Here is a 111097-nt window from a genome sequence, read left to right on the forward strand (position 1 = left end):
CGTCGAGCGCCACGAGGGTCACCGCGAGGGCCTCGGCCGCCGGACTCGAAGAGTGGGCGTGCCAGCCTCGCGCCTCGATCAGCCCGGCGACCGTCTTCCGCGCCTCCTCGATGCCGTCCCCGGCTTCGCGCTCGTGGCGCGGCACCAGAGGCTTCGTCGCCGCGCCCAGCACGTCGTGCACCGGCCGCTCCGGGTCGTCGACCGCCGTGACCACGTCACGGACCCCCGCCACCGACAGACCGCCCACGTCGATGAGCGCCCGGATCAGGCGGAGCCGCCGCACGTGCGCCTCCCCGTACGAGGCCTGGTTCGGGCTCGTCAGCTCCCCGGCGGGCAGCAACCCTTCCCGTACGTAGAACTTGATCGTCGGCACCGACACCCCGGTCGTACGACTCAACTCTCCGATGCGCACCGCGTGTTCACCTTCCCGGTCTGCCTTCGGCCTTGCCGACCGACACCCCCATCATAGATAGTGGCGCTATCAGATAGCGGCTAGTTCCACTATCCATAACTTCACGGGGGATCCGTATGCCTTCGCAGAACTCTCCGACCCCGCCCGCCGCCACACGGCCCCGGTTGCACCGTCCACTGGTCTGGTTCGCCGCCTTAATGGGCGTCCTCGCCCTCGTCTCCGCCATCGGCATAGCCGTCGACGACCGGATCCTGGTCGGCGTCCCCATCTGGACGAAGCCCTTCAAGTTCTCGGTCTCCTTCGTCGCCTACAGCCTCTCCCTCGCCTGGATGCTCTCCCTGCTCCCCCGCGGCAGGCGGGCCGGCTGGTGGGCCGGGACGGTGGTCGCCGTCGCCTCCGCCGTCGAGATGGTGCTGATCACCCTCCAGGTGATCCGCGGCACCCGGAGCCACTTCAACCAGGCGACCCCCTTCGACGCCGCCGTCTTCCAGACCATGGGCGGCACCGTCGTCGTGCTGTGGCTGGGCGCCCTGGTCATCGCCGTGCTCCTGCTCCGCGCCCGGATCCTCGACCGGGCCATGGCCTGGTCCGTCCGGCTGTCCTCCCTCATCGCCCTGGCGGGCGCCGGCATCGGCTTCCTGATGGTCCGGCCGACACCGGAACAGCTCACGGCCGACAACCCGCCGGTCGTGGGCGCCCACAGCGTCGGGGTCCCCGACGGCGGCCCCTCCATGCCGCTGACCGGCTGGGCGACCACCGGCGGCGACCTGCGCGTCCCGCACTTCTTCGGCATGCACGCGCTCCAGCTGCTCCCCCTGCTCCTGATCGCCCTGTCCGCGCTCGCCACCCGCTTCCCGACCCTCGCCGACGACCGCGTCCGCCTCCGCCTCACCCTCACGGCCTCCGCCGCCTACGCGGCGACCTTCGCCCTCCTCACCTGGCAGGCCCTCCGCGGCCAGACCCTCTTCTCCCCGGACCCCACGACACTCACCGCCGCCGTCACGATCGCCCTCCTGACCGCAGCGGCCGCCGTCCTGTCCCTCCGCACCGAGAGGGCCACGGCATGACCGGCTCCCTCTTCCAGCTGACGTTCCTCCTCGCGGCACCGGTCTGGCTGCTCATGATCTTCGCGCCGCACTGGCGAGGCACCGAACGCCTCGCGGCCTCACCGCTGACCGTCCTGCCGATTCTGGCCGTCTGGGCGGTGCTCGCCGCCCCCGTCCTGCCCGAACTGTGGGCGGCGGTCAGCAGCCCCGACCTCGACGCCTTCCGCGAACTCACCGCCCTCGCGAACGGCGCCGCCGCCCTCTGGGCCCAGGTCATCGCCTGGGACCTCCTCCTCGGCCAGTGGATGTACCGCGAGGCCCGCCGCCTCGCGATCCCCCCACTCCTGATGGCCCCGCTCCTCCTCCTGACGATCCTCCTCTCCCCCGTAGGCCTCCCCCTGTTCCTGGTCGCCCGCGCGGTCTGGACGACCCGCGAGAACCCACAGCCGCCCCACACGCTCTAATCTGACCGGATGCCGGACAACGACCGGGCCGTGGGCGCCGTACTGGGTTCCGCCGTGGGTGACGCCCTGGGCGCCCCCTTCGAGTTCGGGCTCCCCGGCGTGTTCCGGGAGCGGTTCCCGGACGGCGTCGGGGAGTTGTGCGGAGGCGGCGGCTGGGACCCGGGCGAGGCGACGGACGACACGCAGATGGCCGTCCTGCTCGGGGAGTCGCTCCTCCAACGGGGCGGCCTCGACCTGCCGGACGTCTTCGACCGCTTCCGACGCTGGGCGGCGGCCGACCCCAAGGACATCGGCCTCCAGACCGAGCAGGTCCTCCTGGGCGGCGACCCCTGGGACACCGCCGCCGCCCTGCACTTCCAGGTCAACGGCCGCGCCGCCGGCAACGGTTCCCTGATGCGCGCCTCCACCTCGGCCGTGTACTTCGCGACACGGGGCCGCGCGGAAACCATGGACGCCGCCCGCCGGATCGCCGCCCTGACGCACGGGGACGGCGCCGCCTGGGAAGGCACGGCGATCCTGCACGAACTGGTCCGGGTCGCCCTCCTCGGCGAGGACCCTCTCGCCGCCGTGCCCGCCACGCTGGCCGAGGTGGCCCCCGCCCACCGGGAACGGTGGGCGACCGCACTCGCCCCCGACTGGCACCCGGACGACGCCACCGAGTTCAACGGAGCCGTCTGGCCCTGCCTCGGCTCCGCGGTCTGGGCACTGCGCACCACGACCTCCTTCGAGGAAGCCCTCGCCGCCGCGGTCGACCTGGGCGGCGACACCGACACCGTCGCCGCCGTAACCGGCACCCTCGCGGGCGCTGTGTACGGCCCCGAAGCCATCCCCTCCCGCTGGACCTCCCTCCTCCACGTCCCCCTCCCCGGCTTCGCCGGCCGAGTGCTGCGCGCTCCGGACCTGCGGGACCTGGCCGAGGCCCTGGTTTCGGGGCGCTGAGACCCACCGGCCCGTCAGGCGGCCGTCCGCTTGCGGGACGTCAGCTGGAAGAGCCGCGCGGTGTGCGTGTAAGGAGCTCGCGCCGTCGTGGCGAGTTCCAGTCGTTCGAGGTCGGCGTAGTACGTCGGGTCGTACTTGCGCGCGTCGTCGGTCAGGTAGTCGCAGAAGCTGCGGATGCCGTAGTGGCGGACGTCTCGGCAGCCGAGGTTCTCCAGGACCGGGATGATCTCCTCCGCCGTGTGGAGCGTCAGCTCGGAGTCGAACATCTCGGTCCGGAGCCGGTCGCTGTCGAGTGCGTCCAGGGCCGCGGCGGGGTCCAGTTGCCGGACGGCAACGTTCAGGGGCGCCGAGTGCCGGTTGATCGCCATCACCGAGAACAGTCCTCCCTCCTTCAGCGGGGCGAGCGCCGTGCCGAGGGTGCCGGGCACGTCGTCCACGTACTGCAGGAGGTTGTGACACAGCACCACGTCGAAGCCGCCCGCGGTGATGTCGGCCGGCAGCGCATGCACATCGGCCCGGACACACGTCACCCGTTCCGACAGCCCCCGCTCCGCGGCCCGCGCCTCGGCGGCGGCCAGCATCCCCGGCGCGAGGTCGACGACGGTGACGTGGTGCCCCCGCGCTGCGAGCCGCATCGCGTCGCCACCGTCACCGCCCGCGAGGTCGAGGATCCGCAGCGGAGCGTTCCCAGGGCCGTCGCCGAGGTGACGCATGAGGTTCACCTCGGCGAGCGTGTACCGCAGGCGGCCCCAGGGGGCTTCCTGCCACTCCTGCCAGGTGTCCATCGCAGTGTCGAACTTCTCGGGATCTTGAGCCATCCCGCGACGATAGCCGCACCCCACCGGGTCTCAGGTCCGCGCGCGGACCGTGGCCAGGACGTCGCGGTCCGGCTGGAGGGTGAGGCTGGGGACCGGGCGTATCTCTTCGGTGGTGAGGTCCAGGTCGTAGCGGCGGGCGAGGACCGCGAGGACGAGGACGGACTCCACGAGGGCGAAGCGGGTGCCCAGGCAGACGCGGGGGCCGCCGCCGAAGGGGTACCAGGCGTACTCCGGTATCTGCTCGGCCGGTTCGCCGTCGTCTCCCGTGAGCCAGCGCTCGGGCCGGAAGGCCTCGGGGTCCCCGTACCAGCGGGGGTCGCGGTGGGTGGCCCACTGGCTGGACCAGACGCGGGTCCCGGCGGGGACGGGGGTGCCGCCGAGGGTGGCGCCCTCCTTGGCGAGGCCGGTGAGGAGCCAGATCGTGGGGTAGAGCCGCAGGGTCTCCTTGATGACGGCCTGGGTGTAGGTGAGGGAGGCGTAGTCGTCGTGGCCGGGCTCGTGGTCGGCGAGGACGCGGTCGAGCTCCTCCGTGAGGGCTTCGCGGACCCGGGGGTTGCGGGAGAGGAGGTACCAGGCCCAGACGAGGGTGGAGCTGGTGGTCTCGTGACCGCCGATGTAGAGGGTGACGGTCTCGTCGCGGATCTCCTGGTCCGAGAGGGGCGCGCCCGTCTCGTCCCGGGCGGCGAGCAGCCGGCTGAGGAGGTCGGGGCGTTCCGTGTCGCCGTCACGGTGGCGGGAGACGACGCGGGAGACCTCCGCGTCGATGACGGCGGTCGCCCGCTTGATGCGGGCGCGTCCCGGGGTCGGCACCCAGTCCGGCAGCACCGCCCCGATGCCGCTGAACTCGGCGCCGATCTCCTTCTGCGCGATGTCCATCGCCTGCCCGATGGCCTCGGCGTCGGCGGCGGTGTCGACCCCGAAGATGGTGCGGACCGCGATGAGCTGGGTGAGGGCCGCCATCTCCTTCTTGATGTCGACCCGCTCTCCGTCGGCCCAGCGGTCGGCGAGGGCCACGGCGCACTCCGCCATGGTCGCCGCGTAGGACCGGACCTGCTTGGGGCGGACGGAGGGCTGGACGAGGGAGCGCTTGCGCCGCCAGTCGGCTCCTTTGGAGACGATGACGCCGTTGCCGAGGAGGGTGCGGAAGGCGATGCCGAGGTCCGGCTGGTCGAAGCTGCGCTCGACTTCGGTGAGGAGCTCCCCGACCGTGTCGGGGTGGGCGATGAAGAGGGACCGCTTGCCGCCGAAGCGCCAGCGGACGAAGTCCCCTCGCTCCCGGAGCTGTTCGAAGAAGGCGAGGGGGTCCTTGCCGAAGGCGGGAAGGTTGCCGAGGAGGGGCACGCCTCGCGGCCCGTCGACGAAGACCGGAGACGGAGACGGAGACGAAGGCTGGGGCGGAGACTGAGGCGGCGTCCGCGTCTCGCCCGAGGAAGCCCCCGAGGCCCGCCCCGGCGACACCTGACCCGAAGACCGCCCCGAGGCCTGCCCCGGCGCCCCCTTCGGCTGTCCCTCGTCCCGCTTCCCGGCGCCCGGACCGGCGTGCGTGGTCATTGCGCGTCCCCTCCCCAACTGGCGTCCCCTGCTTGCGAGTCCATGCAAGCGGAAGGGCAGGCCCCCGCGCCAGCCCTGTGGACGACGACCTGTGGACAACTCTTGCCGGGACGACTCTTGCTGGGACAACTCCTGTCGGCAGGACGCGCAAGACGCGAAGGGGCCCGTGGCGCATCATCCGCCACGGGCCCCTTCGCGAGCCGACGAGCCGACGAACCGCCGAACCTAAGCGATCCGTCAGGCCACCGAGCTGTAGGCCACGACACCGCGCAGCAGCGCGTCCACCGCCTTGCGGGCGTTCTTGGCGACCGTGCTGTTCTCCTTGGGCGCCGCCGCGGCGATCTGGCCGAGGACGTCGATGACCTGCTTGCACCAGCGGACGAAGTCGCCCGCGGGCATCTCCGCCTCGCGGAGCACCTCGTCGAGGCTCTTGTCGGAGGCCCACTGGTAGGCGGCCCAGGCGAAGCCGAGGTCGGGCTCGCGCTGGCCGACGCCGCCCTCCGCCTGGTTGATCTTGAACTCCTCTTCGAGGGCGTCGAGACGGCCCCAGATCCGGACCATCTCGCCGAGCGCGGCCTTGGCGTTGCCCGTGGGCAGCTTGGGCGCGACGGCGTCGTCGGCCTGCCGCGCCTCGAACACCAGCGCCGAGACGCAGGCGGCGAGTTCGGCCGGGGTGAGACCCTCCCAGACACGGTCGCGGAGGCACTCGCTCGCCAGCAGGTCGAGCTCGCCGTAGAGCCGGGCGAGCCGCTTGCCGTTGTCGGTGACCTCGTCCCCGCGCAGGTAGTCGAGCTCGGTGAGGAGCGCGACGATCCGGTCGAAGGTGCGGGCGATCGTGTTGGTGCGGCCCTCGATGCGCCGCTCCAGCTGCTGGGTGTCGCGCTGGAGGCGGTGGTAGCGCTCGGCCCAGCGGGCGTGGTCCTCGCGCTCGTCGCAGCCGTGGCAGGGGTGCGCGCGGATCTCGGTGCGCAGCCGGGCGATCTCGCGGTCGTCGGCCGCGGCGGCGCGCTGCCGCCGGTGGCGCTCGGGGTTGATGTGCCCGGCCTTGCTCCGCAGGGCGGAGGCGAGGTCGCGGCGGGACTGCGGGGAGCGCGGGTTGAAGGACTTGGGGATCCTCATGCGCTCCAGCGCCTCGACCGGGACCGGGAAGTCGATGGAGGCGAGCCTCTTGACCTGCCGCTCGGCGGTGAGGACGAGGGGGCGCGGCCCGTCGTGGTGCTCGAAGCCGCGGTGGCCGTTGGTCCGGCCGGCCGGGATGCCGGGGTCGAGGACGAGTGCGAGGCCCGCGAACTTGCCGGTGGGGACGTGGATGACGTCGCCGGGCTTGAGCTTCTCCAGGGAGCTCGCGGCCTGGGCGCGGCGCTGGGCGGCGCCCTGCCGGGCCAGTTCGGTCTCGCGGTCCTTGAGGTCGCGGCGCAGCCGCGCGTACTCCTCGAAGTCCCCGAGGTGGCAGGTCATGCCCTCGCGGTAGCCCTGGAGCCCCTCCTCGTTCCGCTGGACCTGGCGCGAGATGCCCACGACGGAGCGGTCGGCCTGGAACTGGGCGAAGGAGGTTTCGAGCAGCTCGCGGGAGCGGTGCCGGCCGAACTGCTCGACGAGGTTGACCGCCATGTTGTACGAGGGCTTGAAGCTGGAGCGCAGCGGGTACGTGCGCGTGCCGGCGAGTCCGGCGAGGTGGCCGGGGTCGAGTCCGCGCTGCCAGAGCACGACGGCGTGGCCCTCGACGTCGATGCCGCGGCGGCCGGCGCGTCCGGTCAGCTGGGTGTACTCACCGGGGGTGATGTCCGCGTGCTGCTCGCCGTTCCACTTGACGAGCTTCTCCAGGATCACCGTGCGCGCGGGCATGTTGATGCCGAGCGCGAGGGTCTCGGTGGCGAAGACGGCCTTGACGAGGCCGCGGACGAAGAGCTCCTCGACGACCTCCTTGAAGGTGGGGAGCATCCCGGCGTGGTGGGCGGCGATGCCCCGCTCCAGGGCTTCGAGCCACTCGTAGTAGCCGAGGACGTGGAGGTCCTCGGTGGGGATCGCGGCCGTGCGGGCCTCGACGATCTCGCGGACGCGCTCCCGCGCCTCGTCGTCGTTGAGCCGGAGTCCGGCGTAGAGGCACTGCTGGACCGCGGCCTCGCAGCCGGCGCGGCTGAAGATGAAGGTGATGGCGGGCAGCAGCCCCTCGGCGTCGAGGCGCTCGATGACCTCGGGGCGGCCGGGGGTCCAGATGCGGGAGCGCTGGCGGCGCTCGCGCTCGCGGTCGGCCTCCCGGACCATCTTCCCGCGCCGCCGCTCGCGCGGGTTGTACGTGCGCGTGTTCTCGGTGCGGGCGAGGCGGAGGAGGTCGGGGTTGACCTCGCGCCGGGACGCGCCGCGGCCGCCGTGGTCGGTCTCCTCCTCGAAGAGGTCGTACATCCGGCGTCCGGCTAGGACGTGCTGCCAGAGGGGTACGGGGCGGCTCTCCGAGACGATGACCTCGGTGTCGCCGCGGACGGTGTCGAGCCAGTCGCCGAACTCCTCGGCGTTGGACACGGTCGCGGAGAGCGAGACGAGGGTGACCGATTCGGGGAGGTGGATGATCACTTCCTCCCAGACGGCGCCGCGGAAGCGGTCGGAGAGGTAGTGGACCTCGTCCATCACGACGTATCCGAGGCCGGAGAGGGCCTGGGATCCGGCGTACAGCATGTTGCGGAGGACTTCGGTCGTCATGACGACGATCGGGGCGTCGCCGTTGACGCTGTTGTCACCGGTGAGCAGGCCGACCTTGTCGTTGCCGTACCGCTTGACGAGGTCGGCGTACTTCTGGTTCGACAGCGCCTTGATGGGGGTCGTGTAGAAGCACTTGCGGCCCTGGGTGAGGGCGAGGTGGACGGCGAACTCGCCGACGATGGTCTTGCCGGAGCCCGTGGGCGCGGCGACGAGCACGCCCTTGCCCGCTTCGAGTGCCTGACAGGCCTCGATCTGGAAGGGGTCCAGACCGAAGTCGTACAGCTCGCGGAAGGGTGCCAGTGCGGTGCGCTGCTCGGCGTTGCGGGCGCGGGCGGCCGCGTACGCCTCGGCTGGTGTGAGGTCCTCTGTCATCTTGTTGTCGAGCCTACCCGCCCCCTGTGACAGTGACGCGATCTTTATCGAGGGGATGCGGAGGGTGAGGTTCCGGGGGATGGAACCCCTGGTCACGAGGACGGTCCCCCCGGGCAGCTGCCCGGGGGGACCGTGAAGGACCAACCGTGGAGGACCGGCCGAGGGGCCGTACGGGATCAGGTGATGTCGTCGTACCCGTTGAGGCGCTGGGCCCCCGCTCCGCCGTGCTCCCCGGTGGACTGCTCGGGCAGGACACGGGCAGCGCTCACGGACTCGACGGCCCCGACGGCCTCGGGGGTGAGGTCGAGCGAGGAGGCCTCGTCGTCGTCGAGCTCGGCGTCGGGGTTGCGGCGCTTGCGTCGCCGGTCGTTGAGGAGGGAGAAGGCGACGGCCCCGAAGTACAGGATCGTGATCGGCCCGGCGAGGGCGATCATGCCGACGGGGTCGGTGGTCGGGGTGATCACGGCGCCGAAGATGAAGACGCCCATGATCACACCGCGCCACCAGCCGGCCATGCGGCGGCCGGAGAGGACACCGGTGAGGTTGAGCATCACCAGGACGAGCGGGAGCTCGAAGGCGAGGCCGAACACGAGCACCATGCGCAGGGTGAAGTCGAGGACGTCGTTCAGCGCCAGCAGGTTCGCGGAACCCTCGGGCGTGAGGCTGATGAGGACCTTCACGCTGACGGGGAGGATGAGGTACGCGAGGTAGGCACCCGCGCCGAAGAGCGGCACGGCCGCGCCGACGAAGGCGTACGTGTACCGCTTCTCGTTCTTGTGCAGCCCGGGCGCGATGAAGGCCCAGAGCTGGTAGAGCCAGATGGGACTGGCGACGACGAGACCTGCCGTCAGGGACACCTGGATCGTCGTGCTGAAGGGCGCCATCAGCGTGTTGAAGGTGACGGTCGCGCAGTTGCCGCCGTCACTGGTGACGCCCGGCGGGCACCTGGGCACCGACCGCCCCAGGAAGTTCAGGAGCTCCTCGCTGTACACGAGGGCCACGATCGTCACCACCGTGATGGCGAGGAGGCCCTTCGCCAGTCGGTTGCGGAGTTCACGCAGGTGCTCCACGAGGGGCATCCGGCCCTCGGGGTCCTTCTCCTGCTTGCGGGCAGACTTGAGCAACCCACGTCCTCATCTCGTGCGGCAGGCCGCCGCACGGTGCGGCGGCCGCGGCGGACCGGGTCAGCGCTTGGTGGTGTCCGAGGGCTCGGCCACGGGCCGCGCGCTGGTCACGTCGCCGGGAGCGGCCTGGATGGTGCGCGGGGCGGGCTCCTGCGTCCCGGCGTGCGGCGGGTCGGCGGGGGCGCTCTGCTGGTCGTCCGCCTTCATCGCCTTGGCCTCGCTCTTGAGGATGCGGGCCGACTTGCCCAGCGATCGGGCCATGTCGGGAAGCTTCTTGGCGCCGAACAGGAGGATGACGACGACGAGAATGAGGATGATCTCGGTGGGGCCGAGCCTACCCATAGCTGTTTACCTTCTTCACCGAGGCGACATGGAGTGCGTGCCCGGCGGGTCGGACATGCGTCCGGCCACCGCGCTGCCTGCGATCGTAACCCGCAGGAGTAAACGCGGGGCAATGCCCGTGCATACTCCCGATTGCGCCCCACGGGACCTGACCGGGGCGGCTTCTTGCAGCGTACGGCACGGGCTCAGCGGAGCGACTCACCGGTCCGGGCGAGGCCGACGGCGGCGGTTTCGAGCTCTTCGGCGGCCCGCTGGATCCGCTCTGTGGTGTGGGCCACTTGACGGCCGAGGCGCTGGACCTCCAGGAACACCTTGACGGCGAGCACGCCGAGGACGGCGAGGCCGAGGAAGCCGAGGGCGATGGCGAGCATGGGCCAGAACATGTGCTGAGCCTAGACGTTGCGCGCGTGCGGGTCGTTCAGACGGTGGTGTGGAGGCGCAGGGTGCGGACCCCGCCGCCGGTGAGGAGTTCGACGATGCGCTCGCCCGCGGGCTTGCGGACGGAGCTGCCGCACTCGGGGCAGGTGAAGGAGTAGAAGGTGGTGCGGCGGCTGGCCCCGATGGCCAGGCGCAGGGAACTCGCGGAGAGTTCGAAGCGCGAGCGGCAGTCGGGGCAGGCGGCCTTGAAGAGGACCGGGGCCATGGACGCCGCAAAACCCTGCATAGCGGACATATCCCTCATCTCTCTCTCGACTCTGGCATCACGTCAGTATCAGCGTCCCCGGGGCGGGGAACGTCACACGCCCTCGTACGCGGCGAGCGCGGCGGCCGCCGCCGTCCTCGCGCTGTCGGCCAGCTCCGCCGGCGCGACGATCCGCCCGTCGCTGCCGAGCCGCAGCGCCAGCCTGCGCAGAGAGGCCGGGTCCGGCGTCCGCAGCGTGATCCGCAACCCGCCGTCCTGCAGCTCCTCGGCCCGGTCGTGCGGGTAGTACTCGGCGACCCAGCGCCCGCCGGGCCCCACCTCGACCACGACCTCCGGGTCGTCGGCCGACGGGTGGACCAGGCCCTCGGAGAGGTCACGCAGCTCCAGCTCCGGCGGCGCCGCGTGCTCGTCGAGGATCCGGATCTCGACGACCCGGTCGAGCCGGAAGGTGCGGCGCGCCTCGGAGAGCCGGCACCACGCCTCCATATAGGTGTGGCCGACGGCGAAAAGCCGGATCGGGTCGACCTCGCGCTCGGTGAGCTCGTCGCGCGCGGGCGAGTAGTACCGCACCCACAGACGTCTGCGCTCCGAGATGGCCCGGTCGACCTCGGCGAAGACCCCGCCCTCGGACTCGAAGGTCACCGAGAGCCGGGCGCTCGCCCCGGCGGCCTCTCCGGCCGCCGCCTCCAGCTTGGCCGTGGCGCGCAGCAGGGCGTCCCGGTCGCCCTCCCGGAGCCCCGGCAGGGTCGCGACGGCCCGGGCGGCGACGAGCAGCGCGGTCGCCTCGTCGGCGGCGAGCCGCAGCGGCGCGGCCACGTCGTCCGGGTTGTGCCACCAGATCCGGTCGCCGTCGGTGTCGATGTCGAGGAGGTCGCCGCCCCGGAAGCTGGTGCCGCACATGGGCAGCACGTCCAGGTCGGAGATCAGCTCGTCCTCGGTGATCCCGAAGGCGCGCGCCACGTCGGCGACGTGGGCGCCGGGGCGCTCACGGAGGTAGGTGACGAGGGAGAGCATCCGCCTCGTCTGGTCGATCGCGTTGGCAGCCATGCGGTACGTCTCCCCCTCAGCCCTTGGCCACGGCGCGCAGCCGCTCCACCACATCGGCCCGCAGGTCGGCGGGCTCCAGTACGACGACGTCGGGGCCGAACTCGACGAGCCAGGCGTCGAGGCCGTGCCCGTACGGGATCTCCAGCTCGTCCCAGCCGTCGTCACCCTCGGTCACGGCCTGGGCGCGGGCCCGCAGCGGATAGCCGCAGCCGGCGCGCAGCCGGATCCGCGCGGAGCGGGTGGCGGTCTCGCCGGCCCAGCTCTCGACGGTCTCCCGGACGGTCACGACGTCGGGCACGGGCGCGGTGAAGGCGCCGGCCCGGGAGCGGACCTTGCCGGTGATGCGGGAGAGCCGGAAGACGCGCTCGGCGCCGCGGTCGCGGTCCCAGCCGGCCAGGTACCAGTGGCCGCGCCAGCACTCGAGGGTCCAGGGCTCGACGTGGCGGGTCTCGGGGCGGGCGGCGTTGGCCTTGCGGTAGTCGAAGACGACGGGCCGGCGGTCGCGGCAGGCCAGCATGAGCGGCTCGAAGGCGGCCTCGCGGACCGGGATGCGCGGTTCGAGGGCGCTGGGCTGGGTGTCGTACGAGTCCTCCGCCTCGGGCATCCCGGCCGCGCGGAGCTTCTGGAGCGCGCCACTGGCGGCCCCGGCGAGCCGGGCCTGCTGCCACACCTTGGCGGCGAGGCCGAGCGCGGCGGCCTCCTCGGCGTCGAGGGTGATCGGCGGCAGCCGGTTGGAGTCGCGGCGGGCGAGGTAGCCCGTCTCGCCCTCCAGGTTCTCGACGGTCTCGATGACCAGGCCGAGCTCCCGCAGGTCGTCCTTGTCCCGCTCGAACATGCGGTTGAAGGCATCGTCGCCGCTCGCTTCGAGGTAGGCCTCGATGGAGCCGCGGAGCTCCCGCTTGCTCAGCGGGCGACGCGTCCCGAGCAGGCACAGCGCGAGATTCATCAGCCGCTCGGACTTGGCAATCGCCATCGCCGCCCCGCACCCTTCCGCCGGATCCACTTCTCGGACGTCCGACCGTACCGCCCCGGAGTGTCGGGACCAAAGCCGAGGGCCCCCGCCGTGACGGCGGGGGCCCTCGGAGAACCGTCACCGGTCCGGTACGTCCGATCAGACGGCGACCAGGTCGCAGACGAAGATCAGCGTCTCACCCGGGGCGATCGCGCTGCCCGCGCCACGGTCGCCGTAGGCGAGGTCGGCGGGGATGATCAGCTCGCGACGGCCGCCGACCTTCATGCCCTGGACACCCTGGTCCCAGCCGGAGATGACCTGACCGACGCCAAGCTGGAACCGCAGCGGGGTGCCGCGGTTCCAGGAGGAGTCGAACTCCTCGCCCGTGGAGAAGGCGACGCCCACGTAGTGGACCTGCACGAAGTCACCGGCCTTGGCGACCGCGCCGTCGCCCTCCCAGATGTCCCTGATCTTCAGGTCCTTCGGCGGCTCGCCACCCGGGAAGTCGACCTCGGGCTTCTCGATGCTCACTGAACTGCTCCTCAAACTGATGAATCGCGCGACGGTGAACCGCGCGAACGGACAGTCTTACACCTTCGTCAGGATGTCCACGGCGAAGACCAGCGTGGAGTTCTTCGGAATGCCCTGCTGCTCCTTGTCGCCGAACGCCTCCGACGGCGGGGCGACGATCAGGACACGGCTGCCGATCTTCTTGCCGACGAGACCGTCCTTGAGGCCCTTCAGCGTGAGCTGCGGGAGCGGGAAGTTCGCGGGCTTGCCCGTGGTGTAGGTCGAGTCGAAGACCTTGCCGTCCTTCCACAGGGCGGCGACGTAGTTCACGACGACCGTGTCGGTGGCCTTGACGGCCTCGCCGTTGGCCTCGAGCACGTAGTTCGAGACGAGCTTGGTCGGCGGGTCCACCTTCGGGACGGTCAGCGAGGGGGCCTTGCCGTCGGTGTTCGTACCGACCTTCGGCAGGTCCTTGTCGTCCTGGGCGACCGGGGTGCCCGTGGCGGACTTCGGGATCGTCACGGACTTCAGGATGTCCACGACGAAGACGAGGGTGGCGTTGGGCTTGATGCTCGGCGGCGAGCCGGCCTCGCCGTAACCGAGCGCCGGCGGGATGCCGATCTCGATGCGGCTGCCGACCTTCTGGCCCTCCAGGCCCTTCTCCCAGCCCTGGATGACCTTGCCCTCGCCGAGCGTCAGCGAGAAGGGCTGCCCGCGGTCGAAGCTGTTGTCGAAGGGGGTGGTCTCGTCCCAGGCCTGGCCCAGGTAGTTGACCGAGAGCGCGTCGCCCTTCTTCGTCACCGCGCCCTTGCCCTCGCTGATGACGTTGACCTTGAGTTCCTTGGGCGGGTCGCCCTCGCCCTTGGCGAGGGTCGGCTTCTCCCCGAACTTCTGCCCCGCGGTGATGGTGGGCAGTCCGTTCGTCATCGAGGCGGAATCGGAGCCCTTGTCGTCGCTGCCGCAGGCCGCTGTGGAGAGCAGCAGCAGCGGGACGACGAGAAGGCCGGCAAGTCGGCGCACGTGTTCCTCAGATCTCAGACGGCACAGTAGTTGTGCCGACACTCTAGGCGTTCCTCCTGTCACGTCGAGGGCCCCGCACGCCGAACGCGCGGGGCCCGAGAGGTCGGTGCGACCTGACTACATTCCGGCGATCAGCTTTTCCACCCGGTCGTCGACGGAGCGGAACGGGTCCTTGCACAACACCGTGCGCTGCGCCTGGTCGTTGAGCTTGAGGTGGACCCAGTCGACGGTGAAGTCCCGCCGCTGCTCCTGCGCGCGGCGGATGAAGTCGCCGCGCAGCCGGGCCCGAGTGGTCTGCGGGGGCACCGACTTGCCCTCGAAGATCTTCAGGTCGTTGCAGACGCGGGCCGCCTGCCCGTTCTTCTGGAGCAGGTAGTACAGCCCGCGACGACGGTGGATGTCGTGGTAGGCGAGGTCTATCTGCGCGACCCTCGGGTTCGACATGGTCATGTTGTGCTTGGCCCGGTAGCGCTCGATGAGCCGGTGCTTCATGACCCAGTCGATCTCGGTCTCGATCCGGTCGAGCTGCTCGCTCTCGATCGCGTCGAGCGTACGGCCCCACAGCTCCAGGACCTGGGCGACCGTGCCGGAGCGGATGCCGCGGCGGTCGACGAAGTCCACGGCCTTCTCGTAGTACTCGCGCTGGACCTCCAGGGCGGAGGCCTCCCGGCCGCTGGCGAGCCGGACCTTGCGCTGGCCCGTGATGTCGTGGCTGACCTCGCGGATCGCCCGGATCGGGTTCTCCAGGGTCAGGTCGCGCATCACGGTGCCCGCCTCGATCATGCGGAGCACGAGGTCGGTGGCGCCGACCTTGAGCAGCATGGTCGTCTCGGACATGTTGGAGTCGCCGACGATGACGTGCAGCCGGCGGTAGCGCTCGGCGTCGGCGTGCGGCTCGTCCCGGGTGTTGATGATGGGCCGCGAGCGGGTGGTGGCCGAACTGACGCCCTCCCAGATGTGCTCCGCGCGCTGGGAGACGCAGTAGACCGCGCCGCGCGGGGTCTGGAGGACCTTGCCCGCGCCGCAGATGAGCTGCCGCGTCACGAGGAAGGGAATGAGGATGTCCGCGAGCCGGGAGAACTCCCCGTGGCGGGCGACGAGATAGTTCTCGTGGCAGCCGTAGGAGTTTCCGGCCGAGTCGGTGTTGTTCTTGAAGAGGTAGACGTCGCCCGCGATTCCCTCCTCGTGCAGGCGGCGTTCGGCGTCGACGAGAAGGCCCTCGAGAATGCGCTCGCCGGCCTTGTCGTGGGTGACCAGTTCGGTCACGTTGTCGCATTCCGGCGTTGCGTATTCCGGATGCGAACCCACGTCCAGGTACAGGCGGGCGCCGTTCCGCAGGAAGACATTGCTGCTGCGGCCCCATGACACGACACGGCGGAAGAGGTAGCGCGCCACTTCGTCAGGAGACAGTCGGCGCTGTCCCCTGAACGTGCACGTGACGCCGTACTCGTTCTCCAGCCCGAAAATGCGGCGGTCCATGTCTGAACATTACGCCTGACGGCGTGCGCTGAAACCGGGTTGGACGCTCCCGTTTCGATCATTTTCCGATCAGTGCGCGTTCTTTTCGGCGTGTACGGCGGTGGGGACCGCCTCTCCGTCGGCGTGTCGCGCGGGTCCACGGGGGTGGAGGACCCGGCCCGTGGCCAGCAGGACGAGCAGCGCGACGAGGCCGCCCGCACCGGCCACGGCGAACCCGGCCGCCGTCCCGGCCAGTTCGACCGCCGGTCCCGCGACGGCGGACCCGAGGGCCGCGCCGACGCCGAAGGTGGTGACGAGCCACGAGAAGGCCTCGGTGACCGTGCCGCTCGGGGCGTGCCGGTCGACCACGATGAAGGCGCAGGCGAGGACGGGGGCGAGGAAGAACCCGGAGAGCACCGAGAGGCCGGTCATGGCCACGGGAGCGGGGGTCAGCATGAGCGGCAGGTAGCAGACCGCGAGGAGGGCCACCAGGACCCGCAGCCGCCGCTCGGGCGCCCCGGACCACTGCCGGGCGCCGTAGAGGACGCCGCCGGCCAGCGCGCCGAGGCCCAGGGCGGCCATCAGCCAGCCGTACACGGACGGAGTGCCCCGGTCGTCGGCGTAGGCGACGGCGGCGACCGTGATGGAGCCGAGGGCGAGGCCGACGAAGAAGAACGAGCCGAGGAGGGCGAGGAGCCCGGGCGAGCGCAGGGCCCCCAGCCAGTGCGCCTCGCGGGCCGCGGAGCGCCAGGCGCGGGAGGGCTCGGAGAGGACGACAGCGAGGGCGCCGAGGACTCCCAGGACGTTGATGACGAGGAGGGCGGCGGCGGGCGACCACAGGGCGACCAGGAGGGTCACCAGGAGCGGGCCCACGGTGAACATGACCTCCTGCGCGACCGCGTCCAGCGCGTACGCCCGGTGGACCCGGTCCTCGCGGCCCAGGACGCTCGGCCACAGGGCCCGCAGGCCGCCTTCGAGCGGCGGGGTGAAGAGCCCGGCGACCACGACGGCGGCGTAGGCGAGGGCCAGGTTCCCGATGCCGGTGAGGGCGAACAGGGCCATGCCGAGCGCGGAGAGGACGGCCGCGGGCAGCTGGACGCGGGGCTGGCCCTTGAGGTCGACGGCGCGGCCGAGGAGCGGCTGCCCGACGGCGTTGGAGAGGCCGTAGGCCGCGATCAGGCCGCCGGCCAGGGTGTAGCTGCCGCCCAGGTCGCGGACGAACAGGGTCATGGCGATGGGGCCGGTGCCGTTGGGCAGGCGCCCGACCAGGGTCCCGGCGAGCAGCCGGGCGGCGTGCGGTGCCCGGAGTATGTCGAGATAGCCGCCGTGCGCGGGGGCCTCGGTGGCCATGTCACCCTCCCGTCACCTCGGAACCCTGCCGAGGTTTTACGTATAACGTCCTGGGTCATACGTACCATGACGGCTGTACGCGGGTCCACCCCGCGCGCCCACGCCCCCCGACCACCGTCCCACGCGGAGGCTCCCCGTGCAGTCCCCCGACCCCCTCGGCGGCCCCCGCCCGACCAGCAGGGACGTGGCCCGGGCGGCGGGCGTCTCCCAGGCCACCGTCTCCCTGGTCCTCGGCGACAAGTGGCGCGGCCGCGTCTCCGAGCGCACCGCGGGGGCCGTCCGGGAGGCCGCGTCCGAGCTCGGCTACCGGCCCAACCTGGCCGCCCGCAACCTCCGGCTCGGGCGCACCCGCACCGCCCTCCTGATCGTCCCGGCCCTCACCAACGAGTTCTTCGCCCACGTCTACACGGGCGCCGCCACCGCCGCGGCGGAGCACGGGTTCGGCGTCGTGCTCTACCCCTCCCCCGACGGCCTGGGCCCCGCCCGCGACCCCTTCGCCTCGGCGCAGGCCGCCCTCGACGGCGTCATCGCCTCCTCCGTGGCGACCGACGCCCTGGAGGCCTTCCGCGGCGGCGACCTCCCGCTCGTCATGCTCGACAGCGACCCGGCCGGCCCGGGCGCCGCCGCCCACGTGAACCTCGACGTCGCCGACGGCATGCGCCGGGTCACCGACCACCTGCTCGCCCTCGGCCACCGCCGCTTCCTCCACCTGGCGTCCGCGGCCCCGTCCTGGACCTTCGACGTGCGGGCCGAGGCGCTCTCCCGCGCCCTGCGCGGCGCGGACGTGCGCACCGTGCGGTCCCCGCTGAACGTCACGGACGCCCAGGAGGCCGCGGGCGCGGCCCTCGCCGCTCCCGGCGCCCGGCCCACGGCGGTGATCTGCGACGACGACATCCTCGCGGCCGGCGTCTGCAAGGCCGCGCGCCGGCTCGGCCTGCGGGTCCCCGAGGACCTCTCGGTCACCGGCTTCGACGACATGGCCCTGGCGACCGTGCTGGAGCCCGAGCTGACCACGGTCCGGCTGCCCGCCGAGGAGTTCGGCCGACGGGGCATGGAGGCGCTCCTCGCCGTTCTGGCGGGCGAACGGCCCGAGCCCGTCGCGTTGCCCGTCACCCTCGTCCCCCGGGGCTCCTCGGGGCCCGCACCGGCCTCCTGAGGCCGGAAACGCCGAGGGGTCCCGGCCCGCTCGCGCGCGGACCGGGACCCCTCGGGGCGGAGCCGACTACTCCTCGGGAGCCTCGTCCGAGGGCTCGTCCGTCTTCGCCACCGCCGCGTCGTCCGCCTCCAGGAGACGGGAGAGCTGGCGGCCGACGATCCGCTTGAACTTGCGCTGCTGCGGGCGCGTACGGTCCAGGACCGCCACCTCCAGGCGCTCCGCGGGGATCTCCCGCTCGGTGCCGTTGGTGTCCCGCGAGAGCGCCTGCACGGCCAGCTTCAGGGCCTCGGCCAGCGACATGCCGTCCCGGTGGCGCTGGTCCAGGTAGGAGCTGATCTGCTCCGCGTTCCCGCCGACCGCGACCGAGCCGTGCTCGTCCACGATCGAGCCGTCGTGGGGCAGCCGGTAGATCTGGTCGCCCTCCGGCTCGCTGCCGACCTCGGCGACGACGAGCTCCACCTCGTACGGCTTCTCCCCCGCGCTGGAGAAGATCGTGCCCAGGGTCTGGGCGTAGACGTTGGCCAGGCCGCGCGCGGTGACGTCGTCCCGGTCGTAGGTGTAGCCCCGCAGGTCGGCGTAGCGCACGCCGCCGATGCGGAGGTTCTCGTACTCGTTGTACTTGCCGGCGGCCGCGAAGCCGATCCGGTCGTAGATCTCGCTGAACTTGTGGAGTGCGCGCGAGGGGTTCTCACCGACGAAGACGATGCCGTCGGTGTACTGGAGGACGACCAGGCTGCGGCCGCGGGCGATGCCCTTGCGGGCGTACTCGGCCCGGTCGGCCATGGCCTGCTGGGGTGAGACATAGAACGGCGTGGACACCGGCTACCGTCCCTTTCTTCCGGTCTGAAGGGCTGCTACGGGCGAGGGACGGTCAGAGCAGGGCGGCGCGCGGCCCGTCGGGCTGCTCCAGGCGCCGCTCGGTGACCGATCGGGCCAGCGCGGAGGACTCCTCCTCGGTGAGCCTGCGGAAGCCCTCGTCGGTGATGACGGTGACGATCGGGAAGATGCGGCGGGCCATGTCGGGACCGCCGGTCGCCGAGTCGTCGTCCGCCGCGTCGTACAGCGCCTGCACCACCAGGGTGGTGGCCTGCTCCTCGGACAGGTCGGCGCGGTACAGCTTCTTCATCGAACCGCGCGCGAAGATCGAGCCGGAGCCGGTGGCGGCGAAGCCGTGCTCCTCGGAGCGGCCGCCGGTCACGTCGTACGAGAAGATCCGGCCCTTCTCCTTGCCCTCGTCCCAGCCCGCGAAGAGCGGCACGACGGCGAGCCCCTGCATGGCCATGCCCAGGTTGCCCCGGATCATGGTGGAGAGGCGGTTCGCCTTGCCCTCCAGGGAGAGCGTCGCGCCCTCCACCTTCTCGAAGTGCTCCAGCTCCAGCTGGAACAGCTTGACCATCTCCACGGCGAGACCGGCGGTGCCGGCGATGCCGACCGCGGAGTACTCGTCGGCCGGGAACACCTTCTCGATGTCCCGCTGCGCGATCATGTTCCCCATGGTCGCCCGCCGGTCACCGGCGAGCACGACGCCCCCCGGGAACGTCGCGGCCACGATGGTGGTGCCGTGCGGCGCCTCGACGATCCCCTCCGGCAGCTTCCGGTTCCCCGGGAGCAGCTCCGGCGAGTGATCAGCCAGGAAGTCCATGAAGGACGAGGATCCCGGCGTCAGGAAGGCTGCCGGTAGACGCCCTGTGCTACGAGTGTTGGGTTCCACAGGTTTCCTTCCACGTATGCGGCTGCACGCCTTATGACGTCCGGCCGATCCTTGAACTGCCCCAGCGCCGCGTTGCAACTGAAGCACAGCACGCCTCGGACCTTACCCGTCTGATGATCGTGATCCACATGCTCCGCCGGACCCTCCCGGCAGATCACGCAGACACTGCCCTGGGCGGCGATCATCTGGTCGCGTTCGGTCTCGGTGATGCCGTACTGGCGCTTGAGATGTCGGGCTCGCCCCTTGGCCTTCTTGCATGCCTTGCAGCAAGTGGCGAGGCCGTCCGACGCGGTGGCGTTGCGATGCCAATCGCTGTGCGGCTTGATCTGATCGCACTGCCGGCAGAGCTTGTGCCCCACCGGCACGTCCGCCGCGCGTCGGACGACCTTGCCCTTGGCTGCCTGTCTGATCCGGTAACGCTCAGCCCCGTAGGCGGCAACGCATTCCCGGCACCTCGGCTGCAGTCCGTCCCCGCGATTACAGTCCCGCGCGAATCCGGTCAGCGGGACATCCCGCCCGCAACCGCGGCAGTACTTGACAGCCTCCGACATCTCCCCACCCTTGCGACTTAACCTTCGATTCGAAGGCTACTGGCCGCCCTTTTGCACGAAGCTTCGGACGAAATCCTCGGCATTCTCTTCGAGGACGTCGTCGATCTCGTCCAGGACGGAGTCCACGTCGTCGCTCAGCTTCTCCTGGCGCTCCTTGAGGTCGGAGCTCGCCTCGGTGGTGGTCTCCTCGACCTCCTCCGTGGATCGCGTCGCCTTCTGCTGTCCGCCGCCGGTGTCCTTGGTCGCCATATCCCTCACCCCGCTCGAATCGGCCCGCTCGGTTGAGTCCGTACAAGATCAGACCCTATAGGTCGGGTCTGACATTGGCCCCGCAGTTTCCACAACACCCGGGCACTGATTCCATGATTCCCAGTGCCCGGGTATTTCAGGCCCGTGCCGGGCGGCTGTTTCAGCCGCCGGAGAGAACCCGCACCAGTTCCTCCGCCGTACGGCAGCGGTCCAGGAGGGATTTCACGTGTGCCTTGGTGCCGCGCAGCGGCTCCAGGGTCGGGACGCGTTGGAGCGAGTCCCGGCCGGGCAGGTCGAAGATCACCGAGTCCCAGGAGGCCGCGGCGACGTCGTCGGCGTACTGCTCCAGGCAGCGGCCCCGGAAGTAGGCCCTGGTGTCCTCCGGAGGCGCCGTCTCGGCCCGCTCCACCTCGGCCTCGTCCAGGAGCCGCTTCATGCGCCCGCGGGCCACCAGGCGGTTGTAGAGGCCCTTCTCGGGGCGTACGTCCGCGTACTGGAGGTCCACCAGGTGCAGCCGGGCCGCGTCCCAGTCCAGGCCGTCGCGGCGGCGGTAGCCCTCCATGAGCTCCCGCTTGGCGACCCAGTCCAGCTCGCCGGCGAGGCTCATCGGATCCGTCTCCAGGCGGCCCAGGGTGTCCTCCCAGCGCGTGAGGACGTCCTTGGTCTGCTCGTCGGCGTCCGAGCCGTACCGCTCCTCCACGTACTTCCTGGCCAGCTCGTAGTACTCCATCTGGAGCTGGACCGCGGTGAGCGTCCGGCCGCTGCGGAGCGTGATCAGGTACTGGAGGCTCGGGTCGTGCGAGACGTGGTGCAGGGTCCGCACCGGCTGGTCGACGGCGAGGTCGACGGTGATGAAGCCGTCCTCGATCATCGAGAGGACGAGGGCGGTGGTGCCGAGCTTGAGGTAGGTGGAGATCTCCGAGAGGTTCGCGTCGCCGATGATCACGTGCAGGCGGCGGTACTTCTCGGCGTCGGCGTGCGGCTCGTCGCGGGTGTTGATGATGGGCCGCTTGAGCGTCGTCTCCAGGCCCACCTCGACCTCGAAGTAGTCGGCGCGCTGGCTGAGCTGGAAGCCGTCCTCCCGGCCGTCCTGGCCGATGCCCACCCGTCCCGCGCCGGTCACGACCTGGCGGGAGACGAAGAAGGGGGTCAGGTGGCGCACGATGTCCGAGAAGGGGGTCTCCCGCTTCATCAGGTAGTTCTCGTGCGTGCCGTAGGAGGCGCCCTTGTTGTCGGTGTTGTTCTTGTAGAGGTGGATGGGCTGGGCCCCGGGGAGCTGGGCGGCCCGCTCGGCCGCCTCCGCCATGATCCGCTCGCCGGCCTTGTCCCAGAGGACGGCGTCGCGCGGGTTGGTGACCTCGGGCGCGCTGTACTCGGGGTGGGCGTGGTCCACGTAGAGCCGGGCCCCATTGGTGAGGATCACGTTGGCCAGGCCGATGTCCTCGTCGGTGAGCTGGCTGGAGTCAGCCGTCTCGCGGGCGAGGTCGAAGCCGCGGGCGTCCCGCAGCGGGTTCTCCTCCTCGAAGTCCCAGCGGGCGCGGCGCGCCCGGTGCATCGCCGCCGCGTAGGCGTTGACGATCTGGGACGAGGTGAGCATGGCATTGGCGTTCGGGTGTCCGGGGACGGAGATTCCGTACTCCGTCTCGATGCCCATTACTCGCCGTACGGTCATGCGGCCCTCCTTGCCCGGCGGCGCTCACTGTGCGCGACTCGGCGGTACCGAAGAGCCTAGAGCGGCTCCGCGCTGGTGGGGAGATCAGTTGCAGTATTTCCCTGTTTCCCTGTGGTTCCGGGGGAAATGCCGGATGGAATGCGTCGGCTGCGGATGCCCGGTTTCCGGACATCCGCAGCCGGTGGGCGTTTTACAGGTACTGACCGGTATTGGCCACCGTGTCGATGGAGCGTCCGGTGTCCGCGCCCTGCTTTCCGGTGACGAGCGTGCGGATGAACACGATCCGCTCGCCCTTCTTTCCGGAGATCCGGGCCCAGTCGTCGGGGTTGGTGGTGTTGGGCAGGTCCTCGTTCTCCTTGAACTCGTCCACGCACGCCTGGAGGAGGTGGGAGACCCGGATGCCCTTCTGGTTGTGGTCGAGGAAGGCCTTGATGGCCATCTTCTTGGCCCGGTCGACGATGTTCTGGATCATCGCGCCGGAGTTGAAGTCCTTGAAGTACAGGACTTCCTTGTCGCCGTTGGCGTACGTGACTTCGAGGAAGCGGTTCTCCTCGGATTCCGCGTACATCTGCTCGACGACCGACTGGATCATTCCGTGGGCGGCGGCTTCCTTCGAACCGCTGTGCTCGGAGATGTCGTCCGAGTGGAGCGGCAGGCCGGCCGTGAGGTACTTCGCGAAGATGTCCTTCGCGGCCTCCGCGTCCGGACGCTCGATCTTGATCTTGACGTCGAGCCGGCCGGGCCGCAGGATCGCGGGGTCGATCATGTCCTCGCGGTTGGAGGCGCCGATGACGATGACGTTCTCCAGGCCTTCCACGCCGTCGATCTCGGCGAGCAGCTGCGGGACGATGGTGTTCTCCACGTCCGAGCTGACTCCGGATCCGCGGGTGCGGAAGAGGGATTCCATCTCGTCGAAGAAGACGATGACGGGGGTGCCCTCGCTCGCCTTCTCCCGGGCACGCTGGAAGACGAGGCGGATGTGCCGCTCGGTCTCGCCGACGTACTTGTTGAGGAGCTCGGGGCCCTTGATGTTGAGGAAGTAGGACTTCCCCGCGGGCTGTCCGGTCACCTCGGCGACCTTCTTGGCCAGGGAGTTGGCCACGGCCTTCGCGATCAGCGTCTTGCCGCAGCCGGGCGGCCCGTAGAGCAGGATGCCCTTGGGCGGCCGCAGTTCGTGCTCCTTGAAGAGGTCCGGGTAGAGGTAGGGGAGCTCGACCGCGTCGCGGATCAGCTCGATCTGGTTGCCCAGACCGCCGATCTTGTCGTAGTCGACGTCCGGGACCTCTTCGAGGACGAGCTCTTCGACCTCGCTCTTGGGGACCACCTCGTAGACGTAGCCGGACCTGGAGTCGAGCAGCAGGGCGTCGCCGGCGCGGATGGTGACGTCCAGCAGAGGCTCGGCGAGCCTCACCACCCGCTCCTCGTCGGTGTGCCCCACCACCAGGGCGCGCTCGCCGTCCTCGAGGATCTCCTTGAGGGTGACGATGTCCCCGGCCCGCTCGAACTCCATGGCCTCGACCACGTTGAGCGCTTCGTTGAGCATGACTTCCTGGCCGCGCTTGAGCTCTTCGAGCTCGATGCTCGGGCTGACGTTCACCCGGAGCTTGCGGCCTCCTGTGAAGATGTCGCAGGTGCCGTCCTCATTGGCCTGCAGGAAGACACCGAAGCCGGCCGGCGGCTGCGCGAGCCGGTCGACCTCTTCCTTGAGGGCCACGATCTGGTCGCGGGCCTCACGGAGCGTGTTCGCCAGGCGCTCGTTCTGCGCGGACACGCCGGCCAGGTTGGTCTGCAGCTCGACGATCCGCTCTTCGAGAATCCTCGTGTGGCGCGGAGAGTCGGCGAGCTTGCGGCGCAGGACGGCGATTTCCTGCTCGAGATAGGCAACCTGACCGGCGGGGTCTTCAGACCCCCGCCCCGGCCGGATGCCGCGGTTGATGTCGTCGTCGTGGGCTGCCACGGTCCTCACCTCCTCCAAGGGGAGCTGGACGCTTCCTGACCCTACCTGCGTGGGTGGTGATTGAAACCCCTAGATCAAAAAGACTCCGGGGTGTGTCCGATCTTCACCCTTGCGCTTCCCCTCTCGCCAGGGGAATACCCACCCTTCACCACTTGAAAGCGGGCGGTTGTATCGTCGTGTTCGGTCAACACCCGTCAGGGGTGGCCCGACTTATCGCGCAAAGCAGAAACGGCAGGAGATATGACCGTGCAGCACGAGGCCCCGGCCACGGGCGCCGAGGAGGCGCTGGAGGTCTGGATCGACCAGGACCTGTGCACCGGGGACGGGATCTGCGCGCAGTACGCTCCCGAGGTCTTCGAGCTCGACATCGACGGGCTCGCTTATGTGAAGAGCGCCGACGACGAGCTCCTCCAGGAGGCGGGGGCCACCACGCCGGTGCCGCTGCCGCTGCTCCAGGACGTGGTGGACTCGGCGAAGGAGTGCCCGGGCGACTGCATCCACGTCCGCCGGGTCGCGGACCAGGTCGAGGTGTACGGCCCCGACGCCGACTGAGGGCTCAGACGCCGCGCGCGTCCGCCTGGCCGCCGCGGACGAAGGCGCCGCTCCGCCAGTACCAGCTGACCTGCTCCTTCTCGTCGGGGCAGCAGCTGGGCACCTCGGGGGAGGAGTAGCCGAGCAGGGTGGCGCGCACGGCTCCGTCGCGTACGGCGAGCTCGGTGACGCTCCGGTGCTCCTCCGGGGCGACGAGGGTGGCGACCACGCGCGCGGGGGTGGCTTTCTCCTTGCCCCGGGTGAGGACGTAGACGCCGCTCGGCGGGGTTCCGGAGCCGGCTTCGCAGTGCACGACCGCAACGGTCTCGGGGTTCCCGTCGCCGTCGATGTCCCCGGTGGCCCGCTTCGCGACCGTACGGGGGGCTCCCCCGCACTCCAGGGGGTAGTCGGCTCCGGCGGCCTCGGGGGCGGGCGCGGGACGCGGCTTGGCGGCCGGGGCGGCGGAGGCTCCGGCGGGGCCGGGCTGGAGCAGTCCGGCGAGGGCGACGACCGCGGCCGTCGCGGTGGCGGTGGCCAGCCAGTGGGCCGGCCGGGCGTGGGTGTGGGCGAGGTCCGCGAGGTCCGGGGCGGCGGAGTGCTGCACGCGAGACGTCTCCTGTGGGGTGGTGCGACGAGGGTTCCCGGCATCGTGCCACACGTCACAGGGGGACGGAACAGCTGGGGTGGACCTCGGCGAACATGAGGACGCCGCCGTCGAGTTCCCCGCGTGGGCGGGGAAGTCGACGGCGGCGCGCTGTGGATGTCGGAACGTCAGCCCCGCTCCTGGGAGCGGGCCGCGCTTCAGGACCTAGCCCTTGTTGGGGCCCTCGTAGTCCTCGCCGTAGGCGCCCTTGGCGGGGCGGCGGCGGCGCATCGGGGGCTCGACGCCGTCCGCGAGGCGGCGGGCGGTGACGAGGAAGCCGGTGTGGCCGATCATGCGGTGATCGGGGCGGACGGCGAGGCCCTCGACGTGCCAGTTGCGGATCATGGATTCCCAGGGCTGCGGCTCGGCGTAGCAGCCGAACTCGCGGATGGACTCCACGGTGCGGGCGAGCTGGGTGGTGGTCGCCACGTAGCAGCAGAGGATGCCGCCGGGGACGAGCGCCTTGGAGACGGCCTCCAGGCACTCCCAGGGGGCGAGCATGTCCAGGATGACGCGGTCGACGTCGGTGTCGGACAGGTTGTCCTGGAGGTCGCCGACGGTCAGCTGCCACGCGGGGTGGGGGCCGCCGAAGTAGCGTTCGACGTTGCCCTTCGCGATCTCGGCGAAGTCCTCGCGGCGCTCGTAGGAGTGCAGCATGCCGCTGTCTCCGATGGCGCGCAGGAGGAAGCTGCTCAGCGAGCCCGAGCCCACTCCGGCTTCCACGACGCGGGCGCCGGGGAAGATGTCGGCGAAGGCCAGGATCTGCCCCGCGTCCTTGGGGTAGACCACGGCTGCGCCGCGGGGCATGGACAGGACGTAGTCGGGGAGCAGGGGGCGCAGCGCGAGGTAGGCGACGTTTCCGGTGGTACGGACAACGCTGCCCTCGGGGGCGCCGATCAGTTCGTCGTGCGGGAAAGAACCCTTGTGGGTGTGGAAGTTCTTTCCCTCTTCGAGCGTGAACGTGTAGTGACGGCCCTTGGGGTCGGTCAGCTGAACCTGGTCCCCGACCTTGAAGGGCCCGCGTCGGCGGGCGGCACCGGTCGGTTCGGACATGTGACCAGAGTACCGGGGTTACGTGGACGGTCGTGCCATGGCCCGGGGGTACGGGGTCAGGTGGACGGTCGTGCCATGGCCTTGACGAAGGCGCGCTCGACGTCGGTGGTGGCGAGGACGCCGTAGATCTCGCCGGTCTCCTCGACGACGAGGTACTCGGTGGCGGGGGTGGCGCGGAGGTGGTCGAGGAGGGGCTGGCCGGTGAGTTCGGCGGGGACGCGCATGCCGTCGGTGAGGTCCTGGGCGAGGGTGCTGACGGCGACCCAGGGGCGGCGGTGCTGGGGTACGGCGGCGATGGCGGTCTCGCGGACGATGCCGGTGGGGTCGCCGGTGCCGTCGACGAGGACGAGGGCGCGGGCGCCGGCCTCGTTGGCGCGGCGGAGGGCCTCGGAGAGGGGGGTGGCGGGTTCGACGGGGATGGCGCGGCGGGTGAGGGCGCGGGCGCGGAGCTCGGGGAGGTGTTCGCGGAGGCGGGCCATGCGGAGGCTGTTGCCGGCGCCGGTCCAGATGATGGCGGCGAGGATCGCGGCGAGGAGGGCGTCGGTGACGGTCTCGAAGCCGCTGATGTCGTCGGTGGAGTTGCCGAGGAGGCCGGTGCGGGTGAGCAGCGGCAGGCCGACGAGGACGAGGACGGCGAGGGCGCGGCCGACCCAGGCGGCGGCGACGGTGCCGCTCATGGGCTTTCCGGTGATCTTCCAGACGACGGCGCGGAGCATCCGGCCGCCGTCGAGGGGGAGGCCGGGGAGCAGGTTGAAGATCGCGACGATCAGGTTGGAGATCATCAGGCCGGCGAGGAGGACGCCGGGGACGGTGCCCGGTTCGACGGCGTACAGGGAGAGGTAGAACACGCCGGCGAGGACGAGGGAGAGGAGGGGGCCGACGAAGGCGAGGACGAATTCGCGGCCGGGGGTCTCGGTCTCCTTCTCGATCTCGGAGACGCCGCCGAAGAACTGGAGCTGGATGCGGCGCACCGGGAGCTTGAAGCGGAGCGCGGCGATGGTGTGGGCCAGTTCGTGGACGAGCACGGAGGCGTAGAAGGCGACGGCGAAGAAGAGGGAGACGAGGTAGCGGGCGGCGCCGAGCTCGGGCAGGACGCGTTCGATCTGGTCGCCGAAGACCCAGGTGATGAGGGCGGCGACGAGGAACCAGCTGGGGGCGACGTAGACGGGCACGCCGAAGGGCCGTCCCATGAGGATCCCGCCGCCGGGCTCCTCGGTCCGCTGCGGCTTGGGCTCGTCCTGGTTCACGGGTTCCTTTCGTCGCGTGGTGTGACCCGCGTTCGGTGCGTCACGGTTCGATCATGCAGTGCGACGGGGTCCCAGGTCGATGGTATGCCGCTCGTTGTCGGTGGCGGGTCGTAGGGTCTTCGTCATGAGTACGAGCGAGCAGGTGCCGGTGGAGCCTCGGGCGCCCATGTCGTTGTCGCCCTCGCGGGCGAGCGATTTCATGCAGTGTCCGCTGCTGTACCGGTTCCGGGTGATCGACCGGCTCCCGGAGAAGCCCAGTGCGGCGGCGACGCGGGGGACGCTGGTGCACGCGGTCCTGGAGCGGCTCTTCGACGATCCGGCGGCGGAGCGGACGGCGTCGCGGGCGAGGGCGATGGTGCCGGGGCAGTGGGAGCGGCTCCTGGAGTCGAGGCCGGAGCTGGGCGAGCTGTTCGCGGAGGATCCGGACGGGGAGCGGCTCGCGGGCTGGCTGGGCGAGGCGGAGCAGCTGGTCGAGCGCTGGTTCACGCTGGAGGATCCGACGCGCCTGGAGCCGGCCGAGCGTGAGCTGTTCGTGGAGACGGAGCTGGATTCGGGGCTGCGGCTGCGCGGGGTGATCGACCGGGTGGACGTGGCGCCCTCGGGCGAGGTGCGGATCGTCGACTACAAGACGGGGAAGGCGCCGCGGCCGGAGTACCGGGACGGCGCGCTGTTCCAGATGACGTTCTACGCGCTGGTGGTGTGGCGGCTGAAGCGGGTGATCCCGCGGCGGCTCCAGCTGGTGTACCTGGGCAGCGGTGAGGTGCTGACGTACGACCCGGTGGAGGCGGATCTGCTGCGGGTGGAGCGGAAGCTGCTCGCCCTGTGGGACGCGATCCGGCTGGCGACGGAGTCGGGTGACTGGCGGCCGCGGCCGACGAAGCTGTGCGGTTGGTGCGATCACCAGGCGGTCTGTCCGGAGTTCGGGGGGACTCCCCCGGTCTATCCGTTGAAGATCGTTTCCGTGCGCCCGCCGGAGTCGGGCGAATCCGGGCAGGGCAGAATGGACCCGGCCCAGCCGTCTTCCTGAGCTCAGCCGTCTCTGAGCGCAGCCCCGTGAAGGAGCCCTTGTGACGATCCGCGTCCTGTTGGTCGACGATCAGCCGCTGCTGCGGACCGGCTTCCGGATGATTCTGGAGGCGGAGCAGGACATCGCGGTGGTGGGTGAGGCCGGGGACGGTCTGCAGGCGCAGGAGCAGGTGCGCGCGCTCCAGCCGGACGTGGTGCTGATGGACATCCGGATGCCGCGGATGGACGGGGTGGAGGCGACCCGGCAGATCACGGGTCCGGGCCGGGACGGTCCGGCGAAGGTGCTGGTCCTGACGACCTTCGATCTGGACGAGTACGTGGTGGAGGCGCTGCGGGCGGGGGCGAGCGGCTTCCTCCTGAAGGACGCCCCGGCGACGGAGCTGGTGCAGGCGATCCGGGTGGTGGCGGCGGGCGAGGCGATGCTGGCGCCGTCGATCACGCGCCGGCTGCTCGACAAGTACTCGGCGCATCTGCCGACGGGCGAGGAGCAGGTCCCGGACACGCTGAACACCTTGACCGACCGCGAGGTGGAGGTCCTGAAGCTGGTGGCGCGGGGCCTGTCGAACGCGGAGATCGCGGCGGACCTGTTCGTCAGCGAGACGACGGTGAAGACGCACGTGGGTCACGTGCTGACGAAGCTGGGGCTGCGGGACCGGGTGCAGGCCGCGGTGTACGCGTACGAGAGCGGTCTGGTGCGGCCGGGGGCCGGCGGCCAGTAGTCGCGGAAACGACAGGGGCCCGGCGCGCGTGGTGCGTGCCGGGCCCCTGTGCGTGGAACCCTGTGCGTGGACCGGGGTGTCAGCCCTTGCGGATCTCCCAGAAGCGGAAGACGGTCGAGGCGTCGAGGGTCCATTCGAGACCGGTGACGTCCTCGCGGGCGACGGCGTACTGCTTGCCCTGCCAGAGCGGCAGGATCGGGATCTCCTCGGCGACGATGTCCTGGAGCCGGCCGTACTCGTCGGCGGTGGCGGCGCGGTCCGCGGCGGCGGCGGTCTTCGGGAGGAGGGTGCCGGTGATGGTGGCGTTCTCGTAGTTGTTGCCGAGGACGTTGTCCTTGCCGAAGAAGGGGCCGGTGAAGTTGTCGGCGTCGGGGTAGTCGGGGACCCAGCCCTTGACGTAGACGCCGTACTTGCCGGCGGCGATGTCCTTCTCGTACTGCTCGAACGCGACGGACTTGACGTCGGCGTCGAAGAGGCCGCTCGCGTTGAGCTGCTCGGCGACGGCCTTGAGCTCCTGGTCGGTGGCCGGGCCGTAGCGGCTGGGGGTGGACCAGAGGGTGAGCTTCACCTTGCCGGTGATGCCGGCGGAGCGGAGGGCCTTCTTCGCCTTGGCCGTGTCGGGGGCGCCGTAGGCGTCGTAGAAGGCGGTGTTGTGTCCGGCGATGCCGGCCGGGACGATCGAGTAGAGCGGGGTGGCCGTCGACTTGTAGACGTTCTCGACGAGGGCCTCGCGGTCGACGAGGTGGGCGATGGCCTTGCGGACGGCGAGCTTGCCGACGACCGGGTCCTTCATGTTGAAGACGAGGTGCTGGACCTCGGCGCTGCTGCCCTGGACGATCTCGATGCCCTTGTCGGCCGTGGTGGCGGAGTTCTCCAGGGCGGCTATCTCGTCGGCGGAGAGGCCTCGGTAGGCGACGTCGACGTCGCCGTCGGTGAAGGCCTTGGAGAGGGCGGTGCGGTCGCCGCGGTAGAGCTTGAGGGTGACCGAGCCGTTCTTCAGCTTGGCGTTGCCCTTGTAGCCGGGGTTGGCCGAGAAGGTGGCCTCGCTGTCGCTGAGGGAGTCCAGCTTGTACGGGCCGGAGCCGGTGGCCTTGCCGTCGGTGCGCAGGGCGTCCGCCGGGTAGTCGCGGTGGTCGACGATGGAGCCCGCGCCGGAGGCGATCTTGCTGGGGAAGGAGGCGTCCGGGACCTTCAGGCGGAAGACGACGGTCCGCTCGTCCGGGGTCTCGATCTTGTCGATGGTGGAGAGCAGCGGCGCCGGGCCGGAGGGGTCGGCGATCTTCAGGGCGCGCTCGAAGGAGAACTTGACGTCCTCCGAGGTGAGCTTGTTGCCGTTGGAGAAGGTGAGGCCGTCGCGGAGGGTGCAGGTGTAGACCTTGCTGCCCGCGGAGAAGCCGCACTCGTCGGCGGCCTCGGGCTCGGGCGCGGAGCCGCCCTTCGGGAAGGAGAGGAGGGACTGGAAGACGTTGTTGAACAGCAGCCAGGAGCCGGGGTCGTAGCCGGCCGCCGGGTCGGTGGCGAGGATCTCGTCGGACATGCCGACGCGGACCCCGCCCTCGGGGCTTCCGGAGCCGCTTCCCTGCTCGGTGCCGCAGCCGCTGAGGAGGGCGGCGGACAGGCCCGCGGCGAGGGGGGCCGTCAGCCACTTGTTGTGTGCCTTCACAGAACTTGCCTCTTGATCTCTTGTCAGGCCGGCCGCGCGTTGGTGCGCGGCCGGGACAACGAAGGGGTCAGGCGGTGCCGCGGCCCAGTTCCCACAGGAGCAGGTCGGAGGAGGTGTTGAGCGCGTACTCGACTCCGTTGAGGTCGTCGCGGGAGGCGACGTACTGCTTGCCCTGCCACAGGGGCAGGACGGGGACGTCCTCGGCGACGATCTTCTGGATCTGCGCGTAGACGGGGGTCGCCGCGTTGCGGTCGGCCTGGCGGCGCGAGCGCGGGATGAGCTTCTCGCGGACGGTCTTGTTCACGTAGGGGGTGTTGAGGAAGTTGTCGCTGTCGAGGAACGGCGCGATGTAGTTGTCGGGGTCCGGGTAGTCCGGGAACCAGCCGAGGCCGTAGACGGCGTAGTCGCCGCGCTTCTGCTCGGTGCGGAAGCGGGACCACTCTGCGCCCTTGACGGTGGCGTCGAAGAGCTCGCTGGCGACGAGCTGCTTCCGGAGGGCCTCGAACTCCTGGGCGGTCTCGGCGCCGTAGTGGTCGGTGGTGTAGTTGAGCGTCACCTTGACCGGGGTCTTGATGCCGGCGTCCTTGAGGATCTTGGCGGCGCGGGCGGGGTCGGGCTCGCCGTACTGGTCGAAGAACGGGGTGGCGTGGCCGGTGATGCTGGAGGGGATCAGCGAGTAGAGCGGCTCGGCGGTGGGGCCGTAGACGAGGTTGACGAGGGCGCCTCGGTCGACGACGGCGGCCATGGCCTGGCGTACGGCCTTCTCCTCGACCGAGGGGGCCTTGGTGTTGAAGCCGAGGTAGCGGATCTCCAGGCCGGGGACCTCGGTGACGCGGATGTTGTCCTTGGGCGTCTCGGTGAGGTCCTTGATCTGCTTCTGCGACAGGGAGCGGGCCATCATGTCGATGTCGTCGCGCTCCAGGGCCGTGCCCATGGCCTCGGCGTCGGCGAAGGGGCGCAGCTCGACCTTGTCGTTGCGCAGGGTGATGTCGCCCTTGTAGGACGGGTTCTTGGTGAAGACGAAGCGGGTGACCTTGTCGCCCTCGCGCTCGACCTTCATGGTGTACGGGCCCGAGCCGTCGACGTCGAAGCCGTCGCGGAGCTTGTCGGCGGCGTACTTGTCCTTGCTGAGGATGCCGGCGACGGGGGTGGAGAGCTTGTACGGGAAGGTGGCGTCGGGGGTCTTCAGGTGGAAGACGATGCCGTCGGTGCCCTGGGTCTCGACGGTGTCGATGTTCGAGAGGAGGGCGGCCGTACCGTTGTCCGACTTGATCTTCAGGACGCGCTCGATGGAGTACTTGACGTCCTCGGCGGTGATGGGGGTGCCGTCGGCGAAGGTGAGGCCGGAGCGGAGCGTGCAGCGGTAGCTCTCGCTGGCCTTGTCGGAGAAGCCGCAGGTCTGGGCCGCCTCGGGGACGGGCTCGCCGCCGCCGCGGGGCACGTGCAGGAGCGTCTGGACGGTCTGGCGCAGGATGTTCCAGGCGCCGGTGTCGTAGGCGAAGGCCGGGTCCAGCGGGGCGGGGGCGTCCTGCGTGGCGATGAACTGGTCCGTGGTGCCGACGACGATCGCTCTGCCTTCCTCCGCTCCGCCACAGGCGGCGAGCAGGGGGGCGAGCAGTCCGGCCACGGCCGGCAGCACCAGGGTCTTGCGGTTCATCAGGGACGATCTCCTCATCCGGCACTGGGATACAGCGGTCAACAGAACTCCGCCGCCTGCCGCCCGGTCGGGGCGGGAGCGATCGGGCCGGGTGTTGCGATCGGTCCTGTGTTCACGGCGACTTGGGTATGCGCCGGTGCACGCGGTTATGCGGCGAAGTACTCGCGAAAGATTAGTGGGCGGCGCCGGTATCCCTTGACCGGGGCCGTACAGGGCCGTAATCGAAGAGTGATCATGGATGCGTCGGACCCGATAACCATGCGCCGGACGTTGCGGACGCCGCTTACCCAATCGGGACACAGGGGGCACCGGAACATCCGCTTTTGAGACACGGAACGCGAACGGGCCACCCGCCGTCCGGCACTCTGAGTGACCAAGGTCACGTGGGTGCTTTTCGGTGAATGGCCCGCTCGCTTTAGCCGGATCGCCTTCCTCAGATAAAGCTCAAATTCCCGTGACCAAGGTCCGCAGGAACGGCACGTCGACCTCTTCGAGGGAACGCACGACGACCCGGCCCGGGGAGGGCGCGATCGGGGCGACGGAGGGCACCGCGACGACCCGGCAGCCCGCCGCCTCGGCGGCCGCCACACCGGTCGCGGTGTCCTCGATGACGGCGCAGAGCACGGGGTCGGCCCCGACGCCGTGGGCGGCCGTCAGATAGGGCTCGGGGTGCGGCTTGGTGCGGGCGACCTCGTCGCCGGCGACGGTGAGGGCGAAGCGGTCGCGGCCGAGCGAGGCGAGGACCTTGTCGATGATCCGCCGGTGCGAGGCGGAGACCAGGGCGGTGGGGATGGAGTGCCGGGCCAGCTCGGCGAGCAGCCGCTCGGCGCCGGGCATGAGGGGGACGCCCCGGGAGATGCGCTGCTCGAACTTCTCGTTGAGCAGGACGGTCAGCTCTTCGAGGGTGATGTCGGCGCCGGTGGACTCGATGAGGTAGCCCGCGCTGCGGGTCATCGGGCCGCCGACGACGACGTCCCGCCAGGCCTCGTCCAGTCGGTGTCCGAGGTCCGCGAAGACCTCGACCTCGGCGTCCCACCAGAACCCCTCCGTGTCGACGAGGGTCCCGTCCATGTCGAGGAAGACCGCCTGCAGGGCGGAGCTGCCGTTCGTGCGGAACAGGGACGCGGGGACCGTACTGGTCATCCGGCACACCTCCATGGAGGGACGAGAAGGCCGGTCCTCCTCCCCGGTACGGGGAGGAGGACCGGCCTGCACTGGACCGACAAGTGTACGTCGCGATCAACGAGAAAGCGCGTATTTACCCCGCGACGTCACCGCGCGGTCACCGTGCGTTGAAGTACTTCGCCTCGGGGTGGTGGATGACGATGGCGTCGGTGGACTGCTCGGGGTGGAGCTGGAACTCCTCGGAGAGGTGGACGCCGATCCGCTCCGGCTGGAGCAGGTCCGCGATCTTCGCGCGGTCCTCCAGGTCCGGGCAGGCGCCGTAGCCCAGCGAGAAGCGGGCGCCCCGGTACTTGAGGTCGAACATGTCCTCGACGTTCTCGGGGTCCTCGCCGCCGAAGCCGAGCTCGGCGCGGACGCGGGCGTGCCAGTACTCGGCGAGGGCCTCGGCGAGCTGGACGGAGAGGCCGTGCAGCTCCAGGTAGTCGCGGTAGGAGTCGGACTCGAAGAGCTTGGCCGTGGCCTCGCCGATCTTCGAGCCGACGGTGACGACCTGGAGGCCGACGACGTCGGTCTCGCCGGACTCCTCCGGGCGGAAGAAGTCCGCGAGGCAGAGGCGGCGGCCGCGGCGCTGGCGCGGGAAGGTGAACCGGGTCCGCTCGTTGCCCGCCTCGTCCAGGATGATCAGGTCGTCGCCCTTGGAGACGCAGGGGAAGTAGCCGTGGACGACGGCCGCCTCCAGGAGGTTCTCGGTGTGGAGGCGCTCCAGCCAGCCGCGCAGCCGGGGCCGGCCCTCGGTCTCGACGAGCTCCTCGTACGCCGGCCCGTCGCCGGCCCGGTTCTGCTTGAGGCCCCACTGGCCCTTGAAGAGGGCGCCCTCGTCGAGCCAGGACGCGTAGTCCTTCAGCGGGATGCCCTTGACGACGCGGGTGCCCCAGAAGGGCGGGGTCGGCACCGGGTTGTCGGTGGCCACGTCGGAGCGGCCGCCGGGCTCGGGCTCGTCGACCTTGAGGGCGGCGGCGGTGGCGGTCTTGGCGACCCGGCGCTGCTTGAGCTCGGGGAGCGCGGCTCCGGGGACGCCGCGCTTGACGCCGATGAGGGCGTCCATGAGGCGCAGGCCCTCGAAGGCGTCGCGGGCGTAGCGGACCTCGCCCTGGTAGATCTCGTGGAGGTCCTGCTCGACGTACGCCCTGGTCAGGGCGGCGCCGCCGAGGATCACGGGGTACTTGGCGGCCAGCTCGCGGGCGTTCAGCTCCTCCAGGTTCTCCTTCATGATCACGGTGGACTTCACGAGGAGGCCGGACATGCCGATGACGTCGGCGTTGTGCTCCTCGGCGGCTTCGAGGATCGCGGAGACCGGCTGCTTGATGCCGATGTTGACGACGTTGTAGCCGTTGTTGGAGAGGATGATGTCGACGAGGTTCTTGCCGATGTCGTGGACGTCGCCGCGGACGGTGGCGAGGACGATGGTGCCCTTCCCGTCCGCGTCGGACTTCTCCATGTGCGGTTCGAGGTAGGCGACGGCCGTCTTCATGACCTCGGCGGACTGGAGCACGAACGGCAGCTGCATCTGGCCGGAGCCGAAGAGCTCGCCGACGGTCTTCATGCCGTCGAGGAGGGTCTCGTTGACGATGTCGAGGGCCGGGCGGGTGGTCAGGGCCTCGTCGAGGTCGGCCTCCAGGCCGTTCTTCTCGCCGTCGACGATCCGGCGCTTGAGGCGCTCGTCCAGCGGCAGGGCGAGGAGCTCCTCGGTCTTGCCGGCCTTCATCGACTTGGTGGTGGCGCCCTCGAAGAGGGCCATCAGCTTCTGCAGCGGGTCGTAGCCCTCGGCGCGCCGGTCGTAGATCAGGTCGAGGGCGGTGGTCACCTGCTCCTCGTCGAAGCGGGCGATGGGCAGGATCTTCGACGCGTGGACGATCGCCGAGTCCAGACCCGCCTTGACGCACTCGTCGAGGAAGACCGAGTTCAGCAGGATGCGGGCGGCCGGGTTGAGGCCGAAGGAGATGTTGGAGAGGCCCAGCGTGGTCTGGACGTCCGGGTGGCGGCGCTTGAGCTCGCGGATCGCCTCGATGGTGGCGATGCCGTCCTTGCGCGACTCCTCCTGGCCCGTGCAGATGGTGAAGGTCAGGGTGTCGATGAGGATGTCCGACTCGTCGATGCCCCAGTTGCCCGTGAGGTCCTCGATGAGGCGCTCGGCGACGGCGACCTTGTGCTCGGCGGTACGGGCCTGGCCCTCCTCGTCGATGGTCAGGGCGATGAGGGCGGCGCCGTGCTCCTGGGCCAGCCGGGTGACCTTCGCGAAGCGGGACTCGGGTCCGTCGCCGTCCTCGTAGTTGACGGAGTTGATGACGGCGCGGCCGCCGAGCTTCTCCAGGCCGGCGCGCAGGACGTCCACCTCGGTGGAGTCGAGGACGATCGGCAGGGTGGAGGCGGTGGCGAAGCGGCCGGCGAGCTCCTCCATGTCGGCGACGCCGTCGCGGCCCACGTAGTCGACGCAGAGGTCGAGCATGTGCGCGCCCTCGCGGATCTGGTCGCGGGCCATCTCCACGCAGTCGTCCCAGCGGCCTTCGAGCATGGCCTCGCGGAACTTCTTCGAGCCGTTGGCGTTGGTGCGCTCGCCGATCGCCAGGTACGAGGTGTCCTGTCGGAAGGGCACGGTCTGGTAGAGGGAGGCGGCGCCCGGCTCGGGGCGCGGGGAGCGCTCGGGCGGGGTGAGGCCCTGGACCCGCTCGACGACCTGGCGCAGGTGCTCGGGCGTCGAGCCGCAGCAGCCGCCGACGAGGGACAGGCCGTAGTCGCGGACGAAGTTCTCCTGCGCGTCGGCCATCTCGGAGGCCGTGAGCGGGAAGTACGCGCCGTCCTTGGTGAGCACGGGCAGGCCGGCGTTCGGCATGCACATGAGGGGCGTACGGGAGTGGCGGGCGAGGTAGCGCAGGTGCTCGCTCATCTCGGCCGGGCCGGTCGAGCAGTTCAGGCCGATCAGGTCGATGCCGAGGGGCTCCAGGGCGGTGAGCGCGGCGCCGATCTCGGAGCCGAGGAGCATGACGCCGGTGGTCTCGAAGGCGAGCGAACAGATCAGCGGGACGTCCACGCCGAGGGCGTCCATCGCGCGGCGCGCGCCGACGAGGCTGGACTTGGTCTGCAGCAGGTCCTGGGTCGTCTCCACGATCAGGGCGTCGGCACCGCCGGCGAGGAGGCCCTCGGCGTTCTGCTGGTAGCCGTCGCGGAGCACGTCGTACGCGATGTGGCCGAGCGAGGGCAGCTTGGTGCCGGGGCCGATCGAGCCGAGCACCCAGCGCTGGCGGTCGTCCTTGGCGCCGAACTCGTCGGCGACCTCGCGGGCGATCCGGGCGCCGGCCTCGGAGAGCTCGAAGATCCGGTCGGCGATCTCGTACTCGCCCGCGGCGGAGTGGTTGGAACCGAACGTGTTGGTCTCGACGCAGTCGACGCCGACCTCGAAGTACGCCTCGTGGACCGAGCGGACGATGTCGGGCCGCGTGACGTTCAGGATCTCGTTGCATCCTTCGAGGTTCTGGAAGTCCTCGAGGGTGGGGTCCTGGGCCTGGAGCATGGTGCCCATGGCTCCGTCGGCGACGACCACTCGGCTGGCGAGGGCCTCGCGGAGGGTGGCGGCGCGGTTGCGGCTGTCGGCGGACGGGGTCGGCAACGAGGCCATGGATGAGCTCCCTGGGATGCGACGGCTGTCGGCTTTGCACTCTCGGGGGAGGGTGCACGGGCCCAGCGTAACCGCGCTTGAGCCGGGGTGGACCCGGTGTCCCACGGGCCGGACGGCATCCTGTGTGCGGGGACTCCCGGTCCTGCCCTCCTTGGCCGACACTGTGTGGTGTGACGTGAGGTCGGCATCGACCGATAGTGTTCAGCATTGTCGAACAACGTAAGAAGGGTGAGGGGCCGGGCGATGGCGAAGAACATCCAGTCGCTGGAGAGGGCGGCGGCCATGCTGCGACTGCTCGCGGGCGGCGAGCGCCGACTCGGCCTGTCCGACATCGCGTCCTCGCTCGGACTCGCCAAGGGCACGGCCCACGGCATCCTGCGCACCCTCCAGGCGGAGGGCTTCGTGGAGCAGGACGCGGCCTCGGGCCGCTATCAGCTGGGCGCGGAGCTGCTGCGCCTGGGCAACAGCTATCTGGACGTGCACGAGCTGCGGGCGCGCGCCCTGGTCTGGACGGACGACCTGGCGCGGTCCAGCGGCGAGAGCGTGCACCTGGGGGTGCTGCACCAGCGGGGCGTGCTGATCGTGCACCACGTCTTCCGGCCGGACGACAGCCGGCAGGTCCTGGAGGTGGGGGCCATGCAGCCGCTGCACTCCACGGCGCTCGGCAAGGTCCTCTCGGCGTACGACCCGGTGGCGCACAGCGAGGTGGTGGAGGTCGAGCGGGAGGCGTTCACGCCCCGGACGACCACGGCGCTCGGCGACTTCGAGGCACTGCTCGACATGACGCGGGCCCGGGGCTGGGCGGCGGACGTGGAGGAGACCTGGGAGGGCGTGGCGTCGGTGGCGGCGCCGATCCACGACCGGCGGCGGATGCCGGTGGGCGCGGTGGCGGTCACCGGTGCCGTGGAGCGGGTCTGCCCGGGCGGGGAGCTGCGTCCGGAGCTGGTGGCCGCGGTGCGGGACTGCGCCCGCGCGGTCTCCCGGGACCTGGGGGCCGGCCGCTTCTGACGGGTCGCGGGGGCGGCGCCCGACCACCCTCCGTACGACCGCGTGCGGCAGCCCGTACAACTGAACCGAACCCGCCGGTAACGATCGCGTTATCGGCGGGTTTTTCACTTCCCAGACCCTTGACGCGCTGTTAACCCGGGGGCAAAACTTCCGTTCATCGGTCGGCATTGTCGAACACCTACCGGCAATACGCGCTAAGGTGTGGCAGTGCCAAGGGCCGGAAACGCCCTCAACACGAGGGCGCGGACCACCGGAGGGACCCGGGGTTCGCCTTCCCCTGGACGAAGGACAAAGGAGTCGCGGGTGTCCAGCTCCGACATCTTCCTCGGCGAGACCATCGGTACCGCCGTTCTCATCTTGCTCGGCGGCGGTGTGTGCGCCGCCGTCACGCTCAAGAGCTCCAAGGCCCGCAACGCGGGCTGGCTCGCGATCACCTTCGGGTGGGGCTTCGCCGTCATGACGGCGGTCTACATGACCGCTTCCCTCTCGGGGGCCCATCTGAACCCCGCCGTCACGGTCGGAATCGCGATCAAGACCGGGGACTGGAGTGACGTCCCCGTCTACATCGCCGGCCAGATGCTCGGCGCGATGATCGGCGCGGCGCTGGTCTGGCTGGCCTACTACGGCCAGTTCCAGGCCCACCTCACGGACCCGGAGACCGTCGGCGAGAAGCCGGTGGAGGGCCCCGGCCCGGTGCTCGGCGTCTTCTCCACGGGTCCCGAGATCCGTAACACCTGGCAGAACCTGGTCACCGAGATCATCGGCACCGTCGTGCTCGTCCTGGCCGTGCTCACCCAGGGCCTCAACGACAGCGGCAAGGGACTCGGCGTCATCGGCGCCCTGATCACCGCGTTCGTCGTGGTCTCCATCGGCCTCTCGCTGGGCGGCCCGACCGGTTACGCCATCAACCCGGCCCGTGACCTCGGCCCGCGCATCGTGCACGCCCTGCTCCCGCTGCCGAACAAGGGCGGCTCCGACTGGAGCTACGCCTGGATCCCGGTCGCCGGTCCGCTGATCGGTGGAGCCATCGCCGCGGGTATCTACAACATCGCGTTCGCCTGAGCCGTCCTTCTCCCAGACTTCCCCAGGAGCACACCGTGACCGACGCACACACCTCCGGCCCGTTCATCGCGGCCATCGACCAGGGCACCACCTCCTCCCGCTGCATCGTCTTCGACAAGGACGGCCGGATCGTCTCGGTCGACCAGAAGGAGCACGAGCAGATCTTCCCGAAGCCCGGCTGGGTCGAGCACGACGCCGCCGAGATCTGGGCCAACGTCCAGGAGGTCGTCGCCGGCGCCCTGGCCAAGGCGGAGATCACCGCCGCCGACGTCAAGGCCATCGGCATCACCAACCAGCGCGAGACCACGCTGCTCTGGGACAAGAACACCGGTGAGCCCGTCCACAACGCCCTCGTCTGGCAGGACACCCGCACCGACGCCCTCTGCAAGGAGCTCGGCCGCAACGTCGGCCAGGACCGCTTCCGCCGCGAGACCGGCCTCCCGCTCGCGAGCTACTTCTCCGGCCCGAAGGTCCGCTGGCTGCTCGACAACGTCGATGGCCTGCGCGAGCGCGCCGAGCGCGGCGACATCCTCTTCGGCACCATGGACTCCTGGGTCATCTGGAACCTCACGGGCGGCGTCGACGGCGGCCACCACGTCACCGACGTCACCAACGCCTCCCGCACCATGCTGATGAACCTCCACACCATGGCCTGGGACGAGAAGATCCTGCAGTCCATGGAGATCCCGGCCGCCGTGCTGCCGGAGATCCGCTCCTCCGCCGAGGTGTACGGCACGGTCAAGGGCGGCGTCCTCGACGGCGTCCCGGTCGCCTCCGCGCTCGGCGACCAGCAGGCCGCCCTGTTCGGCCAGACGTGTTTCGCCGAGGGCGAGGCCAAGTCCACGTACGGCACCGGCACCTTCATGCTGATGAACACCGGCGACAAGATCATCAACTCCTACAGCGGCCTGCTGACCACGGTCGGCTACCAGATCGGCGACGCCAAGCCGGTCTACGCCCTGGAGGGCTCGATCGCCGTCACCGGTTCGCTGGTGCAGTGGATGCGCGACCAGATGGGCCTGATCAAGTCCGCCGCCGAGATCGAGACCCTCGCGTCCTCGGTCGAGGACAACGGCGGCGCCTACTTCGTGCCGGCCTTCTCCGGCCTGTTCGCCCCGTACTGGCGCTCCGACGCGCGCGGTGTCATCGCCGGTCTCACCCGGTACGTCACCAAGGCGCACATCGCCCGCGCCGTTCTCGAGGCCACCGCCTGGCAGACCCGCGAGATCACCGACGCCATGACGAAGGACTCCGGCGTCGAGCTGACCGCGCTCAAGGTCGACGGCGGCATGACCTCCAACAACCTGCTGATGCAGACCCTCTCGGACTTCCTGGACGCGCCCGTCGTGCGTCCGATGGTCGCCGAGACCACCTGCCTCGGCGCCGCCTACGCCGCCGGCCTGGCCGTCGGCTTCTGGCCGGACACCGACGCGCTGCGCGCCAACTGGCGCCGGGCGGCGGAATGGACCCCTCGCATGGACGCCGACAAGCGTGACCGCGAGTACAAGAGCTGGCTCAAGGCCGTCGAGCGGACCATGGGCTGGATCGAGGACGAGGAGTAAGACGAGATGACCACCCTGCAGAGCGTCCCTGCCCTGGGGACGCACCCGGCCGCCGGTTCCCTGCCGAGTCGCGCCGAGACCCGGGAACAGCTTTCCAAGGCGACGTACGACCTCCTGGTGATCGGCGGCGGCATCCTGGGCATCTCCACCGCCTGGCACGCCGCGCAGTCGGGCCTGCGGGTGGCCCTGGTGGACGCCGGCGACTTCGCCGGCGCCACCTCCTCCGCCTCCTCCAAGCTCCTCCACGGCGGCCTGCGCTACCTGCAGACCGGCGCGGTGAAGCTGGTCGCGGAGAACCACTTCGAGCGGCGTGCGGTCTCGCGCCAGGTGGCACCGCACCTCGCCAACCCGCTCACCTTCTACCTGCCCGTCTACAAGGGCGGCCCGCACGGCGCCGCCAAGCTGGGCGCCGGGGTCTTCGCGTACTCCGCCCTCTCGGCCTTCGGCGACGGCGTCGGGCACCTGCTCTCCCCCGCCAAGGCCGCCCAGGACGTGCCGGAGCTGCGCACCGACAACCTGAAGGCCGTCGCCGTCTACGGCGACGACCAGATGAACGACGCCCGCATGGCGCTGATGACGGTCCGCGCCGCCGTCGACGCCGGCGCCACCGTCCTCAACCACGCCGAGGTCACCGGGCTGCGCTTCACCCGCGGCCGCGTCACCGGCGCGGAGCTGAAGGACCGCACCACCGGCGACGAGTTCGGCGTGGACGCCCGCCTCGTGCTCAACGCGACCGGCCCGTGGGTCGACCACCTGCGCAAGATGGAGGACCCCAACGCGGCCCCCTCCATCCGCCTCTCCAAGGGCGCGCACCTGGTCCTCAAGCGGACCTCGCCGTGGAAGGCCGCGCTGGCCACCCCAATCGACAAGTACCGCATCACCTTCGCCCTCCCCTGGGAGGACATGCTGCTCCTCGGCACCACCGACGAGGAGTACGAGGGCGACCCCGGCCAGGTCGAGGTCACCGAGAAGGACACCGCCCAGATCCTGGACGAGGCCGCCTTCTCCATCCGCGACCAGCAGCTCTCGCGCGACCTGATCACGTACTCCTTCGCCGGCCTGCGGGTGCTCCCGGGCGGTCCCGGCGACACCTCCAAGGCCAAGCGCGAGACGGTCGTCACCGAGGGCCGCGGCGGGATGCTGTCGGTGGCCGGCGGCAAGTGGACGACCTTCCGCCACATCGGCCGCACGGTCATGAAGAAGCTGGAGTCGCTGCCGGGCCACCCGCTCGGCGAGGACTACGAGCCGGTGTCGGCGCTGCCGAAGCGGCTGCCGCTGCCCGGCATAGCCAACCCGAACGCGGTCGCCCACCGGCTGCTCGTCGACGGCCCGGCCCCCGGCCCCCGCATGGCCGCCGACACCGCCAAGCACCTGGCCACGCACTACGGCTCGCTCTCCTTCGACATCGCCCGCATGGCGAACGAGAACCCCGAGCTGGCCCGCCGGATCCACCCGGACGCCCCGGAGATCTGGGCGCAGGTCGCCTACGCCCGCGACCACGAGTGGGCCGAGACGGCGGACGACGTGCTGCGCCGCCGTACGACGCTGACCATCCGCGGCCTCGCGACGGACGAGGTCCGCGCCGGTGTCGAGGCGATGCTGCAGAAGTAAGTCCCGTACACCCAGGGGCGGTTCCTCTCCGAGGGCCGCCCCTGAGGCGTGCCATGCGCCGTCCACACTCCCGCAACACTCGGCGCGCAGAGTGGGGGCATGAAGTTTCAGGTGCTCTCGATCGTCCACCACTCCCCGCACCCGCTCACCGGCGAACTGCTGTCCGCCGCCGACCGGCTGGAGCAGGTCGTCACGCTCGGCGAGACCGCCGAACGGCTCGGCTTCGACGCCTACGCGGTCGGCGAGCGGCACGCGGGCGCGTTCCTCTCCTCGTCCCCGACCGTGCTGCTCGCCGCGCTGGCCGCCCGCACCAGCCGGATCCGGCTGCTCACCGGCGTGACCGTGGTCGCGATCCTCGACCCGGTCCGGGTCGCCGAGGACTACGCGACGCTCGACCAGCTCTCCCGGGGCCGGCTCGAACTCGTCGTCGGCAAGGGCGCCGAGGCCGGCCACTTCGACCTCTTCGGCCTGGACGAGGAGCGGCAGTGGGACCTCCAGAAGGAGAAGTACGAGCTGCTGCGCCGCCTCTGGACGGAGGAGGGCGTCGACTGGGAGGGCGAGTTCCGTCCCCCGCTGAAGAACGTGACCACGGTCCCGCGGCCGTACGCCGGTCCGCCCCGCGTCTGGCACGGCTCGGCCACCAGCCTCAACTCCCCCGAGCTCGCGGCCAAGCACGGTGATCCGCTGTTCACCGCCAACGCGATCCAGCCGCGCGAGGCGTACGCGAGGCTCATCGCCCACTACCGCGAGAAGTTCGAGGAGTACGGGCACGATCCGGCCCACGCGCGCGTGGCGGCCGGTTCCGGGGGGCTGCTCATCGCCGACACCGCCGAGCAGGCGGTGAGCCGGTACAAGGAGCTGTACGAGGCGAAGGTGAGGCAGAGCTTCAAGCCGCACCTGGAGGGCAAGGCCGGATACAACACGCCGTTCCGGACGATCGAGGACGCGATCGCCGACGGCCCCCAGCTGATCGGCTCGCCGCAGCAGATCATCGACAAGATCCTCGGCTACCACGAGCACTACGGGCACGATCTGCAGTCGATCACGGTCGACACCTTCGGCCAGTCGACGGCCGAGCAGACCGAGACGCTCCAGCGTTTCGCCGAGGAGATCGCGCCCGTCGTGCGGAGGGAGGCGCCCAGCACGCTGTGGGAGGAGTGACTCCGCCGTGTGCGGAGGCGAGTTCCTGGGTAGTCGATCAAGGCCGCACGGGTTTTCGGGGATGTCCGGGGACTGCGGGCGGCCCGCCGGAAAGCCGTAAGGTGGGGCCGTACGACAGGAACTTCGAATAAGGAGGCGCTGGGTGATCGAGCTCGAGGGGGTGCCCGAGCTGATCGACCCGGTCATGGTGGCCGCGTTCGAGGGCTGGAACGACGCCGGCGACGCCGCCTCCACCGCGGTCGCCCATCTCGACCGGGAGTGGAAGGGCGAGGTGTTCGCGGCGCTCGACGCCGAGGACTACTACGACTTCCAGGTCAACCGCCCCACGGTCTTCCTGGACAACGGGGTCAGAAAGATCACCTGGCCGACGACCCGGCTCTCGGTGGTCAGGGTCGGCGGCGACAAGCCCCGCGACCTGGTGCTCGTGCGCGGGATCGAGCCCTCGATGCGCTGGCGCTCGTTCTGCAACGAGCTGCTCGGCTTCGCGCACGAGCTGGGCGTGGAGATGGTGGTGATCCTGGGCGCCCTGCTCGGGGACACCCCGCACACCCGGCCGGTCCCGGTCAGCGGGGTGACCTCCGATCCTGACCTGGCGCGGACGATGGACCTGGAGGAGACCCGGTACGAGGGCCCGACGGGCATCGTGGGCATCCTCCAGGAGGCGTGCACGCACGCGGGCGTGCCGGCGGTGAGCCTGTGGGCGGCGGTGCCGCACTACGTGTCGCAGCCGCCGAACCCGAAGGCGACCCTGGCGCTCCTCAACCGCCTGGAGGACCTGATCGGGCTGCGCATCCCGCTGGGCGAGCTGCCGGAGGACGCGCGGGCCTGGCAGCTGGGCGTGGACCAGCTGGCCGCCGAGGACAGCGAGGTCGCCGAGTACGTGCAGACCCTGGAGGAGGCGCGGGACACGGCGGAGCTGCCGGAGGCCTCGGGCGAGGCGATCGCCCGCGAGTTCGAGCGGTATCTGCGGCGGCGCGAGCCGGGCGCGGGGCCGGGCTCCGGTCCGGGGGTGGCGACGGAGGGCGGCGACTTCCTGCGGGACGCGGGGAGCGGCCGGACCCGCCCGCCGAAGCCGGAGCAGCCGGGGCCCGAGTCGGTCCCGGGAGCGGAGCCGCCGTCGGACGCCCCGGAGGGCGAGGACGGCGACACCGAGGAGTAGCGGGTACGGGAGGGGTGGCGCGGCCGCCCCTCCCGTCCGCGTTCAGACCCTGGGCACGGAGACCACGTCGTACTCCGCCACCGTGGGGTCCGGGTCCAGGCCGAAGCGCGCGTTGGGCAGGTAGATCCGGTCGCCCCAGGCGGCCGCCGTGGTCGGGACGTGGAACCGGTCCGGGTCGGTGATCCGGGCGATCGGGGTGCCGCGCGTGCCGCTCGCGTCGAGCCGGACGACGTCGATCTGGTTGACCGCCTGCTGGACGATGTACAGGTCGCGGCCGAGGAGCAGCATCCCGTCGCCGTTCGGGATCTTCAGGCCGCCGAGGTCGACCGTGCGGGCGGTGCCGGTGCGCGGGTCGACGCGCAGGAGCGCGCCGCCGTCCTGGTGGACGTTGACCACGAGCAGGGCCTGGCCGTCGGGGGTCCGCTCGATGCCGTTGGCGGTGAAGTCGGGGCCCTGCGTCCAGTCGCCGCCGAGCGGGAGGACGGTGACCTCGTCCGCGGGCTCGCCGGTGCGGTCGAGGGCCAGCCGGTAGAGCTGCGGCTGGAAGGAGTCCGTGAACCAGGCCGCGTCCGGGGTGAGGACGACGTCGTTGACCATGGTGTTCTCGGCGCCGAGTCCGGTGAAGTCGCGCAGGAGCGCGCCGGTGCGGGCGTCGACGACGCGGATCTCCCGGCTCCAGCCGCCGGCGAGGAAGAGCCGCCGCTCGGACCGGTCGATCTTGAGTCCGACGGTGGAGCGCTCCAAGCCGAGCCCTCCGTGGATGATCCGGCCCTCGCCGGTGGCCAGCGAGACGCGGTAGACGGAGCCGTCGGCGAGGGAGCCGAAGTACGCGAACGGGCTGTGCCCGATGGCGACGCCCTCCGGCTGGAAGCCCCTCGGGAGGGGGAAGCCGGTGGGCCACCGCCCGCCGGGCTCGGCCGCGTGCGCGGTGCCTGCGGCGAGGGGAGTGGTGAGGGCCGCCGCGCCGAGGGCGACGGCGGCTCCCAGGAAGCCTCTGCGTGCGAGGTGATGCTGCACTGAGTGCCCTTTCGTACAACTGGTCGATGGCACTCCCACCTCATCACAACAGGAGCCGCCGGCAGGGCAGTTGACCGAATCCCGCCCTGCCGGCGCGCGTCAGGCGCAGCTGAACCGGGCCGCCGCCCAGTCGCCGTGGTCGCCGCTCTTCGACCCGTTGGTGTCCGTGATCCTCAGCCGGACGTGCCGGGCTCCGGTCACGTCGACGTTCACGGGCAGGGTCGCGGAGGCGCCGGTGAGCCGGGGCGAGGTCCACAGGACCCGGCCGTCGGCCTCGACGGAGAAGGCCACGTCCCCGTAGCCGTTGATCTCGTCGTCGATGCCGACGTCGGCGGTGAAGGCGGTGCAGCGGCCGCCGAGGTAGACCTCGATGTCGGAGTCGGCGTGGGCGCCGATGCCCTTCTCGTAGGTCTGTCCGGCCAGGGTGAGGGTGTGGCCGTCGGCGGCGCCGGACTCGCCGTTGGAGCGGTCGCGCTCGGGCGGTCCCCAGCCGTTGGTGGCGCGCAGCCAGGCGAGGTCGCTCGCCCAGGCGTCGGCGGTCGGCGCCGGGGGCATCACGCCGAGCGCGAAGCGCTGGACGGCCGTGCGGTCGGTGCCCGCGGCGCGGTGGCGGGCGGTCGCGGTGAGGGTGGCCTCGCCGGGCTTCGCGTCCGCCGCCGGGGTGACGGCGACCTCGACCCGGCGGGTGGTGCCGGCCGGGACGCGGGCGATCGGGGCGGCCGGGGTGACCTGCCAGCCCGCCGGGGCGTCCAGGGAGACCCGTACGTCGGTGGCGTCCCGGGTGCCCGCGGTGACGTCCACGGCGACGGTGCCGGGGGTGCCTGCGCCGAGCTCCTGCCCGGTGGGGGCGGCGAGGACGGCGGAGGCGCCGGGGACGGCGCCGCCGACGGCGCTGGTGTCGGTCAGCCGCAGCTCGAAGGCGCGGTCGGTGGACCGGGCCGCGGTCTTGACCCGCACCACTCCCCCGCGGTCGTCGCGGTCGTACCACCAGCCCTCGGTGGCCGCGTCGAGGGCGGCGCGGGAGGTGAGGGCGGGCAGCGGGCGGCCGTCGAGCTTCACCGCGCCGGGGGCGTCGCCGGTGTGGACGGTGAAGGCGTACGGCCGGGCGGCCGGCTTGCCGGTGTACGAGCCGGTGCTGGCGCCCAGGCGGACGGTGACGTCGCCGGGGCCGGACCGCGGGGCGCCGACCTCGGCGCGCTGGGTGGCGTACTTCCCGGTGCGGTGCTCGCGGGTGACGCCGTCGTCCTCGTACAGCTCGAAGGAGGAGCTGCCCTGCGGGTAGACGTCCCAGGCGATCGGGTCGCCGGGGGCGCGGTCCCGGTACGAGCGGATGGAGCCGGGCCACATGGGCACGGCCGCCCCGGCCCGTACGAAGAGGGGCAGGGTGTCGAGCGGGGCGCTGTAGTCGTCGACGGTGACGGGGCCCTGGTAGGTGCGCCCGCTCCAGTAGTCGATCCAGGTGCCCTTCGGCAGATAGATGCCGTCGCGTTCCACGGCGTCCTGGTAGACGGGGGCGACGAGGAAGTCCTCGCCGCTGAGGAACTCGTACTTGGCGGCGTCGGTCGCGGCCTTCGGGTCGTCCGGGTACTCCAGGGCGAGCGGCCGGGCGAGGCCGACGCCGGTCTTCGTGGCCTGCTGGGCGTGGCTGTAGATGTACGGGAGCAGGGATTCGTGCAGCTTGAGCGAGGCGCGGTTGATGGAGGTGTACGGCTCGCCGTAGCGGAAGGGCTGCTTGTCGTTGGCGGCCCAGCCGTCCATGGTCATGGTGACGGGCAGGAACATCTTCCACTGGAGGTCGCGGGTGTACGTCTTGGCGCTGCCGCCGAAGATGCCGTCGACGTCACCGGTGGTGTAGGCGAGTCCGGACATGGACGCGCCCGCGTAGGTGGGGATCTGCCAGCGGATGTACTCCCAGCTGCCGGACTGGTCGCCGGACCACTGGACGCCGCAGCGCTGGGCGCCGGACCAGCTCTCGGGGGCCCAGGTGAAGCCGCGGGCGTCGCTGTTGGCCTCGATGCCGGCGTGGGCGTCCTTGCAGCCGTCGAGGGCGAACTTGTAGCCGGAGCCGACCCAGGCGACGTCGAGCTTGGCGACCCGCTGGCCGGCCTTGACCTGGTCGGCGAGCTTGTCGATGCCGTCCTCGGTCCACAGGCCGAGCTTCATGTTCCGGTCGGCGAGGCCGGTGGAGGTCTCGGCGAGGTTCTCGTAGCCGCAGCCGTAGCCGTCGTTGACGAGCATCCAGCCGTTGGGCATGTCGTTCGCGACGTAGCCGTCGGCGACCTTCAGGGCGTCGAGGGTGCGGCGCTCGCCCCGGTTGGCGTTGTGGAGGTAGCAGTCGGAGTCGCCGATCTCCAGGCCGTACACGGGCGGCAGGAAGGGCTTGCCGGTGAGCCGGGTGTACTGGCCTATGACGTCCTTGAGGGCGTCCTTCCCGTCGCCGGCGAAGTAGTAGGCGTCGAAGCGCTGTTCCTTCGCGCTGGTGGTGACGGGGTCGGTGAAGGCGTAGGTGCCCGGGGCGTAGGTGTTGCGGTAGACGCCGTAGCCGGCGGAGGAGAGGTAGAAGGGGACGGAGTTGGGGTGGCCGCCGTCGTTCCAGTTGTAGTCGACGCCGACCTCGACGGTCTTGCCGCGGTGGGAGGTGTTGCCCCGGCCGTTCTGCATGCCGGCGCCGTAGAACTGCTCGTCGGCGCCGCGGGCGAGGGTCTGGACGGTGCGGTCCTGGTTCCAGGTGAGGCCCTGGGTCTCGGTCCAGAGCGGGGTGCCGTCGGCGCGTACGGCCGAGAAGCGCAGCGGGGACTTGGTGGCGCGCAGGGTCACCTTGGCGGTGGCGAGTTCGTACCGGTCGCCGAGGTCGCGCCAGCGGGTGGCCGGGGGCGGGCCCTGGGGCAGCGTGATGTCGGTGCCGGTGGGGTCGGTGAACTTCCCGTCGGGGGCGAGTTCGATGCGGAAGGTGTCGGCGGTGACGAAGGAGACGCGGGCCTCGGCGCGGCCGGCGGTCAGCCGGTAGACGGATCCGTCGGCGGCGAAGCCGGTGACGTCGCCGACGGTGGTGTCGGCGGGTGTGGCCGACGCGGTGGAGCCGGGTCCCGCGAAGGCCGCGAAGAGCCCGAGGACGGCTCCGGCGAGTGCAACTTTCATGCGTGATGATGATTGCATGGAGGTTGTTTAGCGCAGGAACGAGCAAGCCCGCCAGGACAAAACGGAACCGCCCTCGGACTTCGGCGAGAAGTCCGAGGGCGGTTGCCTGAAAGGGAGTTGCGCGGTCCTGCTCGTTACAGGGCCACACCGAGCAGGGCGTCGACGGCGCGCGAGACGAGGCCGGGGGCGGACTCGTCCGTGCCGCCCCCGGCCGTCTGGAGCTCGGCCCAGCGGTCGACCGCGGCGAGCGCGGTGGGCGTGTCGAGGTCGTCGGAGAGCGCCTCGCGGAGCTCCTCGACGAGCGCGTCGGCGGACGGGCCGTCGGGGCGCGAGACGGCGGCGCGCCAGCGGCCGAGCCGCTCCACGGCCGTCTCCAGGACCTGGTCGGTCCACTCCCAGTCGTCGCGGTAGCGGTGCGAGAGGAGCGCGAGCCGGATGGCGGCCGGGTCGACGCCGTCGCGGCGGAGCTGGGAGACGAAGACCAGGTTGCCCTTGGACTTCGACATCTTCTCGCCGTGCAGGGCGACCATGCCGGCGTGGACGTACGCCTTGGCCATGGGGAACTCGCCCGTGAGGGTCTGGGCGTGGGAGGCGCCCATCTCGTGGTGCGGGAAGATCAGGTCGGAGCCGCCGCCCTGCACGTCGAAGCCCATGCCGAGGTGGTCGAGGGCGATGGCGACGCACTCGATGTGCCAGCCGGGGCGGCCGGGGCCGAGGCTGCCGCCGTCCCAGCTCGGCTCGCCCTCGCGGGCGGCCATCCAGAGCATCGGGTCGAGCGGGTTCTTCTTGCCCGGGCGGTCCGGGTCGCCGCCGCGCTCGGCGGAGAGGTGGCGCATCAGCTCGGTGTCGTAGTTCGAGACCTGGCCGAAGTGCGGGTCCGCCTCGACGGAGAAGTAGATGTCGCCCTCGAGCTCGTAGGCGGCGCCGGAGTCCCGGAGGCGCTCGACGAGCGGGATGATGCCCGGTATGGCCTCGACCGCGCCGATGTAGTGCTGCGGGGGCAGCATCCGCAGGGCGGTCATGTCCTCGCGGAAGAGGGCGGTCTCGCGCTCGGCGAGGCCGACCCAGTCGATGCCGTCGCGGATCGCGCGCTCCAGGAGCGGGTCGTCCACGTCCGTCACGTTCTGGACGTAGTGCACCTGCCGCTTGGTGTCGAGCCACACGCGCTGAACGAGGTCGAACGCGTTGTAGGTCGCCGCGTGACCCATGTGGGTCGCGTCGTACGGCGTGATGCCGCAGACGTAGATACGGGCGACGGGGCCGGGGGCGAGGGTCACTCGCCCGCCGGTCGCGGTGTCGTGGATCCGGAGGTCGCGGCCCTTGCCGGGAAGGGCGGGGACCTCAGAAGCGGGCCAGGCATGCATGACCCGAGCGTAACCGGACAGGTGTTCCGGATACGAACCGGATCCGGGATCTTGACCGATTAGGCGCTCTTGCGGGTCAGAGACGCGCGTGCATACCCCCCAGGGGTCCGCGCCTCTCCGAGGATGTGGCCGAAATTATTCGGTCTCCTCGTGTGACCGGTGTCTCAGACGGGCGGCCAGGGGATCGCGGGCCACTGCCCCGAGGGTTCGGGATGCCGCCCGGTGGCGCGCAGGGCCTCCACGCGGGCGCGTACGGCCGCGACCTCGGCGCCGGTCAGGAGTTCCGCCAGTCGGGTGGCGAGCGGCTCCCCCGGGGCCAGGGAACGGTCGAGCGCGTCGAGCACGCCCGCGGCCTCGGCGGGCAGCTCCTCGCCCGCCCAGCCCCACAGCAGGGTGCGCAGCTTGTCGTCGACGTGGAAGGTCACCCCGTGGTCGATGCCGTACAGGCGTCCGCCGGGGGCCGGCAGCAGGTGCCCGCCCTTGCGGTCGCCGTTGTTGATGACGGCGTCCAGGACGGCGAGCCGGCGCAGCTCGGGGGTGTCCGCGTGGACGAGGAGCGCGGTGCGGTGCTCGTCGATCTGCGCGGGCCCCACGGCCTTCCAGCCCTCGCCCGCCTCCTCGTCCTCGGTGAGCGCGAGGAGCCGCGCCCCGGGGTCGGCCTCGATCCACAGCTGGACCATGCCCTCCCCGTACGGCCCGTCGCGGAGCACGGTCGGCGGGACCAGGCCCCAGCCGGTGGCCTCGGAGATCTCGTACGCGGCGACCTCGCGCTGGGCGAGGGTGCCGTCGGGGAAGTCCCACAGGGGCTGCTCCCCCGCGACCGGCTTGTACACGCAGGCCGCTTCCCGGCCCTCGTGGGCGACGGAGCAGTACAGCACGGCGTTGGACGCCTCGCGGACCCGGCCGCGCACGGTCAGCTCACCGAGGGCGAGCAGTTCGACGTCCGGCGGGGTCGAAGGGCTGCTGCTCATGCTCCGCGGCGGTATCCGTTCTGGCGCGGGCAGACGTGCCCCTCGGGGTCGAGCGGCAGACTGCACAGCGGGCACGGCGGACGGCCGGCGTTGACGACGTCCAGGGCCCGCTTGGCGAAGGCCCGCGCCTGGGCCCCGCTGAGGCGGACCCGGAGCATCGGCGGGCCGTTCTCCTCGTCCTGGAGCAGCCGCTCCTCGGCCTCGGCGAGGTCCTCCTCGGAGTCCGCGTCCAGCTCGACGAGCGCCTGCGCCTCGACGATCATGCGCTGCTCCTCGCCGTCCCAGGCGAGGGCCATGGTGCCGACCCGGAACTCCTCCTCGACGGGCACGTCGAGGGGGGCGGTGTCCGCGATCTCGGCGGGGGCGACGGCCGGTACGGGCGCGTTGCCCCCGGTGCGGCGGACGACCTCGTCGAGGAGTTCGTCGATGCGCTCGGCGAGGGCCGCGACCTGGGTCTTCTCCAGGGCGACGCTGGTGACCCGGCCGCCGGCGGACGCCTGGAGGAAGAACGTACGGCGGCCAGGCAGCCCGACCGTGCCGGCCACGAAACGCTCCGGTGGGTCGTAGAGGAACACCTGACGGGACACGTTCCCGGCTCCCTTGAGTCTCGACAGTCGTACTACAGCGGCGCGTCCACCCTACTGCGCCGCGGGATCACGGTGCGCCCGCACCGCCACCCACCTCCGCCGCCCCGCCGCTGTCGGGGTGCTCCCGGGGGGCGAAACCGGCGAAGTCCCCCGTGTCGCCGAGGCGGAGGAGGAAGGGACGCAGGCGCGTGTAGCGGATCGCGGTGACCGAGCAGGGGTCGACGTGGATGCGCTGGAAGAGGTCGAGGTGCATCCCGAGGGCGTCGGCGACGATCGCCTTCACGATGTCCCCATGGGAGCACATGAGGTACGTGGCGTCCTCGCCGTGCTCGGCCTCGACGCGGGCGTTCCAGTCGCGCACGGCCTCGACGGCACGGTTCTGCATGGCGCGCATGGACTCGCCGCCGGGGAAGGCGGCGGCGGAGGCGTGGGCCTGGACGACCTGCATCAGCGGTTCGTCGGACAGCTCCGCCAGCTTGCGGCCGGACCAGTCGCCGTAGTCGCACTCGCTGATCCGGTCCTCGACGTGGAGCGGGAGGTCCGGGCGGGCCTCCAGGAGCGGCCGCAGGGTCTCCTGGCAGCGCTGGAGGGGGCTGGTGACGGCCGCGGCGAGCGGGACGTCCGCGAGGCGTCCGGGGAGGGCGGCGGCCTGCGCGGCCCCGCGCTCGTCGAGCGCGACCCCGGGCGTGCGCCCGGCGAGGACCCCGGAGGTGTTGGCGGTGGAGCGTCCGTGCCGGACGAGGATCAGCGTGGCCATGCGGGCCAGCCTAGGGGGTGCCGGGGCGGGGGCGCAGGCGGTCGGGGGCGGCCGCACGCGCGTGCGTGGTGGAGGCGTTCGGGGCAGAATGCGCCGGGTGATCGTGGACTCTGCCATCTACCGGGACGGGCGCCGCACGGACGGACCCGCCGACCTCTCCGACGCCCTGGAGGAGGCGCGGGCGACGGGGGACGCGTTCCTGTGGGTGGGGCTGCACGAGCCCTCGGAGGCGGAGTTCGACCACGTCGCCTCGGAGTTCGCGCTGCACCCGCTGGCCGTCGAGGACGCCTTGAAGGCCCATCAGCGGCCCAAGCTGGAGGTCTACGACGACTCGCTCTTCGCGGTGCTCAAGCCGATCGTGTACGAGCCGGAGAGCGACCGGGTGTCCTCGGGCGAGCTGATGGTGTTCATGGGCGACTCGTTCGTCGTCACGGTCCGGCACGGCGAGGGCGCGCCGCTCGCGGAGGTGCGCCGGCGCCTGGAGGCCGACCCGGAGGTGCTGAAGCACGGGCCGACGGCGGTGCTGTACGCGGTGAGCGACGCGATCGTGGACCACTACCTCGACGTGTCGGCCGAGCTCCAGGTCGACCTGGAGGAGCTGGAGGCGGACGTCTTCGCGCCCAGCGGGGGCAATCCGGGCAACACCGCGGAACGGATCTACACGGCGAAGCGGCAGGTCCTGGAGTTCCGGCGGGCCAGCGGTCCGCTGGCCGGGCCGATGGCCCGGCTGACGGCCGGCTCGGTGCCGTTCGTGAACGAGCGCTCGCAGCCCTTCTTCCGCGACGTCAACGACCACCTCCTGCGCTCCAACGAGCAGGTGGAGGGCCTCGACCGGCTCCTGTCCGACGTGCTGTCGGCCCATCTCGCGCAGATGGGGGTCCGGCAGAACGACGACATGCGGAAGATCTCGGCGTGGGCGGCCATGGCCGCGGTCCCCACGATGGTCGCGGGGATCTACGGGATGAACTTCGACCACATGCCGGAGCTGCGCTGGGTGGGCTCGTACCCGGTGGTGCTCGTGGTGATGGCGGGCATCGTCGCCGCGCTGTACCGGGTGTTCAAGCGGCGCGGCTGGATGTAGGCCCGCCGGCGGTCCCGCTCAGAAGGCGGGGGCGGGGGTCGCGGGGCCGCCGAGGGCGTTCAGCCGCTCGGGCATCCGCAGGTCGACCATCCGGTGCCAGCCGGCCGCGCGCTCGTACGCGTACACGCCGTGGATCCCGGCCGCGAGGACGGCCGCCTTGGGCTTGGACCAGTGCAGGATGCGGCCCATGTGGCGCATCACGGCGAGGCTGACGTCCCGGTAGACCCGGATCTCCGCGAGGGCGGACTCGCGCAGGATCCGCTGGATGAGCCGGCCGTGGCCCTGCCGGGCGAGCCGGAGCAGTTCCTCGTGGCAGTAGGCGAGGTGGTTGTCCTCGTCGTTGCAGATCATCCGGATGGCCCTGCCGAGCTCCGGGTGGTCGCCGAAGTACTTCACGAGCAGCTGCATCTGGTCGGCGGCGCGCTCCTCGGTGACCCTGCTGTGGGCGAGGTAGACGACCACGTCCTCCTCGGTGAGCGGCCGGTCGGCACGGAGCTTCTCGTGCGCGAGGCCGATGCCGCGCTGTTCGAGCAGCATCGTGTAGTCGGTGTCGGGGGGCACCGGGACGGGTTCGAGGCCGCGCTTCCTCATCAACGCGTTGAAGATCCGGCCGTGCTTGTCCTCGTCGGCGCCGTGCCGGGTGATCTTGGGGGCGAGGTCCCGCATCCCTGGGGCGACGAGGGCCGCGATCCGGGCGTTCTCCCAGCCGCCCTGGGACTCGCCGCTCGCGGCGATGGAGCAGAAGAGCCGGAAGGACTCGTCGTTGTCGATGATTTCCTGGAACAGGCCCTTGGCCGTGAGCATCGCCGCCACCTCCGTGCGGACGTCCGCACTCCGGTACGTCCGGGAAGAACGAGTCAAGTCGGGTCCCGGGCGGCGGGCAACAGGAGGACGCGGCGACTCGGCCGAAAGAGTGAGCCCCGAGGGCGTAACCGAGGGGCTCGTCGAGCGTTGTGCTGCATGACGGCCGTGGCGGGGAAGACCCCCGAGCCCCCACCACGGCCGCAGGGCCCCTTCTTGACGGCGCTCTCGCACCGATCGGCCCCTGGGAGCCTCACGGGCTTCGAGCGCCTGCGCCGGACTCCGTCCGCCGGGTCCGGCGCCGCCTCCGCGGTGGTTACGCCAGGCCGGCCCGCTCCATCGCCTCGACGCCCGCCCGCAGGGCCGCGAGGCGCTCGTCCAGGGTGAAGCCGGCCGGGGCGAGGGTGAGGGTGGTGACCCCGGCCTCCGCGTAGGCCGTCATCCGCTCGGCGATCCGCTCGACGGAGCCGAGCAGCGTCGTCTGGTCGATCAGGGAGTGCGGCACGGCGGCCGCGGCCCCGGTCTTGTCGCCGGCCAGGTACTTGTCCTGGATCTCGGCGGCCTCCTTCTCGTAGCCCATGCGCTGGGCGAGCTGGTTGTAGAAGTTCTGCTTGCGGCTGCCCATGCCGCCGACGTACAGCGCGGTGTACGGGCGGAAGACGTCGGCGAGCGCGTTCACGTCCTCGCCGAGGGCCAGCGGCAGGGTGGGGCAGACGTCGAAGCCCTCCATGGTCAGGCCGGCCTTCTCGCGGCCCGCGCGCAGGTGCCGGAGCGCGGTCTCCTCCAGGTGCTCGGCGGAGGGGAAGATCAGCAGGGCGCCGTCGGCGATCTCGCCGGTCTGCTCCAGGTTCTTCGGCCCGATCGCGGCGATGTAGAGCGGGATGTGCTCGCGCTGCGGGTGGACGGTGAGCTTGATGGGCTTGCCCGGGCCGCCGGGCAGCGGCAGGGTCCAGTGCTCGCCGTCGTAGCTGAGCCGCTCGCGGGTCATGGCCTTGCGGACGATCTCGACGTACTCGCGGGTCCGGGCGAGCGGCTTGTCGAACTTCACGCCGTACCAGCCCTCGGAGACCTGCGGTCCCGAGACGCCGAGGCCGAGGCGGAAGCGGCCGCCGGTGAGCGAGTCGAGGGTGGCGGCCGTCATCGCGGTCATGGCCGGCTGGCGGGCCGGGATCTGCATGATCGCTGAGCCGACGTCGATCCGCTCGGTCTTCGCCGCGACCCAGGCGAGGACGGTGGGGGCGTCGGAGCCGTACGCCTCGGCGGCCCAGCAGACGTCGTAGCCGAGGCGGTCCGCCTCCTGGGCGACGGCGAGGTTGTCGCCGTCCATGCCGGCGCCCCAGTAGCCGAGGTTGATGCCGAGCCGCATTCCACGCACCCCTTACCCATCGGTAACGTCACTTGGGCCGGACTCTAGCGCGCGCGTGGGCCATCCGTCAGGACACGGTTGTCCACAGGCTCTCTCCGCGTGGTGCCCTGGCCAGTACTCTCGCGCCCATGGAGCAGAGGCATCTCGGACGTACCGGCCTGCGTGTGTCGCGCATCGGACTCGGCACCCTCACGTGGGGCCGGGACACCGACGAGCACGACGCCGCCGAGCAGTTGAAGGCGTTCTGGGACGCGGGCGGCACGCTCGTGGACACCGCCGACGTGTACGGAGGGGGCGAGGCGGAGTACCTGCTCGGGCGGCTGATGGAGCGCCTGGTGCCCCGGCAGGACCTCGTCCTGTCCACCAAGGCGGGCAGCGTCCCGGACCCCGACCGGCGCACGGACGGCTCGCGGGGGCACCTGCTCGCCGCGCTCGACGCCTCCCTGGCCCGGCTCGGCACGGACCACGTGGACCTGTGGCAGCTGCACGCCTTCGACCCGTACACGCCCCTGGAGGAGTCGCTCCAGGCCCTGGACATCGCGGTGCGCAGCGGCCGGGCGCGGTACGCGGGCGTGTCGAACTTCTGCGGCTGGCAGCTCGCCAAGGCGGGCACCTGGCAGCTCGGCGGCGACCGGACCCGGCTCGCGGGGGCCCAGCTGGAGTACTCGCTGCTCCAGCGGGGCATCGAGCGGGAGGTGCTGCCCGCCGCGATGGACCTCGGCATAGGCCTGCTGCCCTCCTCCCCGCTCGGCCGCGGGGTCCTGACGGGCAAGTACCGCAGCGGCACGCCGTCGGACTCGCGGGGCGCCTCGGAGACGATGGCGCCCTTCGTGGAGCCTTACCTGGACGACGCGGCGAGCCGGATCGTGGACGCGGTGGCGACGGCGGCGGACGGTCTCGCGACGACCCCGCTCCACGTCGCCCTCGCCTGGGTCCGCGACCGCCCCGGAGTGACGGCCCCGATCGTCGGCGCGCGCACGGCGCGCCAGCTCACGGCCGCGTTGTCAGTGGAGGCCCTTAGTCTTCCTGACGAGATCTGTCGGGCGCTGGACGATGTGTCGGCGCCCGTGCACCGCTATCCGGATCACGACTGGAGCACCTTGTGACCGAGCCTTCCGGGGAGACCGCGCCCGAGGCCGTGACCCCTGCCGAGGACCTACGGGAGACCCCCGAGGCCCCGGCGCCCGACGCGCCGGCCACCGGGCCGGGGACGGCCGGCGACGCGCCGGAGGCGGCCGGGGAACCGGCCGACGGCTCGGAAACGGCCGAGGAGCCGGAAACGGCCGAGGAGCCGGGGGCGGCCGACGAGCCGGGGGCGGCCGAGGAAGCGGCCTCCGCCGAGGGACCGGGCTCCGCCGAGGAGTCCGCCGACGGGCCCGGGACGGACGAAGTCCCGGACGTGGGCGAGAAGCCGGCTCCCGCCGAGGAGCCCGCCGCCGGGGTGGGAACGGGCGCCGTCGCGGCCGGGTCGGCCGGGGAGCCGGAGACGGCCGCCGGGGCCGAGGCCGCCGATCCGGAGGCCGCCGAGAAGGCCGGGGCCGCCGACGGCGGTGACGCGCCCGAGTTGAGTGACGCGCAGGCCGAGCTCGCGGCGCAGCGGGAGCTGCGGGCGAAGATCGAGGCGCGGAAGGCCGAGAAGAGCGGTCCCGTGGCGAGCGGTGCCAAGTTGAGCGGCACCGCGGCCGACCTCCTCGCCGCCGTCCGGGCCGTGGAGGGCGGTGCCGCCTCGGGCAGCGCGTTCTACGAGGCGGCGCCCGAGCCCGCGCCGCGCCGCCGCGCCGCCGAGGCGGCCCCGGCGACGACCGTGCGGCCCCCCGCACCGGAGCGGCCCGCGGCTCCGGCCCCCGGCACCACGGCCGCCGTCCGCGAGGTCCTCGCCGCGGGCGGCGCCCCCGAGGCGCTGGCCGGTCAGGTCGCCGCCGCGCTCGGCGAGGGCGCGGCCGAGGTGCTGCGCGAGGACCCGTGGCAGCTGCTCGCGGTGTCCGGGGTCCGGCCGGAGCAGGCCGACGGTTTCGCGCGGGCGCTGCTCGGCCCCGCGTGCGGCCCCGGCGACCCGCGCCGCGCGGTCGCCCTGACCGTGTGGCTCCTGGAGCGGGCCGCCCTCCAGGGGCACACGGCCCTGGAGGTCCAGGCCGTGCGCGCCGGACTCGCCGGGCACGCGGTGCCCGACCTGGAGCAGGCGGTCGAGACGGCGGTCTCCGAGGGCGCGGTCCTCCTCTTCCAGGAGGAGGAAGCGGCCGAGGAGCCCGACGGCGACGAGGGCGCCGAGGCGGAGACGCCCGCGCCCGCCGCGCCCGCGCTGCTCGGGCTCGACCGGTACGCGCTGGCGGAGGAGAGCCTCGCGGAGGGGCTCGCCCGGCTGGTCAGGACGGCGAAGGCCGACGTCTGGGAGGGCGGCGAGCTGGAGCGCGCCGCCGGGGCGCACGGCCTCGTCCTGCACACGGGCGGCGAGGCCTCCCGCGCCGAGCCGGTGGCGCTCGCCGCGGCGGCCCGGGAGCGCGGGCTGCGCACCCTCGTGGCCGTCCACGCGGAGGGCGGGCGCCGCGCCGCCGGGGCGGACGCGGTGACGGTCGCCGCCCTGCTGTCCGGGACGGCGGGTCCCGGCCGGGACGAGGACGGCGCCTTCGCCCTCGACCTGCTCGTGGTCCTCGACGCGCCGCAGCTGGACGTGGAGACCGGCGCGATGCTCGTGGAGTCGCTCCCGGACGGGTGCCGTCTGGTGCTGAGCGGTGACCCGGAGGTGCTCGGCGCGCCGGGCGCCGGTCGGGTCCTCGCGGACGTGCTCGCGGCCCGGGTGTGCCCGAGGGTCGCCTCGCGCGTCCCGGACCCGGGGCCGCTCGGCGAGCTGGTGTCGGGCATCGGCGTCGGCGAGCTGAACCAGGTCGAGGCCCCCGGCAAGGAGGTCGTGATCGTCCCGGTGCGGGACGCGGGCGAGGCCGTGCACCGTACGGTCCAGCTGGTGGCGGACTCGGTGCCCCGGGCGATCGGGGTGCCGTCCGAGCAGACGCAGGTCGTCACGGTCGGCCACGGCGGCTCGGCCGGTACGCGCGCGCTGAACGCCGCCCTCAAGCAGCGGCTCAACCCCGGACCGGGCCGGTTCGGGGGCTACGACCCCGGGGACCGGGTGGCGTACGCGCCCGTGCCGGGGCGCACGGTGACGGGCACGGTCCTCTCGGCCGACGCCGAGGGCCTGTGGCTCCGCTGCGGGGACGGCGAGCTCCACGTACCGAGGGAGCGGGTGGAGTCGGCCCTGCGGCACGGCTGGGCGCTCACCGCGCACCAGGCGGCCGGGGCGCGCTGGCCCGCGGTGGTCGTGGTGCTGCCCGGGGACGCCGCGGGAGGCCTGAGCCGGGCGTGGGTGTACACGGCCTTCGGCCGCGCGGAGCGGCACCTGTCGGTCGTGCACGGCGTGGACCAGGCGCTGGCCCGCGCGGTGGCCGAGGGGGTGGCCCCGGAGCGCACGACGCGCCTGCGGCCGCTCCTGGAGGGCCTGCTGGCCGCCGAGGAGGCGTAGGCCTCTCCGGGCGGGCCGGGGCCGGGCCGTCCGACAGGCCCCGCGGCGCCCGGTGCACGGGGTCTCCCCGGGTCCGCGGGGCCCGGGGGATCCGGCGAGCCGCAGTACCGGGTGCCACCGGCCCGGGCGGTCACGAGAACGACGGGAGGGCCGGGACACCGCACTCGGTGTCCCGGCCCTCCCCCGATCCGGCAGGCGTCGCGTCAGGCTTCCACGGGCGCGTCCTCGTCCTCCTCGTCGAAGACGGAGCTGACGTCGAAGCGGCAGACGATCCGCTCGGGGTCGACGTGGTCGAAGGGCGCGCCCAGCCACTCCCCCGGTTCCGGGAGGTCCTCCGCGGCGGTGACCCAGAGCGTGGAGTCGCCCTCCTCCAGGCCGAACTCCTTGTGCCGGGAGGCGATCTCGTCGGGTTCGTACTCGCCGAAGAGCACGCCGAGGGCGGCGAGCGGCGAGGCGCCGGCCCTGGCCGCCACCTCCTCGTCCGCCTCGTCGTCGAGCTCGGCGACGCGGCGGGCCTGGGCGAGCAGGCGTTGCGGTTCCGCCACGGCGTAGTCGCGTCGGATCAGCAGGCTGAGGGCGTGGGGTTCGTCAGGTCCGGCGTACGGCGGCAGGTTGCCGTCGGCTCCCGGGATCTCGAAGGGGGTGACCTCGTCGTAGCGGTCGTAGAGGATCTCGTCGTACGCCTCGGCCGCCGTGGCGAGGGCGTTGAAGGCTTCGTAGACGGCCGTGTCGTCGTCTCCCGTGCGGCGTTCGACCGCCGCGAGGTGACGGTCCAGTGCGGTCTTGACCGCCTCGGCGGCGGCACGTACCTCGGCAGCGGTGGGCTGCGCAGCATCAGACATGGAACAGACGCTATCCGTACCGGGCCCGTGCCCGCACAATAGATGCGATGCCGGAATACGAATTTGTCGACGTGTACGTGCCGCGCGGCGTCTCCCGCAAGGAGACCACGCGGCTCCTGACCGACCATGCCGAGTACGGACACTGGGAGTTGGACCGTCTGAGCCTGCACCGGGACGGTAGCCGCAGAGTGCGGCTGAAGCGGCGCATCATCCGCCAGGTCCGGGCGACCTGGTAGCGAGAACCGGACAACGACAAGGGGCCCCGCGGTGTGCGGGGCCCCTCTGCGTGGTGCGTACCGTGCCAGGGGATCAGGCGGCGCGGCGGGTCCGGCGGTAGATCAGCGAGCCGGCGAGCAGCATCCCGGCGCCCGCGGGGAGGATCACACCGAGCGGACCGGCGCCGGTCTCGGCGAGCTCCTCGACGGCGCGCGGCGGGGTGACGATCTGGGTACCGGGAGTGTTCGACCCACCCTCGTGGCCGGGAGTACCAGGCGTACCGGGGGTCCCAGGAGTCCCCGGAGTACCGGGCGTACCCGGGGTGCCAGGAGTACCGGGGGTGCCGGGCGTCCCAGGGGTCCCCGGGGTGCCGGGCGTGCCCGGAGTACCGGGGGTCCCCGGAGTACCGGGCGTACCCGGAGTACCAGGAGTGCCGGGAGTACCAGGGGTCCCCGGAGTACCGGGCGTGCCGGGCGTGCCCGGCCCCTCCTCCCCGTACCCCGTGTCCCCGCCGCCGTTCCCGCAGTCGTTGCCGGTGACCGCGTTGCCCAGGCCGACGCCGGTGACGTTGTTCCCGCAGGCGTTCACGGGCACGTCGATCGGTACCTGGACGTTGTTGCCGGAGCCCACGCCCGGGGAGTGGGCGGTGTGCCCGCCGGCGGAGGAGCCGCCGCCGGACGGTGAGGTGTTGGCGCACTTGTTGCCAAAGGCCGGATTGAGCAGTCCGACGACATTGACGGTGTTTCCGCAGGCGTTCACCGGTACGTGCACCGGGACCTGGACGGAATTGCCGGACGCGACGCCCGGGGAATTCGTGGCCGTACCGTACGCGCCGGAATCGGCGTGCGCATATCCGCCGCCGACGGCGGCGAAAACGCCTCCGGCGGCCACGACGGTGATAAGGCCCTTGCGCGTGACCTGTCGCATAGCTTGTTCCCTGCCTGCTCGGCTTCGAAAGAGTGCCACCGGGCGGTGGGCCCGGGGCGGAAATGGCCACCGGCCCCGGAGTGCATGGCACGCACTCCGGGGCCGGACCGGCTCACACCCTCACGGGGCGAGGCTCAACGTCAGGCGTTGACGCAGGTGTTGCCGAAGGCGGGGTTCAGCAGGCCGATCACGGAGACCGTGTTGCCGCACAGGTTCACGGGGACGTGAACCGGCACCTGGACGACGTTGCCCGAGAGCACGCCGGGGGAACCGATGGCGGCACCCTGGGCACCCGCGTCGGCAACGGCCATGCCCGCACCCGCGAGAACCAGACCGCCGGTGGCAGCCGCAGCAGCGACGACCTTCTTGATCATTATTCCTCCTAGTTGGCAATGCGGCCCCAGCCGCGGACCGCACCACCTGTAACGAGGGGGAATGGTGGGGGCTACGAGCGCCCCTGTTCATTCACTCTTTCCGGTCACGTGCAAACGCACGGACGAATTCAGCAGGCGTCGAGGAAGCGGTCCAGGACGCGGACGCCGAACTTGAGGCCGTCCACCGGGACCCGCTCGTCCACGCCGTGGAACATGCCGGCGAAGTCGAGCTCCGGCGGCAGCTGGAGCGGGGCGAAGCCGAAGCAGCGGATGCCGAGGTCGTCGAAGGACTTGGCGTCGGTGCCGCCGGAGAGCATGTACGGCACGGCGCGGGCGATCGGGTCCTCGGCGCGCAGCGCCAGCTGCATGGCGTCGACCAGGGCACCGTCGAAGCTGGTCTCCAGGGCCTTGTCGCCGTGCACGTCCTCGCGCTTCACGCGGGGGCCGAGGATCCGGTCGAGGTCGGCGAGGAACTCCTGCTCGTAGCCGGGCAGGAAGCGGCCGTCGACGTGCGCCGTGGCCTGGCCGGGGATCACGTTCACCTTGTAGCCGGCGCCGAGCATGGTCGGGGCGGCCGAGTTGCGGAGGGTGGCGCCGACCATCTTGGCGATGCCGCCGAGCTTGGCGAGGGTGCCGTCCATGTCCTCGGGGTCGAGCGGGGTGCCCAGGGCGTCCGAGAGCTCGTCCAGGAAGGAGCGGACGGTCTTGGTGACCCGTACCGGCCACTGGTGGCGGCCGAGGCGGCCCACGGCCTCGCAGAGCTCCGTGATGGCGTTGTCGTTGTTGGTCATCGAGCCGTGGCCCGCCGTGCCCTCGACGGTCAGCCGCATCCAGTGCATGCCCTTCTGGGCCGTCTCGACCAGGTAGAGCCGCAGGTTCTCGTTGACGGTGAAGGAGAAGCCGCCGACCTCGCCGATCGCCTCCGTGACCCCGTCGAAGAGGTCGCGGTGCTTGTCGACCAGGTGCCGGGCGCCGTAGGTGCCGCCCGCCTCCTCGTCGGCGAGGAAGGCGAGGACGATGTCGCGCGGGGGCTTGCGGCCGCTGCGCAGCCGGTCCCGGACGACCGCGAGGGTCATCGCGTCCATGTCCTTCATGTCGACGGCCCCGCGGCCCCAGACGCAGCCGTCGGCGACCTCGCCCGAGAAGGGGTGGTGGGTCCAGTCCTCGGCGTTGGCCGGGACGACGTCGGTGTGGCCGTGGATGAGGAGGGCCGGCTTCGACGGGTCCTCGCCCTCGATGCGGGCGACGGTGGAGGCCCGCCCCTTGTGCGACTCGATGATCTTCGGGTCGAGTCCGACCTCCGCGAGCTTCTCCGCGACGTACTCGGCCGCCGCCCGCTCCCCCGGGCCGGAGTGGTCGCCGTAGTTGCTGGTGTCGATGCGGATGAGGTCGCGACAGAGGTCGACCACCTCGTCCTCGCCGCTGACGGTCCTGGTCGTGCTCGACTCGCTCACGCTGCTTCCTCCCACTGCGTAACCCCACGTGATGACTGCCGGTCGCCCCCATCCTCCCCCTCGGCCCCCTCGGCACCCAAGGGCGCCGCGGGGGCCGACACGCCGCTGTCACATGCCGGGGGCCGAACGGGGGTGGTGATCGACCCCCTCAGATCTTTGCTATTGTTCTCTTCGTCGGAACGGCCCAGCGGCCGGAAAGACAGACACCTTGTCCGGGTGGCGGAATGGCAGACGCGCTAGCTTGAGGTGCTAGTGCCCTTTATCGGGCGTGGGGGTTCAAGTCCCCCCTCGGACACCAGCGAAGGACCCCACATATCGTGGGGTCCTTCCTTTTTGTCGACGCGGAAGAAATCACGGCGGTAGGACCGGTGCGACGCAGATCCAAGGGCCCCTCTTCGCCCCTCCCCCAGCGGAACGGGATCGATCCCGTGCGGGTGCGGCTGCCGGAGGACCCCGAGGGGGTCTGGGCGACCGTCGGCGCGTACCTGCTCGGCCGGTACGGGGCGGCCGTCGGGGCCGGGCGGGTCGAGGGGATGCTGCGGGAGGGGCGGTTCGTCGGGGTCGACGGTCCGGTCGGCGGGGACGAGCCGTACGCCGCGGGGCGGTACCTCTGGTTCCACCGGGACTTTCCCGCCGAGACGCCGGTGCCCTTCGGGATCGGGGTCGTGCACCGCGACGAGCGGATCGTGGTCGTGGACAAGCCGCACTTCCTCGCCACGATGCCGCGGGGGCGGCACGTGACGGAGACCGCGCTCGCCCGGCTGCGGCGCGACCTGGGGCTGCCGCGCCTCCAGCCCGCGCACCGGCTCGACCGGCTGACCGCGGGGCTCGTGCTGTTCGTCGTACGGGAGGAGGACCGGGGGGCGTACCAGACGCTGTTCCGGGACCGGGCCGTGCGCAAGGAGTACGAGGCGGTGGCGCCGTACGACCCGGCGGTGGAGCTGCCGGTGACCGTGCGGAGCCGGATCGAGAAGGAGCGCGGGGTGATGGCCGCCCGGGAGGTGCCGGGCGAGCCGAACGCCGAGAGCCGGATCGAGCTGCTCGGGCACGCGGGAGGGCTCGGGCGGTACCGGCTGCTGCCGGTCACCGGGCGGACCCATCAGCTGCGGGTGCACATGAACCGGCTGGGGCTGCCGATCCTCGGCGATCCCGTCTATCCGGTGGTCCGTGAGGACGGGCCGGAGGACTTCTCGCGTCCGCTGCGACTGCTCGCGCGGACGCTGGAGTTCACCGACCCGTTCACGGGTGCGGCCAGGAGGTTCGAGAGCCGGCTGCGGCTCAGTGGCCCCGCTTGATCCATTCCTCCAGGTGCGGGGCCTCGGCGCCGATGGCGGTGGTGTCGCCGTGGCCGGTGCGGACGACCGTCTCCGGGGGCAGGGTCAGGAGCTTCTCGCGGATCGAGTCGACGATCGTCGGGAAGTCCGAGTAGGACCGGCCCGTCGCCCCGGGGCCGCCCTGGAAGAGGGTGTCGCCGGTGAAGACGGTGCCCAGGTCGGGGGCGTACAGGGAGACCGCTCCGGGGGCGTGCCCGGGGGTGTGGAGGACCGTGAGGTCCGTGCCGGCGATGGTGAGGACCTGGCCGTCGGCGAGTTCGCCGTCGGGGCTGTGGTCGGGGTGGGTGAGCTTCCACAGCGGCTGGTCGGCCGGGTGGAGCAGGATCCGGGCGCCGGTGGCGGCCGCGAGGGCCGGGGCGGCGTCGATGTGGTCGTCGTGGGCGTGGGTGCAGACGATGGCGCGCAGGGCGCGGCCGTCGAGCGCGGCGAGGATGGCGCCGGCGTCGTGGGCGGCGTCGATGACGATGGCCTCTTCGTCGTCGCCGACGATCCAGACGTTGTTGTCGACGTCCCAGGTGCCGCCGTCGAGGCTGAAGGTGCCGGAGGTGACGACGTGGTCGATGCGGGCGGCCATCAGAGGACCACCACCGAGCGCAGGACGTCGCCCTCGTGCATGCGGGCGAAGGCCTTCTCGACGTCGCCGAGGCCGATGGTCTCGGTGACGAAGGCGGCGAGGTCGATGCGGCCCTGCTGGTGCAGGTCGATGAGCATCGGGAAGTCGCGGGACGGCAGGCAGTCCCCGTACCAGGAGGACTTGAGCGAGCCGCCGCGGCCGAAGACGTCGAGGAGCGGGAGTTCGAGCTTCATCTCGGGGCTGGGCACGCCGACGAGGACGACGGTGCCGGCGAGGTCGCGGGCGTAGAAGGCCTGCTCGTACGTCTCCGGGCGGCCGACGGCCTCGATGACGACGTCGGCGCCGAAGCCGCCGGTGAGCTCGCGGATCGCCTCGACGGCGTCGGCGGTGCGGGAGTTGACGGTGTGGGTGGCGCCCATCTCCTTCGCCTTGGCCAGCTTCCGGTCGTCGATGTCGACGGCGATGATCTTCGCGGCTCCGGCGAGGCGGGAGCCGACGACGGCCGCGTCGCCGACGCCGCCGCAGCCGATGACGGCGACGGTGTCGCCGCGGCCGACGTTCCCGGTGTTGATGGCGGCGCCGATGCCGGCCATCACGCCGCAGCCGAGGAGGCCCGCGACCTCGGGGGCGACGGCCGGGTCGACCTTGGTGCACTGGCCGGAGGCGACGAGGGTCTTCTCGGCGAAGGCGCCGATTCCGAGGGCCGGGGAGAGCTCCGTGCCGTCGAGGAGGGTCATCTTCTGCTTGGCGTTGTGGGTGGCGAAGCAGTACCAGGGGCGGCCGCGGGTGCAGGCGCGGCAGGTGCCGCAGACGGCGCGCCAGTTGAGGATCACGAAGTCGCCGGGGGCGACGTCGGTGACGCCCTCGCCGACGGACTCGACGATTCCGGCGGCCTCGTGGCCGAGCAGGAAGGGGAACTCGTCGTTGATCGCGCCCTGCTTGTAGTGCAGATCGGTGTGGCAGACGCCGCAGGCCTGGATCTTCACGACGGCCTCGCCGGGGCCGGGGTCGGGGATGACGATCGTCTCGACCCGTACCGGCTCGTTCTTGCCGGGGGCGATGACCCCCTGGACGTGCTGCGGCATCGCGAACTTCCTTTTCTCCGACCGGATCTTGTAAGGCTCTTGCGTACCACTATCTCCTGACAAAAGGCGAGTCCCCCGCAGGCCGTGCCTGCGGGGGACCCTCCTTCTCCCGTGGGGGGAGTCTCAGTCCTGGTGGGCCGCGGCGGTCGCGCGGACCCGGCGGCGGACCAGGAACCAGCCGCCGGTGAGCGCGGCCGCGATGAGCGGCAGGCAGTTCACGGTGGTGCGGCTGATGCCGCCGTCCATCCACATCAGGACGAGGACGGCCGCGAGGAAGCCGAGGGTGACGATCTGGGTGTACGGGGCCCAGGGCAGCTGGTAGCCGGGGCGGGCGACCTTGCCCTGCTTGGCGCTGCGCACGAAGAGCAGCGAGCAGATCATGATCATGGCCCAGGTGCCGATGATGCCGAGGGAGGCGAAGTTGAGGACCAGCTCGAAGGCCTCGCCGGGCATGACGTAGTTGAGGGCGACGCCGGCGACGCCGAAGCCGGCGGTGAGCAGGATGCCGCCGTAGGGGACGCCGCCCTTGTTCATGACGCCGGTGAACTTGGGCGCGGAGCCGGAGAGCGACATGGAGCGCAGGATGCGGCCGGTGGAGTAGAGGCCCGAGTTGAGGCTGGAGAGGGCGGCGGTGAGGACGACGAGGTTCATCACGCCGGCGGCGCCGGGGATGCCCAGCTTGTCGAAGACGGTGACGAAGGGGCTCTGGTCACCGGAGTAGGCGGTGTACGGGAGGATCAGCGCGAGCAGGACGACGGAGCCGACGTAGAAGAGGCCCACGCGCCACATGATCGAGTTGATCGCCCTCGGCATGATCTTCTCGGGGTTCTCGGTCTCGCCGGCGGCGACGCCGCAGAGCTCGACGGAGGCGTAGGCGAAGACGACGCCCTGGATGAGGAGCAGCATCGGCATCATGCCGTTGGGGAAGATGCCGCCGTTGTCGGTGATGTTGGCGAGGCCGGGGGTGTGGCCGCCGACGTCGTGCTGGGTGACGACGAGGAAGATGCCGACGAGCATGAAGGCGACCAGGGCGGCGACCTTGATGATCGCGAACCAGAACTCCATCTCACCGAAGTACTTCACCGAGATGAGGTTGGCGGTGAGGACGACCGCGAGGGCGATCAGGGCGAGGATCCACTGCGGGATGTCGCTGAACATGGCCCAGAAGTGGGCGTAGGTGGCGGCCGCGGTGATGTCGGCGACGGCGGTGGTCGACCAGTTGAGGAAGTACAGCCAGCCGGCCGTGTAGGCGCCCTTCTCGCCCATGAACTCGCGGGCGTAGGAGACGAAGGCGCCGGAGGAGGGGCGGTAGAGCACCAGCTCGCCGAGGGCGCGCACGACGAAGAAGGCGAAGACGCCGCAGACGGCGTACGCGATGAACAGGGACGGGCCCGCCTGGGCCATGCGGCCGCCGGCGCCGAGGAAGAGGCCGGTGCCGATGGCGCCGCCGATGGCGATCATGTTGATGTGCCGGGACTTGAGGTCCTTGCGGTATCCGGCGTCGCCTGCGTCGACGTGGGGGGAGGCGGCCGGGTTCGCCGGAGCGGCGGACAGCGGCTCGGCCGCGGTGACGCGGTCAGTCATGGAGTTGTTCGCCTTCGTGAGGGGGGACGGTGCGGTACCCGGCCGTACCTACGGGGGGTGTCCCCGGCACGGCCAGCGCACATCCTCACGGCAACGACACCCGGCTGACTGTGACGCATGTCACTGAACGCCCTTATTTGAGCTAGTTCAGAGCTTACGGGCGGGTAACAGCCGTGTGAACTACGGGGCGAGGACGTCCAGCTCCTGGAGGGCGCCGACCGCGATCTGGCGGGTGAGCTCCTCGGCGCGGGCCGCGTCCCGCTCCCGTACGGCCTCGGCGACCTGGACGTGGAGGGTGACGGCGGCCGGGTCGGGGTCCTCGAACATCACGTGGTGGTGGGTGCGGCCGGTGAGCACCTCGGCGACGACGTCGCCGAGGCGGGCGAACATCTCGTTCCCGGAGGCGTTGAGCACGACCCGGTGGAAGGCGATGTCGTGGACGAGGTACTCCTCCAGGCGCCGGCCGCGCGAGGTGGCGACCATGCCGAGGGCCTGCTCGGTGAGCTCGCGGCACTGCTCGGGGGTGGCGTTCAGCGCGGCCAGGCCGGCGGCGACCGGTTCGACGGCCGAGCGGAGCACGGTGAGGGAGCGGAGCTGGCGGGGCCGGTCGGCGCCGGCGAGCCGCCAGCGGATGACCTGGGGGTCGTACACGTTCCAGCTGGCCGTGGGGAGCACGGTCACGCCGACGCGGCGGCGTGACTCGACGAGGTGCATGGACTCCAGGACCCGGACGACCTCGCGGACCACGGTCCGGGAGACGTCGAAGCGCTGGGCGAGCTCGTCGGTGCGCAGCACGGTGCCCGGCGGGTACTCCCCGGCGGTGATCGCGAGGCCCAGGGTGGCCAGGACGTGTGAGTGCAGCCCCTGGGCCGGTGTCGTCATGACGGCCAGCCTATGCGCGCGGGCGCACGTGATCACATCCGGGAATTAAAAGTACGACTTTTGCGTCACAGTCTCTTGAATAAGTCGTACCCAATGGGTTTCATGAGCGCGACGGATTCACCGAATCGATGTCGAAGAAGACAGCGAGGCACCCCCCATGAGCACCACCCCCCTCACCGCTCCCCCGGTCGTCGTCGTGATGGGCGTCGCCGGGACCGGCAAGACCACCGTCGGTCCGCTGGTCGCGGAGGCGCTCGGCCTGCCGTACGCCGAGGGCGACGACTTCCACCCGGCGGCCAACGTCGCCAAGATGTCGGCCGGCGTCCCGCTGGACGACGCGGACCGGGAGCCGTGGCTCGACGCCATCGGGGAGTGGGCGCACGGCCGGGCCGGGCTCGGCGGGGTCGTGAGCAGCTCCGCGCTCAAGCGGGTCTACCGGGACCGGCTGCGTGCCGCCGCGCCCGGGGTGGTCTTCCTGCATCTGACCGGTGACCGGGAGCTGATCGAGGGGCGGATGGCCGCACGCAAGGGCCATTTCATGCCCACCGCGCTCCTCGACTCCCAGTTCGCCACCCTGCAGCCGCTGCAGGACGACGAGGCCGGCGTCGCCGTCGACGTCTCCGGCACCCCGGAGGAGATCACCGCCCGCGCCGTCGCCGCCCTGCGCGGCCTGGCCGGCTGATCCTCTCCGCCGTACCCCCGTCCCCACCCTTCCTGCCCGTACGAAGGACACCACCGTGACCAGTCTCAGCGTCGAGATCCTGGCAGCGGACGCCGCCGAACCGATCACCTCGGCAGGCAACGCCCAGCTCGGGATCGCCGTGCTCGCCGGCATCGCCGTCATCGTCCTGCTCATCACCAAGTTCAAGATGCATGCGTTCCTGGCGCTGACCATCGGGTCGCTCGCGCTCGGCGCGTTCGCCGGTGCGCCGCTCGCGGACGCCATCAAGTCGTTCAGCACGGGCCTCGGCAACACCGTGGCCGGCGTGGGCGTGCTCATCGCGCTCGGCGCGATCCTCGGCAAGCTGCTCGCCGACTCCGGCGGCGCCGACCAGATCGTGGACACGATCCTGGCGAAGGCGGGCAAGCGGTCCATGCCGTGGGCGATGGTCCTCATCGCCTCCGTGATCGGCCTGCCGCTCTTCTTCGAGGTCGGCATCGTGCTGCTGATCCCGGTGGTGCTGCTCGTCGCCAAGCGCGGCAACTACTCCCTGATGCGGATCGGCATCCCGGCGCTCGCCGGCCTCTCCGTGATGCACGGGCTCATCCCGCCGCACCCCGGCCCGCTCGTCGCGATCGACGCGGTCGGCGCCAACCTGGGCGTGACCCTCGCGCTCGGCCTGGTCGTCGCCATCCCCACCGTGATCATCGCCGGTCCGGTCTTCTCCCGGTACGCCGCCCGCTGGGTGGACATCCAGGCCCCGGAGAAGATGATCCCGACGCGCCCGTCGGAGGACCTGGAGAAGCGTCCCGGCTTCGGCGCCACCGTCGCGACCATCCTGCTGCCGGTCGCCCTGATGCTGGTCAAGGCGCTCGTCGACATCGTCGTCGACGACCCGGCCAACGGCGTCCAGAAGGTCACCGACGTCATCGGCTCGCCGCTGATCGCGCTGCTCGCCGCCGTCATAGTGGGCATGTTCACCCTGGGCCGGGCGGCCGGCTTCACCAAGGAGCGGCTGTCCTCGACCGTCGACAGGTCCCTCGCCCCCATCGCCGGCATCCTGCTGATCGTCGGCGCGGGCGGCGGCTTCAAGCAGACGCTGATCGACATCGGCGTCGGCCAGATGATCCTCGACTTCTCCAAGGACTGGTCGATCCCGGCCCTGCTGCTCGCCTGGCTGATCGCGGTCGCGATCCGTCTGGCGACGGGCTCGGCCACGGTGGCGACGATCTCGGCGGCGGGCCTCGTGGCTCCGCTCGCGGAGGGCATGTCGACCAGCCACACGGCGCTGCTCGTCCTCGCCATCGGCGCGGGTTCGCTCTTCTTCAGCCACGTCAACGACGCCGGGTTCTGGCTGGTGAAGGAGTACTTCGGCATGAACGTCGGCCAGACGATCAAGACCTGGTCGGTGATGGAGACGATCATCTCGGTCGTCGGCATCGTGTTCGTGCTGCTGCTGTCGCTGGTGCTGTAGCCGGCCTCGTACGCGTGGAGGGGCCCCGGTTCTCCGGGGCCCCTCCGTCGTGTTCAGCCCCGGAGCAGACCCAGGACCTTGATCCCGAGCTCCAGGGCCTCCTCGGGCGAGTCGACCGACTGCTGGAGGTCCACGAAGCAGCCGTCGGCGCCGGTGTCGCGCACGCCCGAGAGCACGGCGGCGATCGCGTCCGCCGTGGTGCCGGGGGCGACGTTGTGGCGGATCTGCCGGCGCAGCGCCTCCGGGTCGCGGCCCGCCTCCTCGGCGGCGCGCCGGGCCACGTCCCACAGGCCCTGGGCCGCCTGGGGCGGCAGGACCCCGCCGACCCAGCCGTCGGCCCGGCGCCCGACCCGGCGCAGGGCGGCCGGGCTGAAGCCGCCGAGGTAGACGGGCGGTCCGGCGGGCTGGACGGGGCGGAGCCCGACGCGCGAGACCGGGATCGTCCAGCGGGGCCCCTCGTGGCCGAACTCCTCCTGGGTCCAGATGCCGTGGAGGACGTCGAGCAGCTCGTCGAGGAGGGCGCCGCGCCGGCCGAAGTCGGCGCCGACGGCGGTGTACTCGTCCCGCATCCAGCCGATGCCGAGACCGACGTCGAGGCGTCCGCCGCTGACCTGGTCGAGCGAGGTGAGGGAGCGGGCGAGGAGGGCCGGCGGGTACCAGGGGCCGTTGAGGGTGCTCATGCCGAGCCGGGCGCGGTGGGTCGCGCCGGCGGCGACGGTGAGCACGGTCAGCGGGTCGAGGAAGGTCGTGAACTGGTGGGGGTACGGGTTCTCCCGGGTGTACCCGGGATAGATGTCGCTGGGGGCGACCGGCGTCAGGGCGCGGTCGCCGACCCAGAACGAGTCGAACCCGGCGTCCTCGGCGTCCCGCGCGAAGGCCGCGATGCGGTCGGCGCGGGCGTGGGTGCCGTACTGGGGCAGTGCGATGCCTATCTGCATGGACCCCATCCTGGGCGGCGGGGTGGCCCGCGACACGAGGGGGCGGACGTGTGAGCCGCACCACATGCCGGTCGGACCGTCAGCCCACCGCCCGCACCACATCCCGCTCGGGCCGTCAGCCCACCGCCCGTGCCGCCGCCCGGCCCGCCGCGCGGCCCGAGAAGAGGCAGCCGCCGAGGAAGGTGCCTTCGAGGGAGCGGTAGCCGTGGACCCCGCCGCCGCCGAAGCCGGCCGCCTCGCCCGCCGCGTACACGCCGTCCAGGGGCTCGCCGCCCTCCGCGAGGACGCGGGAGTCGAGGTCGGTCTCCAGGCCGCCGAGGGACTTGCGGGTGAGGACGTTGAGGCGCACGGCGATCAGCGGGCCCGCCTTCGGGTCGAGGATGCGGTGCGGGGCGGCGGTACGGATCAGCTTGTCGCCCAGGTACCTGCGGGCCCCTCGGATGGCGGTCACCTGGAGGTCCTTGGTGAAGGGGTTGGCGATCTCGCGGTCGCGGGCGGTGATCTCGCGGCGCAGGGCGGCCTCGTCGATCAGGGGTTCGCCGGTGAGGGCGTTCATGCCGCGGACGAGGGCGGAGAGGTCGTCCTCGACGACGAAGTCGACGCCGTGGTCCATGAAGGCCTGGACGGGGGCCGGTACGTCGGCGCGGGCGCGGCCGAGGACGTCGCGGACGGACCTGCCGGTCAGGTCGGGGTTCTGTTCGGAGCCGGAGAGCGCGAACTCCTTGCCGATGATGCGCTTGTCGAGGACGAACCAGGTGTGGTCGTGGCCGGTCCGCATGATGTGTTCGAGGGTGCCCAGGGTGTCGAAGCCGGGGAAGAGCGGGACGGGGAGCCGCTTGCCGGTGGCGTCGAGCCAGAGGGAGGACGGTCCGGGCAGGATGCGGATGCCGTGGCGGGCCCAGACGGGGTTCCAGTTCTCGATGCCCTCGGTGTAGTGCCACATGCGGTCGCGGTTGATGTGGCGGGCGCCGGCCTTCTCGGCGATGCCGAGCATCAGCCCGTCGACGTGGGCGGGGACGCCGGACAGGAGCTTGGCGGGCGGGGTGCCGAGCCGGGCGGGCCACTGCGCGCGGACGAGGTCGTGGTTGCCGCCGATGCCGCCGGAGGTGACGATCACCGCCTGGGCCCGGAGTTCGAAGGCGCCCGTGGCCTCGCGGCTCGACGCGGTGCCGCGGGCGGCCGTGGAGGGGGCCAGGACCTCGCCCGTGACCGTGTCGACGGCTCCGGCGGTGCGGCCGAGTCCGGTGACGCGGTGACGGAAGCGGAGGTCGACGAGGCCGCGGGCGGCGCCCTCGCGGACCTTGCGCGCGAAGGGGGCGACGAGGCCGGGTCCCGTGCCCCAGGTGATGTGGAAGCGGGGTACGGAGTTGCCGTGGCCGTTCGCGTCGTAGCCGCCGCGCTCGGCCCAGCCGACGACGGGGAAGAAGCGCACCCCGCGCGCGTGGAGCCAGGCGCGCTTCTCGCCCGCCGCGAAGTCGACGTACGCCTCGGCCCACCTCCTCGGCCAGTGGTCCTCCGCGCGGTCGAAGCCCGCGGTGCCGAACCAGTCCTGGAGGGCCAGGGCGTGGCTGTCCTTGACGCGCATCCTGCGCTGCTCGGGCGAGTCGACGAGGAACAGGCCGCCGAAGGACCAGTGGGCCTGACCGCCGAGGGACTGCTCGGGCTCCTGGTCGAGAAGGATCACCGTGCGACCGGCGTCGACCAGCTCGGCGGTGGCGACGAGCCCGGCGAGGCCCGCCCCGATCACGATCACGTCAGCGTCATAGGACATGGACCGCATCTTGGATACACGGATGTATCGAGTCAACCGTCCGCCCTTTCCGTTTTCTAATGTCGAGCATTAATATGGGGGCATGGCAAGGACGTCAGGGCCCGAGACCCGGGAGAAACTGATCCGCGCGGCGGAGGAGATCTTCGCCGCCCAGGGCGTCGACGGCGCACAGCTGCGGGACGTCGTGAGACTCGCGGGCCAGGCCAATCCCTCCGCCGTGCAGTACCACTTCGGCTCGCGCGGCGGACTGCTCGACGCCGTCATGGCCGGCCGCCAGACCCGCACGGAACAGGTGCTCGCCCCGCTCCTCGACAGCGCCGACGACGATCTGGGGCAGCTGGTCGCCGCGCTCGTCACCGCCGAGTCCAGCGAGCTGCGCACCGACCGGGGCCGCCGCTGCCTGCGGATCTCCGCGCAGCTCAGCCACGAGAGCGGCGTCCGCACCCGCACCCCCCACCCCACGCTCGCCGGCACCGCCTACTGGCGCCTGATCGAGCGGATCGCCGACCGGCTGGCCGCCGACGGGCTCCCCGAGCCGCTGCTCCTGGAGCGCCTCGACCTGGCGCTGACCGTGGTGGGCGCGGCCATGGCCGACCGGGCCCGGCAGTACCTCGACGGCACCGAGCCCCTCACGGACGAGCCGCTCTTCCTGGCCGACCTCGTCGAGACCACCACCGCGCTTCTCCGGGCCGCACAGCCCCGGAGCGTCTGAACAACCCTCCGAAGGGATCTCCCATGAACGACCTCACCGGCAAGACCGTGCTCATCACCGGCGGCGCCCGCGGCCTGGGCGCCGAGGCGGCCAGGCTGGCCGTCGCCTCCGGCGCGAACGTCGTGATCACCGACGTGCTCGACGAGGACGGCAAGGCCACCGCCGAGGCGCTCGGCGAGCGGGCCCGCTTCTTCCACCACGACGTGACCTCCGAGGAGGAGTGGGCGGCGGCCGTCGCCTTCGCCGTGGCGGAGTTCGGCGGGCTGCACGGCCTGGTGAACAACGCCGGCATCTCCACCGGCGCCCTTCTGGAGACCGAGTCCGTCGAGCACTTCCGCAAGGTCCTCGACATCAACCTGACCGGTGTCTTCATCGGCATGAAGGCCGCGATCCCGGCGATGAGGGAGGCCGGCGGCGGCTCGATCGTCAACATCTCCTCGGCCGCGGGCCTGATGGGCCTGGCCCTGACCGCCGGGTACGGCGCCTCCAAGTGGGGCGTGCGCGGCCTGACGAAGATCGGCGCGGTGGAGCTCGGCACGGCGAGGATCCGCGTCAACTCCGTCCACCCCGGCATGACCTACACCCCGATGACGGCCTCCGTCGGCATCGAGCGCGGCGAGGGCAAGTACCCCAACACGCCGATGGGCCGGGTAGGCGAGGCCGACGAGATCGCGGGCGCGGTCGTCTTCCTGCTCTCGGACGCCGCCTCGTACGTGACGGGCGCGGAGCTCGCCGTGGACGGCGGCTGGACGACCGGTCCGACGATCAAGTACGTCATGGGGCAGTGACGTTTCACGGCGCGGTGATTTCATGGGCGCATGAGCGCTGAGGAGATCGTGGACGTCGTCGACGACAACGACCGGGTGATCGGCCAGGCCCCGCGCGGTGAGGTGCATGCGCGGGGCCTGACCCATCGCTGCGTCTTCATCCGGGTCCGGGACGCCGAGGGCCGGACCTTCGTCCACCGCAGGACGTCGACGAAGCTGTCGTACCCCTCCCTGTACGACATGTTCGTCGGCGGTGTCGTCGGCGCGGGCGAGTCCTACGACGAGGCCGCGCTGCGCGAGGCCGAGGAGGAGCTCGGGGTCTCCGGGCTGCCCCGGCCCGAGCCGGTCCTGACGTTCCTGTTCGACTCCGGGGAGGGGAAGTGGTGGTCGGCGGTCTACGAGGTCCGCTGCGAGCTGCCGGTCGACCCGCAGGTGGAGGAGGTCGCCTGGCACGCCTTCCTGACGGACGGGGAGCTGGAGGAGCGCCTCGGCGACTGGCCGTGGGTGCCGGACGGGCTGGCCGCGTACGAGAGGCTGCGGGACGAGCGCCGGGCGGTCTGATCATCCGACCGCTAGGGTGCACGAGTGAGCGATTTCGTGCAGAGCCTGCGGCTGTGGTTCGCACCGCAGAGGATCCGGGACGAGGGCGAGACCCCCGACTACCGCTTCTCCCTCGCCAACGAGCGGACCTTCCTTGCCTGGATCCGCACCTCGCTCGCCCTGGTCGGCGGCGGTTTCGCCGTCGACCAGTTCCTGCCGGACCTGCGCTGGGGCGTGCGCGTCGGACTCGCGCTCGCGCTGCTCGTCGCCGGGGTGCTGTGCGCGCTGCGGGCGGTGAACCACTGGGTGCGCTGCGAGCGTGCGATGCGCCGCGGCGAGGACCTGCCCGCCTCCCGCTTCCCGGCGGCGCTCAGCCTCTCGGTGGCGGTGGTGGCGCTCGCGATGGTGGTGCTCGTCGTCTTCGGCTGGGCCGGGCGGTGAGCGCGGCCGGCGAGCCCCGGGACCCGGGGCTCCAGCCGGAGCGGACCCGGCTCGCGTGGCGGCGTACGACCCTGTCGTGCACGGTCGTCGCGGTGCTCGCCGTGAAGCTGACCGTCAGCGCCGAGATCACCGCGAAGGAGCTGACCGGCCTGGCGCTCTCGTCCCTGGTGTGGGTCGCCTTCCTGGCCGTGGCGCACCGCAGGATCCGTTCCCTGGGCGCGGCCCGGCCGGTCCCGCTCTCCCACCGCGGCGCGCTGCTCGCGGCGGGGTGCACGATCGCGCTCGCGGTCTTCGGGGCGGCGGTGATCTGGTGAGGTTCTAGGGGACCGTCACCACGACCTTGCCGTTCAGGCCGCCCGCCGCGTTGGCGCGCTGGGCGTCGGCCGTCTGTTCCAGCGGGAACGTCTTGGCCACCCGTACGGTGACGACGCCCGCGTCGGCCAGGTCGGCGAGGGCCGCGAGGTCGGCGGCGTCGGGGCGGACCCAGAAGTAGCTGCCGCCGAGGGCGAGGACCTCGCCGTCCGCGATGGAGGCCAGTCGGCCCTGCGGGGCGAGGAGCTCGGCGGAGAGCTTCAGGAACGGGCCCCCGATCGTGTCGAGGACGGCGTCGACGCCCTGCGGGGCGAGGGCGCGGACCTGCTCGGTGAAGGTCCCCTCGTCGTAGCGGACGGGCTCGGCGCCCAGCTCGGCGACCCGCGCCAGGCCCGCGTCCCTGGCCGCGCCGATGACCCGGCAGCCGAGGTGGCGGGCGATCTGCACGGCCATCGAGCCGACCCCGCCGGCCGCCGCGTGCACGAGGACGGTGTCGCCGCTGCGCACGTCGAGCACCTGGGGACGGCGGAGCGCCTGGTACGCGGTGAGGCCGACGAGCGGAAGGGCCGCGGCCTCCTCGAAGCCGAGCGTGCGGGGCTTGCGGGCGAGGGTGCGGATGGGGGCGGAGACGTACTCGGCGAAGGTGCCGTGCGCGAGGACGTCCTCGCGCACGTACCCCATGACCTCGTCCCCGACGGCGTACTCGGGGACGGAGACCCCGAGCCGGACCACGACACCGGAGACGTCCCAGCCGGGGATCACCGGGAACACGGCGTCGAGCATGCCGTCGAGATAGCCGGCCTGCGCCTTCCAGTCGACGGGGTTGACGGAGGCCGCCCGCACCTTGATCAGGACCTCGTCGGGGCCGACCTTCGGGTCGGGCAGCTCGCCGTACTCCAGGACCTCGGGGCCGCCGTACTTCCTGTAGCTGATCGCCTTCATACCTCCGACCCTCGGTGCGGTCGGGCCGGTCCGCAAGCCGGGGCGGCGGGAGCGCGGTCGTTCCCGGCTTTGCCGGAGGGGTCCGTTCCGACTTTTCCGGGGCGCGGCCGACTGGCACTCTTCCCCCTGTCCAGTCGGGCTCTCATCCGGGGGAATCCCTTTGTCTGCCACCGATCCCTATGTGGTCACGCTCGCTCCGCACGTGCACGCCTTCGTCCAGCCCGACGGCGGCTGGTGCCTGAACAACGCCGGGTTCCTCGGCGACGCGGGCGAGTCCCTGCTCGTCGACACCGCCGCCACCGAGCGGCGGGCACGGCTGCTGCGCGAGGCGGTGCTCGCCGAGGGGCTGCCGCTGCCGCGGACCATCGTCTCCACCCACCACCACGGCGACCACACCTACGGCAACGGGGTGTTCCAGCCGGAGGCGCGGATCGTGGGGCACGAGAACTGCCGGACCGAGCAGCTGGAGGCCGGGCACCAGCTCCATCTGCTGTGGCCGCAGACCGACTTCGGGCGGGTCGACATCCTGCCGCCCTCCGTCACGTACGGCGAGCGGCTCACGCTGTACGTCGGCGGGATCGAGGTGCGGGTGCTCCACCCGGGCGCCGCGCACACCACGGGCGACTCGATCGTCCACCTCCCGGAGCAGGGCGTGGTCTTCACCGGCGACCTGGTCTTCCACGGCGGGACGCCGTTCCTGCCGATGGGTTCGCTCTCCGGTTCGCTGCGCGCGCTCGACCTGCTGCGGTCCCTCGACGCGCCGACGGTGGTGCCGGGGCACGGGCGGGTGACCGACCCCACGGCGTACGACGCCACGGAGCGGTACCTGCGCTGGGTGCGGGAGCTGGCCGCCGAGGGGTACGCGAAGGGGGCGACGCCGCTGGAGACGGCGCGGCGGGCGGAGCTCGGCGAGTTCGCCGCGTGGCGGGAGAGCGAGCGGCTGGTGGCGAACCTGCACCGGGCGTACGCGGAGCTGGAGGGGCTGCCGGAGGGCTCGCCGCTCGACCCGGTGGCGGTCTTCGGCGACATGGCGGCGATGAACGGCGGGGTGCCGGTGGCCTGCCACGCGTAGCGCTCGTGCGGGGCCCGCTCGCGCGAGCGGGTCCCGCACCCTCTGGACGACATACCGACTGGTCGGTCATCATGAACGCCGAACCGAGCCGATCCGGAGGTACGCCCGTATGAGTTCCGCCCCGCCGCCAGGGCTCGACCCCGAGCAGCTGCGCCGATACCTCGACCGCGAGCGGCCGGGCCTGGTGTCCGGCCCCCTCGACGCACGGCTGATCGAGGGCGGCCGGTCGAACCTGACGTACGTCGTGAGCGACGGCACCGACCGCTGGGTGGTCCGTCGGCCCCCGCTCGGCCACGTCCTCGCCACCGCCCACGACATGCGGCGCGAGCACCGGGTCATCAGCGCCCTGGCCGGGACCGGCGTGCCCGTCCCCGGGACCGTGCTGCTCTGCGAGGACGAGTCGGTGCTCGGGGCGCCGTTCTACGTCATGGAGTTCGTCGAGGGGACGCCCTACCGCTCGGCCGCCGAACTCGCCCCGCTCGGCCCCGGGCGCACCCGCGCCGCCGTCCTCGGCCTGGTCGACACCCTCGTCGACCTGCACGCCGTCGACCCGGCCGCGGTGGGGCTCGGCGACTTCGGGCGCCCCGAGGGCTTCCTCGACCGGCAGCTGCGCCGCTGGGGCAAGCAGCTGGACGCCTCGCGCGGCCGCGAACTGCCGGGGATCGAGGAGCTGCACGCGGCCCTCGGCGCGGCGCTGCCCGCCTCTCCCCCGCCCGCCGTGATCCACGGCGACTACCGGCTCGACAACGTCCTCGTCGGCGCGGACGACCGGATCCGGGCCGTCCTCGACTGGGAGATGTCCACCCTCGGCGACCCGCTCACCGACCTCGGCCTCCTGGTCATGTACAGCACGCCGCTCGACCTGCCCGACTCCCCCATCTCCACGACCGCCACGGCCCCCGGGCACCCGAGCGCCGCCGAACTGGTCGAGCGCTACGCGGCCCGCTCGGGCCGCGACACCTCCGGACTCCCCTGGTACACGGCCTTCGCCTGGTTCAAGCTCGCCGTGATCCTGGAGGGCATCCACTACCGGTGGACCCTCGGGCAGACGGTCGGCGCCGGATTCGACCGCATCGGCGAACTCGTCCCCGTGTTCATCGAGCACGGCCTCAGCACCCTCCAGGAAGGCTGACCCCCATGGACTTCTCGTACGACGCCCGCACCGAGGAACTGCGGGCGAAACTCCTCGCCTTCATGGACGAGCACGTCTACCCGGCCGAGGCCGTCGCCGAGGAGCAGCGCGCGCTGCTCGCCTCCCCCTGGGACACCCCTCCGGTCGTGGAGGAGCTCAAGGCCGAGGCCAAGCGGCAGGGGCTGTGGAACCTCTTCCTGCCGGACGCGGAGTACGGGGCGGGGCTCACCAACCTCCAGTACGCGCCGCTCGCCGAGATCACCGGCCGCAGCCCGCAGCTGGCCCCGACCGCGCTCAACTGCGCCGCCCCGGACACCGGGAACATGGAGCTGCTCGCGCAGTTCGGCGACGAGGCGCAGAAGAAGCAGTGGCTGGAGCCGCTCCTCGCGGGCGAGATCCGCTCGGCCTTCGCGATGACCGAGCCCGAGGTCGCCTCCTCCGACGCGAGCAACATCGAGACCCGGATCCGGCGGGAGGGCGACGAGTACGTCGTCGACGGCCGCAAGTGGTACATCTCCGGGGCGATGAACCCCGACTGCAGGATCTTCATCGTGATGGGCAAGACGGACCCGGACGGGCCGGACCCGCGCCGCCGGCAGTCGATGGTCCTCGTGCCGCGCGACGCCCCGGGCGTCGAGGTCCGGCGCGCGATGCGGGTGTACGGGTACGAGGACCACTACCACGGCGGCCACGCCGAGGTGGTCTTCGACGGGGTCCGGGTCCCGGCCGCGAACATCGTCGGCGAGGAGGGCGGCGGCTTCGCCATCGCGCAGGCCCGGCTCGGCCCCGGCCGCATCCACCACTGCATGCGGCTCATCGGCATGGCGGAGCGGGCGGTCGAGCTGATGTGCCGGCGCGCGGTCTCCCGTACGGCCTTCGGCAAGGCGCTCGCCCAGCAGGGCGTCGTGCAGAACTGGATCGCCGACGCCCGCGTCACCATCGAGCAGCTGCGGCTCCTCGTCCTCAAGACGGCCTGGCTCATGGACACCGTCGGCAACCGGGGCGCGCACACCGAGATCCAGGCCATCAAGATCGCCACCCCGCGCGCGGTCGTCGACATCATCGACAGGGCCGTGCAGCTGCACGGGGCGGGCGGCGTCTCGCAGGACTTCCCGCTGGCCGAACTGTGGGCGGCGGCGCGGACGCTGAAGCTGGCGGACGGGCCGGACGAGGTGCACCAGCGGTCGCTGGCGCGGCGGGAGCTGAAGAAGTACCTGTAGTCCGGTCAGGGGCGCAGGGCCCGCAGGAGGAGGTCGGCGAGGTGGCCGGCCACCTCCTCCGGGGCGAGCGGACCGTCCGGGCGGTACCAGGTCGACAGGTGGTGCACCGAGCCGAAGTGGTAGTCGACGACGAGGTCGGCGGGGGTCGCGGAGGAGAACACCCCGGCCCGCTGGCCCTCCTCGACCAGGGCCCGGAAGCGCTCGTGGTAGCGGCGGCGCTCGGCCCGCACCTGCTTGTTCTTCTCGGGGCTCAGGTGGTGCATGGAGCGGAAGAAGATGGCGGCGTCGTCGAGGTTCTCGATGGTGGTGACGACGACGTCGGCGGCGGCGGCGCGGAGCCGGTCCTCGACGGGCGCGTCGGCGTCCGCGAAGGCGTCGAGCCGTTCCTGCTGGAGGCGCAGGACCCGGGAGTAGACCTCCTGGAGGAGGTCCTCCTTGGAGCCGAAGTAGTGGTAGAGGGCGCCCTTGGTGACCCCGGCGGCCTCGACGATCTCCTGGACGGAGGTGCGGTCGTAGCCCTGCTCCGCGAAGAGCCGGGTGGCGGCGGCGAGGAGCCTCTGGGGGACGGGGGCGCCGCTCCCGTCCGTCGTCCTGGCCATGCTCCGCCGCCTTCCTCGATGATCGTTTTCAGTCACGGGAACGCGATCCCGCCGCTAGATCTTCCCATCCGCCGGGACTACGGCCGACCGGTGCCCGCCTCCCACGTCCGCTGGACGTGGTTCATCGTGCCGAGCCAGCGCTCGGGGTCGGTGGCGCGGTTGCGGTAGTAGCCGGCGACCTCGGGATGGGGCAGGACGAGGAAGCGGTCGGCGGCGATGGCGTCGAGGAGGGCGTCGGCGACGTCCTCGGGCTCGATGGCGGTGGGGGCGAGGACGAGCTCGCCGGCCGATCCGGCGGCGGTGAGCATGTCCGTACGGACGCCCTGCGGGCAGATGGCGTGGACCTTGAGGCCGCGGTGGCGGTAGGTGAGGGAGAGCCATTCGGCGAAGGCGTACGCGCCGTGCTTGGAGACGCTGTACGGCGCCGCGCCGATCATGGTGAGCAGTCCGGCGGCGGAGACGGTGGAGACGAAGCGGCCGGCGCCGCGCTCCAGCCACTCCGGGAGGAGGGCGCGGGCCGCGCGGACGTGGGCCATGACGTTGACGTCCCAGGCGGCGGCCCAGACGTCCTCCTCGGCGAAGGCGTCGCCGGGCGAGGAGAGTCCGGCGTTGGCGCACCAGACGTCGATGGTGCCGCCGAGGGCCTCGCGGGCCTCGTCGACGACGGCGGAGGCGTCGCCGGGGACGGCGAGGGCGCCGATCTCCTCGGCGACGGCCTTGGTGCGCCCGGGGTCGAGGTCGTTGACGACGACCCTGGCCCCCTCGGCGGCGAAGCGGCGGGCGAGGGCGGCGCCGATGCCGCCGCCCGCTCCGGTGACGACGACGCCGGCGCCCCGGAGCCCGTTCGTGTCCGCGGTCATGGACCCACCTCTCGGCTGTGACGATCCGCTGTCAGGACCGCCACAGACTAACCGGTCGGTATGGAGAGGCGGAAGGGCGGCGGAGAACCCGTTCCGCACGCCTCGTTCCCCGGGGCGGTCAGGAGCGCTAGCGTGCGTGCCCATGTCACTCCCGTCACTCCGAGGAGGTCCCGCATGAGCCTGTCGCGACGGAGTCTGCTGGCCGCCGGAGGCGCCCTGGGGGCCCTGACGGCCACCGCTCCCGCCGCCTCCGCCGCCCCCGGTCACGGCCGGGTCCGCACCGGCTTCGAGCGGCTGGCGGCCGACGGGTACGCGCTCCTCGCCGGCGAGCGGATCGGCGTCGTCACCAACCCCACCGGCATCACCCCGGACGCGCGCCACCTCGTGGACGTCATGCACGCCGACGAGCGGGTGGACCTGGTCGCCGTCTTCGGCCCCGAGCACGGCTTCCGGGGCACCGCCCAGGCGGGCGGCTCCGAGGGCCGGTACGACGACCCGGCGACCGGACTGCCCGTCTACGACACGTACCTGAAGAGCGGGCAGCCGCTCGCGGACGTCTTCACCGCCTCCGGGGTGGACACGGTCGTCTTCGACATCCAGGACGTCGGCGCGCGCTTCTACACGTACATCTGGACGCTGTACGACTGCATGGCGGCCGCCGCCCTCGCCGGGAAGCGGTTCGTGGTGCTCGACCGGCCGAACCCGGTGACCGGGCGGGCGGCGCTCGGGCCCGTCCTGGACCGGGCGTTCGCGACCTTCGTCGGGCGGGAGCCGATCGCACAGGCCCACGGCATGACGGTCGCCGAGCTGGCCGGGCTGTTCAACGGCGAGTTCCTGGCGACGCCCGTCGCCCTGGAGACCGTACGGATGACGGGGTGGCGGCGGTCGGAGTTCTTCGACGCGACCGGGCTGCCGTGGGTGCCGCCCAGCCCGAACATGCCGACGCCCGAGACCGCGCTCGCCTACTCCGGCACCTGCCTCTTCGAGGGCACGAACCTCTCCGAGGGGCGGGGCACCACCCGCCCCTTCGAACTCCTCGGCGCCGAGGGGATCGACCGGCGGTGGGCGGAGGCCGCGAACGCCCTCGGGCTGCCCGGGGTCCGCTTCCGCGAGGCGTACTTCGCCCCGACCTTCTCCAAGTTCCAGGGGAGGACCGTCGGCGGGGTGCAGCTGCACGTCGACGACCGGGAGTCCTTCGACCCGGTACGGACGGGCATCGGCCTCCTGGTCACCGCCCGCGGCTCCTGGTCGGGCTTCGCCTGGCGCGCGGACCACTGGATCGACAAGCTGACCGGCTCGGCCCGGGTGCGGACCCTGATCGACGCGGGCGCGGGCGTCGACGAGGTCGTCGGGGCCTGGGAGGCGGAGCTGACGGCCTTCCGGGCGGTGCGCGAGGAGTACCTGCTGTACCGGTGAAGGGGGGGGTGGCCCCCGTACGAGACGGGTGCGGGCGGGATGTCCCACCGGGCGTCCCGCCGACCACCCTTGCCCCATGAACCTCTCCTTACGACGCCGATCACGCCGTCTGCCGCTCGTCGGCCTGCTCCTCGCCGCCTGCCTGGGCTCCCTCGCACCCGCCGCGGGCGCCGCCGCGGCCCCGGCCGGCCCCGATCCCGTACGGGAACTCGCCCGCTCCGCGCGGCCCCTGACGGACCTGCGCCCGCTCGACCGGATGATCGGCTCCGCCAAGGTCGTCGGCCTCGGCGAGGCCACCCACAGCTCGGCGGAGTTCTTCGAGACCAAGCACCGGATCTTCGAACACCTCGTGGAGTCCAAGGGCTTCACCGCCTTCGCCCTGGAGGCCCCCTGGTCCACCGGGCTCCTCGTCGACGAGTGGGTCCGCACCGGCAGGGGCGACATCCGGGCGATCATGCGCGACGAGTTCCAGGAGTCGTACCGCCTCTGGAACACCGAGGAGTACCTCGACCTCTTCCGGTGGATGCGCGCCTACAACCAGCGCCACCCCGGCCACCAGGTCCGCTTCGTGGGCAACGACCTCGGCTACGCCGGACCGAACCTCTTCGACGCCGTCACCTCGTACGTCGCCCGCGTCCACCCGGAACTCCTCCCCCGCTTCCGCGAGCTGTACCGGGACTCGCGGCCCACGGGCGAGGTGGAGGCCTGGATGAAGGGCTACATGGAGAAGCCGCATGCCGAGCGGCAGCGGATGGCCGGTGACGTCGACCGGGCCCTCGCCCTCCTGGAGCGGCAGAGCCCCGGCAAGGGCCCCGGGGCGCGGGCGGCGCAGGCGTGGGCGGTGCAGCACGCGCGCGCGATCGCCCAGGTCGGCACCGAGTACGCCCACGACCTGACGACGCCGGAGGGGGTCGCCGCGGCGATGCTCTACCGCGACCGGACCATGGCCGAGAACACCGTGTGGTGGCAGCGGACGACCGGCGACCGGATCGTGCTCTCCGCGCACAACGGGCACATCGGCTACGAGACGCCGACGCCGGACCAGTACCCGCGGCTCCAGGGCGCCTTCCTGCGGGACGCCCTCGGCCGGGACTACGTGAGCGTGGGCGCCTCCTTCGGACAGGGCTCCTTCAACGCGCACGACACCGGGGCCCCCGGCGAACCGCTCCGGACCTTCACCGTCCCCCCGCTCGGCCCCGGCAGCGCCGCCCACGCCCTGGACCGGGTCGCGTCCGGCCCCTTCTACCTGGACCTGAGGCACACGGCTCCGGCGGCGCGCGACTGGCTGGGCGTGCCCCGGCCGGCCCGCCACATCGGAACGGTCTTCCCCTGGCCGGGCGATGTCGTGCCCGTGCGGTACTCCACCGCGTACGACCTGCTGATCCACTTCCCCCGGGTCTCGGCGGCGCGGCTGCGCTGACCCCGCGTCACAGGTCTGGACGGGGCCGTGCGCGGGCATCCTTGCCGAGGAGCCGCCGCCCACGCACGGGGCGCACGGGCGGTGCGGCCCCCTCGACGTGGAGGGACGGGTCTTGCCGTGACCGGGATGAGTGTGGAGCCGTACCGGGAGATCACCTTCGACAAGGACGGCGACGGGCCACCGGGCCAGGCCCCGGAGCTCGCCGCGCTGGCCCGGCAGGGCGTCGGCGACCTGGTGGTGTTCGCGCACGGGTGGAACAGCTCCCCGTCCGGCGCCACCCGGCTCTGTTCCGACTTCTTCGAGCCCTTCCCCGGGCTGCTCGCGCCCGGGGTGGAGGCGGGGTACGCGGGGCTGATCTGGCCCTCGATGATGTTCTCGGACGAGCCGGTGCCCGACTACCGGGCCCTGGTGACGGTCCTCCCGGAGAAGGAGCCGGTCATCGGGCGGCTCACGGAACTGCTCGCCTCGGCGCCGGAGTCGGAGGCCGCGTTCGTCGAGTTCGGGGCGCTGCTGCGGGAGCTGACGGACGTGGACGTGGACGCGGGGTCGGTGGCGGCCCCGGAGCCGGTGCCGGAGTTCCTGGTCGCGGACCCGGTGGCGGTGTGCGTCCGGTTCACCGAGGCCCTGGAATCCTGCGGAGCGGTCCCGGTGGAGAGCTTCGGAGCGGGCCTGAAGAAGTACTGGAAGGGCGCGAAGGAGGCGCTGCGGCAGGCCACGTACTACGTGATGAAGAAGCGGGCCGGGCAGGTCGGCGAGTACGGGCTCGGGCCGCTGCTCGGCGAGGTCGCGCGCGCCGCGCCCGGGCTCCGCGTCCACCTCGTGGGCCACAGCATGGGCGCCCGGCTCGTCGCGTACGCGCTGCGGGGGCTGCCCGCCGGGGTCCGGCCGGTCGCCTCCGTGACGCTCCTTCAGGGCGCCTTCTCGCACTACGCGTTCGCGGCACGGCTGCCGCACGACCCCGGGCGGTCCGGTTCGCTGCGGGACCTGCAGAACCGGGTGCGGGGGCCGGTGGTGGCCTGCTACTCGCGGTACGACTCGGCACTCGGGGTCATGTACCCGCTGGCGTCCCGGCTCGCGAACGACTCCGAGTCGCTGGCGGGCGTCCGGGCGGGGCTCCTCGGCACGGACGATCCGCGCTGGGGCGCGATCGGCCACGACGGGGTGCGGGCGGTGCCCGGGGCGGTGCGGCTGAGCCTCGCGGAGGCCCTGCGCGCGGGGGTGCCGGGCTCGGGGTGCGTGAGCGTGGACGCGGCCGAGGTGGTCCGCTCGCACAGCGACATCTGCCGCCCCGAGCTGGCCCGGGTGGTGGTCGCGGCCGCCGGGACGGGCCGGCGGGACCTGCGCTGAACACCACCGGACGCCCTGGTTCCGCATCTCGGCGGAACACGGCGGGGCTCCCGTTCGTCCCTCTGGTAGCGCGGAGAAGGACCAGCGGCGGAGGTGGCGAGGGATGGCCGGTTTCCGGAGTCTCGCGAGACAGGTGCGCGATCCGGGGTGCGACACGGCACTGCGCAGGTACTCCCTGCGCAAGTGCCTGGAGAGGTTCGCGCCGTACGGACACCGTGCGACCTGGGACCATCTGTGCCGCCGGCACGGATTCGGCCCCGAGGACCGGGAGCTCGACCCGGGGCGGCTCGTGGCCGCCCTCGACGAGCTGGAGGAGGCGCGGGCCGTGTGGCTCGCGTACGAGGAGCGGTTCGCCGCCCGGCGGCGGCGCGAGAAGCACGAGGGGCTGCGCGGGCTCGGCGCGCTCGACGACTGGCACCGGCGCGTCTGGGGCGGCAACGGCGTCCTCCGCTGCGACGACCCGTCGCTGCACCCCTCGGACCCGCTCCCCGAGGTGCTGCGCCGCCTCATCGCCGCCCTGGAGCGCGGGCCCGGCGACTCCTGCCCCGTCTGCTCGGGGCCCCGCATCGAGTGGGGCCCCTCGCTCGGCCCCGTCTGCGGGGACTGCGGGGTCGGCGTCCCCCGCGCCGTCCTCACCACGGCAGCCCTGCCCCGACCCCACGCCACCCGCCACCGCCCCCTGGCCCCAGCGGCGTAACCCGCCGCCCCCGTTGCGGGCTAGTCGGTGCTGTGGGCCGTGTCGCGGCGCACCGGCAGGAGGCGGGAGCCCGCCATGCGTTCGCCGAGGCGGTCGTCGGGGTTGGAGAGGACGCAGGTCTCCAGGGAGAGGCAGCCGCAGCCGATGCAGTCGGTGAGGTGGTCACGGAGGCGGCCGAGCTGCTTGATGCGCTCGTCGAGTTCGGTGCGCCAGGCCCGGGAGAGCCGGGCCCAGTCCTCGTTCGTGGGCGTGCGCTCCTCGGGGAGCTGGGCCAGCGCCTCGCGGATGGTGGCCAGCGGGATCCCGACGCGCTGCGCGGCGCGGACGAAGGCGACCCGGCGGAGCGTGTCGCGGGTGTAGCGGCGCTGGTTGCCGCCGGTGCGGCGGCTCCTGATCAGCCCTTTCGCCTCGTAGAAGTGCAGGGCGGAGACGGCGGCCCCGCTCCGGGCGGAGAGCTGGCCGACGGTGAGTTCGTGGATCTTCTCTGGAATCTGCGGCACCCGGGGAACCCTACTGGTCCCTCCCCCGGCGGCCGTTGACAGCGGACCCCGCACCCCACATGCTGAGCAAGCGCTTGGATACCGACCATCAGGTATGCCGTACCGCCAGAAGGGACGAGGGAACATGGCCGAGCCGAGGATCTTCACCTCCGCCGAGGAGCTGCGCGCCGGGGTCGGCGAGCAGCTGGGGCACAGCGACTGGGTGGAGATCGACCAGAAGCGGATCGATCTCTTCGCGGAGGCGACCGGGGACCACCAGTGGATCCACGTGGACCCCGAGCGCGCCGCCGCCGGTCCGTTCGGCGCGACGATCGCGCACGGCTATCTGACCCTGTCGCTGCTGCCGCTGTTCGTCCCGCAGGTGATGCGGGTCGAGGGCATGAAGATGGGCCTCAACTACGGGACGGATAAGGTGCGTTTCCCCGCCCCGGTCCCGGTCGGCTCGCGGCTGCGCGCCACCGCCGTCCTGACGAAGGTCGAGGAGGCGGGCGGCGGCGTGCAGGTGACGGCGGCGGTGACCGTGGAGCGCGAGGGCTCCGAGAAGCCCGTCTGCGTCGCCGAGTCGGTCTCCCGCTACTACTTCTGAGCGCCGGCCATCCGCAGGACGAGGTCGGCGTAGAGCGCGCCGACCTCGTCGGCCGTCCGGCGGCCCTGGGTGTTGAACCAGCGCGAGACGTCGATGCAGAGGGAGAGCACGGCGACCGTGGTGCCGGGCACGTCCGACACCTCGAACTCGCCCGCCGCGACGCCCTCGTTGAGGATGCGCCGGATCACGGCCTCGGACTCGCGGCGCAGCTCGACGATCTCGGCGCGGTGCTCGGGGCCGAGGGCGTCGAGCTCGTACTGGACGACGCGCGCGGTCGTGTGGCGCTCGGCGTGCCAGCGGACGAAGGAGCGCACGGCGTCGGCGAGGCGCTCGGCGGCGGTGCCGTCGCCGTCGGCCGCGGCCGAGAGGATCTCCAGGGCCTTGTCGTGACCGATGCGGCTGATCCGGTGGAGCAGCTCTTCCTTGGTCTTGTAGTGGATGTAGAGCGCGGCGGGGCTCATCCCGGCGCGGCCCGCGATGTCGCGGGTGGTGGTGGCGTGGTAGCCGCGCTCGGCGAACGCCTCGACGGCGGCCACGAGCAGCCGCCGGGCCGCCTCGGGCGTGACCTCGCCCCAGGCCACGTCCTCGACCCCGGGCGTCTCCTCCGCCGCGCTCATCCCACACTCCCTCTCGGACCCCGTCAGGACGAACACCATACAACGAGGGTGAGCAAGCGCTTAGAGCTTCTGGAAGGGGTCGTGCTCGGCGAGGAGCTTCTCCAGGCGGGCCTGGTCGACCCGGCTGACGATCTGGCCGGCCTCCTGGCGGTCGCGGACGACCTTGGCGAGGGTGAAGGCCGAGGTGGTGAGGTAGAGGACCGAGATGGCGAGGAAGGCCCGCACCCAGGCGCTGGCGTCGAGCTGGAAGATGCCGATGCCCACGGCGGCGATCGCGATCCCGAAGGAGATGACCGCCTGCATGTAGTAGGCGGCGGTGTTCTGCTGCTTGACCGGTGTGTCGCTCATGGAGCCAAGGATCGGGCGGATGTGGCGGGTGCCACATCCGCCCGCGTACTCAGCGAGGTACTCAGAAGGCCGAGACCCCCGTCAGCGCCCGGCCGATGATGAGCTTCTGGATCTGGCTGGTGCCCTCGTACAGGGTCATGACGCGGGCGTCGCGGACCAGCTTCCCGACCGGGTACTCGTCGATGTAGCCGTAGCCGCCGAAGACCTGGAGGGCGTTGTTCGCGGCGCGGACGGCGGCCTCGGAGGCGTACAGCTTGGCCTTGGAGGCGGCGGTGGCGAAGTCCTCGCCCCGGTCGATCAGGTCGGCGACCCGCCAGGTGAGCAGCCGGGCGGCGTCCACGTCGACGGCGATGTCGCTGAGGAGCTCCTGGACCAGCTGGTACGAGGCGATGGGCTTTCCGAACTGCTCGCGCTCCCCCGCGTACCGCAGGGCCGCGTCGAGGGCGGCCTGCGCGATGCCGACGCAGCCGGCGGCGACCGACATGCGGCCCTTGGCGAGGGCGGACATGGCGACGGCGAAGCCCTTGCCCTCGGGGCCGAGCATCGCGGTGGCGGGGACGCGGACGCCCTCCAGGACCAGTTCGGCGGTGGCCTGGCCGCGCAGGCCGAGCTTGCCGTGGACGGGGCGGCGGGTGAGGCCGGGGGTGTCGGTGGGGACGAGGAAGGCGGAGACGCCCTTGTGGCCGGGGGTGTCGTCGGTGCGGGCGAAGAGGAGCACGACGTCGGCCCAGGTGCCGTTGGTGATGAACATCTTGGCGCCGTCGACGACGTACGCGTCCCCGTCGCGCACGGCGCGGGTGGCCAGGTTCCCGGCGTCGGAGCCGGTGCCGGGCTCGGTGAGTCCGAAGCAGCCGAGCGCCTCGCCGGAGGAGAGGCGGGGCAGCCACTCCCGCTTCTGCTCCTCGGTGCCCCAGGAGGCGATGGTCTTGGCGACCAGGCCGAGGGAGACGGAGACGATGCCGCGCACGGAGGAGTCGCCGCGCCCCAGTTCCTCGGTGACGAGGCAGTACGCGAGGTGGTCGCCGCCCGAGCCGCCGTACTCCTCGGGGATCGTGAGCCCGAGGAAGCCGACGGCGCCGAGCTTCTTCACGATGCCCCGGTCCACCTCCTCGGCGCGGTCCCACGCGGTCGCGTGCGGGGCGACCTCGCGGGCGACGAAGTCCTCGGCGAGCCGCCGTACGGCCTCCTGCTCCTCGCTCAGTTCCAGATTCATGCGGTGCCACCCCACTCGGCCGTTTAATTACCACTGCTAGTTTTTCTGGTGCGGGCCTACTATGTGCGCCATGGCCCGACCGCGCAAGCCCCTGCTCAGCCGAGAACGCATCGTCGAGACGGCGGGCGCGCTCGTGGACGCGGAGGGCCTCGCGGCGCTCTCCACCCGGCGGCTCGCCGCCGAACTCGGGGTGAGCGGGCCCTCGCTCTACAACCACTTCCGCACGAAGGACGAGATCCTCGACGCGGTCGCGGACGCGGTGAGCGCCAAGATCGACCTGTCGATGTTCGCGGAGGACGACGGCCGCGACTGGCGCACGGCGCTGCACGACTGGGCGGTCTCCTACCGCGCCGCCCTCGCCGACCACCCGCACATCGTCCCCGTCCTCGCCCAGGGCCCCGGCCGCCGCCCGGCGGGCCTCAAGGTCGCCGACGCCGTCTTCGGCGCGATGGTCCGGGCCGGCTGGCCCCCCGCCCAGGCCACCTCGATCGGCGCGCTGATGCGGTACTTCATCACCGGCTCCGCCCTCGGCTCCTTCGCCCGCGGCTTCGTCGACGACGAGACGGCCTACGACCCTGCCGACTACCCCCACCTCGGCCAGGCCCACCGCCTCGCGGAGCACCGCCAGAAGGTCGACGAGGGCGCCTTCGAGACGGGCCTGCGGGCGCTGCTCGACGGGCTGCGGCTCCAGTACGAGGCGATGCCGGCCGCCCGGCGGGCCGCGCACGTTTCGGCCGCCACCGAAGGGTGAGTGCGGCAGGCTTGCCCCATGGCAGCCAGTGACCTCGCCGCGCTCGCGGCGCTCTTCGCGGACGAGAGCCGCGCCGCGTTCCTGCTCGCCCTGCTCGACGGGCGGGCCTGGACCGCCGGGGAGCTCGCCCGGCACGCCGGGGTGGCGCCGTCCACCGCCAGCGAGCACCTCGGGAAGCTGGTCGCGGGCGGGGTGCTCGCCGAGGAACGGCAGGGCAGACACCGGTACGTGCGCCTCGCCGACCCCGGGATCGCGCACCTCGTCGAGGACCTGGCCGCCCGGTCCGAGCCCGATGTGCCCGCGCCGCCGCGCTCGCTGCGGGCCGCGAGCGCGGGGGCGGCGATGGCGCGCGGCCGGACCTGCTACGACCACCTCGCGGGCCGGCTCGGCATCACGATCACCGATGCGATGACGGAGCGGGGGCTGCTGCGCCAGGACACCGGGTTCGCGCTCACGGACCGGGGCCTGGCCTGGTTCGAGGAGCAGGGCATCCCCCTCGTACGGCAGGGGCGGCGGCCCCTCGTCCGCGGCTGCCTCGACTGGACCGAGCGCCGCCCCCACCTCGCCGGACTCGCCGGCGCCGCCCTGTGCGGGCACGCGCTGGACTCCGGGTGGTGCGTACGGATCGGCTCGGAGCGGGCCGTGAAGGTGACGGCCGAGGGCGAGACGGCCCTGCGGGCGTGCCTCGGGCTCCCGGCGACGGCACTGCGCTGAACCGGGGCGCGGCCCCCGGAGGCCCGACGCCCGATATTGCGGTGAGCGCCGAAGGGTCCGCGTCCTACCGTCGGGGGATGCAGAAGCAATCCTCCCGGCTCGCGCTCGCCGCCGCCGGTGTGACCGTCGCCCTCTGGGCCTCCGCCTTCGTCTCCATCCGCAGTGCCGGGGCGGCCTACTCCCCCGGGGCGCTCGCGCTCGGTCGGCTGCTCGCGGGGGCGGTGGTCCTCGGGGCCGTGCTCCTGGTGCGGCGGGAGGGGCTGCCGCCGCGGGCCGCCTGGCCGGGGATCCTGGTCTCGGGGCTGCTCTGGTTCGGGGCGTACATGGTGGTGCTGAACTGGGGCGAGCAGGAGGTCGACGCGGGCACGGCGGCGATGGTGGTGAACATCGGGCCGATCCTGATCGCCCTGCTCGGCGCCCGGTTCCTCAAGGAGTCGCTGCCGCCCCGGCTGCTCGCGGGCATGGCGGTCTCCTTCGCGGGCGCGGTGACCGTCGGCCTGTCGATGTCCGCCGGGGGCTCCGGCGGGCACGCCTCGGTGCTCGGGGTGGTCCTCTGCCTGCTCGCGGCGGTGGCGTACGCGGGCGGGGTCGTGGCCCAGAAGCCGGCGCTCGCCCACGGCAGCGCGCTCCAGGTGACGACCTTCGGCTGCCTGGTGGGGGCGGCGGCCTGCCTGCCGTTCGCGGGGCAGCTGGTCGAGGAGGCGGCCCGGGCCCCGCTGTCGGCGACCCTGAACATGGTCTACCTGGGGGTGTTCCCGACCGCGCTCGCGTTCACGACCTGGGCCTACGCCCTGGCCCGTACGACCGCGGGACGGATGGGCGCGACGACGTACGCCGTGCCCGCCCTGGTCGTGGTCCTCGCCTGGGTGTTCCTGGGCGAGCTGCCGGGCGTGCTCACGCTCGCCGGGGGTGTGCTGTGCCTCGCGGGCGTGGCCGTATCCCGCTCCCGCCCGCGGGTCTCCGCGGCCGCCGGAACGGCTCGATCCACCTGACAGGGCATACCCCTGCTTCCAGTCACTTCGCGGGCGTTCCGGGGGGCCCGGGCGCCCGCGACCTGGAAGGGAAATGCCCGTCAAGCCCCAGTTCCGGCCGCGCGGCCGAGGGGCTACGTTTCGCCGCTCTCCGGCCGGATATTTTCGAGTCGGTCACAGGTGCGGCCGGAACGTGACGCTCCGGCGCCTTCTCGCGAGTCCACGGGGGATCTCATGGCGATTCAGCAGCGGGCCGAGCGGACGAAGCAGGAGATCCTGTCGGCGGCCGCCCGGGTCTTCGACAGGATGGGCTACGAGCGGGCCTCCCTGGCCCGGATCGCCGGCGAGGCCCGGGTGACCACCGGCGCCCTCGTCTTCCACTTCGCGACCAAGCCCGAACTGGCGACCGCGGTGCGCGGGAGGGCCCGCGCGGTCACCCGGATCACGGTCGAGTCGGCCTGCCTGTCCACGGAGGGCGTGGGCGGCACCGCGATCGACAAGCTGGTCATCACGACCCACGCGCTGATCCGGCTCTTCGAGACCGACCCGGTGGCGCGGGCGGGCGAGCGCCTCGCCCGCGAGCTCCAGCCGACGGCCCCCGGGCTCGGGCAGGACTGCCCCTGGCGGCGCGAGGTGTGCCGGCTGGCGCGGTACGCGGTGGCGGAGCAGGCCCTGCGGCCCGGGGTGGACGCGAGGGCGGTCGCGGCCCTGATCGGCTATGTGATCACCGGGGTCGAACTGGAGATGCGGCGCCCGAGCGCGCCCGCCGACGGTTCCTGGCCCGCCGAGAGCGGCGCCCTGCAGGAGTCCGCCGAGGAACGGCTGGGCCGCATCTGGGAGTTGATCCTGCCCGGGCTCGTCCACCCGACGCCGGCCCGGCCGGTCCCGGCCCCGCCGAAGGGCAGGTCAGCGACCGCCTCCTGACCGCAGCAGCTGGCGCGCGAAGGCCGCCAGCGAACGTCCGATGCGCTCGGTCGACAGGCCGAGCTGGTGCCGCTGGAACTGGTAGAGCTCGGGTGACAGCGGACTGAGCGCGATGTCGATCAGCGGGTCCGGGTCCTCGGTCCCGTGGTCGACCAGCAGGGTCCGGACGTGGACGCGCCAGAAGCCGTACGCGCCCGTCCGGAACCGCGCGGGGCCGGTCTCCGCCCCCAGCGCCAGCGGCAGATGCCGTTCGAGCAGATCGAGCATCGCCAGGTAGAACGCCGCGAGCCGCTCCCCCGCCGGCGCGCCGGGGCCGAGCGGCGGGGGCCCGTAGATGAGCTGCCCCTGCAGCCGGCGCTCGTGCTCGTCGAGCAGCGCCACGGCGACCGAGGACGGGTCGGGGAAGCTCCGGTACAGCGTGGCGCGGCCCACGCCCGCGGCCTTGGCGATCTCCCCCATGGTGACCGTCCGCGGATCCTGCTCCGCGAAGAGCCGCTCGGCCGCGGCCAGGATCTGGGCACGGTTGCGCTCCGCGTCCGCGCGTCTGCGCGGGGCGACCGGCTGCTCGTCCGCGGCCTGGAGATCGCCGAGGAGCCCGCCGACCAGGTGCACGGGGGCGGCTCCACGGGCCCGCTGCTCTTCCTCGCTCATGAATCAGACCTTACTTCCCCCGAGGCTAAGTGGACAGCTTGTCCGCTTGCTAGGTTTCATGGCATCCTAAACGGACTCAGTGTCCACTTGTCCGCTCCCATCCCGTCCCAGGGAGATCCAGATGCACACCGCGCTCCTCGCCGCGGCCCTGCTGGTCGGCTGCCTCCTGGCCGTCCAGGCCTCGGTAAACCTCCAGCTCAACTCGGCCGTCGGCACCCCGTACGGGGCCTCGACCATCCAGCTCGGCGTGGCCACCACGCTGCTCGTCGTGCTCGCGGTGGCCGCCGGCGCGCTCGGCGCGCTCGGCAAGCTGCCCGACGTGGAGTGGTGGCAGCTGCTCGGCGGGCTCGCCAGCCCCCTCTACATCACCAGCGGCATCCTGCTGTTCCCACGGCTCGGCGCCCTCGCCGCCGTCGGACTCTTCGTGACCGGCCAGATGTTCTCCTCGCTCGCCCTCGACCTCTTCGGCCTCCTCGGCCTGAAGCAGAAGGAGCTGAGCGTCGGCATCGTCCTCGGCGCCCTCGCCGTCCTCGCGGGCATCGTCGTGATCATCCGGGGCATGAAGGCCGCGGCCCCTCCCGGCGCCCCCAAGATGTCCGCCGCCGGCCGCGTCGGCTGGCTCGTCCTCGGCATCGTCGCCGGTGGCGTCCTGCCGGTGCAGGGCGCGGTCAACGCCCAGCTGCGCGCCCAGCTCAAGGAGCCCATCACCGTCGCCGTGATCAGCTTCGCCGTCGCGACCCTCACCATCGCGATCGTCCTGCTCGTCCTGTACTTCACCCGCAGGACCCCGAAGCCCCAGATCGCCCCGCTGAAGAAGATGCCCTGGTGGGGCTGGCTCGGTGGCGCCTGCGCCGCCGCGTACGTGACCGGCACCTTCCTGCTCATCCCGACCATCGGCGCGGCCGTGACCATCGCCCTCACCGTGACCGGGCAGCAGCTGACCTCGGCGCTGATCGACCACAAGGGCCTGTTCAAGCTCCCGCAGCGCTCCCTGACCAAGCCGCGCGCCCTGGGCCTCGCCCTGCTGATCGCCGGCTCCCTGACCATCCAGCTCGTCTGACCGAGGCCGGCACCTCCCCCGGGCCCGGCGCCCGGGGGCCCCGGCCCGATCGGCGCCTCACGAAAGGCCGCTCATGAAGACGCCCTACACCGCCGGGCCGGACATCCACGTCCTCCCCTCGGCCCTGCCCATCCCGGGCCTCGGCGACCAGCCGGTGAACGCCTTCCTCGTACGGTCCGGACAGCCGCTCCTCGTGGACACCGGCATGCCCGTCGACCGGGAGGGCTTCCTGGACTCCCTCTGGTCGCTGATCGACCCGGCCGATCTGCGCTGGGTCGTCGTCACCCACGACGACCGCGACCACACCGGCGCACTCGCCGGAATCCTCCGGGCCGCGCCGCATGCGAAGGTCCTCGCCAACGCGATATCAGTGACGCGAATATCAGAAGAGTTCAGCATTCCCGAGGAGCGGGTAGTAACCGCGAACCCGGGTAGTCGAGTGAAAGTCGGTGATCGCGAACTGAGTTTTCACCGACCTCCCACCTTCGATTCACCGGGAACCCTCGCCGTGTTCGACCACTCCGATGGAACGCTCTACAGCTCCGACAGCTTCGGCACCGTCGTCGAAGAAATTCGCCAGGACTTCACCGACCTTTCCGAGGAGGAATTCCTGCACGGCTTCGAAGTGCTGAACCGTGCCATAGCCCCGTGGACCGCCCTGGTCGACGAGGCGAAGTTCCTCCGCCCCGTGCACGAGCTGGCCGCCCTGCGCCCCGCACGGCTGCTCAGCGCCCACGGGCCGACCGTCGAGGAGGCCGCCGTACCCCGCCTCTTCGACGCGATGGCCCGCATCCCGTCCCTGCCCGCCTGGCTGCCCGGCGCCGACCTCGACCTCGAGGCCGCGCTGGACGCCCACGAGTCCACCGCCGGCTGAGCCCCGCTCCCGCCCGCGCACCCGAACCGAGGAGAACCATGTCCGACCCGACCACCGCCGATCTGACCCCGCCGCGCGGAGTCGTCACCGTCTTCTCCGACATCTGGTGTTCCTTCGCGCACATCGCCATCCACCGGCTGCACGCCACCCGGGCCCGCCTCGGCCTGGAGGAGCAGGTCGCCTTCGACCTGCGCGCCTTCCCCCTGGAACTGCTGAACGACGCCCCGAGCCCGCGCCCCGGCACGGACAGCGAGGTCGCCCGGATGGCCAGCCTGGAGCCGGCCGCCGGCTGGCAGCTGTGGCAGGCCAAGGACTGGCTGTACCCCTCGACGACGCTGCCCGCCCTGGAGGCGGTGCTCGCCGCCAAGGAACAGAGCCTGAACGCCTCCGAGCAGCTCGACCTCGGGCTGCGCCGGGCCTTCTGGGCCGAGTCGCGCTGCATCAGCCACCGCAAGGTGATCCTGGACGTGGCCGCGGAGACGGGCGCCGTCGACGTCGACGCCCTGACCGAGGCGCTGGACGACGGACGGGCCCGCCGGGCCCTCTCCGACCAGGCCGCGCTGTCCAAGAGCGACCGCGTGAACTGCAGCCCCCACCTGTTCCTGCCCGACGGCTCCGACCACGCCAACCCCGGCATCGACGTGGGCTGGGAGGGGGCCTACGGCATCGGCTGGCCGGTCATCGCCTCGGACGACCCGAAGGTGTACGAGGACATCCTGCTGCGGGCCGCCACTGAATAGATCACGGAACGGATCGAAAAGCCGCCGACGGCGGCCGAATATCAGGAACGACGTTCAGGCATTCCAATAGCGGAATGCCTGGACGTCGTTCCTTTTTTTGCCCCGCAAAACATCGCGGTAATTATTAATTGCGTGACCCCGCCGTTATTCGCAAGGCCGCCCGAAGCTCCTACAGTCGTTTATGCCGCCGGAATTCCGGTGGACTTTCGAATCGACAGCAGGAGTTCTCATGTCGTTGACCGACAAGGCAGATGTCAGCACTTTCGTCGACCTCACCCAGCACGAGATCGAGGCCCTGAAGACCCGTTTCAACCTGGCCGACGCCCACACCCACCAGCGTCAGTCCGTCTCGCAGGAGCGGATCGTCTCGCGGCTCCCCGAGCTCTGGCACGAGTCCGAGTCGAAGCAGCAGGCCCACTTCGAGCGCCAGTTCGTCGACGCCTTCTTCCGCCTGCACCAGCAGCCCACCGCCCGGGCGATGGACCGGACGCTCCTCTCGTACTCCGCCAGCGTCTCCACGATGGTCGCCGGCATGTTCCTCAAGCAGCGCGGGATGTCCGTGCAGCTGGTGGAGCCCTGCTTCGACAACCTGGTCGACCTGCTGCGCAACATGCAGGTGCCGCTCGGACCGGTCGACGAGTCGGTGCTGCACGACAAGGACGCCATCTACGACCGCCTGGTCGAGTCGATCGACGCGGACGCGATCTACCTGGTCGACCCGAACAACCCGACCGGCTTCACCCTGCTCGCCGAGAAGCTGGAGGGCTTCGCCGAGGTCGTGCGCTACTGCGTCGACCACGACAAGGTCCTGGTGATGGACTTCTGCTTCGCCTCCTTCGCGCTCTGCGACGAGGGCATCGGCCGGGTGGACATCTACAAGCTCCTGGAGGAGTCCGGCGTGACCTACATGGTCATGGAGGACACCGGCAAGACCTGGCCGATCCAGGACGCCAAGTGCGCCATGATCACCGCCAGCCGGGACATCCAGGAGGAGGTCTACAACCTCCACACCAGCGTCCTGCTGAACGTGTCGCCCTTCGTCCTCAACATGGTCACGCAGTACATCGAGGACTCCATCGAGGACGGCTTCGCCTCGGTCCGCGACATCATCAAGACCAACGGCGACACCGCCCGCGCCGCCCTCGACGGCACCGTCCTGGAGTTCCAGGAGCCGGTCGTCGGCACCAGCGTCGCCTGGTTCCGCATCAAGCCGGAGCACCTGACCGCCACCCAGCTCCAGGCCGTCCTCTTCGACGAGGAGGTGTACGTCCTGCCGGGCACCTTCTTCTACTGGAACACCAAGGAGAAGGGCGAGCGCTTCGTCCGCCTCGCCCTGGCCCGCGAGCCCGAGGTCTTCGCCGGCGCGATGGAGCGGATGCGGAAGGTGCTCGAGCGCTATGAGGCCTGACACCACCCCCGAGGCGGCCGAGCACTCCCCCACGGTGTTCATCGACGCCACCCTCTTCATGGGCATGCACAGCCGGGACGACGCGGTCCGGACCGGCGCCAAGGCCTTCTTCGCCGGCCGGCTGGCCGCCGGGGACGCCGGCCGGGTCGTCATGAGCTGGGAGCAGGTCGGCCGCTGCGACGACCTCGTCTGGGGCTACGAGCGGCTGGTGCAGGACGAGTACTACCCCTTCATGGACGTCCTCCACACCGACCTGGCCATCGACCGGATCCCGTACGACGAGGACGACGTCCGGCGGGCGTTCACCGCCCCCGAGCTCGACGGCCTGCCCGCGCACGAACGCCTGCTGCTCGCCCAGGTCATCGGCCGGGGAGGCGTGCTGCACACGGCGAGCCCCCGGCTCCTGAAGGCGGCCGACGGCCTGCCCGTCGTGCCGGTCGACGCCGGCGCCGAGCCCGCCTTCCCCGCGTACCTGGAGGACCTGTACCAGCGCTCGCTGGTGCTGAAGGTCGACTCCGACTCCCTCTGACACACCTTCTGAACACCTTGCGAAGGGCACCCCACTCATGCCTGACACCTACTCCGGGACCGTCGTCCCGCTGATCACCCCGCTCGACGAGCACGGCACCGTCGACGAGCAGAGCGTGGTCCGCCTCCTGGACCACATCCGGGCCGAGGTCACGGGCCTCATGCCGGCCCTGACCTCCGGCGAGGGCTGGAAGCTCGACGCCCGCCAGTGGCAGGACGTCGTCACGTACACCGTGAAGCACGCCGACGGCCTGCCCGTCCTCGCCGGCATCCAGCTCCCCGACACCGCCTCGGTGATCGACCGGGCCCGCACGGCGGCCGAGATCGGCGCCGACGCCGTCGTCGTCACCACGCCGTTCGGCGCCGACGTGACGCAGGACCAGATCGTCGAGCACTACCAGGCGATCCGCGCGGCCCTCGACATACCGATCTTCCTCTACAACGAGGAGGCGCTGTCGGGCAATCGCATCGAGTTCGAGACCCTGATCCGGATCTGCAAGGAGATCCCCGGGATCGTCGGCATCAAGGAGTCGAGCGGCGACGCCGCCTTCACCCGCCGGATGGCCGAGGCCGGCACCGGCATCCCGGTCTTCGAGGGCTGGGAGAACCTCCTCGTCGACGCCCGCGGCATCCAGGGCTTCATCGGCCCGCTGGCCAACCTGGAACCCGGCCTGTGCAACGCGATGCTGGTCGACCCGACCCCGGACCGCCAGGCCGAGATCAACACCGTCTGCGAGAAGTACGGCGTCTTCCTCGACGACTGGTACCGCTGGGTCAAGAAGGAACTCCACGCGCGCGGCGTCATCAGCTCCCCCACCACGCACGAGGAGGCGAAGGCGGCATGAGCACCACCCCCGCCTCCGCGGTTCCGGTGGCCGCGCACTCGGTCGCGGCCCCGGCCGCGACCTCCCAGCGCGAACTCCACACCCTCTACCGGCGGGTGCCCAACCTCGGCGACTACGGTTCGATGACCGCGATCGAGGAGCGGTGGATCCTGCCGAAGGCGCGGGCCTACGAGGCCTCCGCCCCGCACTTCGACTCGGCCGGCGAACTGCTCCAGGCGCTCAAGGAGTTCCTCGCCGAGGAGGAGGCCGCGCTCCCGGAGAGCGCGACCTTCCTCGCCGAACACGCCACGCTCGACCAGTTCAAGGTGGTCGTGCGGCAGTTCGCGCTCGACGGGCTCACCGAGTCCGAGTCGCTGCTGCCGGTCGTCCCCCGGCTGCCGTACCGCTCGGCGATGGCGGTCTTCCGGGTCCTCATCGACGAACTCGGCTGCGGCAACGAGGAGAAGGCGCACTCCCAGCTCTACCGGGACCTGCTCACCGAGCTCGGTCTGAGCCTGGAGCTCGACGACTACCTCGACGAGACGGCCCCGGAGTGTTACGCGTACGTCAACATGTTCCACTGGCTGGCGAGCCGGGCCTCGTCTCCCCAGTACTTCCTGGGGGCGTACGCCTACTTCGAGACCAGCGTCCTGTACGCCTTCCAGAGCTTCGCCCGCGCGGCGCGGCGCCTGGGGATCGTCAAGGACGCCTACTACACCGAGCACCTGTACATCGACTCGTACCACAGCAATCACATGCGTACGGCGATCCGGGCGCTCGACGAGCCGGACTTCGCGAAGATCTGGGCGGGCGTGCGGCTGGCCTCCGACATCGTCGGCGAGGCGACGGAGACGGCGATCGCGCGGGCGCGGGAGACCGTCGCATGACGGCCGTGCCCGCCGGGCGGCGGGGCTCCGACGAGCCCGTCGTCCGCCAGGTGACCGAGGACCTGGTCCTGGTCGAGGTCGGCGGCCGCAAGGTCCTCGCGGCCGCCCTCTGCCCCCACCGCGGGGGCCGGCTCAAGTACGGCAGGGTCGACGGGGACAGGCTGCGGATCACCTGCCCCCTGCACCACACGACCTTCGACCTGACCAGCGGCGAGCGGCTCTCGGGGGCGGCCTGCGCCGCCCTCCGGGTGGTCGACGTGCTGCCCGGCCAGGACGGGCGTCCCGAGGTCCTCTCCGGGGGCGCCTCATGACCACCACACCGACCGGGGCGGCGTCCACCGTGACGCCGCCCCGTGCGGCGGTCGACCACGACGGCATCGCGCCGGTGCCCGAGGCGGAGCGCACCTCGACGCCGGGCGACTTCGGCTGGATCTGGCCCTCCGCGCAGTTCTCGTTCGGCACGGTGGTGCTGGGCGCGCTGCCCGTGGTCTTCGGTCTGGGCTGGTGGTCGTCGGCGACCGCGATCGCGGCGGGCGTCGCCGTGGGGACGGCGCTGCTCGCGCCGCTCGCCCGGTTCGGCGTCCGCACCGGCACCAACGATCCGGTGTCGAGCGGGGCGCACTTCGGCGTGCGGGGCAGGGTCGTCGGCAACACCATCACGGTGGTGACGGCGCTCGGCTTCTTCGCGATCGCCGTGTGGACGGGCGGCACGGCCGTCATGGTCGCGGGGCACCGGCTGCTCTCCACGCCGACGGGTCCGGGCGCGCTGACCGTCGCGATGTTCGTGACGGCGGCGGCGGTCGCGCTGGTCGCCGTGCGCGGCCACGAGACGCTGGTCCGCACGTACCGGATCACGGCGGTCACCGGCGGGGCGGTCCTCCTCGGCACCGCGCTCGTGCTCGCCCCGCAGTTCGACCCGGGGTACGCGGGTGGGCCGCTGGCGCTCGACAGCACCCTGCACACCTGGCTGCTCGCGGCGACCGCGTCGGCGACCGTGCCCCTGTCGTACGCCACCTTCCAGGGCGACTACACCCGCTACATGCCGGCCTCCACCCGCACGGGCCGGGTGGTGCGGGCGAGCGGGATCTCGATGTTCCTCAGCAGTCTCGCCGCGCTGCTCACCGGCGCGTACGTGACGACGCTGTTCCCCGTGCCCGACGAGCCGTGGCTGCAGGGGCTGACGGACGCGGTGCCGGGCTGGTTCGCGGTGGCGGTGGTCGTCTTCGGCTTCGCGGGCACCCTCCCGCAGGCCGGGCTCTGCCTGTACGCGGCCGGGCTCTCCGCCAACTCGGTGTTCTGGCGCTCCTCGCGGGCGGCCGTGACCACCGTGGTGGCGCTGCTCGCGGCGGCCGTGCTGTACCTCGGGGCGGTGGTGTACGACGCGATGGACGCCATGTCGGCGTTCGTGACGCTGCTGCTCACGGTCGTGGCCCCGTGGGCGGCCGTGCTCCTCGTCGGGTACGCGTTCCACCGGGGCCGGTACGACGCGGAGGCGCTGCGCGCGTTCACCACGGGCGGCGGCGGACGGTACTGGTACACGGGCGGGGTCAACCCGAGGGCCGCCACGGCCTTCGCGGCGGGTTCGTTCGTGGGCGTCCTCTGGGTCAACAACCCGCTGTACACCGGTCCGTTGACCGGCCTCACCGGCGGGGTGGACCTGAGCCTGCCGGCCTCCTTCGTGGTCTCCGCCGCGCTGTACGGGGCGCTGTGCCGGGTGTGGCCGGAGCCGCTCCTTCCGCCGACCCCGACTTCGAGGTGATGCCATGACCGCAGTCCTGCTGACCGTCCGCTCGGTCGTGGAGGAGGCGGAGGGCGTACGGGGGCTGGTCCTGGCGGATCCCGCGGGCGCCGCACTCGCGCCCTGGGAGCCCGGCGCCCATCTGGAGGTGACGCTGCCGTCCGGCGCGGTCCGGCACTACTCGCTCTGCGGCGACCCGGCGGACCGGAGCACGTACCGGCTCGGGGTGCTGCGGGAGCCCGGGGGCCGGGGCGGCTCGGAGGAGGTCCACACCTCCGTCGGGGAGGGCACGGTCCTGGAGGTCCGGGGCCCGTTCAACCGGTTCCCGCTGGTGCCGGCCGAGCGGTACCTGTTCGTCGCGGGCGGCATCGGCATCACCCCGCTGCTGCCGATGGTCCGTTCCCTGCCGCCGGGGTCCTGGTCCCTGCTGTACGGCGGCCGGAGCCTGGCGACCATGGCGTACCGCGAGGAGCTCTCCTCGCTCCCCGGGGTCACGCTCGTCCCGCAGGACACGGCGGGGCTGCCCGATCTGGACGCCGTCCTCGGCGGGCTGCCCCCGTCGACGGCCGTCTACTGCTGCGGCCCCGAGGGGCTGCTGCGGGCGGTGGAGGAGCGGTGGGCCGGGCCGCTGCACAAGGAGCGGTTCGGTGCGGCGCCGGTGGAGAGGGCCTCCGGCGAGGGCGGTTTCGAGGTCGAGCTGCGGCGGACCGGGCGGGTTCTGCGCGTGGAGGCCGGTCGGAGCCTGCTCGACACCGTGCGTGAGGTGGTGCCGGGTGTGGCGTACTCCTGTGAGGAGGGCTGGTGCGGCACCTGTGAGACGAAGGTGCTCGCCGGGACGCCCGAGCACCACGACTCCGTCCTCGGCGAGGACGAGAAGGCCGCGGGGGCGACGATGATGATCTGCGTGGGGCGCTCGCGGGGCGGGCGTCTGGTGCTCGATCTGTGAGGTCGCTCGATCTGTGAGGTGCGGAAGCCCGTACCGGTGTGTGCCGGTACGGGCTTCCGCGCGTCGACGGCGGGGGTCAGAAGACGACGAGGGCGCGGCCTCCCTTGCCCGCGAGCATGTTCTCGAAGGCGCCCGGGATGCCGTCGAGGGTGATCCGCTCGGTGACGAGGGCGCCGAGGTCGAGGCGTCCGGCCCGGATGTGTCCGGCGAGGACCGGCAGGTCCTGGGCCGGGTTCGAGTTGCCGTAGACGCAGCCGGCAAGGGTGCGGCCCCAGTGGAAGAGCTCCAGGGCGTTGAAGGTGACCTGCTGGTCCTTGCCGCCGATGCCGACGACCGTGGTGCGGCCGCCGCGCCGGGTGGACTCCCAGGCGGTGCGGATGGTGACGGCGCGGCCGACGCACTCGACGGCCACGTCGACGCCCTGGCCCCCGGTCAGCTTCCGGATGTCCTTGGCGGTGGTCTCGGAGGCGACGACGTACTCGGTGGCCCCGGCGGCCCGCGCGAGCGCCTCCTTCTCCGGGGAGACGTCCACGGCGACGATCGTCGACGCGCCCGCGATCCGGGCCGCCTGGAGGGTGGCGAGGCCCACTCCGCCGACGCCGAAGACGGCGACGGTCTCGCCCTCGCGGACCCGGGCCGAGTGGTGGACGGCGCCCCAGCCGGTGAGGACGGCGCAGCCGAGGAGGGCGGCGTCGGTGAGCGGCACGCCGTCGGGGACGGGCAGCACGCAGTTCGCGGCGACGACCGTCTCCTCGGCGAAGGCGGCGACGTTGAGCCCGGGGTGGAGCTCGGTGCCGTCCTCGGTACGGGCGTGGATGTTCGCGGCGCCGGTCAGGGCGTTCGCGCAGAGCCAGACCTCGCCGAGCGAGCAGGGGTGGCAGCTGCCGCAGGACGGCGCCCAGTTGAGGACGACGCCGTCGCCGGGGGCGACGTGGGTGACGCCCTCGCCGACGGAGACGACGGTGCCCGCGCCCTCGTGGCCGAGGACGGCCGGGACGGGCACGCGCATGGTCCCGTTGGACAGGGACAGGTCGGAGTGGCAGACCCCGGCGGCGGCGAGCCGGACCCGGACCTGGCCGGGGCCGGGCTCGGGGAGTTCGATGCCGGTGATCTCCAGGGGGGAGCCTATGGCGGGCAGGACGGCGGCGCGGATCACGCTGTTCGCTCCTTCTGCGCTCAGAACTGGAGGGACTTGGTCTGGAGGTACTCGGAGAGGCCGTGCGCGCCGAGCTCCCGGCCGACGCCGGACTGCTTGTAGCCGCCGAAGGGGGCCAGCGGGTTGAAGCGGCCGCCGTTGATGTCGACCTGGCCGGTGTCCATGCGGCGGGCGAAGGCGACGGCCTCGGCCTGCTCGCCCCAGACGGCCCCGGCAAGGCCGTAGACGGTGCCGTTGGCGATGGCGAGGGCCTCGTCCTCGTCCTCGTACCGGAGGAGCGAGACGACGGGGCCGAAGATCTCCTCCTGGGCGATGGTCATCTCGGGGGTGACGTCGGCGAAGACGGTCGGGGAGACGTAGTAGCCGGTCTCGCGCGGGGCCTCGGGGCCGCCGGCGACGAGCCGGGCGCCCTCCTCGATGCCCTTCTCGATGTAGCCGCGCACGCGCTGCTGCTGCTTGGCGTTGACGAGGGGGCCGACGCGCTCGCCGGGGACGTACTTGGTGACGGCCTCGGCGGCGAGCGCCACCGCCTCCTCGTACCGGTCGGCGGGGATCAGCATCCGGGTCCAGGCGCTGCACGTCTGGCCGGAGTTGGACATGACGTTGGCGATGCCGACGGCGACGGCCTTGGGGAGGTCGGCGCTCGGCAGGATCACGTTGGCGGACTTGCCGCCGAGTTCGAGGGCGACCCGCTTGACCGCGCCGCCCGCGAGGGCGCCGATCCTCTTGCCCACGGCGGTGGAGCCGGTGAAGGAGACGAGGTCCACGTCCGGGTGCTCGGCGAGCGCCTGCCCGGCGACCGGGCCGAGGCCGGTGACCAGGTTGAACACTCCGGCGGGGAGACCGGCCTCGTGGACGGCCTCGGCGAAGAGCTGGGCGGTGAGCGGGGTGTCCTCGGCGGGCTTGAGGACCGTGGTGCAGCCGGCGGCGAGGGCCGGGGCGACCTTGGCGACGATCTGGTGGAGCGGGTAGTTCCAGGGGGTGATCGCGGCGACGACGCCGACGGGCTCGGCGTAGACGGTGGAGTTGCCGACCTTCTCCTCGAAGGGGTGGGTGGCGGCGAGTTCGGCGTACGAACCGGCGACGGCGATCGGCAGTCCGGCGTGCACGGCGGCGGCGAGCTGCGGCGGGGCGCCGAGCTCGGCGGTGACGGTGGCGGCGATCTCCTCGGCGCGGGCGGCGAGCGCGTCGCGGAGGGCGGCGATGCGGGCTCCGCGCTCGGCGGGCGGGGTGGCGGCCCAGCCGGGGAGCGCGGCGCGGGCGGCGCGCACGGCGGCGTCGACGTCCTCGGCGGTGCCGGCCGGGACGTGGGCGATGACCCGCTCGTCCGCCGGGTCGATCACCGGGATGGTGTCCGCCGAGGAGGCGGGGCGCCACTCCCCGCCGATGTACATCGCGTCGTGGGCCTTCATCCGCTGTCTCCTCGGGTCGCCGGTTCCGCGTCTTCCTCGTCGCCTCAAACTAGCGCTGTTAGTTTTCTGGCGCCAGGGTTCGCCGGAGTGCCCCGGGTCTCACCCGGCGGCGCACCACGGCGCCGCTCGATCGTGCCGCTCCGGCCCCCGGGCTGTCCACGTGCGCCTCTCACAGGAGTACGCCCGCGGAACTGGCGGATCCCTCCCGCAGGACATGCCGGAACACGCCCCGGCCGACGGAGCGGCTGGGTTCCGTCGGCCGGGGCGTGCGCGCGTGGGCTCGTTCGGTCAGATCTTCTGGGCGATCTCCGTGAGGTGGGCGAAGACCACGATGTTCGCCTCGTAGCCCTTGCCGCGGTCGAAGGCTCCCCCGCAGGTGAGCAGCCGCAGTTCGGGCCGCCCGGTGGCTCCGTACACCTCCTTGTCGGGGAAGTCGCTCTTCGCGTACGTCCGGACGCGGTCGACCGTGAAGACGGCGACCTTGCCGTCGGCGCGGGCGACCCGGACGGTGTTGCCGGCGCTGAGCGAGTCGAGGTTGAGGAAGATGGCGGGCCCGGTGCGGGTGTCGCGGTGGCCGACGACGACGGCGGTCCCGCGCTCGCCGGGGGCGGGCCCCTTGGCGTACCAGCCGACGACCCGGGGGTCGTCGACGGGCGGGGTGCCGAGCCGTCCCGTGGCGTCGAGGCCGAGTTCGATCACGGGGGCCTCGATGGTGATGGCCGGGACGGCGACCGTGACGGGACGCGAACGGGCCAGCGGAGCGGGCAGGGGCGCGGGCCGCGGGGTGGCCTTGGGCAGCACCCTGGTCTTCGCCTTGTGGTCCAGGGCGGCGGGCGCTCCGGCCGTCGCCCCGGTCCGGGCGTGAGCGGCGGGGCCGGCGGCGAGCGGCGGGTCGGCCGGCTCCCCGTCACCGGCCCACCAGACGCCGCCGGTCACCAGGGCCACGGTCACCACCACGGTCCTGGTGAGCCGGAGCAGGCGCCGCTGTCTGCGCGTGAAGCGGGACCTACGCGGCGCCATTGTCCCGGCGGCGCGAGCGGCGGATCAGGACGAGTCCGGCCGTGCCGGCGAGGCCGGCGGCGACGGCCGCCCCGACGCCGAAGGCGGAGGAGTCCTCGGCGGCGAGCTGCGCGCTGCCGCCGCCGCCCGCGCCGACCGGGCCGTGCGGGGGCCTGCCGTGGCCGTGACCGCCGCTGTAGCCGCCGTTCCCGTTGCCGCCGTTGCCGTTGCCCCCGTTGCCGTTACCGCCGTTGCCGTTACCGCCGTTGCCGTTGCCCCCGTTGCCGTTGCCCCCGTTGCCGTTCCCGCCGTTGCCGTTGTCCGGCGGGCAGTCGACCCGGAAGACCTTCGACTTCGCGGCGCCGTTCTGGCCCACCCACGTCCACTCGACCTTGTACATGCCGGACGGCAGGCCGGTGAGGTCGTCCGTGTGCCCGTCGCCGTTGGCGTCGACGGCGATGCTGCCGTTCTTCAACGAGGGGTCCTGGTTGCCCGGCAGGCCCGGCTGCGCGTAGATGTTCCACTGGATGCTCTGCAGACCGTCGAAGTCGAAGGCGGCGAAGCGGAAGACGCACCCGACCTGGGGCTGGTTGGCCCGGTCGGTGTCGGCGGTGCCCTGCCGGTGGACCTTGACGTCGCCGTTGTCGCCCGGCGCGGCGAAGGCCTGCGGGGCACCCGCGAGGGTCACGGCGCCGAGCGCCAGCGTGGCGAACGCCCCGCGGAGCAGGGTGCGGGTGGGGGGTGTCGTCATGGTGGAGTTCCTCCAGTGGTGAGCACAGCGGACGCATATTGCGATAATCCGACTATCCGTCACAACATGGACACGGAGGGTGGCGCCCCGGCGCGCCACCCTCCGACTTCCACCCGTCCGGCCCACTCCGGGGCCGCTTCGGTCAGATGATCCCGAACAGGATCCCCGCCGCCAGGACGACCAGCGAGGTCAGCGCGGCCCACTTCACCGTGAACCTGGTGTGGTCGCCGAACTCCACCTTCGCCATGCCGACGAGCACGTACACGGCGGGCACCAGCGGGCTCGACATGTGCAGGGCCTGGCCGACCAGCGAGGCGCGGGCGATCTCCAGGGACGAGACGCCGTGGGCCGCGCCCGCCTCCGCGAGGACCGGCAGGACGCCGAAGTAGAAGCCGTCGTTCGACATGAAGTACGTGAGCGGGAGGCTCAGTACGCCGGTGACCAGGGCCATGTGCGGACCCATGCCGTCGGGGATGGCGCCGACGAGCCAGTCGGCCATGTGCTTGACCATGCCCGTGCCGGTGAGGACGCCGGTGAAGACGGCGGCGGCGAAGACCATGCCGGCGACGTTCAGGACGTTGTCCGCGTGGGCGGCGATGCGCTCCTTCTGCTCGGCCGTCTTCGGGAAGTTGACGGTGAGCGCGAGGGCGGCGCCGAGGAGGAACAGCACCGGGATCGGCAGCAGTTCGAGGATCATCGCGGCGAGCAGCGCGACCGTCAGGCCCGCGTTGAACCAGTACAGCCCGGGACGGAGCGTCGCGCGGTTCGGGTCGAGGCCCTGGAACCCGTCGCCCTCGCCCGCACCGGCCGCGTCGCCGGCGGCACCCGTCGCCTTCGCGGCCGCGGCCGCGTCCCCGCCCTTGCGCCCGTCCTTGCCCGCGCCCTTGCTCCCGCCCGCCGCGACCAGCACCGCGTCGGTCTCCGGGACCAGGACCTCGTCGAGCGTCAGGTAGCCGATGCGCTTGCGCTCGCGGCGCCCGAGGACGTACGCCAGGGCGAAGACGAAGAGCAGGCCCACGCCGAGCGCGGGGATCATCGGCACGAAGATGTCGGCGGCGTCGAGCTTGAGCGCGGTCGCCGCGCGGGCGGTGGGGCCGCCCCAGGGCAGCGTGTTCATCACGCCGTTGGCCGTGGCGGCGACACCCGTCATGACCACCAGGCTCATCTTGAGCCGCTTGTAGAGCGGGTACATCGCCGAGACGGTGATCATGAAGGTCGTGGAGCCGTCGCCGTCCAGGGAGACGATCGCGGCGAGCACCGCCGTACCCACGACGACCCGCACGGGGTCCGCCTTGCAGAAGCGCAGGATGCCCCGGACGATCGGGTCGAAGAGACCGACGTCGATCATGACGCCGAAGTAGACGATCGCGAACATCAGCATCGCGGCGGTCGGCGCCAGCTTGCCGACGCCTTCGATGACGTAGTCGCCGAGCTGGGCCCCCTGCCCGACCGCGACGCAGAACAGCGCGGGAATCAGTACGAGCGCCGCTATCGGCGACATCTTCTTCAGCATGATCAGGACCAGGAAGGTCGCGATCATGGCGAAGCCGAGGACGGTCAGCATGGAGGACACCTCACGTTCACCCTTGAACTGCCGCCGAGCGGCGGTGCGGATGACGGTAGGTGCCCCGTTCCGTCGTTAACAAGATGTTGACGCGTGAGCAATACGAGCAAAACCCCAGGTCACGGCGGGGGTAGCCGCTAGGGGCGGCCTACAGGGGCGACACCTCCACGGGAAACCCGTTCAGCACGGCGGTCCCGGAGAGCGGGTCGATCCGGGACCCGTCGAGCAGCTGGTTGACGTTGACGCCGGGGCGCGCGGAGGCCACGGCGAGCCGGGTGCCGGGCCGGTCGTGGCCCCAGCCGTGCGGGAGGCTCACCACCCCCGGGCGCACGCCGTCGGTGACCTCCACCGGCACCTCCAGCTCACCGCCCTCTCCCTTGACCCTGGCCGGCCCGCCGTCGACCAGCCGGAGCCGCTCCGCGTCCTCGGGATGCACCTGGAGGGTGCAGCGGTTCGACCCCCCGCCCAGGGCGGGCGTGTTGTGCAGCCAGCTGTTGTTCGACCGCAGGTGCCTGCGCCCGACCAGCTGGAGGGTCCCCGGCTCCGGTACGGCGTCGAGGGCGGCGCGCAGCCGGGGCAGGTCGGCGGCGAGGGGCTCCGGGAACAGTTCGATCCGTCCGCTGCGGGTCTTGAGGAGCGCGGGCAGGCGCGGCTTCAGGGGCCCGAGGTCGATGCCGTGCGGGTGCGCCTTCAGCTCGTCGAGGGTGAGGCCGTACGGGCCGAGCCGCAGCATCAGGTCGAGTCGCCGCTCGGCTCCACTGACCCCGGAGAGCCGGGCGGCGAACTCCTTGGGATCCTCGCCGTACGCCGGTGAGTGCTCCTGCGTCACGGCCTTGGCGAGGGTCGTGTCGATGGCGAGGTCGTCGACGGCCGACGGCGGGGCGCCGTGCATCCCCGACACGGCGAGGATCAGCCGGGCGTGGATCTCGCACTCGTCCATGCGGTCCGCTTCGAGGGGGACGGCCGCCGGGGTGTAGCGGGCCTGGTCGCGGACGGCGAAGCCGTTGAAGGCGAAGTCGAAGTGGGCGCTCCGGGAGGGCGGCGGCGGGGGCAGCAGGACGTCGGCGTGGCGGGTGGTCTCGTTGAGGTACGGGTCGACGGCGACCATCAGGTCGAGGGAGCCGAGGGCCGCGTCGAGGCGGTCCCCGTCGGGCGCGGAGAGGACGGGGTTCGCGGCGACGGTGATCACCGCGCGGATGCGCCCCTCCCCCGGCGTCTCGATCTCCTCGGCGAGGGCGACGAGCGGCAACTCGCCCTTGACCTCGGGGTGGTGCGAGACCCGGCTGTGCCGGCGGCCGAGGGCGAAGCCCCTGCCCGGTCCGGCGGGGCGCGGGGCGGGCGCGGTGGCGGAGAGCGGGAAGAGCGCGCCGCCGGGCCGGTCGAGGTTGCCGGTGAGGACGTTGAGGACGTCGACGAGCCAGTTGGCGAGGCTGCCGTACGCCACGGTGGAGCTGCCCATCCGTCCGTAGACGGCGGCGGTGGGCGCGGCGGCGAGCTCCCGGGCGAGGACGCGCACGGTGTCCGCGTCCACGTCGCAGGCGGGGGCGACCGCCTCGGGACTGAACTCCCGCACCGCGGCCCGTACCTCCTCGACGCCCTCCACGTGGGCGGCGAGCGGGCCGAGGTCGGTGAGCTCCTCGTCGAAGAGGGTGTGGACGAGGGCGGCGAGGAGCAGCGCGTCGGCGCCGGGGCGGATCGCGACGTGCCGGTCGGCGAGGCGGGCGGTGCGGGTGCGCCGGGGGTCGACGACGGTGAGGGTGCCGCCGCGTCGGCGCAGCGCCTTCAGCCTGCCGGGGAAGTCGGGG

General features: G+C 72.0%; 106 protein-coding genes and 1 tRNA gene (2 of these 107 cut by a window edge). 48 read left to right on the forward strand and 59 right to left on the reverse strand.

The features are described 5' to 3' along the window. Positions 1–412 carry the 5' portion of a MerR family transcriptional regulator gene (locus ACH4TP_RS26155; protein ID WP_398186338.1) on the reverse strand. Its footprint begins 239 nt before the window's first position, so 412 of the gene's 651 nt are visible here — the first part of the coding sequence; it begins with the start codon at positions 410–412; the stop codon falls past the left edge of the window. Positions 413–609: 197 nt separating this feature from the next. Here ACH4TP_RS26155 and ACH4TP_RS26160 point away from each other — a divergent pair, with 197 nt between their 5' ends. The 3 genes from ACH4TP_RS26160 to ACH4TP_RS26170 are packed head-to-tail and all read left to right on the forward strand — an operon-like array spanning position 610 to position 2861. Next, positions 610–1479 carry a hypothetical protein gene (locus tag ACH4TP_RS26160; protein ID WP_398439291.1) on the forward strand — a complete coding sequence of 290 codons (870 nt, stop codon included), beginning with the start codon at positions 610–612 and terminating at the stop codon, positions 1477–1479. Then, positions 1476–1922 (forward strand): ABA4-like family protein, encoded by a 447-nt coding sequence (locus ACH4TP_RS26165; protein WP_389228350.1) that lies wholly within the window; start codon positions 1476–1478, stop codon positions 1920–1922. The genes ACH4TP_RS26160 and ACH4TP_RS26165 overlap by 4 nt, the downstream gene beginning before the upstream one ends. 9 nt (positions 1923–1931) lie before the next feature. After that, positions 1932–2861 carry an ADP-ribosylglycohydrolase family protein gene (locus ACH4TP_RS26170; RefSeq protein ID WP_398439292.1) on the forward strand — a complete coding sequence of 310 codons (930 nt, stop codon included), beginning with the start codon at positions 1932–1934 and terminating at the stop codon, positions 2859–2861. Between the two features lie 14 nt (positions 2862–2875). On the opposite strand, the gene ACH4TP_RS26175 is transcribed toward ACH4TP_RS26170, so the two are convergent. The 13 genes from ACH4TP_RS26175 to ACH4TP_RS26235 all read right to left on the reverse strand — a co-directional run bounded on the left by ACH4TP_RS26175 (position 2876) and on the right by ACH4TP_RS26235 (position 16745). After that, complete coding sequence (locus tag ACH4TP_RS26175) at positions 2876–3679, reverse strand: class I SAM-dependent methyltransferase (protein WP_398439293.1); 804 nt, start codon at positions 3677–3679, stop codon at positions 2876–2878. A gap of 30 nt (positions 3680–3709) precedes the next feature. After that, a complete protein-coding gene (locus tag ACH4TP_RS26180; RefSeq protein ID WP_398439294.1) occupies positions 3710–5020 on the reverse strand; it encodes a cytochrome P450 in 1311 nt (436 codons plus the stop codon). Between the two features lie 447 nt (positions 5021–5467). Then, the gene (locus ACH4TP_RS26185; RefSeq protein ID WP_389228356.1) at positions 5468–8299 is read right to left on the reverse strand and encodes a DEAD/DEAH box helicase; all 2832 of its coding nucleotides are present in this window, start codon (positions 8297–8299) and stop codon (positions 5468–5470) included. A 176-nt stretch (positions 8300–8475) separates the two neighbouring features. Then, the gene (gene tatC, locus ACH4TP_RS26190; RefSeq protein ID WP_389228359.1) at positions 8476–9423 is read right to left on the reverse strand and encodes a twin-arginine translocase subunit TatC; all 948 of its coding nucleotides are present in this window, start codon (positions 9421–9423) and stop codon (positions 8476–8478) included. Between the two features lie 60 nt (positions 9424–9483). After that, positions 9484–9765 carry a Sec-independent protein translocase subunit TatA gene (gene tatA, locus ACH4TP_RS26195; RefSeq protein ID WP_389228361.1) on the reverse strand — a complete coding sequence of 94 codons (282 nt, stop codon included), beginning with the start codon at positions 9763–9765 and terminating at the stop codon, positions 9484–9486. Positions 9766–9950: 185 nt separating this feature from the next. Beyond that, on the reverse strand, positions 9951–10148 hold the full coding sequence (locus ACH4TP_RS26200) for a hypothetical protein (protein ID WP_398186319.1): 198 nt from the start codon (positions 10146–10148) through the stop codon (positions 9951–9953). A 35-nt stretch (positions 10149–10183) separates the two neighbouring features. Continuing rightward, complete coding sequence (locus tag ACH4TP_RS26205) at positions 10184–10447, reverse strand: hypothetical protein (RefSeq protein WP_389228365.1); 264 nt, start codon at positions 10445–10447, stop codon at positions 10184–10186. Between the two features lie 54 nt (positions 10448–10501). Then, the gene (locus tag ACH4TP_RS26210) at positions 10502–11455 is read right to left on the reverse strand and encodes a helix-turn-helix transcriptional regulator (protein WP_398186316.1); all 954 of its coding nucleotides are present in this window, start codon (positions 11453–11455) and stop codon (positions 10502–10504) included. A 16-nt stretch (positions 11456–11471) separates the two neighbouring features. Beyond that, positions 11472–12428, reverse strand: coding sequence for a helix-turn-helix transcriptional regulator (locus ACH4TP_RS26215; RefSeq protein WP_389228369.1), 957 nt, complete (start codon positions 12426–12428; stop codon positions 11472–11474). Between the two features lie 138 nt (positions 12429–12566). Beyond that, complete coding sequence (locus ACH4TP_RS26220) at positions 12567–12938, reverse strand: FKBP-type peptidyl-prolyl cis-trans isomerase (protein WP_389228372.1); 372 nt, start codon at positions 12936–12938, stop codon at positions 12567–12569. Positions 12939–12995: 57 nt separating this feature from the next. Continuing rightward, complete coding sequence (locus ACH4TP_RS26225) at positions 12996–13937, reverse strand: FKBP-type peptidyl-prolyl cis-trans isomerase (protein WP_389228375.1); 942 nt, start codon at positions 13935–13937, stop codon at positions 12996–12998. 117 nt (positions 13938–14054) lie between these two features. Next, positions 14055–15416, reverse strand: a complete 1362-nt coding sequence (gene pafA / locus ACH4TP_RS26230; RefSeq protein ID WP_041128375.1) for a Pup--protein ligase — start codon at positions 15414–15416, stop codon at positions 14055–14057. A gap of 69 nt (positions 15417–15485) precedes the next feature. Further along, positions 15486–16745 carry an MFS transporter gene (locus ACH4TP_RS26235; RefSeq protein WP_389228379.1) on the reverse strand — a complete coding sequence of 420 codons (1260 nt, stop codon included), beginning with the start codon at positions 16743–16745 and terminating at the stop codon, positions 15486–15488. 136 nt (positions 16746–16881) lie between these two features. On the opposite strand from ACH4TP_RS26235, the gene ACH4TP_RS26240 reads away from it, so the two are divergent. Beyond that, a complete protein-coding gene (locus tag ACH4TP_RS26240; protein WP_398439295.1) occupies positions 16882–17901 on the forward strand; it encodes a LacI family DNA-binding transcriptional regulator in 1020 nt (339 codons plus the stop codon). Positions 17902–17967: 66 nt separating this feature from the next. On the opposite strand, the gene prcA is transcribed toward ACH4TP_RS26240, so the two are convergent. The 6 genes from prcA to arc form a co-directional block, all read right to left on the reverse strand. After that, positions 17968–18720, reverse strand: coding sequence for a proteasome subunit alpha (prcA, locus tag ACH4TP_RS26245; RefSeq protein WP_389228385.1), 753 nt, complete (start codon positions 18718–18720; stop codon positions 17968–17970). Positions 18721–18772: 52 nt separating this feature from the next. After that, complete coding sequence (prcB, locus tag ACH4TP_RS26250; protein WP_389228388.1) at positions 18773–19612, reverse strand: proteasome subunit beta; 840 nt, start codon at positions 19610–19612, stop codon at positions 18773–18775. Then, positions 19564–20163 carry an endonuclease VII domain-containing protein gene (locus tag ACH4TP_RS26255; RefSeq protein WP_398439296.1) on the reverse strand — a complete coding sequence of 200 codons (600 nt, stop codon included), beginning with the start codon at positions 20161–20163 and terminating at the stop codon, positions 19564–19566. The genes prcB and ACH4TP_RS26255 overlap by 49 nt, the downstream gene beginning before the upstream one ends. A gap of 36 nt (positions 20164–20199) precedes the next feature. Next, a complete protein-coding gene (locus ACH4TP_RS26260; RefSeq protein ID WP_030494396.1) occupies positions 20200–20412 on the reverse strand; it encodes a ubiquitin-like protein Pup in 213 nt (70 codons plus the stop codon). Between the two features lie 160 nt (positions 20413–20572). Continuing rightward, a complete protein-coding gene (gene dop, locus ACH4TP_RS26265; RefSeq protein ID WP_389228391.1) occupies positions 20573–22084 on the reverse strand; it encodes a depupylase/deamidase Dop in 1512 nt (503 codons plus the stop codon). 190 nt (positions 22085–22274) lie between these two features. Beyond that, on the reverse strand, positions 22275–24041 hold the full coding sequence (gene arc / locus ACH4TP_RS26270) for a proteasome ATPase (protein WP_389228394.1): 1767 nt from the start codon (positions 24039–24041) through the stop codon (positions 22275–22277). A 240-nt stretch (positions 24042–24281) separates the two neighbouring features. On the opposite strand from arc, the gene ACH4TP_RS26275 reads away from it, so the two are divergent. After that, a complete protein-coding gene (locus ACH4TP_RS26275) occupies positions 24282–24593 on the forward strand; it encodes a ferredoxin (RefSeq protein WP_389228397.1) in 312 nt (103 codons plus the stop codon). A gap of 4 nt (positions 24594–24597) precedes the next feature. Here ACH4TP_RS26275 and ACH4TP_RS26280 read toward each other — a convergent pair whose 3' ends face one another. From ACH4TP_RS26280 to ACH4TP_RS26290, 3 genes are all read right to left on the reverse strand, one after another. Beyond that, positions 24598–25176 (reverse strand): hypothetical protein, encoded by a 579-nt coding sequence (locus ACH4TP_RS26280; protein ID WP_398439297.1) that lies wholly within the window; start codon positions 25174–25176, stop codon positions 24598–24600. A 204-nt stretch (positions 25177–25380) separates the two neighbouring features. Continuing rightward, positions 25381–26268: a tRNA (adenine-N1)-methyltransferase gene (locus tag ACH4TP_RS26285; RefSeq protein ID WP_015032448.1), complete on the reverse strand. Its 888-nt coding sequence runs from the start codon at positions 26266–26268 to the stop codon at positions 25381–25383. A 56-nt stretch (positions 26269–26324) separates the two neighbouring features. Further along, positions 26325–27515 carry a site-2 protease family protein gene (locus ACH4TP_RS26290; protein WP_398439298.1) on the reverse strand — a complete coding sequence of 397 codons (1191 nt, stop codon included), beginning with the start codon at positions 27513–27515 and terminating at the stop codon, positions 26325–26327. Positions 27516–27639: 124 nt separating this feature from the next. Between ACH4TP_RS26290 and ACH4TP_RS26295 the strand changes: the two genes are divergently transcribed. Both ACH4TP_RS26295 and ACH4TP_RS26300 read left to right on the forward strand, forming a co-directional pair. Then, complete coding sequence (locus tag ACH4TP_RS26295) at positions 27640–28542, forward strand: RecB family exonuclease (protein WP_389228405.1); 903 nt, start codon at positions 27640–27642, stop codon at positions 28540–28542. A gap of 40 nt (positions 28543–28582) precedes the next feature. Next, a complete protein-coding gene (locus tag ACH4TP_RS26300; RefSeq protein ID WP_389228408.1) occupies positions 28583–29260 on the forward strand; it encodes a response regulator in 678 nt (225 codons plus the stop codon). 79 nt (positions 29261–29339) lie between these two features. Here ACH4TP_RS26300 and ACH4TP_RS26305 read toward each other — a convergent pair whose 3' ends face one another. From ACH4TP_RS26305 to metH, 4 genes are all read right to left on the reverse strand, one after another. After that, positions 29340–30923, reverse strand: coding sequence for an ABC transporter substrate-binding protein (locus ACH4TP_RS26305; RefSeq protein ID WP_398439299.1), 1584 nt, complete (start codon positions 30921–30923; stop codon positions 29340–29342). Positions 30924–30990: 67 nt separating this feature from the next. Further along, on the reverse strand, positions 30991–32580 hold the full coding sequence (locus tag ACH4TP_RS26310; protein WP_389228414.1) for an ABC transporter substrate-binding protein: 1590 nt from the start codon (positions 32578–32580) through the stop codon (positions 30991–30993). 444 nt (positions 32581–33024) lie between these two features. Continuing rightward, positions 33025–33723: an HAD family hydrolase gene (locus tag ACH4TP_RS26315; protein ID WP_398439300.1), complete on the reverse strand. Its 699-nt coding sequence runs from the start codon at positions 33721–33723 to the stop codon at positions 33025–33027. Between the two features lie 139 nt (positions 33724–33862). Continuing rightward, positions 33863–37378, reverse strand: a complete 3516-nt coding sequence (gene metH, locus ACH4TP_RS26320; protein WP_398439301.1) for a methionine synthase — start codon at positions 37376–37378, stop codon at positions 33863–33865. 243 nt (positions 37379–37621) lie between these two features. On the opposite strand from metH, the gene ACH4TP_RS26325 reads away from it, so the two are divergent. The 6 genes from ACH4TP_RS26325 to ACH4TP_RS26350 all read left to right on the forward strand — a co-directional run bounded on the left by ACH4TP_RS26325 (position 37622) and on the right by ACH4TP_RS26350 (position 44941). After that, positions 37622–38386, forward strand: coding sequence for an IclR family transcriptional regulator (locus ACH4TP_RS26325; protein ID WP_389228423.1), 765 nt, complete (start codon positions 37622–37624; stop codon positions 38384–38386). A 303-nt stretch (positions 38387–38689) separates the two neighbouring features. After that, the gene (locus ACH4TP_RS26330) at positions 38690–39448 is read left to right on the forward strand and encodes an MIP/aquaporin family protein (protein WP_389228426.1); all 759 of its coding nucleotides are present in this window, start codon (positions 38690–38692) and stop codon (positions 39446–39448) included. A gap of 35 nt (positions 39449–39483) precedes the next feature. Further along, entirely contained in the window at positions 39484–41010 is a 1527-nt protein-coding gene (gene glpK, locus ACH4TP_RS26335; RefSeq protein WP_398439302.1) for a glycerol kinase GlpK, read from the forward strand. A gap of 6 nt (positions 41011–41016) precedes the next feature. Next, positions 41017–42621: an FAD-dependent oxidoreductase gene (locus ACH4TP_RS26340; RefSeq protein WP_389228432.1), complete on the forward strand. Its 1605-nt coding sequence runs from the start codon at positions 41017–41019 to the stop codon at positions 42619–42621. Positions 42622–42720: 99 nt separating this feature from the next. Next, on the forward strand, positions 42721–43782 hold the full coding sequence (locus tag ACH4TP_RS26345) for an LLM class flavin-dependent oxidoreductase (protein WP_389228435.1): 1062 nt from the start codon (positions 42721–42723) through the stop codon (positions 43780–43782). A gap of 142 nt (positions 43783–43924) precedes the next feature. Beyond that, positions 43925–44941 carry a PAC2 family protein gene (locus ACH4TP_RS26350; RefSeq protein ID WP_389228438.1) on the forward strand — a complete coding sequence of 339 codons (1017 nt, stop codon included), beginning with the start codon at positions 43925–43927 and terminating at the stop codon, positions 44939–44941. 42 nt (positions 44942–44983) lie between these two features. Here ACH4TP_RS26350 and ACH4TP_RS26355 read toward each other — a convergent pair whose 3' ends face one another. From ACH4TP_RS26355 to ACH4TP_RS26380, 6 genes are all read right to left on the reverse strand, one after another. Continuing rightward, positions 44984–45958: a superoxide dismutase gene (locus tag ACH4TP_RS26355; protein WP_398439303.1), complete on the reverse strand. Its 975-nt coding sequence runs from the start codon at positions 45956–45958 to the stop codon at positions 44984–44986. 99 nt (positions 45959–46057) lie between these two features. After that, positions 46058–49114, reverse strand: coding sequence for an NPCBM/NEW2 domain-containing protein (locus tag ACH4TP_RS26360; RefSeq protein WP_398439304.1), 3057 nt, complete (start codon positions 49112–49114; stop codon positions 46058–46060). A gap of 116 nt (positions 49115–49230) precedes the next feature. Next, positions 49231–50460: a cysteine--1-D-myo-inosityl 2-amino-2-deoxy-alpha-D-glucopyranoside ligase gene (gene mshC / locus ACH4TP_RS26365; RefSeq protein ID WP_389228447.1), complete on the reverse strand. Its 1230-nt coding sequence runs from the start codon at positions 50458–50460 to the stop codon at positions 49231–49233. A gap of 164 nt (positions 50461–50624) precedes the next feature. Further along, positions 50625–51464 carry an SCO1664 family protein gene (locus ACH4TP_RS26370; protein ID WP_389228886.1) on the reverse strand — a complete coding sequence of 280 codons (840 nt, stop codon included), beginning with the start codon at positions 51462–51464 and terminating at the stop codon, positions 50625–50627. After that, positions 51428–52018 carry a DUF3090 domain-containing protein gene (locus ACH4TP_RS26375; RefSeq protein ID WP_189805362.1) on the reverse strand — a complete coding sequence of 197 codons (591 nt, stop codon included), beginning with the start codon at positions 52016–52018 and terminating at the stop codon, positions 51428–51430. The genes ACH4TP_RS26370 and ACH4TP_RS26375 overlap by 37 nt, the downstream gene beginning before the upstream one ends. A gap of 67 nt (positions 52019–52085) precedes the next feature. Further along, positions 52086–52775 carry a histidine phosphatase family protein gene (locus ACH4TP_RS26380; RefSeq protein WP_398439305.1) on the reverse strand — a complete coding sequence of 230 codons (690 nt, stop codon included), beginning with the start codon at positions 52773–52775 and terminating at the stop codon, positions 52086–52088. An 88-nt stretch (positions 52776–52863) separates the two neighbouring features. On the opposite strand from ACH4TP_RS26380, the gene ACH4TP_RS26385 reads away from it, so the two are divergent. After that, complete coding sequence (locus ACH4TP_RS26385; protein ID WP_389228454.1) at positions 52864–53856, forward strand: magnesium and cobalt transport protein CorA; 993 nt, start codon at positions 52864–52866, stop codon at positions 53854–53856. 18 nt (positions 53857–53874) lie between these two features. Here ACH4TP_RS26385 and ACH4TP_RS26390 read toward each other — a convergent pair whose 3' ends face one another. Continuing rightward, positions 53875–54660, reverse strand: coding sequence for a ferritin-like domain-containing protein (locus tag ACH4TP_RS26390; protein WP_398439306.1), 786 nt, complete (start codon positions 54658–54660; stop codon positions 53875–53877). A 313-nt stretch (positions 54661–54973) separates the two neighbouring features. Then, the gene (locus tag ACH4TP_RS26395; RefSeq protein WP_398186272.1) at positions 54974–56023 is read right to left on the reverse strand and encodes an LLM class F420-dependent oxidoreductase; all 1050 of its coding nucleotides are present in this window, start codon (positions 56021–56023) and stop codon (positions 54974–54976) included. Between the two features lie 128 nt (positions 56024–56151). Here ACH4TP_RS26395 and ACH4TP_RS26400 point away from each other — a divergent pair, with 128 nt between their 5' ends. Together ACH4TP_RS26400 and ACH4TP_RS26405 are read left to right on the forward strand one after the other, a co-directional pair. Beyond that, positions 56152–57129, forward strand: coding sequence for an aldo/keto reductase (locus tag ACH4TP_RS26400; RefSeq protein WP_389228463.1), 978 nt, complete (start codon positions 56152–56154; stop codon positions 57127–57129). A 32-nt stretch (positions 57130–57161) separates the two neighbouring features. Continuing rightward, positions 57162–59537, forward strand: coding sequence for a helix-hairpin-helix domain-containing protein (locus tag ACH4TP_RS26405; RefSeq protein ID WP_398439375.1), 2376 nt, complete (start codon positions 57162–57164; stop codon positions 59535–59537). A 203-nt stretch (positions 59538–59740) separates the two neighbouring features. Here the strand turns inward: ACH4TP_RS26405 and ACH4TP_RS26410 are convergent, their stop codons facing one another. Then, positions 59741–60379, reverse strand: a complete 639-nt coding sequence (locus ACH4TP_RS26410) for a hypothetical protein (RefSeq protein ID WP_389228469.1) — start codon at positions 60377–60379, stop codon at positions 59741–59743. A gap of 47 nt (positions 60380–60426) precedes the next feature. Here ACH4TP_RS26410 and ACH4TP_RS26415 point away from each other — a divergent pair, with 47 nt between their 5' ends. Beyond that, positions 60427–60615 carry a DUF5703 family protein gene (locus tag ACH4TP_RS26415; protein ID WP_389228472.1) on the forward strand — a complete coding sequence of 63 codons (189 nt, stop codon included), beginning with the start codon at positions 60427–60429 and terminating at the stop codon, positions 60613–60615. 73 nt (positions 60616–60688) lie between these two features. Here ACH4TP_RS26415 and ACH4TP_RS26420 read toward each other — a convergent pair whose 3' ends face one another. From ACH4TP_RS26420 to ACH4TP_RS26430, 3 genes are all read right to left on the reverse strand, one after another. Then, the gene (locus tag ACH4TP_RS26420; protein ID WP_398439308.1) at positions 60689–61522 is read right to left on the reverse strand and encodes a chaplin; all 834 of its coding nucleotides are present in this window, start codon (positions 61520–61522) and stop codon (positions 60689–60691) included. A gap of 140 nt (positions 61523–61662) precedes the next feature. Continuing rightward, the gene (gene chpH / locus ACH4TP_RS26425) at positions 61663–61896 is read right to left on the reverse strand and encodes a chaplin ChpH (RefSeq protein WP_030218232.1); all 234 of its coding nucleotides are present in this window, start codon (positions 61894–61896) and stop codon (positions 61663–61665) included. Between the two features lie 128 nt (positions 61897–62024). Then, positions 62025–63350 carry a M20/M25/M40 family metallo-hydrolase gene (locus ACH4TP_RS26430; RefSeq protein WP_398439309.1) on the reverse strand — a complete coding sequence of 442 codons (1326 nt, stop codon included), beginning with the start codon at positions 63348–63350 and terminating at the stop codon, positions 62025–62027. A 210-nt stretch (positions 63351–63560) separates the two neighbouring features. On the opposite strand from ACH4TP_RS26430, the gene ACH4TP_RS26435 reads away from it, so the two are divergent. After that, positions 63561–63648, forward strand: a tRNA-Leu gene (locus tag ACH4TP_RS26435). Between the two features lie 70 nt (positions 63649–63718). Continuing rightward, a complete protein-coding gene (locus ACH4TP_RS26440) occupies positions 63719–64645 on the forward strand; it encodes an RluA family pseudouridine synthase (protein ID WP_389228481.1) in 927 nt (308 codons plus the stop codon). Here the strand turns inward: ACH4TP_RS26440 and ACH4TP_RS26445 are convergent. From ACH4TP_RS26445 to ACH4TP_RS26460, 4 genes are all read right to left on the reverse strand, one after another. Next, positions 64629–65258 carry an MBL fold metallo-hydrolase gene (locus ACH4TP_RS26445; RefSeq protein WP_398186260.1) on the reverse strand — a complete coding sequence of 210 codons (630 nt, stop codon included), beginning with the start codon at positions 65256–65258 and terminating at the stop codon, positions 64629–64631. The two genes, ACH4TP_RS26440 and ACH4TP_RS26445, sit on opposite strands and share 17 nt — an antisense overlap. Further along, positions 65258–66343, reverse strand: coding sequence for an S-(hydroxymethyl)mycothiol dehydrogenase (locus tag ACH4TP_RS26450; RefSeq protein ID WP_389228487.1), 1086 nt, complete (start codon positions 66341–66343; stop codon positions 65258–65260). The genes ACH4TP_RS26445 and ACH4TP_RS26450 overlap by 1 nt, the downstream gene beginning before the upstream one ends. Positions 66344–66466: 123 nt before the next feature. Beyond that, complete coding sequence (locus ACH4TP_RS26455) at positions 66467–67927, reverse strand: amino acid permease (RefSeq protein WP_398186256.1); 1461 nt, start codon at positions 67925–67927, stop codon at positions 66467–66469. A gap of 180 nt (positions 67928–68107) precedes the next feature. Next, positions 68108–68809: a FadR/GntR family transcriptional regulator gene (locus ACH4TP_RS26460; RefSeq protein ID WP_041128413.1), complete on the reverse strand. Its 702-nt coding sequence runs from the start codon at positions 68807–68809 to the stop codon at positions 68108–68110. 157 nt (positions 68810–68966) lie between these two features. On the opposite strand from ACH4TP_RS26460, the gene ACH4TP_RS26465 reads away from it, so the two are divergent. Both ACH4TP_RS26465 and ACH4TP_RS26470 read left to right on the forward strand, forming a co-directional pair. Next, entirely contained in the window at positions 68967–69491 is a 525-nt protein-coding gene (locus ACH4TP_RS26465; protein WP_389228493.1) for a gluconokinase, read from the forward strand. Positions 69492–69546: 55 nt separating this feature from the next. Then, complete coding sequence (locus ACH4TP_RS26470; protein WP_398439310.1) at positions 69547–70944, forward strand: GntP family permease; 1398 nt, start codon at positions 69547–69549, stop codon at positions 70942–70944. A gap of 53 nt (positions 70945–70997) precedes the next feature. Here the strand turns inward: ACH4TP_RS26470 and ACH4TP_RS26475 are convergent, their stop codons facing one another. Both ACH4TP_RS26475 and ACH4TP_RS26480 read right to left on the reverse strand, forming a co-directional pair. Continuing rightward, a complete protein-coding gene (locus ACH4TP_RS26475) occupies positions 70998–71882 on the reverse strand; it encodes a TIGR03619 family F420-dependent LLM class oxidoreductase (RefSeq protein WP_389228499.1) in 885 nt (294 codons plus the stop codon). A 115-nt stretch (positions 71883–71997) separates the two neighbouring features. Further along, on the reverse strand, positions 71998–73653 hold the full coding sequence (locus ACH4TP_RS26480; protein WP_398439311.1) for an FAD-binding dehydrogenase: 1656 nt from the start codon (positions 73651–73653) through the stop codon (positions 71998–72000). Between the two features lie 82 nt (positions 73654–73735). Between ACH4TP_RS26480 and ACH4TP_RS26485 the strand changes: the two genes are divergently transcribed. The 5 genes from ACH4TP_RS26485 to ACH4TP_RS26505 are packed head-to-tail and all read left to right on the forward strand — an operon-like array spanning position 73736 to position 76427. Beyond that, positions 73736–74365, forward strand: coding sequence for a TetR/AcrR family transcriptional regulator (locus ACH4TP_RS26485; RefSeq protein WP_398186245.1), 630 nt, complete (start codon positions 73736–73738; stop codon positions 74363–74365). 23 nt (positions 74366–74388) lie between these two features. Then, positions 74389–75153 (forward strand): glucose 1-dehydrogenase, encoded by a 765-nt coding sequence (locus tag ACH4TP_RS26490; RefSeq protein WP_398186242.1) that lies wholly within the window; start codon positions 74389–74391, stop codon positions 75151–75153. A 30-nt stretch (positions 75154–75183) separates the two neighbouring features. Continuing rightward, positions 75184–75693 (forward strand): NUDIX domain-containing protein, encoded by a 510-nt coding sequence (locus tag ACH4TP_RS26495; RefSeq protein ID WP_398186239.1) that lies wholly within the window; start codon positions 75184–75186, stop codon positions 75691–75693. A gap of 24 nt (positions 75694–75717) precedes the next feature. Continuing rightward, complete coding sequence (locus ACH4TP_RS26500) at positions 75718–76113, forward strand: YidH family protein (protein WP_398186236.1); 396 nt, start codon at positions 75718–75720, stop codon at positions 76111–76113. Continuing rightward, positions 76110–76427 carry a DUF202 domain-containing protein gene (locus ACH4TP_RS26505; RefSeq protein WP_398439312.1) on the forward strand — a complete coding sequence of 106 codons (318 nt, stop codon included), beginning with the start codon at positions 76110–76112 and terminating at the stop codon, positions 76425–76427. The genes ACH4TP_RS26500 and ACH4TP_RS26505 overlap by 4 nt, the downstream gene beginning before the upstream one ends. Before the next feature lie 4 nt (positions 76428–76431). Here ACH4TP_RS26505 and ACH4TP_RS26510 read toward each other — a convergent pair whose 3' ends face one another. After that, positions 76432–77367 (reverse strand): NADP-dependent oxidoreductase, encoded by a 936-nt coding sequence (locus tag ACH4TP_RS26510; RefSeq protein ID WP_398439313.1) that lies wholly within the window; start codon positions 77365–77367, stop codon positions 76432–76434. A gap of 160 nt (positions 77368–77527) precedes the next feature. Here ACH4TP_RS26510 and ACH4TP_RS26515 point away from each other — a divergent pair, with 160 nt between their 5' ends. From ACH4TP_RS26515 to ACH4TP_RS26525, 3 genes are all read left to right on the forward strand, one after another. Continuing rightward, a complete protein-coding gene (locus ACH4TP_RS26515; protein ID WP_389228523.1) occupies positions 77528–78439 on the forward strand; it encodes an MBL fold metallo-hydrolase in 912 nt (303 codons plus the stop codon). A gap of 109 nt (positions 78440–78548) precedes the next feature. Continuing rightward, positions 78549–79571 carry a phosphotransferase family protein gene (locus tag ACH4TP_RS26520; RefSeq protein ID WP_398439314.1) on the forward strand — a complete coding sequence of 341 codons (1023 nt, stop codon included), beginning with the start codon at positions 78549–78551 and terminating at the stop codon, positions 79569–79571. Between the two features lie 5 nt (positions 79572–79576). Continuing rightward, positions 79577–80791 (forward strand): acyl-CoA dehydrogenase family protein, encoded by a 1215-nt coding sequence (locus ACH4TP_RS26525; protein WP_398186226.1) that lies wholly within the window; start codon positions 79577–79579, stop codon positions 80789–80791. A gap of 5 nt (positions 80792–80796) precedes the next feature. Here the strand turns inward: ACH4TP_RS26525 and ACH4TP_RS26530 are convergent, their stop codons facing one another. Further along, positions 80797–81390 (reverse strand): TetR/AcrR family transcriptional regulator, encoded by a 594-nt coding sequence (locus ACH4TP_RS26530; protein ID WP_389228531.1) that lies wholly within the window; start codon positions 81388–81390, stop codon positions 80797–80799. A 77-nt stretch (positions 81391–81467) separates the two neighbouring features. Next, positions 81468–82250, reverse strand: coding sequence for an SDR family oxidoreductase (locus ACH4TP_RS26535; protein ID WP_398439315.1), 783 nt, complete (start codon positions 82248–82250; stop codon positions 81468–81470). 174 nt (positions 82251–82424) lie between these two features. Here ACH4TP_RS26535 and ACH4TP_RS26540 point away from each other — a divergent pair, with 174 nt between their 5' ends. From ACH4TP_RS26540 to ACH4TP_RS26555, 4 genes are all read left to right on the forward strand, one after another. Further along, entirely contained in the window at positions 82425–83666 is a 1242-nt protein-coding gene (locus tag ACH4TP_RS26540) for an exo-beta-N-acetylmuramidase NamZ domain-containing protein (protein ID WP_398439317.1), read from the forward strand. Between the two features lie 76 nt (positions 83667–83742). After that, entirely contained in the window at positions 83743–85086 is a 1344-nt protein-coding gene (locus ACH4TP_RS26545) for an erythromycin esterase family protein (RefSeq protein WP_398439318.1), read from the forward strand. A 126-nt stretch (positions 85087–85212) separates the two neighbouring features. Continuing rightward, complete coding sequence (locus ACH4TP_RS26550) at positions 85213–86433, forward strand: serine-threonine protein kinase (protein WP_398439319.1); 1221 nt, start codon at positions 85213–85215, stop codon at positions 86431–86433. A gap of 103 nt (positions 86434–86536) precedes the next feature. Then, positions 86537–87130: a hypothetical protein gene (locus ACH4TP_RS26555; RefSeq protein ID WP_398439320.1), complete on the forward strand. Its 594-nt coding sequence runs from the start codon at positions 86537–86539 to the stop codon at positions 87128–87130. 20 nt (positions 87131–87150) lie between these two features. Here ACH4TP_RS26555 and soxR read toward each other — a convergent pair whose 3' ends face one another. Next, positions 87151–87630, reverse strand: a complete 480-nt coding sequence (gene soxR, locus ACH4TP_RS26560; RefSeq protein WP_389228549.1) for a redox-sensitive transcriptional activator SoxR — start codon at positions 87628–87630, stop codon at positions 87151–87153. 124 nt (positions 87631–87754) lie between these two features. On the opposite strand from soxR, the gene ACH4TP_RS26565 reads away from it, so the two are divergent. Continuing rightward, a complete protein-coding gene (locus tag ACH4TP_RS26565) occupies positions 87755–88216 on the forward strand; it encodes a MaoC family dehydratase (protein ID WP_398439321.1) in 462 nt (153 codons plus the stop codon). Here ACH4TP_RS26565 and ACH4TP_RS26570 read toward each other — a convergent pair. The 3 genes from ACH4TP_RS26570 to ACH4TP_RS26580 form a co-directional block, all read right to left on the reverse strand. Further along, on the reverse strand, positions 88207–88833 hold the full coding sequence (locus tag ACH4TP_RS26570; RefSeq protein WP_398186209.1) for a TetR/AcrR family transcriptional regulator: 627 nt from the start codon (positions 88831–88833) through the stop codon (positions 88207–88209). The genes ACH4TP_RS26565 and ACH4TP_RS26570 overlap by 10 nt on opposite strands. Positions 88834–88893: 60 nt before the next feature. Then, positions 88894–89181, reverse strand: coding sequence for a YiaA/YiaB family inner membrane protein (locus ACH4TP_RS26575; protein WP_030691197.1), 288 nt, complete (start codon positions 89179–89181; stop codon positions 88894–88896). A 61-nt stretch (positions 89182–89242) separates the two neighbouring features. Then, entirely contained in the window at positions 89243–90394 is a 1152-nt protein-coding gene (locus tag ACH4TP_RS26580) for an acyl-CoA dehydrogenase family protein (protein ID WP_398186206.1), read from the reverse strand. Between the two features lie 70 nt (positions 90395–90464). Between ACH4TP_RS26580 and ACH4TP_RS26585 the strand changes: the two genes are divergently transcribed. From ACH4TP_RS26585 to ACH4TP_RS26600, 4 genes are all read left to right on the forward strand, one after another. Next, positions 90465–91145, forward strand: coding sequence for a TetR/AcrR family transcriptional regulator (locus ACH4TP_RS26585; RefSeq protein ID WP_389228563.1), 681 nt, complete (start codon positions 90465–90467; stop codon positions 91143–91145). A gap of 18 nt (positions 91146–91163) precedes the next feature. Beyond that, complete coding sequence (locus tag ACH4TP_RS26590; RefSeq protein ID WP_398439322.1) at positions 91164–91859, forward strand: ArsR/SmtB family transcription factor; 696 nt, start codon at positions 91164–91166, stop codon at positions 91857–91859. 77 nt (positions 91860–91936) lie between these two features. Beyond that, positions 91937–92851: a DMT family transporter gene (locus tag ACH4TP_RS26595; RefSeq protein WP_389228569.1), complete on the forward strand. Its 915-nt coding sequence runs from the start codon at positions 91937–91939 to the stop codon at positions 92849–92851. A 213-nt stretch (positions 92852–93064) separates the two neighbouring features. Continuing rightward, on the forward strand, positions 93065–93754 hold the full coding sequence (locus tag ACH4TP_RS26600; protein ID WP_389228572.1) for a TetR family transcriptional regulator: 690 nt from the start codon (positions 93065–93067) through the stop codon (positions 93752–93754). Here the strand turns inward: ACH4TP_RS26600 and ACH4TP_RS26605 are convergent. After that, the gene (locus tag ACH4TP_RS26605; protein WP_389228575.1) at positions 93737–94405 is read right to left on the reverse strand and encodes a TetR/AcrR family transcriptional regulator; all 669 of its coding nucleotides are present in this window, start codon (positions 94403–94405) and stop codon (positions 93737–93739) included. The genes ACH4TP_RS26600 and ACH4TP_RS26605 overlap by 18 nt on opposite strands. 121 nt (positions 94406–94526) lie before the next feature. Between ACH4TP_RS26605 and ACH4TP_RS26610 the strand changes: the two genes are divergently transcribed. From ACH4TP_RS26610 to ACH4TP_RS26655, 10 genes are all read left to right on the forward strand, one after another. Next, positions 94527–95465, forward strand: a complete 939-nt coding sequence (locus ACH4TP_RS26610; RefSeq protein ID WP_389228577.1) for a DMT family transporter — start codon at positions 94527–94529, stop codon at positions 95463–95465. Positions 95466–95538: 73 nt separating this feature from the next. Further along, positions 95539–96339 (forward strand): MBL fold metallo-hydrolase, encoded by an 801-nt coding sequence (locus ACH4TP_RS26615; protein ID WP_398186199.1) that lies wholly within the window; start codon positions 95539–95541, stop codon positions 96337–96339. A gap of 38 nt (positions 96340–96377) precedes the next feature. Continuing rightward, complete coding sequence (locus ACH4TP_RS26620) at positions 96378–97079, forward strand: DsbA family protein (RefSeq protein ID WP_398186196.1); 702 nt, start codon at positions 96378–96380, stop codon at positions 97077–97079. Between the two features lie 229 nt (positions 97080–97308). Then, positions 97309–98487 carry an aminotransferase class I/II-fold pyridoxal phosphate-dependent enzyme gene (locus tag ACH4TP_RS26625; RefSeq protein WP_389228586.1) on the forward strand — a complete coding sequence of 393 codons (1179 nt, stop codon included), beginning with the start codon at positions 97309–97311 and terminating at the stop codon, positions 98485–98487. Then, a complete protein-coding gene (locus ACH4TP_RS26630; protein WP_398439323.1) occupies positions 98477–99016 on the forward strand; it encodes a DUF6190 family protein in 540 nt (179 codons plus the stop codon). Before ACH4TP_RS26625 ends, ACH4TP_RS26630 begins: the two co-directional genes overlap by 11 nt. Positions 99017–99053: 37 nt before the next feature. Next, positions 99054–99860, forward strand: coding sequence for a dihydrodipicolinate synthase family protein (locus ACH4TP_RS26635; protein WP_398186192.1), 807 nt, complete (start codon positions 99054–99056; stop codon positions 99858–99860). Further along, positions 99857–100726, forward strand: a complete 870-nt coding sequence (locus ACH4TP_RS26640) for an iron-containing redox enzyme family protein (protein ID WP_389228595.1) — start codon at positions 99857–99859, stop codon at positions 100724–100726. Before ACH4TP_RS26635 ends, ACH4TP_RS26640 begins: the two co-directional genes overlap by 4 nt. Beyond that, positions 100723–101037, forward strand: coding sequence for a Rieske (2Fe-2S) protein (locus ACH4TP_RS26645; RefSeq protein WP_398186189.1), 315 nt, complete (start codon positions 100723–100725; stop codon positions 101035–101037). The genes ACH4TP_RS26640 and ACH4TP_RS26645 overlap by 4 nt, the downstream gene beginning before the upstream one ends. Next, a complete protein-coding gene (locus tag ACH4TP_RS26650) occupies positions 101034–102485 on the forward strand; it encodes a purine-cytosine permease family protein (protein ID WP_398186186.1) in 1452 nt (483 codons plus the stop codon). The genes ACH4TP_RS26645 and ACH4TP_RS26650 overlap by 4 nt, the downstream gene beginning before the upstream one ends. Positions 102486–102489: 4 nt before the next feature. Beyond that, on the forward strand, positions 102490–103410 hold the full coding sequence (locus tag ACH4TP_RS26655) for a PDR/VanB family oxidoreductase (protein WP_398439324.1): 921 nt from the start codon (positions 102490–102492) through the stop codon (positions 103408–103410). A 76-nt stretch (positions 103411–103486) separates the two neighbouring features. Here the strand turns inward: ACH4TP_RS26655 and ACH4TP_RS26660 are convergent, their stop codons facing one another. From ACH4TP_RS26660 to ACH4TP_RS26685, 6 genes are all read right to left on the reverse strand, one after another. Next, positions 103487–104566, reverse strand: a complete 1080-nt coding sequence (locus ACH4TP_RS26660; RefSeq protein WP_398186182.1) for a Zn-dependent alcohol dehydrogenase — start codon at positions 104564–104566, stop codon at positions 103487–103489. Between the two features lie 20 nt (positions 104567–104586). Beyond that, positions 104587–105978 (reverse strand): aldehyde dehydrogenase family protein, encoded by a 1392-nt coding sequence (locus ACH4TP_RS26665; RefSeq protein WP_398439325.1) that lies wholly within the window; start codon positions 105976–105978, stop codon positions 104587–104589. A 288-nt stretch (positions 105979–106266) separates the two neighbouring features. Beyond that, positions 106267–106998 carry a class F sortase gene (locus ACH4TP_RS26670; RefSeq protein ID WP_398186179.1) on the reverse strand — a complete coding sequence of 244 codons (732 nt, stop codon included), beginning with the start codon at positions 106996–106998 and terminating at the stop codon, positions 106267–106269. After that, positions 106985–107728, reverse strand: a complete 744-nt coding sequence (locus ACH4TP_RS26675; protein WP_398439326.1) for a hypothetical protein — start codon at positions 107726–107728, stop codon at positions 106985–106987. Before ACH4TP_RS26675 ends, ACH4TP_RS26670 begins: the two co-directional genes overlap by 14 nt. Positions 107729–107870: 142 nt before the next feature. Further along, complete coding sequence (locus tag ACH4TP_RS26680) at positions 107871–109292, reverse strand: CitMHS family transporter (protein WP_398439327.1); 1422 nt, start codon at positions 109290–109292, stop codon at positions 107871–107873. A 148-nt stretch (positions 109293–109440) separates the two neighbouring features. Next, positions 109441–111097, reverse strand: the 3' portion of a protein-coding gene (locus ACH4TP_RS26685; protein ID WP_398439328.1) for a molybdopterin-dependent oxidoreductase. It continues 542 nt past the right edge of the window; 1657 of the gene's 2199 nt are visible here — the last part of the coding sequence; its start codon lies beyond the right edge, outside the window — the gene reads right to left on this strand; the stop codon is at positions 109441–109443.

It is taken from the genome of Streptomyces sp. NPDC021012 (genome assembly GCF_044333355.1).
In the GTDB taxonomy this organism is placed as follows: Bacteria; Actinomycetota; Actinomycetes; order Streptomycetales; family Streptomycetaceae; genus Streptomyces.

Excerpts from the sequence above, each read along its gene's own strand:
- ACH4TP_RS26580 (WP_398186206.1), bottom strand. The coding sequence starts at position 90,394 with ATGAATCTGGAACTGAGCGAGGAGCAGGAGGCCGTACGGCGGCTCGCC.
- metH (WP_398439301.1), bottom strand. The coding sequence starts at position 37,378 with ATGGCCTCGTTGCCGACCCCGTCCGCCGACAGCCGCAACCGCGCCGCC.
- ACH4TP_RS26170 (WP_398439292.1), top strand. The coding sequence starts at position 1,932 with ATGCCGGACAACGACCGGGCCGTGGGCGCCGTACTGGGTTCCGCCGTG.
- ACH4TP_RS26535 (WP_398439315.1), bottom strand. The coding sequence starts at position 82,250 with ATGACCGCGGACACGAACGGGCTCCGGGGCGCCGGCGTCGTCGTCACC.
- ACH4TP_RS26565 (WP_398439321.1), top strand. The coding sequence starts at position 87,755 with ATGGCCGAGCCGAGGATCTTCACCTCCGCCGAGGAGCTGCGCGCCGGG.
- ACH4TP_RS26625 (WP_389228586.1), top strand. The coding sequence starts at position 97,309 with ATGTCGTTGACCGACAAGGCAGATGTCAGCACTTTCGTCGACCTCACC.
- ACH4TP_RS26420 (WP_398439308.1), bottom strand. The coding sequence starts at position 61,522 with ATGCGACAGGTCACGCGCAAGGGCCTTATCACCGTCGTGGCCGCCGGA.
- ACH4TP_RS26450 (WP_389228487.1), bottom strand. The coding sequence starts at position 66,343 with ATGCCGCAGCACGTCCAGGGGGTCATCGCCCCCGGCAAGAACGAGCCG.
- ACH4TP_RS26310 (WP_389228414.1), bottom strand. The coding sequence starts at position 32,580 with ATGAACCGCAAGACCCTGGTGCTGCCGGCCGTGGCCGGACTGCTCGCC.
- ACH4TP_RS26600 (WP_389228572.1), top strand. The coding sequence starts at position 93,065 with ATGGCGATTCAGCAGCGGGCCGAGCGGACGAAGCAGGAGATCCTGTCG.
- ACH4TP_RS26575 (WP_030691197.1), bottom strand. The coding sequence starts at position 89,181 with ATGAGCGACACACCGGTCAAGCAGCAGAACACCGCCGCCTACTACATG.
- ACH4TP_RS26390 (WP_398439306.1), bottom strand. The coding sequence starts at position 54,660 with ATGCTCACGGCCAAGGGCCTGTTCCAGGAAATCATCGACAACGACGAG.
- ACH4TP_RS26590 (WP_398439322.1), top strand. The coding sequence starts at position 91,164 with ATGGCAGCCAGTGACCTCGCCGCGCTCGCGGCGCTCTTCGCGGACGAG.
- ACH4TP_RS26410 (WP_389228469.1), bottom strand. The coding sequence starts at position 60,379 with ATGTCTGATGCTGCGCAGCCCACCGCTGCCGAGGTACGTGCCGCCGCC.
- ACH4TP_RS26260 (WP_030494396.1), bottom strand. The coding sequence starts at position 20,412 with ATGGCGACCAAGGACACCGGCGGCGGACAGCAGAAGGCGACGCGATCC.
- ACH4TP_RS26645 (WP_398186189.1), top strand. The coding sequence starts at position 100,723 with ATGACGGCCGTGCCCGCCGGGCGGCGGGGCTCCGACGAGCCCGTCGTC.
- ACH4TP_RS26185 (WP_389228356.1), bottom strand. The coding sequence starts at position 8,299 with ATGACAGAGGACCTCACACCAGCCGAGGCGTACGCGGCCGCCCGCGCC.
- ACH4TP_RS26255 (WP_398439296.1), bottom strand. The coding sequence starts at position 20,163 with ATGTCGGAGGCTGTCAAGTACTGCCGCGGTTGCGGGCGGGATGTCCCG.
- chpH (WP_030218232.1), bottom strand. The coding sequence starts at position 61,896 with ATGATCAAGAAGGTCGTCGCTGCTGCGGCTGCCACCGGCGGTCTGGTT.
- ACH4TP_RS26445 (WP_398186260.1), bottom strand. The coding sequence starts at position 65,258 with ATGGCCGCCCGCATCGACCACGTCGTCACCTCCGGCACCTTCAGCCTC.
- ACH4TP_RS26160 (WP_398439291.1), top strand. The coding sequence starts at position 610 with ATGGGCGTCCTCGCCCTCGTCTCCGCCATCGGCATAGCCGTCGACGAC.
- ACH4TP_RS26675 (WP_398439326.1), bottom strand. The coding sequence starts at position 107,728 with ATGACGACACCCCCCACCCGCACCCTGCTCCGCGGGGCGTTCGCCACG.
- ACH4TP_RS26485 (WP_398186245.1), top strand. The coding sequence starts at position 73,736 with ATGGCAAGGACGTCAGGGCCCGAGACCCGGGAGAAACTGATCCGCGCG.
- ACH4TP_RS26340 (WP_389228432.1), top strand. The coding sequence starts at position 41,017 with ATGACCACCCTGCAGAGCGTCCCTGCCCTGGGGACGCACCCGGCCGCC.
- ACH4TP_RS26650 (WP_398186186.1), top strand. The coding sequence starts at position 101,034 with ATGACCACCACACCGACCGGGGCGGCGTCCACCGTGACGCCGCCCCGT.
- ACH4TP_RS26550 (WP_398439319.1), top strand. The coding sequence starts at position 85,213 with ATGAGTGTGGAGCCGTACCGGGAGATCACCTTCGACAAGGACGGCGAC.
- ACH4TP_RS26520 (WP_398439314.1), top strand. The coding sequence starts at position 78,549 with ATGAGTTCCGCCCCGCCGCCAGGGCTCGACCCCGAGCAGCTGCGCCGA.
- ACH4TP_RS26630 (WP_398439323.1), top strand. The coding sequence starts at position 98,477 with ATGAGGCCTGACACCACCCCCGAGGCGGCCGAGCACTCCCCCACGGTG.
- ACH4TP_RS26510 (WP_398439313.1), bottom strand. The coding sequence starts at position 77,367 with ATGAAGGCGATCAGCTACAGGAAGTACGGCGGCCCCGAGGTCCTGGAG.
- ACH4TP_RS26200 (WP_398186319.1), bottom strand. The coding sequence starts at position 10,148 with ATGTTCTGGCCCATGCTCGCCATCGCCCTCGGCTTCCTCGGCCTCGCC.
- ACH4TP_RS26205 (WP_389228365.1), bottom strand. The coding sequence starts at position 10,447 with ATGAGGGATATGTCCGCTATGCAGGGTTTTGCGGCGTCCATGGCCCCG.
- tatA (WP_389228361.1), bottom strand. The coding sequence starts at position 9,765 with ATGGGTAGGCTCGGCCCCACCGAGATCATCCTCATTCTCGTCGTCGTC.
- ACH4TP_RS26530 (WP_389228531.1), bottom strand. The coding sequence starts at position 81,390 with ATGGCCAGGACGACGGACGGGAGCGGCGCCCCCGTCCCCCAGAGGCTC.
- ACH4TP_RS26360 (WP_398439304.1), bottom strand. The coding sequence starts at position 49,114 with ATGCAATCATCATCACGCATGAAAGTTGCACTCGCCGGAGCCGTCCTC.
- ACH4TP_RS26490 (WP_398186242.1), top strand. The coding sequence starts at position 74,389 with ATGAACGACCTCACCGGCAAGACCGTGCTCATCACCGGCGGCGCCCGC.
- mshC (WP_389228447.1), bottom strand. The coding sequence starts at position 50,460 with ATGCATGCCTGGCCCGCTTCTGAGGTCCCCGCCCTTCCCGGCAAGGGC.
- ACH4TP_RS26285 (WP_015032448.1), bottom strand. The coding sequence starts at position 26,268 with ATGTCCGAACCGACCGGTGCCGCCCGCCGACGCGGGCCCTTCAAGGTC.
- ACH4TP_RS26615 (WP_398186199.1), top strand. The coding sequence starts at position 95,539 with ATGAAGACGCCCTACACCGCCGGGCCGGACATCCACGTCCTCCCCTCG.
- ACH4TP_RS26525 (WP_398186226.1), top strand. The coding sequence starts at position 79,577 with ATGGACTTCTCGTACGACGCCCGCACCGAGGAACTGCGGGCGAAACTC.
- ACH4TP_RS26465 (WP_389228493.1), top strand. The coding sequence starts at position 68,967 with ATGAGCACCACCCCCCTCACCGCTCCCCCGGTCGTCGTCGTGATGGGC.
- ACH4TP_RS26475 (WP_389228499.1), bottom strand. The coding sequence starts at position 71,882 with ATGCAGATAGGCATCGCACTGCCCCAGTACGGCACCCACGCCCGCGCC.
- ACH4TP_RS26460 (WP_041128413.1), bottom strand. The coding sequence starts at position 68,809 with ATGACGACACCGGCCCAGGGGCTGCACTCACACGTCCTGGCCACCCTG.
- ACH4TP_RS26210 (WP_398186316.1), bottom strand. The coding sequence starts at position 11,455 with ATGGCTGCCAACGCGATCGACCAGACGAGGCGGATGCTCTCCCTCGTC.
- ACH4TP_RS26665 (WP_398439325.1), bottom strand. The coding sequence starts at position 105,978 with ATGAAGGCCCACGACGCGATGTACATCGGCGGGGAGTGGCGCCCCGCC.
- ACH4TP_RS26275 (WP_389228397.1), top strand. The coding sequence starts at position 24,282 with ATGACCGTGCAGCACGAGGCCCCGGCCACGGGCGCCGAGGAGGCGCTG.
- ACH4TP_RS26295 (WP_389228405.1), top strand. The coding sequence starts at position 27,640 with ATGAGTACGAGCGAGCAGGTGCCGGTGGAGCCTCGGGCGCCCATGTCG.
- ACH4TP_RS26545 (WP_398439318.1), top strand. The coding sequence starts at position 83,743 with ATGAACCTCTCCTTACGACGCCGATCACGCCGTCTGCCGCTCGTCGGC.
- ACH4TP_RS26495 (WP_398186239.1), top strand. The coding sequence starts at position 75,184 with ATGAGCGCTGAGGAGATCGTGGACGTCGTCGACGACAACGACCGGGTG.
- ACH4TP_RS26400 (WP_389228463.1), top strand. The coding sequence starts at position 56,152 with ATGGAGCAGAGGCATCTCGGACGTACCGGCCTGCGTGTGTCGCGCATC.
- ACH4TP_RS26680 (WP_398439327.1), bottom strand. The coding sequence starts at position 109,292 with ATGCTGACCGTCCTCGGCTTCGCCATGATCGCGACCTTCCTGGTCCTG.
- ACH4TP_RS26605 (WP_389228575.1), bottom strand. The coding sequence starts at position 94,405 with ATGAGCGAGGAAGAGCAGCGGGCCCGTGGAGCCGCCCCCGTGCACCTG.
- ACH4TP_RS26175 (WP_398439293.1), bottom strand. The coding sequence starts at position 3,679 with ATGGCTCAAGATCCCGAGAAGTTCGACACTGCGATGGACACCTGGCAG.
- ACH4TP_RS26635 (WP_398186192.1), top strand. The coding sequence starts at position 99,054 with ATGCCTGACACCTACTCCGGGACCGTCGTCCCGCTGATCACCCCGCTC.
- ACH4TP_RS26655 (WP_398439324.1), top strand. The coding sequence starts at position 102,490 with ATGACCGCAGTCCTGCTGACCGTCCGCTCGGTCGTGGAGGAGGCGGAG.
- ACH4TP_RS26415 (WP_389228472.1), top strand. The coding sequence starts at position 60,427 with ATGCCGGAATACGAATTTGTCGACGTGTACGTGCCGCGCGGCGTCTCC.
- ACH4TP_RS26325 (WP_389228423.1), top strand. The coding sequence starts at position 37,622 with ATGGCGAAGAACATCCAGTCGCTGGAGAGGGCGGCGGCCATGCTGCGA.
- ACH4TP_RS26385 (WP_389228454.1), top strand. The coding sequence starts at position 52,864 with ATGCGCCGGGTGATCGTGGACTCTGCCATCTACCGGGACGGGCGCCGC.
- ACH4TP_RS26670 (WP_398186179.1), bottom strand. The coding sequence starts at position 106,998 with ATGGCGCCGCGTAGGTCCCGCTTCACGCGCAGACAGCGGCGCCTGCTC.
- ACH4TP_RS26620 (WP_398186196.1), top strand. The coding sequence starts at position 96,378 with ATGTCCGACCCGACCACCGCCGATCTGACCCCGCCGCGCGGAGTCGTC.
- ACH4TP_RS26455 (WP_398186256.1), bottom strand. The coding sequence starts at position 67,927 with ATGACTGACCGCGTCACCGCGGCCGAGCCGCTGTCCGCCGCTCCGGCG.
- ACH4TP_RS26165 (WP_389228350.1), top strand. The coding sequence starts at position 1,476 with ATGACCGGCTCCCTCTTCCAGCTGACGTTCCTCCTCGCGGCACCGGTC.
- ACH4TP_RS26585 (WP_389228563.1), top strand. The coding sequence starts at position 90,465 with ATGGCCCGACCGCGCAAGCCCCTGCTCAGCCGAGAACGCATCGTCGAG.
- ACH4TP_RS26395 (WP_398186272.1), bottom strand. The coding sequence starts at position 56,023 with ATGCGGCTCGGCATCAACCTCGGCTACTGGGGCGCCGGCATGGACGGC.
- ACH4TP_RS26380 (WP_398439305.1), bottom strand. The coding sequence starts at position 52,775 with ATGGCCACGCTGATCCTCGTCCGGCACGGACGCTCCACCGCCAACACC.
- ACH4TP_RS26610 (WP_389228577.1), top strand. The coding sequence starts at position 94,527 with ATGCACACCGCGCTCCTCGCCGCGGCCCTGCTGGTCGGCTGCCTCCTG.
- ACH4TP_RS26235 (WP_389228379.1), bottom strand. The coding sequence starts at position 16,745 with ATGGCCACCGAGGCCCCCGCGCACGGCGGCTATCTCGACATACTCCGG.
- ACH4TP_RS26555 (WP_398439320.1), top strand. The coding sequence starts at position 86,537 with ATGGCCGGTTTCCGGAGTCTCGCGAGACAGGTGCGCGATCCGGGGTGC.
- ACH4TP_RS26315 (WP_398439300.1), bottom strand. The coding sequence starts at position 33,723 with ATGACCAGTACGGTCCCCGCGTCCCTGTTCCGCACGAACGGCAGCTCC.
- dop (WP_389228391.1), bottom strand. The coding sequence starts at position 22,084 with ATGACCGTACGGCGAGTAATGGGCATCGAGACGGAGTACGGAATCTCC.
- ACH4TP_RS26215 (WP_389228369.1), bottom strand. The coding sequence starts at position 12,428 with ATGGCGATTGCCAAGTCCGAGCGGCTGATGAATCTCGCGCTGTGCCTG.
- ACH4TP_RS26480 (WP_398439311.1), bottom strand. The coding sequence starts at position 73,653 with ATGTCCTATGACGCTGACGTGATCGTGATCGGGGCGGGCCTCGCCGGG.
- ACH4TP_RS26595 (WP_389228569.1), top strand. The coding sequence starts at position 91,937 with ATGCAGAAGCAATCCTCCCGGCTCGCGCTCGCCGCCGCCGGTGTGACC.
- ACH4TP_RS26345 (WP_389228435.1), top strand. The coding sequence starts at position 42,721 with ATGAAGTTTCAGGTGCTCTCGATCGTCCACCACTCCCCGCACCCGCTC.
- ACH4TP_RS26640 (WP_389228595.1), top strand. The coding sequence starts at position 99,857 with ATGAGCACCACCCCCGCCTCCGCGGTTCCGGTGGCCGCGCACTCGGTC.
- ACH4TP_RS26540 (WP_398439317.1), top strand. The coding sequence starts at position 82,425 with ATGAGCCTGTCGCGACGGAGTCTGCTGGCCGCCGGAGGCGCCCTGGGG.
- ACH4TP_RS26570 (WP_398186209.1), bottom strand. The coding sequence starts at position 88,833 with ATGAGCGCGGCGGAGGAGACGCCCGGGGTCGAGGACGTGGCCTGGGGC.
- pafA (WP_041128375.1), bottom strand. The coding sequence starts at position 15,416 with ATGGACCGCCGCATTTTCGGGCTGGAGAACGAGTACGGCGTCACGTGC.